Genomic DNA, 114,503 nt, shown 5'->3' on the forward strand with positions numbered 1-114,503 from the left:
GTCCCCTCTTCCTCCCTTCTCTTCCTTCCCCCCCCCCCCCCCCCCCCCCCCCCCCCCCCCCCCCCCCCCCCCCCCCCCCCCCCCCCCCCCGCGGTGGGGTCAGCCCCGCACCCTCACCACCCTCAGCGCCGGCGAGCGGGCGATGTCCTTCTCGCAGAAGCGGGACGTCACCCAGCGTTCACCCGAGAACAGCTCGGTCTGGTCGCTGTAATGGCGAGAGGTGGGGTCGGACGACTGGGAGTACGTCAGCAGCGTCCGCGCGACCGGGCAGCGGCCGCCGTCCCAGCCCACGGCCTGCACATGGCTGGTGCCGTGCGCCACCTCCGTGTAGCCACCGGCCGCCGCGTTCCACACGGGCTCGGCCTTGTTCCAGATGCCCAGCGATTCCGTACCGCCGGAGACCGGAAGGCGCGTGCCGTTGCGGACGACGAACTGGTGGGCTCCGAGCGGCGCGTCGAGCGCGATCCCCGCCGCGCGCAACTCGGCCACCGCGTCGGTGAGCGCCTTCGCGAACGCCGGCGACGCGGTGTTGAGCGTGCGCGGCGTACGGACCGGATCGGCCGCGTCGAACGGCACCTTCCACTGCTCGGCGATCGGCGCGGCGCCGGTGAACTTCCGCCAGAACCGGTCGAAGAGCAACGCGCCCCGGCTGTCCGTGTTCACCGTCCTGTCCCAGGCACCGATGACCCGGCACGCCTCCGGGTCACCCGGCAGCGCGGCCGGGCACGCCCTCGCCGCGTCGGCGGCGGCCAGATCCCCGGCCGGCGCGCGGTTGGCGAACTGCTGGCGCTGCAGATCGGCCACCGTCAGCCCACCCTTCGCCGCCATCGCCGCGACATCCTCGACACCGCCCCGGGTCCGCAGCGAGCGCGGCGTGCCGATGGTGCCGAAGACCCGCTCGTAGCCGGTCAGCGGCCGGTCCGCGTTGGTCAGCCACGCGCTGTCGTTGGAGTTCTCCGCGTACGGCGCGTCCCGCAGCACCGGCATCCTCGACGGTCCGAAGACGCCCGGCTGCAGCGCGTCCGGGTCGGAGCCCGGTGCGCAGTCCGCGCGAGACCCGTCGAGAACCGCCACGCCCGACGCCGGATAGGTGACCTTCCCTAGCGGCGTGGAGCAGCGCTGCGCGAGCTCGTCGGTGATCCGGGGCAGGACCTGCGACTGGGTGAAGAGGGAGTGCCCGGCCGAGTCCGCCGCGACCGTGTTCACCCACGGCAGGCCCTGCGTGCGGCGCAGCGCGTCCAGGATGTCCCCGGTCGAGTGGGACTTGCCGAAGGCCAGAGCGGTGTCCGAGCCGCGCAGATTGGCGGCGTTGGGGTCATTGAGGGCGTACGCCGTCGTCGTCGACCAGGGGAGCGGCAGCTGGGCGCCGAGCCCGGTGACGACCGGACCGTACCGCGTCCACCACTGCGTACGGGTCACCTGGCCACCGTCCTTGAGGGGCACGGTCACCGCACGCCTCACCATCCGCTCCGGCTTTCCGTCCACCAGATACGCGGTCGGGTCGGCCGGGTCCAGCGTGAGCTGGTGCAGATTGAGGGTGACACCCGTAGCGACGGTGTGACTCCAGGCGACCTTGTCGTTGAAGCCGATGTTGACGACGGTGGTGCCGAGCAACGAGGCTCCGGAGACGTTGAGTTCGCCGGGTATGGTCTGCTGCGACTGCCAGAAGCGGCGGCCGCCCTGCCACGGGTAGTGCGGGTTGCCGAGCAGCAGCCCTCGCCCGTTCGCAGTCGTGCGCCCGCTGAACGCCACCGCGTTGGACCCCATGGTCGCGTTCTCGGCGGCGAACAGGGCGCGCGCCGCCTCCGCCGTACGGGCCGGGTCCGGCGCCGCGTCGGAGGCGCCGGCGCCGGAGGGGGCCTCGGGGGGCCGGGCGGCGGTGATCCCGTCGATGCCCCGGCCCTGTCCGCCCAGCACCGACACCGCGAACCCGCGCCGTGCGACATCCAGTTGGGTGACGGGCCGTACCCAGTCGGCGTCCTTGCAGGCGGGGTCGGTGACGCGGTTCTGCCGCAGCCATGCGTTGTATCCGGCCGCCCAGCCGCGCATCAGCTCCTTCAGCCGACGGCTCGGGCCCACCGGGGCGGTCCGGCCCAGAAGTGCCTCGACGGTGCCCGCGTCCCTTACACCCTTGAAGTACAGGTCGCTGGAGAGGTTCTTCGTCGCGGACGACAGCGAACCGTCGGGGGCTCCGTCGGGACCGAAGTACCGCGAGCGTTCGCCTCGCACGGTCACGAAGCCGTCGGCGAGCGTGCACACCTGGTCGGCGGCCTGGGCCCAGCCGGTACCGAAGCCCAGATTCGCGTAGTCCTTCGCCACGATGTGCGGGATGCCGTACTCGGTGTAGCGGATGACGGCGGACAGACCGCCGCCCGACGGATGGCGGCGGCCAGCGGAGTCGGCGTCCGCGACGGCGGTCTGTGGCAGCGCGGCGGTGACGGTGGCCAGGGCAGCGACGGCCAGGACCAGATGTCTCGCACGGGTCCGGAAGAGCAACATGCCTCCCAACGGGACTGGAGTGAAGGGCGGTTGGACCATGCACGCACCCAGCGGGCCCGGTGTCAACGTCCCGTTCGGTATCCGAGGTACGGACCCGTGTCGCGCCGCCATGAAGGGCGACCCGCCCGCAACCCGTCCGCAGTCTTGACCCACCCCGTCCCGCCCCCGAGGATCCAGCCATGGAACGCCTCCTCACCAGCACCGTCGACGGCATCCTGCGCCACAGCGCGCAGCGCACCCCCGACCGGACCGCCGTGCGGTACGCGGACCGGTCCTGGACCTACGCCGAGCTGGACGCGGCCGTGTCCACGGCGGCCGCCGTGCTGAGCGGGCAGGCGCTCGCCCCGCGGAGCCGGGTCGCCACCTACGGGCACAACTCCGACGCGTATCTGATCGCCTTCCTCGCCTGCTCCCGCGCCGGGCTCGTCCATGTGCCGGTCAACCACCACCTCACCGGGGACGACCTGGCCTACATCCTGCGCCAGTCCGGCAGCTCACTCGTCCTCGCCGACCCGGACCTCGCGCCCCGCGTCCCTGACGGGTTTCCCGTCCTCGCGCTGCGCGACACCGCCGACTCCCTGTTGACCGCCCTCGCGGACCCGCTCGCCCACGAACCGCTCGGCGACCCCGGCGACCTCGTCCAGCTTCTGTACACCTCCGGCACCACCGCCCTGCCCAAGGGCGCGATGATGACGCACCGCGCCCTGGTCCACGAATACGTCAGCGCCATCACGGCCCTCGACCTCCAGGAGACCGACCGGCCCGTCCACTCGCTGCCGCTCTACCACTCGGCGCAGATGCACGTGTTCCTGCTGCCGTATCTCGCGGTCGGCGCGGAGAACACCATCCTCGACGCGCCCGATCCCGCGCGGATCTTCGAGCTGATCGAGTCCGGGCGGGCCGACAGCCTCTTCGCTCCGCCGACCGTCTGGATCGGCCTCGCGAACCACCCGGACTTCGCGACCCGGGAACTGGGCGCCCTGCGCAAGGCGTACTACGGCGCCTCGATCATGCCCGTGCCCGTACTGGAGCGGATGCGCGACCGGCTGCCCGGGCTGCGCTTCCACAACTGCTTCGGCCAGAGCGAGATCGGCCCCCTGGCCACCGTCCTCGGACCCGACGAGCACGAGGGCCGCATGGACTCCTGCGGCCGGCCGGTGCGCTTCGTCGAGGCCCGGGTGGTCGACGAGGAGGGCAAGGACGTCCCCGACGGCACCCCCGGCGAGGTCGTCTACCGTTCCCCGCAGTTGTGCGAGGGGTACTGGGACAAGCCCGCCGAGACGGCGGAGGCGTTCCGCGACGGCTGGTTCCGCTCCGGCGACCTCGCCGTGCGCGACACCGAGGGGTACTACACCGTCGTCGACCGGGTGAAGGACGTCATCAACTCCGGGGGCGTCCTGATCGCCTCCCGCCAGGTGGAGGACGCCCTCTACACGCACCCGGCCGTCGCCGAGGCCGCCGTCGTGGGCCTCCCCGACGAGCGCTGGATCGAGGCAGTCACCGCCGTGGTCGTACCGCGTGAAGAGGTCACCGAGGCCGAACTGATCGCCCACGCACGGGAGAAGCTCGCCCCCTTCAAGGCCCCGAAGAAGATCTTGTTCATGGACGAGCTGCCGCGCAACGCCAGCGGGAAGATCCTCAAGCGGGAGCTGCGGGACCGGTTCACCGAGCGCCCCGCCCCCTGAACGGGCCACCACAAGGGGCGGCTCCCGGCCGACCGTGGTCAAGTCGAAACCACGGACCGGTGAAGGAGACGGCGCATGGCAAAGGAACAGGACCCGGGGAAGATCGAGGTCAATGCCCTGGTCTCCCAACTACTGCAGGCAGGCGTCGAGGACGCGATCACACTGACGGGCTTCCTCGCCCCGTCGGACCGCGAGGGTTACGTCCGGCTCTTCCCAGGGCTTCACACCATGGCGCGGAGTGTCGAGATCGCCGAAGGCGACATCGTCGCCACGGTCGACCTGCCGAAATCACGTCTCGGTGCGGTGGCCATCTGGGTGAAACGGGATGCCTCGCTCCACCACCACATCGTCGAGACGGCGCAGGCGTGCGCGGCCCGGGCCCCGGCCGGTGAGCTCTCGAACCTGCAGCGCGGAGGGTTGCGGATGAAGGTCCGCTCCCAGCCGCGTGACACCTGCACGTGCGTGATCATCTGTGACGGGACGCAGTGTGTCCCCTGCACCTGCAATTGCCTGCCGCGATGACGACGACCGTGCCGGAAACGGCGGAACGGTGGGCCGAGGCCCTGGCCTTCGACGCCCCCTACCTCGTCGAGAAACTCATGAAGGATCACGTCGTCGAGTCTGCCGAGGAGGCAGAGGCGCTGTTCCGCGAGGTGAAGCGTTACCTGGTCATGGTCGCCGCCGACCGTTCGGTCCTCTGGTCGATGTACTCCCTGAGGGTGGACCAGATCTGGCATCAGTTCATCCTGTTCACCCGCCAGTACATGGAGTACTGCCGCGAGCATTTCGACAGGTACATCCAGCACGCGCCGAGCACGTCACCGGCGGTCGAAGACCTGGAACGACGTACGCCCTCGACATTCCCCCGGTTCGCCGAGGCGTACGAGCAGCTCTTCGGCGAGCCCCTGCCCGACGTGTGGTACGACGAGAACAACGTCACGCTGGGCCGGTGCATCATCAACTCCCGTGCGGCCACGTACAGCCTGCATGAGGAGGGCGAAATGGTCGAATGGCTGAACGGGCTGGGTGAACCGGTCTTCGCAGTCGATCGCATCGCCCGTGCGGCCTTGGAGTTCATCGCCGCCACGGGGTCGTTCTTCGTCCGCGAACTCCCGGGAGATCTCGTCGATGAGCAGAAGGTCGCTCTGATCTCCGCCCTGGTGGAGCACAGGCTCCTCGACCTGGCCTCGTGAGGTACCCGCTCGAGCGGTACGGAGGGATTTTTCGGGCCGTCGGCTTCGTGGTTGTCCATGGCTCCGTGGCATTCCGGGCGCGCCGCCGGATGATGGGTCAGCGTCCTCGTCGAAGTCGCCTGGGTCCCGTTGGCCCCACGGCTACCGCAGGTCCACGATCCGTTTGATCTTCCCCACCGACCGCTCCAGCGTCTCGGGGTCGACCACCTCGACCCCGACCGACACCCCGATGCCGTCCTTGACGGCCGACGCGATCGCCCGAGCCGCCTGCGCGCGCTGTTCGGGCGTCGCCCCGGCCCGCGCCTCGGCCCGTACCGTCAGCGCGTCGAGCCGGCCCTCACGCGTCAGCTTCAGCTGGAAGTGCGGTGCCACCCCCGGCGTGCGCAGCACGATCTCCTCGATCTGGGTGGGGAAGAGGTTCACCCCGCGCAGGATCACCATGTCGTCGCTGCGCCCGGTGACCTTCTCCATGCGGCGGAACACCCGTGCCGTACCCGGAAGCAGCCGGGTCAGGTCCCGGGTGCGGTAGCGGATCACCGGCATCGCCTCCTTGGTCAGGGAGGTGAAGACCAGCTCGCCCTGCTCCCCGTCCGGCAGCACTTCGCCGGTGAAGGGGTCGACGACCTCCGGATAGAAGTGGTCCTCCCAGATGTGCAGTCCGTCCTTGGTCTCCACGCACTCCTGCGCGACACCCGGTCCCATCACCTCCGACAGGCCGTAGATGTCGACGGCGTCGATCGCGAACCGCTCCTCGATCTCCCGGCGCATCTCCTCGGTCCACGGCTCGGCGCCGAATATGCCGACCTTCAGTGAGGTGGTACGGGGGTCGACGCCCTGCCGTTCGAACTCGTCGAGGAGGGTGAGCATGTACGACGGGGTGACCATGATGATCTCGGGACGGAAGTCCTGGATCAGCTGCACCTGACGGGCGGTCATTCCTCCGGAGGCGGGGATGACGGTGCAGCCGAGCCGCTCGGCGCCGTAGTGGGCGCCCAGACCACCGGTGAACAGGCCGTATCCATAGGCCACATGGACCTTGTGCCCGGGCCGGCCGCCCGCCGCGCGGATCGAGCGGGCCACCACGTCCGCCCAGATGTCCAGGTCGCGGTCGGTGTAGCCGACGACCGTGGGACGTCCCGTCGTGCCGCTCGAGGCGTGGATGCGACGGATCTCGGACTGGTCCACGGCGAACATGCCGAACGGGTAGTGGTCGCGCAGATCCGTCTTGGACGTGAAGGGGAAGCGGGCGAGATCGGCGAGCGTGCGGCAGTCCTCGGGGCGCAGGCCCGCCTTGTCGAAGGCCTGCCGGTAGAAGCCGACGTTCTCGTACGCGTGCCGCAGCGTGCCACGCAGGCGCTCCAGCTGAAGCGCCCGGAGCTCCTCGCGGCCGAGCCGCTCCCCGCTGTCCAGCAGATCCGTCATTCGCCGCTCTCCCGTCCCGACCCAACCCAAAACGGACAACCGATCATTCGGTCTGTGCCTCCGGGTCAGTAATTCAGCAGGTCGCGCCCCCTGGCAAGGGGCGTGCGCGATTTTCTGCCGGGGAAATCCGATTGCCCCGCCGCTCCGCGCGGTGCTGGAGTGGGCCGCATGGATCATGAAGAGGTGCGGGCGCTGTACGACCGGCAGATGCGACGCGACGCCCGGCCCGACGGCCCCGGGGCGCGGGTGGAGCGGGACGGCCCGGTGGTCCGGCAGATGGGGCCCGCGCACGCCTGGAACGGCGTCCTGTGGTCGAGCCTCGGCGCCGTCGACGCCGACGCGGCCATCGCCGAGCAGATCCGGTACTTCACCTCACTGGGCCGCGCCTTCGAGTGGAAGGCGTACGGGCACGACGGCCCCGCCGATCTCGGCGCCCGGCTCCTCGCCGCCGGGTTCACCGCCGAACCGGACGAGACCCTGATGGTCGGCGAGACGCGACAGTTGTCCTCCGCCGTCGAGGTGCCCGACGGCATCGAGCTGCGCCCGGTCACCGACGCGGCCGGTGTGAAGCTGGTGACGGACGTCCACGACCGGGCCTTCGGGACGGACGGCTCCCACCTCGGGCGGCAGCTCCTCGACCGGCTGGCGGCCGCCCCCGACGCCGTCGCGGCCGTCGTCGCCATGGCCGGGAGCACCCCGGTGAGCGCCGCCCGCCTGGAGCTGAACCCCGGCAAGGACTTCGCCGGTCTGTGGGGCGGCGGCACGGTCGAGGCCTGGCGCGGGCGCGGGCTCTACCGCGCGCTGATCGCCTTCCGTGCCCGCATCGCCGCCCACTGCGGCTACCGCTACCTCCAGGTCGACGCGTCCGACCAGAGCCGGCCGATCCTGCAGCGGCTCGGCTTCGCGGCGCTCACGACCACGACTCCGTACCTCTACACGCCCTGATCAGCGCGACCAGTGCGCCGGGCGGGTCAGACCGGTCGGCAGGCTGGTGGCCGCGTCCCCCTTGGCCGCGTTGACCTGCGGCTGAGTGAGGAAGAGGGCGCCCGTCAGATCGGCGCCGGAGAGGTCGGCGTCGCGCAGATCGGCGCCAATCAGATCGGCGAGCGTGAGGTCGGCGCCGGTGAGGTCGGCGGCGATCAGCAGGGAGCCGCGCAGATCGGCGCCCCGAAGGTCCGCGCCGCGCAGCCGGGCGCCGACGAGGTCGGCGCCCCGGCGGTTCTTCGTCCTGCGCCCCGCCGTGGCCCGTACGAGAGAACTGGTCTTCAGCAGGAGCGTGTTCACCTCGCCCCGTACCGCCGCCACGTCCACCGCCTGGAGCTCCTCGGCGCTACCCCGCGTCAGCCGCTCCACCTTCTCCAGCGCCCGCCGGAGATCGTCGTGGATCGAGCGGGTGGCGTGCAGCGCGAGCGCCTCGGTGAGATAGCGAATCAGCTCATGGAGCTGGCGCATCACCGGAAAGACGTCGAACATCTGCTGAGCGGTGCCCGGCGCCTCCCGCCAGTCCCGGCCGCCGAAGGTGATCTGGGAGACCTTCTGGCCGGCGCCGAAGCAGTCGTACACCGTGCAGCCGGAGAAGCCGGTGGCGCGCAGCTCGGTGTGGATACCGCAGCGGAAGTCGGTCCGCAGGTTCCGGCACGGCTTCCCCGCGGGCTTGTCGATCGCGAAGTCGGCCGACGCGGCGAAGGGCAGAGCGACGCAGCAGAGCCCGAAACAGTTCGCGCAGTCGCCGCTCAGTGCGGCGACCGCGGGGGCGGTGGTCTCGGGGTGTTCGGGCACGGGGTGCGCTTCCTCGGTGTTCGACGGTGATCGATCCCCAGGATTACATCCCGCCCCGGTACGACGGGACAAATCGTTTCCTCCCCCGTCCGCTGTCCGTTTCCCGCTCTTCGGCGAACTCGGTCGCCCGGAGCCGGGCGGGCGGTGAAGATCAACGCCATGCCCACGTTCAGCGCGTACGACGGAATCGAACTCTCCTCCCGGATACGAGGGGAGGGCGAGCCGCTGATCTGCCTGCCGGGCGGCCCGATGCGCGCCTCCCGCTACCTCGGTGACCTCGGCGGGCTCGACGCCCACCGCAGCCTCGTCCTGCTCGATCTGCGCGGCACCGGAGACTCCGCGGCGCCCGCCGACCCCGCCACCTACCGCTGCGACCGGCAGGTCGCCGACGTCGAGGCGCTGCGCGAGCACCTCGGCCTGAGGCGGATCGATCTGCTGGGCCACTCCGCGTCGGGCAACCTCGCGGCCACTCGACGGGCGGCGGGGCCGCTGCCTGCTCGCCCAGGAGTCGCCGCGCTCGTGGGACACCTGGTCCTCGAGGAGGCGCCACCGCTCTTCCCGCGGACCCGTCCCGCGCGGTCGACCAGGACGATCCGGCCCGGATGGCCGAGCGGATCCCCGACAGCCGGCTGGCCACCCCGGACAGGGGCGGACTACCGGCCGCCGTCGTGGGCGGCGGCCACCGACCGCGCCCAGCGGTAGTCCGCCTTGCCGCTGGGCGAGCGCTGGATGTGGTCGGTGATCACCAGCTGGCGAGGCACCTTGTACCCGGCGAGCCGGGTCCGGCAGTGCGCCTGCAGGGAATCCAGGTCCAGCGCCCCCGCCCCGTTCCTCAGCTGGACGACCGCCGCCACATGGTTGCCCCACTTCGCGTCGGGCACCCCGGCGACCAGCGCGTCGTACACGTCCGGATGGGACTTGAGTGCCTGCTCGACCTCTTCCGGGTAGACCTTCTCGCCGCCCGTGTTGATGCACTGGGAGCCCCGGCCGAGGACCGTGACGACGCCCTCGTCGTCGACCGTCGCCATGTCGCCGAGCAGGACCCAGCGCTCACCGCCCTTCTGGAAGAAGGTCTCGGCGGTCTTCTCCGGGTCGTTGTAGTAGCCGAGCGGAACATGACCGCGCTGGGCGATACGGCCGGGTTCACCCACGGGCGTGGGCTCGTGCGTCGCGGGGTCGACCACCTGCGTACGGTCGTTGACGAGCAGCCGGAAGCCCTTCTCCGGGCCCGAGTCCTCCGTCGCCCTTCCGTTGGAACCGGACTCCGACGAACCGAAGTTGTTCAGCAGCAGCACGTGCGGCACGAGCTCCTGGAGCTCGGCCCGCACCGTCTCCGACATGATCGCCCCGGAAGAGGAAATGCTGAACAGAGAGGACAGGTCGGTGCCCCTGAGCGGCCCCTTCAGCGCGTCGATGAGCGGACGCAGCATCGCGTCACCCACCAGTGACACGCTGGACACCTTCTCCTTCTCGATCGTGCGGAGCACCTCTTCGGGCACGTACTTGCGGTGCAGGGCCACCCGCTGGCCGTAGTTGAAGGCGACGAACGAGGTCAGTGTCGACGTGCCGTGCATCAGCGGGGGAGCCGGGAAGAAGGTGAGCCCGGGGGCGCCTGCCGCGACCCGCTCGGCCAGTTCCTCGGGGCGCTTCACGGGCTCGCCCGCCGGCTCGCCACCGAAGAGGCCCGCGAAGAACAGGTCCTCCTGCCGCCACATGACGCCCTTGGGCATCCCCGTCGTACCGCCGGTGTAGATGATGAACAGGTCGTCCGCGGAGCGGGGCCCGAAGCCCCGCTCCGGTGAGCCGGCCGCCTCCGCCTCGGTGAACGCCACACAGCCGAGCGGGGGCGCGCCCTCCGGCGGGGTCCCCACCCGCACCAGGTGCCGCAGCTTCTCCGTCTGCGGCAGCGCGGCCGCGACCCGATCGGTGAACTCGGCGTCGAAGACGAGCGCCGCCAGGTCCGCGTCGCGGTAGAGGTAGACGAGCTCCTCCTCCACATAGCGGTAGTTGACGTTGACCGGCACGATCCTTGCCTTCAGACACGCGAGGACGGTCTGCAGGTACTCGACGCCGTTGTAGAGGTGCAGACCGAGATGCTCGCCCGGCCGGATTCCGGAGTCGATCAGATGGTGGGCGATGCGGTTGGCGGCGGCGTCGAGTCCGGCGTAGGTCAGCCGGTGCTCCGCTCCCGTGCCGGGGTGGTCGATGTACACGAGCGCCTCGCGGTCGGGGACCACGTCGACCACCGACTCGAACAGGTCGGCAAGGTTGTACTCCACCATTCCTCCTGACCCCGGGCCCTCACTGGCTCGGCGGCCATTAGAGCGCCGACGGCCACAACTGGGAAGGGCCGCCGTAGAAGAATCTGACTGGGTGTCAGAAAACTATTGAACTGGGCCCCCGCCTACTGCAACCTGTTCTAGGTCTTGAGACGGGAGGACGGCAATGGGTGGGACAGAACACCTCACCGTGCAGCGCGAAGGCGCCACGCTGGTGCTCACTTTGAACAGGCCCGAGGCGAAGAACGCGCTCTCGCTGCCGATGCTGGTCGGCCTGTACGACGGCTGGCTGGAGGCGGACGCCGACGACGGGATCCGCAGCGTCGTGCTCACCGGTGCGGGCGGCTCGTTCTGCGCGGGCATGGATCTCAAGGCCCTGGCGGGAAAGGGCATGGAGGGTGAGCAGTACCGGGACCGGATGAAGGCCGACCCCGATCTGCACTGGAAGGCGATGCTGCGCCACCACCGCCCCCGCAAGCCGGTGATCGCCGCGGTCGAGGGCTACTGCGTCGCCGGCGGTACGGAGATCCTGCAGGGCACGGACGTCCGCGTCGCCGCCGCGTCGGCCACCTTCGGTCTGTTCGAGGTCAGGCGCGGTCTCTTCCCCATCGGCGGCTCCACCGTCCGCCTGCCCCGGCAGATCGCCCGGACCCACGCGCTGGAAATGCTCCTCACCGGGCGCCCCTACACCGCCGAGGAGGCCGCTCGCATCGGGCTCGTCGGCCAGGTCGTCCCCGACGGCACCGCACTGGACAAGGCCCTGGCCATCGCCGAGCAGATCAACGCCTGCGGGCCGCTCGCCGTCGAGGCGGTCAAGGCGTCGGTGTACGAGACGGCCGAGATGACCGAGACCGAGGGGCTCGCCGCGGAACTGGTGCGCGGCTGGCCGGTGTTCGACACGGCCGACGCGAAGGAGGGCGCCCGCGCCTTCGCGGAGAAACGGGCCCCGGTCTACCGCCGCGCGTGACTTCCCGGCGGCACACGTATGCACGCCCCGCCCGGCCGCTGGAGCCGCCGAGATGGCAGCCCGGTGCCCGCCGGCCCTCGAGCCCTCAGAGAAAACGGAGCCGCACATGACCGCCGCACCCCCACCGGAGGTGCTCCGCGCCCCTCTCGTCGTGGAGTTCCCCTTCACCCGCTCCCTCGGCCCTGTCCAGTCCGCCTTCCTGACCGGCCTGCGCGAGCGCACCGTCCTCGGCGTCCGCACCGAGGCAGGACGGGTCCTCGTCCCGCCCGTCGAGTACGACCCCCAGACCGCGGCGGAACTCCGCGACCTCGTGGAGGTCGGCGCCACCGGCACCGTCACCACCTGGGCGTGGAACCCGGCTCCGCGCCGGGGACAGCCTCTCGACACGCCGTTCGCATGGGTGCTCGTACGTCTCGACGGGGCCGACACCGCTCTCCTGCACGCCCTCGACGCGCCCGGGCCCGACGCCATGCGTACGGGGATGCGGGTGCGCGTTCGCTGGGCCGCCGAACGCGTGGGCGCCATCACCGACATCGCCTGCTTCGAGCCCGACGAGAGCGGGCCGGGCGGCAGCGAGCCGGCCGGGAGCGCGCCGGGCATGGAGGCGCGGGACCACGACGGCCGGTTCGCCGACCCGGTCACGGGGATCGTCGCGCCCGCCCGCCTCGACTACACCTACGCCCCCGGCCGCGCCCAGACCGCCTACATCCACGCCCTCGCCGACCGCAGGACCGTCGGCGAACGCTGCCCGTCCTGCCGGAAGGTGTACGTCCCGCCCCGGGGCGCCTGCCCGACCTGCGGAGTCGCCACCTCGGAGCAGGTCGAGGTCGGGCCGCGCGGCACGGTCACGACGTACTGCATCGTCAACATCAAGGCGAAGAACCTCGACATCGAGGTGCCGTACGTCTACGCGCACATCGCGCTCGACGGAGCCGACCTCGCCCTGCACGGACGCATCGGCGGCATCCCGTACGACCAGGTCCGCATGGGGCTGCGCGTCGAGCCCGTCTGGACCGACGGCGGCCGCCACCCCGACCACTACCGGCCCACCGGCGAGCCCGACGCCGACTACGACACGTACAAGGAGCTGCTCTGATGCGAGACGTGGCGATCGTCGCCTTCGCGCAGACCGACCATCTGCGGCGTACGGACGAGCTCTCCGAGGTCGAGATGGTCATGCCGGTCCTCCACGAGGTGTTGGCGCGGACCGGCCTGAAGACGGGGGACATCGGCTTCACCTGCTCCGGATCGAGCGACTACCTCGCCGGGCGGGCCTTCTCGTTCACCATGGCGCTGGACGGCGTCGGCGCCTGGCCGCCGATCTCCGAGTCCCATGTGGAGATGGACGGCGCCTGGGCGCTGTACGAGGCCTGGATCAAGCTGCTGACCGGCGAGTGCGACACCGCGCTGGTCTACGCGTACGGCAAGTCGTCCCCCGGATCCGTACGCGACGTGCTCACCCGCCAGCTCGACCCGTACTATCTCGCCCCCCTCTGGCCCGACTCGGTCGCGCTCGCCGCGCTCCAGGTCCAGGCGCTGATCGACACGGGGGAGACCGACGAACCGGCGCTCGCCACCATCGCCGCCCGCAGCCGTGAGGACGCCGCGCGCAATCCCCACGCCCAGCTCCCCGGCGCCCGCCCGCAGGGCGACTACCTGGTACGGCCGCTGCGGACCGGGGACTGCCCGCCCATCGGCGACGGCGCCGCCGCCGTGATCCTGGCCGCCGGCGACAGGGCCCGCGAGCTGTGTGAACGGCCCGCCTGGATCCGGGGCATGGACCACCGCGTCGAACCCCACGCCCTCGGCGTGCGCGACCTCACCGACTCACCGTCCACCCGGCTGGCCGCCGAGCGGGCCGGCGCCTTCGAGCGGCCCGTCGACACCGCCGAACTGCACGCCCCCTTCACGTCCCAGGAGGTCGTCCTGCGCAAGGCCCTCAGCCTCGACGAGACGGTGAGGGTCAACCCGTCCGGCGGAGCCCTCGCCGCCAACCCGATCATGGCCGCCGGGCTCATCCGCCTCGGAGAGGCCGCCGCGCGCATCCACCGGGGCGCGTCCGACCGCGCCCTGGCCCACGCCACATCCGGCCCCTGCCTCCAGCAGAACCTGGTCGCCGTCCTGGAAGGGGAGTCCCGTGCCTGAGGCCGTGGCATCGAAGGAGCCCGTCGCCGTCATCGGCATCGGGCAGACCAAGCACGTCGCCGCCCGCCATGACGTCTCCATCGCCGGACTGGTCCGCGAGGCCGCCCTGCGCGCCCTGGAGGACGCGGAGCTCACCTGGGCGGACATCGACGCGGTCGTCATCGGCAAGGCCCCCGACTTCTTCGAGGGCGTGATGATGCCCGAGCTCTACCTCGCCGACGCGCTCGGCGCCGTCGGCAAGCCGATGATGCGCGTCCACACGGCCGGCTCGGTCGGCGGCTCCACCGCCCTGGTCGCCACCAATCTGGTGGCGGCCCGCGCCCACCGGACCGTACTGACCCTCGCCTTCGAGAAGCAGTCCGAGTCCAACGCCATGTGGGGGCTGTCCCTGCCCATCCCGTTCCAGCAGCCTCTCCTCGCGGGCGCGGGCGGCTTCTTCGCCCCGCACGTCCGCGCCTACATGCGCCGCACCGGCGCCCCCGACACCGTGGGCTCCCTCGTCGCGTACAAGGACCGCCGCAACGCCCTGAAGAATCCGTACGCCCACCTCCACGAGCACGACATCACCCTGGAGAAGGTGCAGGCGTCGCCGATGCTCTGGGATCCGATCCGCTACTCGGAGACGTGCCCGTCCTCCGACGGTGCCTGCGCAATGGTCCTGACCGACCGCGCGGGCGCGGCCCGTTCACCGCGACCGCCCGCATGGGTGCACGGTGGCGCGATGCGCAGCGAGCCGACGCTCTTCGCAGGCAAGGACTTCGTGTCGCCGCAGGCCGGCAAGGACTGTGCCGCCGACGTGTACCGGCAGGCCGGCATCGCCGACCCTCGACGCGAGATCGACGCCGTCGAAATGTATGTGCCCTTCTCCTGGTACGAGCCGATGTGGCTGGAGAACCTGGGCTTCGCCGCCGAGGGCGAGGGCTGGAAGCTCACCGAGTCCGGAGTCACCGAACTCGACGGGGACCTGCCGGTGAACCCCTCCGGCGGTGTCCTTTCCACCAACCCGATCGGCGCGTCCGGGATGATCCGCTTCGCCGAGGCGGCGCTCCAGGTTCGGGGTACGGCGGGCGAACATCAGGTGGACGGGGCGCGCAGGGCGCTCGGTCACGCGTACGGCGGCGGGGCGCAGTTCTTCTCGATGTGGCTGGTCGGCGCGGAGCCGCCCACCACCTGACCCCGGACTCCCGGCGGGCCGTGCGAAGCCGCCCGCCGGACGGGCCGCGGACCTTCCGTCGCGGCCTGTCGGCGGCCGACCTCGATCGCTAGGCTGACCGGACGACGACAGGGGAGGAGCACAGACGTGACGGAGAGCATCACCACGCAGCACACCTTCGCGGGCTGGGACAAGCCGGACCTCGACCTCACCAACGCCGACTGGCGCTCGGGCAGCCAGGGCGCCGGCGACGTCCAGATCGCCTTCGTCGAGGGGTTCATCGCGATGCGCAACGGCGGGCGGCCGGAGGCGCCGTCGCTCATCTTCACCCCGGCCGAGTGGCGTGCCTTCGTCCTCAACGCCCGGGACGGCGAGTTCGATCTGACGTGACCGGCGCGGCGGGCGCGTGGCGGACCCGCGCCGCCTGCGTGACCGGGTCGCCGTCGGCCCTGCCGATGGCAGGCGCCCTCGGTTCCTGGCGTTCCCGCGGACCTGACCGGACGGAGGCGCGCCCTGGGTTCAGGGCGGTCTCCAGGGCGAACCTGTCGATCCCGGCCGGTGGGCGCGCGGTGTCCGGCGCCGTTTCCTCGCGTCGGACGGCCGCCCAGCGGAGGCCAAGGAGAAGCAGGAGACCCCGGGCCACCCTCGGTCGGCCTCGTCGTGCGGCTTGCCGGACTCGGTGCCCGCGGTGCCCCGGGCGCGGCGGACGAGCCCGGCGCCGCGCGTCCGTCCCGATCGGCCGGCCCCGCGCCGCGCGGGCCCCGCATGTCACCGGTCCGGCCGTCAGGGCCGCCGCCTCGGCACCGGGGGCTTCGGTCCCCGGGCTCTTGCGTCACTCCCTTGCCACGGGGCGGCGCGGAGGGCCCCAGGTGGGCCGGTGACCGGCCGTCCGCCTATCGTGGTGATCATGAGTGGAGAACGTGACCTCGCGCGTCTGGTCTCCGGAATGCGCCCGGAGCTCAACCCCGGAAGCTTCGTCTTCACCACGGTCCAGGGGCCCTCGGCCCCGGCGGGCGTGCATCCGGTCGTCACCGTCGCGGAGAGCGAGGGGCTCACCCTCGTCGTACGCCAGGACGAGGCCGACGCCGCGTCGCTGCCGTACGACTACGTCGCCGCGTGGATCACCCTGCGCATTCACTCCGCCCTTGACGCCGTCGGTCTGACCGGCGCCTTCGCGGCGGCCCTCGCCGAGGCCGGGATCAGCTGCAATGTGGTCGCCGGCTTCCACCACGACCACCTCTTCGTGCCGTACGACCGGGCCGGTGACGCGCTCGCCGCACTGCGGAGGCTCGCGGAAAGTGCCACCTAGAGCCTCTCCTTCGGATGTTGCCGGGCTCCCTGGTCCCGGCGCTCCCACTGACCCGGCCCGCTCCGAAAGACAGGCCCCAGCCCGGCGCCGCCCGCCCCGCCCGGACACGTACCATGGCGGCATGTCCTTCCTCCGCCGCCGCAGCGCCGCCACACCCGCGGGCCCGGACTTCGACGTCCTGGCCATGGACCCGGGGGACTGGCCCGGCAACCTCGGCGCCGGTCTGCTGCCCGCCCCCGACGGCACGTGTCAGGGCGTCTTCCTGCGCTACGACCTCTTCGGCGGCCGCGGCCCCGCGATGATCATCGGCAATCTGCCGGAGGGCTCGCCCGCCCGCGAGCTCGCCGAGGGGCAGATCCCCTTCGAGGTGGCCCAGCTGCTCGCCGCGCTGGAGAACGACGAGCCGGTAGAGGTCGTCGACACCGAGGACATGCCGGTCATGCAGGGCGACAACCTGCTCATCGTGCGCCGCCTCAAGCTCTCCGAAAGCCGGATCTCCTGCGTGCAGTTCGACCGCAGCGACAATGTCCTGGTGACGATCGCCAGCTGGGACCGGCCCATCACCGACGACCTGTACGCGCTGCTGAAGCCGCTCCCCGCCGAGCTCTTCCAGCAGGGCTGACACCGGACGCCCGCGCGCGACTGGGCCTAGAGTCGGTCCATGGCTTCAGAGTCTTCATCGCACCAGGGGAGCGCGACCGCGCGCGTCGACGCCTGGATCTGGGCGGTACGCCTCACCAAGACCCGGTCCCAGGCCGCCACCGCCTGCCGGGCCGGGCACGTCCGCGTCAACGGGGAACGTGCCAAGCCCGCCCAGACCGTCAAGGTGGGGGACGAGGTCCGGCTCTTCCACGCCGGCCGTGAGCGCATCGTCGAAGTACGGCGGATCATCGCCAAGCGCGTCGGCCCGCCCGTCGCCGCCGAGGCATACGTGGACAACAGCCCGCCCCCGCCGCCGCGTGAGCACGTCGCGCTGGCCGGTGTCCGCGACCGGGGCGCCGGACGCCCGACCAAGCGCGAGCGCCGTGAACTCGACCAGCTCCGCGGCCACCGCCCTCCGGACCACGACCGGTAGCACCGGCGGGCAGCGTCCGGGCCGGGACGACGCCGGCTCCCACGACCGCGACCAGGTCGTGGGAGCCGCGGTACGACATGGCCTAGGAGGTCAGCAACGCGTGGATCCGGGCCGCCGACGTCCCAAGCCCCGTCGGTCCGGCCGGCAGCAGCGGCGTACCACTGCCGCTGTGGACGTCCTGCGCTCCGTAACGGCGCACCTTCCGGTGCCAGTTCAGGATCCCCGCGAGCCAGTCCTCCAGCTCCCGCACATACGCGTCGAGCGCGTCCCTGCCCCGCTGGTTCAGGCCGAAGTCCTCGCACAGCAGCGGCAGTTCATGCTCCTTCACATGGAGGAACTGGCGCAGCCGGCCCCGGATCAGATCGTCGATGATCGCGACGCCGGTCGGATAGTCGCAGTCGAAGAACTTCTGCACCACCAGAACGCCGTTGTGCACCTCGCCCTCGACCTCGATCTCCTTCTGGTACGAGAAGAGGTCGTTGAGGAGCGAGGCATAGTCGGACGCCGAGTTCTCCAGGCTCCGGATCGTTCCGGTGCGATAGATCTCCGGTGGCAGGTCCCGCTCGTGCCGCAGCCGGCACAGCAGCATCGTCAGCTCGGAGCCGAAGGTGTGGTGCCGCATCTCGATGTAGTCGACCGGGTCGGGAACCCGGTGCTGCGCCTGGTTCTGCAGCTCCCACATCCAGCTGTCCAGCATGGTGTCCAGCGCCTCCCGCAGCGCCTGCCTCGCCAGCGGCCCCATCGGTCCCGCCGTGCGCGCCCACAGATCGGCGAGGCTCCGCTCCAGCGGGCTGACCGCGAGCGCCGCGCCGGCCCCCGGCTCGTCGACCGGCATGCAGGTCTTGAGCCGCTCGGTGCACTCCTTCGCGCCCACGAGATTGCGTGACCTGCCGAAGACCTGCGGGTAGTAGTCGTCCCCGTACGTCCCCCAGGTCAGCCACTCGGCGCTGAGCTCCAGCTCCTCCAGGGTCGCGTCCGGATCGAGCCCGGCCGAGCACAGCGCGAAGTCGAAACCGACCAGCATGGGCTCGTCCCAGATGTCGTCCAGCAGACCCATCCGGGACGCCCACGCCACCGATCTGTCGCGGGCCTCGGCATGATGCGGGCTGAGTGTCAGCGGGAACGGCAGATCGAACTGGGGCAGCAGTGATGGTCCCACCCGCTGGTGGGGTACATGGGTGAGGCCGCGCAGCCGTGCGGCGGCCGGACGCCCGAAGAGCGTCCTGATGTCGAGCGCCGACGTGCCCAGCACCCCGCTCGACCAGGTGGGACCGGTGTCCGCACCCTCGTTCATGTAGCGGCTTGAGCGCATGTGCCACTCATGGCCGCCGGACTGCCAGTCCTGAAGCCCCTTGATGTACGCGGCGACCGCGGCGCACTCCGCCGGGTTCAGCCCCTTTTCCACGCACAGCCCCGGGACTTCGGTCAGGGCGGTGTTCTCGAACTGCTGCAGCCGCGAGGTCAGCAGGTCGTTGACCGCCTCGGCGGCCTCCTGCGTCGTACAGCCGAGGAAGGTCTCCAGGACCAGGATGCCGTTGCTGTTCTCGCCCTCGTCCTCCACCTCCCGCTGGTACGAGAAGATGTCGTTGCGCAGATGCACGGCGTCGGAGAAGGCGTCGGTCAGGACCCGCAGCGGACGTGAACCGGCCACCGCCTCCGGGACCTCCGCGCCGGCCGCGTACTCCACGAGCCCCGCCGACCACGGCGCGCCGCCGACCTTGCGGCGCATCTCGATGTACTCGACCGGGTTGGCGATCCGGCCCTCGTTGATGTTGGACAGCTCCCACATCGACTCGTTGAGGAGGTTCTCGGTCGCCTCCGCGAACCGGGTCCGCCACGCGGTGGACATCGAGGGGACGGTCCGCGCCCACAGATCCGCGAGGCCCGCCTCCACCGGATTGGTCGGCTCGGGCGTCCCGGCCGTCGGGTCCATCGGCATGAACAGCGGCAGCCGGTCCAGATACGCCTTGCCGCCCTCCCGGTCCTGGGTGCGCTTGAAGACCTCCAGGAAGTGGTCGTCGAAGAAGAACACCCAGACGTACCAGTCGGTGACCAGCGACAGGGCCTCGGCGTCGCAGTCGGGGTGGGTGTAGGAGCACAGCAGCGCGTAGTCGTGGGACTCGAGGTCGTGCAACTCCCACACCCCCGATCCCTCCAGCATCCCCATCCGGCGCGCCCACTCCCTGGTGTGTGAACGTGCCGCCTCCACATGGGGGTTGAGCCGCGCCGGATACGGGACATAGAAATCCGGCAGTACGAAGGGCTGTGCCATGCGTGCCAGGCCTTTCGGTGAGCGTCGGGGCTACGCGCCCGATCTACCCCCCGTTCGGACGATCCACGCGACTACCGAATTAGTCGTACAAACCCGCCGTTCGTGTCCCCCGTCCCACGTCACCCGCGGGACACCCGCACATCCGCCGCCTTCACGAAGGCGACCCGGTGCCCGAACTGGATCTCGTAGTACAGCTCCTTGCCGCGCACCACGGTGTGACCCGTCGTGTCGTACACCGGGGCGAAGAAGTACTCGCCGGGTGTACGGTCACCGACCACATAAGACTGTCCCGCGAGCAGCTTGTACGGCAGTGGCGCGATCGTCTGCACCGGCACCCCCGCCGGATACGCCGACGCCTCCGGATAGGCGCGCCCGTACACCGGAATCTCGCTCAGGCCGTCCCTCGGGGTCAGCACCCGGCCCCGCGCGCCGACCGCCGTCGGCTCCCTCCACGGGTTGTGGAACCAGGCCTTCTGCCCCAGATACCAGATCGCCGTCCAGTCGCCGAGCCGCTCCGCCACCGCGTACTGCTGGCCCGTCGACGCCCGCGCGCCCGTGTCGTTGACCCCGGTCGTGGAGTCCTGGCCGCCCGGGCGCAGACCGATGTCCTTGACCAGCGGACTCGTCTCGCTCGGCCCGGTGTGCAGCCGCACCGCGCCACTGCCGTGCGGGGCGCACGCCTCGCCGGCCTTCACGCAGTCCGTGTACACGGGCTGGTGGGCGGTGTACTCGGGGCGGATCGTCACCACGCCGCTGTGCGGGCCGGCGCTCGGCGTCAACGGCCTGCCGAGCAGGGCGAAGTAGTGGGCCCAGTCCCAGTAGGGCCCGGGGTCGGTGTGCATGCCCCGGATCGTCGCCGGCGTCGTGCCCGGCACATTGTCATGACCGAGGATGTGCTGCCGGTTCAGCGGGATGTCGTACCGCTGGGCGAGATACCGCACCAGCCGCGCCGATGTCCGGTACATCGCCTCCGTGTACCAGGCGTCCGGCGCGACCAGGAAGCCCTCGTGCTCCAGACCCACCGACTTGGCGTTGATGAACCAGTTGCCCGCGTGCCAGCCGACGTCCTTCAGCGACAGATGCTGGGCGATGTGCCCGTCCGAGGAGCGCAGCGAGTACTGCCACGACACATAGGTCGGGTCCTGGACCAGCTTCAGAGTGATGTCCCAGGTCGCCTCCGTGTCATGGATGACGATGTAGTCGATGTCCTGGCTCTCGGGCCGGTTCCCCTTGTCGTGGTTGCCGTAGTCCCCGTCACCGAACTCCTCGTAGGGCGCGGGGATCCACTCGCACGCCACCGTCCTCGGGCACTCCGTCTTCCCGGCGTCGGCGGTACGCAGCCCCAGCCCGGCTGCCTGCGCGGTGTCCGGTGCGACATCCGCGTGGGCCGGCAGGGACACGACCTGACCGCTGTCCGTCACCCGCTCCTCGCCGGCGCGGATCACGTCGAACACGTCGTTGGCGTACGTCGTCGCCGTCGCCGTGTCGTCGGCGCCCGAGTAGCGCGCCACCGCGCCGTACCAGGCGGCAGGGTCGGCGCTGAGCGGCTTGCCGAGTTCCCGCTGCGCCGCCGCGAGCAGCGCGGCGCCGCCCTGGATGTTCGCGGAGGTGCTGGTTCGCAGCGCGTCGGCGGAGAGCCCTGACAACGCGGCCGCCCGCTCCAGCGTTCTCAGCCGGGAGGGCAGCTCGGCCGGGGCGGGCAGCCCGGCCTCTGTGCCGTACTTCGCCGCACGGGTCTCGTCGCCCCGCGCGTCCTCCGCGCCGTGCGAATGATGCGGCGCCTGCGCGAGCGCGGTCCTCGCGTCCGTCAGATGCATGGGGCCGTAGCCGCCCGTGACACTCGGCGCACCACCGTGCGTGTCCCAGCGGGACTGCAGATAGGAGACCGCGAGCAGCACACTGCGGGGCACGTCGTACCGGTCGGCGGCCACGGCGAAATCCCGCTGCAGGGAGTCGGGAGCGGGCGGCGGCCCCGCCGTCGCGGGCTGGGCGGCCGAGAGAAGGGGGAGCAGCAGGGCGGCGGCCGCCACGGCGCCGCCCGCTCCGCGTGCATGTCGACGAGCGGGACCGTGCAAGGCAGCCTCCTGAGACGGGTGGTGCGCGGCAGGACCCGTACAGGGGTACCGGCTGCCGGACCATCCGTCAATCAGGCGGCAGCAGAAGGGTATTGGCATGTCAGCGCGGTGGGAGACCCGATCCCGCGGAGTTTCGCGTTGGTGGCGCGCAGGCCAGCGGCGCGTCACTGGAATGGACCAATGGACGCCCGGCCGCCGCTGCGGAACTAGTCGACCCGGACGGCCAGCAGACAGGCGTCGTCGTCATGGGCGGAGCGTTCGTACTCCTCGGTGAGCCGGTCGATGATCCGCTGCGGCGGCAGGCCGCTCGTCGCCGTCAAGGCCCGCGTCAGGGCGGTGATGCCGTCCGTGATGTCCTCACCCCGCCGCTCCACGACCCCGTCCGTGTACAGCAGCAGCACATCGCCCCGCTCCAGCGGGAACTCCGCCGTCTCGTACTCATGCCCGGGGAGCACGCCCAGCAGCGGCCCCCGGTGATCCGTCGGCAGGGCGAACGCGTGCCCCCCGCGCAGCAGCAGGGGAGCCGGGTGGCCCGCACACGTCCACCGGAACACCCTGTCGTCGCCGATGTGTCCCACCGCCATGGTCGCCGTTGACGCCATGGGGTCACTGCACACCAGCTCATTGAGCCAGGTGGTGATGTCCCCGGCGGACGACCCCGTCTGGGCCAGCCCCGCCACCGCATGGCGCTGCTGCGCCATCCGGGCGACCGCCTCGAGACCATGACCGCTCGCGTCCCCGATGGCGATCAGCGCCCGGCCGCTCGGCAGCGGCCGGCACTTGTACCAGTCGCCGCCGACGGCGGCGTCCGGCTCGGCCGGCAGATAGGCGGCAGCGACTCCCAGGCCCTGCTCGGCGAGCCCCTCCGAATACGTGGGCAGCAGCGCTTCACGCAGCGCCGAGGCGACATGCCGTTCGGCCGCCGCCTGCTGCCGCAGCTGCTCCGTCTCGACCTGCTTCTCCACCAGGCGGCGCCGGCTGCGCATCTGCGGGGTGAGGTCGCGGGCGACGATCTGCACGGCCCACGGCCGACCATCCGTGCCGGCCACCGGCCGTCCCAGCAGATCGACCGTGCGCACCTCGCCGAGGACCAGGAACCGGATCCGCGTCCAGGCGGGTTCCTCACCGGCCAGCACCGAGGCGATGAATTCACCGAACGGCCCCACGTCGTCGGTCACCAGCGCGTCGCACAGCTCCAGCAGCGACCACCGCAGCGCCGGATCCGTACGGAAGATCCGCTGCAAGCCCTCCGACCACGTCACCGAACCCGACAGCAGGTCCCAGCGGCCCCACCCCATCGAAGCCAGATGCTGGGCGTCGATGGTCAGGAGCTCGGCCTGACTGCGCACCGGGCGCCAGGTCGTGAGTACCTGATCGCCGCACGACGACGCATAGTGGACCAGCTGGACACGCTTGAGTCTGCCGTACCTCTCCTCGGTGTAGTCCACGACCAGGCCGTTCAGCGCACGGCCGGTGGTCAGGACGTCGGCGAGCGCCGTCAGCAGCCCGCTGGAGGCGGCCCCGGGCCGGGCCGTTCTGAAAGGCTGGCCCGCCTGCTGGTCCGGCGAGGCCAGCCAGTCCGCGGAGCGGATGTGGTTGCCGGCCCGGATGACGAAGTCCGTGATCTCGCCGGAGTCGTCCCGTACCGGTGCCAGCAGCGCCGCCGACACCGGGATGGCCGGCAGCGTGGCGCACAGACACGTCCACGGATCATGTTCCCCGCCGGCCTCGTGACAGCTGTGCGGTGCTCCATTGCCCTGACCGCACGGGCACTGTTCGGAGGGGTCCGCGACGGCGGAGGCCACGTCGGCCGCCGCGGGGGCCGGAGGTCCGGCCACCTCCGTCCCCCGGCGTACCTCGGCCCGCAGCGTCGCGATCTCCCGCTCGATGTAGGCCTTGAGCGAGCCCACGTCCTTCGGCTGAGCCCGATTCATGACGGCACCACGCCTCCAGCACCGGGGGAGAACCATCCAGCCGGAACGATCTTGGTCATGGTCTCCCTTGTCGTGCTGGGCGTGGTGCCGCCGAACGGATCAGGCGTGTGCCCGGTGACGCCTCCCGGCGACGAGCCGGTAGAGGACGAGAACGATGACCGATCCGACGATCGCGGCAATCCAGGTGGACAGCTCGAAGAAGCCGTCGATGGACTCCACACCGAATATGACCTTGCCGAGCCAGCCTCCGAGGAGACCGCCGACGATCCCGATGAGCATGGTCACGAGAATGCCGCCCGGGTCCTTGCCAGGCAGCAGTGCCTTGGCGATCGCTCCGGCGAGCAGTCCGATGATGATCCACGCGATGATTCCCATTCTCGACCTCCACGAGGGTTCCACATGTCCTGCGGGAAGCAAGGACATTTCACGAGTAACCGGGCGAGGGGTCAGTAAACCTGGAGAGCGTCCTCCACATGGGCGCAGGGGCCGAAGGTCCCGGCGAGGACGAGCCCGAGGTCTCCGATCGGACAGGCCGCTCGGCGTGCTTGCCGTGGCGCGCCACCGGCAACACCATCGTCAGCCCGTCGCCGGCGACACCCTCTCGAGGACGCCCAGGGACACGTCTACCCCGCGGACACGCGTACCCACGAAGGAATCAAGGATGAAGTGGATCGCCCGCACCGGGGCGCGGTTGCTGCACGTCACCGACCTGCTCTGCCCGCCGCGCGAAACTCACGGCCCACAGGCCGAGGCGCTGCAGGTGAGCGCCCCCGGCGGAGGCACCCGCTGGACCTGCGCCGAACGCCGCCACGTCAGCCGGCAGTTCACCGGCGCCCTGTGGCACCCGTGCGACGTGCTGCTGGAGCGGCGGACCGACGAGGGCTGGTCGCCCGCCGGACTGCTCGTGGCGGAGGTCGACCCGCTCACTTGGGACGTCGGTGGTCGTGCTCCGGCTCCCCACGGGCTCCTACCGCGTACGGATCACCTCGCCGGAGCTTCCCGCCGCCGCGTGCAGCGCGCCGTTCGTGATCAGCCCGGCGTAGGCCACGGTCGTTCGCAGCCCCCACGGCCAGCGGCGCAGGCACACACAACAGCGCGCTGCGCGCCCGGTGTGTCGGCACCGGGTGCGCAGCGCGCTTCCCCCTCGTCGTCGGTCAGCGAGTGCCGACCGCAGCGCGCACGGCCCGCCGTGCCAGCGCGCAGTCGTCGTGCAGCCGCCTGAGCAGCAGCCGCTGTTCCTCCCCGGTGGAGACCGCACCGGGCGGAGCCGGGACCGAACCGGCCGGCGGGGCCTCCCGGATCGTCCGCTGAACCGCGGTCTCGTACGTACGGATCTCCCGCGTCAGCACCAGCATCAGGTTCACCAGGAACGCGTCCCGCGAGGCGGTGCCGGCCGACTGAGCCAGCCCGCTGATCTGCCGGCGCGCCATGGGGGCGTCGGCGAGGACGGCCCACAGGGTGGCCAGGTCGTAGCCCGGCAGGTACCAGCCCGCGTGTTCCCAGTCGACCAGGACCGGGCCCGTCGGCGACAACAGGATGTTCGACAGGAGCGCGTCACCGTGACAGAACTGGCCCATGCCCTGCCGGCCCCCGGCGTGCGCCACCCCGCGCAGCAGCTTCTGCAGATCGTCACGGTCGCGGTCGGTGAAGAGCCCCAGCTCGTGGTAGCGCGCGATCCGCGACGCGTAGTCCAGCGGAGCGTCGAAGGTGCCGGCCGGCGGCCGCCACGCGTTCAGCCGTGCGATCGCGCCCAGCGCCGCACGGACATCCGCCCGCGGCGGCGCCTCGACGGGGTGCCGGGTCAGGGCCGCGGGGCGTCCCGGCATCCGCTCGATCACCAGCGTGCAGTTCTCCGGGTCCGCGGCGATGAGCCGGGGGGCGCGCACCGGTGGCCGGTGCCGGACGAAGGCGCGATAAGCAGCTATTTCGTGCCTGAACCGCTCGGACCAGGCGGGCGAGTGGTCCAGTAAACACTTGGCTACGGCCGTCGCACGGCCGGTGGTGCCGACGAGCAGGACGGACCGGCCGCTGCGCCGCAGTACCTGCACCGGGTTGAACTCAGGACAGATGCGGTGCACGGAGGCGATGGCCATCCGCAGCTGCGCGCCCTGGGGGCCGGACAAGTCGATTCTCCCGCTGAGCGGCTGGGTCACGTTCCCCGGCCAGCGCCGGGCCCGTCCCGCCTGGGTGGGATCGAGATACGGTCCGCTGCCGACCGGGAGGGTGCGCTGGGGCCGGGGCGGGGCGGACACGGAGGACGATGCTGTGTACATGGGCGAGACAGATCCCTTCGTGTGCCGACGAGTTGCGTGCGCTGCCCCGACCCGGCCACCGGTCGACACCCTGGGGAATGAGGGCCGGTAACCGGGGCGGGGTGGCGCTTTCCTACCTGACACCCGGCCGCGGGTGGCACACCATCTGGCGAACCCTGGCGAACCCTGGCGAATAGTCGCCAGCCCTATGACAGGGGGTTACTGTCAACTCAGCCGAGAACCTGGGGGCTTGACGTGACCGGAGAATCCAACACCCGCCTTGCAGACCTGTTCGGCCTCGCCGGCTGGTCCAAGGGCGAACTCGCGCGGCTGGTGAACCGGCAGGCGGCGGCCATGGGCCATCCGCAGCTGGCGACCGACACCTCGCGGGTCCGGCGTTGGATCGACATGGGGGAGACCCCGCGCGATCCCGTGCCCAAAGTGCTGGCTGCCCTGTTCACCGAGCGACTCGGCCGTGTCGTGACCATCGAGGACCTCGGGTTCGTACGACACGGGCGCGCCGGAAAACGGCGGGACGTCAGGAACAACGACAACCCTGACGGGCTGCCCTGGGCGCCCGAGCGTACGGCAGCGGTCCTCACCGAATTCACGGGAATGGACCTCATGCTCAACCGACGCGGCCTGGTGGGCGCGGGCGCCGCGCTCGCCGCAGGCTCCGCACTCAGCAGCGCCATGCACGACTGGCTCCACAACGACCCCGCACTGGCAGCCGACGCTCCCCGGACCACCGATACCCTGCACGCCGACCCCGCTGGGTTCGACCGCTACGAGGCGGCCCCCATCGGGTCCCAGGAGATCGAGGCGCTGGAACGATCCGTTGAAGTGTTCCGCGCCTGGGACGCCGCCCGCGGCGGCGGGCTCCAGCGCAAGGCCGTCGTGGGCCAGCTCAACGAAGTGGGCGGCATGCTCGCCTACCACCACCCCGACCACCTCCAGCGGCGTCTGTGGGGCGTCGCCGCCAACCTGGCGGTCCTCGCCGGGTGGATGTCCCACGACGTCGGACTCGAACCCACCGCCCAGAAGTACTTCATCATCGCCGCCCATGCGGCGCGCGAGGGCGGCGACCGGCCGCGCGCGGGCGAGGCGCTCTCCCGCGCCGCCCGCCAGATGGTCCACCTGGGGCGACCCGACGAGGCCCTGGACCTGATGAAGCTCGCCAAGTCCGGCTCGGGCGACGAAGTCCTGCCGCGCACCAGGGCGATGCTGCACACGATCGAGGCCTGGGCGCAGGCGTCGATGGGCCACGGACAGGCCATGCGCCGCACCCTCGGAGAGGCCGAGGAACTCTTCGTCTCCGACAAGGGTGATGTGCCACCGCCCAGTTGGATGCAGATGTTCCATGAGGCGGACATGTACGGCATGCAGGCCCTGGCCTACCGCACGCTCGCCGACCATGACCCCTCCGCGGCGGTCACCGCGCAACGCCACGCCCGGCGGGCGCTGGAGCTGCGGCTGGGCAGCCAGCAACGCTCCAAGATCTTCGACTACATCTCCCTGGCGTCGGCCTGCTTCATCGCCGACGACCCGGAGGAGGCGGACCGCTACGCACGACTCGCGCTGGTGTCGATGGGGGAGACCTCGTCGCACCGCACCTGGGACCGGCTGCGGCAGATGTACCGGCTGACGGGGCAGTACGCCGGCCACGCCAAGATCGAGGACCTTCGCGAGGAGATCCAGCTCGCGCTCCCCAAGAAGTCCCGCAACAAGGACGTCTGAGCGGGGGATGTCCGAGCGGGAGGAAAGCCCGGGCAGCCAAGAGCCGCGCAGCCAAAGGGCAGCGCAGTCGAAGGGCCGAGCGGCCGAAAGGCCGAGCGGCCAGGAAGTATGAGCGTGGGCGGTGGGCCCTGTCCGGGCCCGCCCCGTCGGCCGGTCCTGAGGCCTAGCGGGCCTGTCCGCCGACCCTGACCACCATCACGCAGGCGTCGTCCTCACGAGGCGCCTCACCGAACTCCTCGACCACCGACCGCAGGCACTCCTGTGCGTCGCGCGCTCCGGCGAACCGCGGCGCGAGGGCCAGCAGCCTCTCCGTACCCGACTCGTCCCGACCGCTGCGCCGGGTCAGACCGTCCGTGTGCAGTACCAGCAGATCACCGGGGATCAGCCGCACCTCGGCCTGCTCGTACACCGCGCCGGACGTCGCCCCGAGCAGCACCCCGTCGGGGCGCGTCAGGGCATGCCCCGTCCCGCCGCGGAACAGCAGCGGGGCGGGGTGACCCGCTTGGGCCCAGGTCAGCGTCTGAGACACCGGGTTGTACCGGCAGCACACCGCACTGCCCAGCGCCGGCTGCGCCGAGGACTCCAGCATCTGGTTGAGATGGCTCATCAGCGCGCCCGGCCGGATGCCGGCCACGGCCATGCCGCGGAGCGCGCCCAGCAGCATCGCCATGGAGGAGGTCGCGGCGACGCCATGTCCGGTCAGGTCCCCGACCGTCAGCAGCGCCTCACCGTCGGGGAGCGCCAGCGCGTCGAACCAGTCGCCGCCGATCAGGCCCGTGGAGGCGGCGGGAAGATAGTGCCCCGCCAGGTCGAGCGAGGTAGGCCCGCCATGTGCGAAGCGCAACGAGCCGCGCCATGGAGGCAGTACGGCCTCCTGCAGTTCGACCGCGAGCCTGCGCTCGGTCTGCTCGATGTGCTGCCGGCGCTGCAGTGAGTCGCTCGTCTCGCGCACCGTCCGCTCGCTGCGCCGAAGTTCACTGACGTCCCGTAAAACGGCCCACATCGACGCCGTGCAGCCGTCCGCGTCGAGGACCGGCTCGCCCATCATGTGCAGCGTGCGTACCCGTCCGTCGGTCCGCACGATCCGGAACTCCCCGTCGATCGGCTTTCCGTCGATCAGACAGTCCGTCACCATCGCCTGAAGCAAGCCCTGGTCCTCGGCGAAGACCATCGTCGGGATCTCGTCGAGCGACATGGGGCCGCTCTCCGGGGCGCGCCCGAAGATCTGGAAGAGCTCGTCGGACCAGCTCACTTCGTCGCTGAGGAGATTCCATTCGGCGCTGCCGACGCGGCTGAGCAGCGAACCGGTGCGCTGGGCGCTCATCTCGTCGTAGGTGGGCGTGTCGGACGCCTCCGGCGACTCCGTGAGCTGGTCCGGCACGCCGGCGCGCAACTGGTCCAGGTGCGCGCCGAGGTCGTCGAGCTGATGCACCGCCAGGTCGCACAGGGCGCGCTGCCAGCGCAGCCGGGGGTCGTCCTCGTCCATGACGGCGTCCCGGCGCACGGCGTCCACGTCACCACGCAGCCGACGCGTCTGCGAGATCAGCGCGTCCACCGTCCCGCGCTCGGGCGGCTGCGGGGCGGGACGGTCCGCGAACAGATGGGACGGCATGTCGTACTCCGATACAGGCGCGGCACGGCCAAATCTGAAAAGGTGGGCCAGTTACGACTGTTGCACAGGCGGCGACACCCCGTAAGGGATTTGGCAACACTCGATACGGTGGTGCTTCTGGCATATGTCAACGGCTCACCGATTATCGGCCAAGGATCCGGGACATGGACAAGCCGCCGGGGGACTACGGTGCTGTTGTGGTGATCAACGAGGTGGTCGAGGGGCCCGCAGGACCGGCGTGCGCGGCCGGTACGGCGCTGCTGCTCGCCGCCGCCCCGGCCGGCAGGAGTCGTGTCGTCGACGCGACGTCCGTGCTGCACGCCTTCGCGGCAGTGCCGCCGAGCGCCCTGACGGGTACGGAGGCGGCCACGGTGATCGAGCTGGCGGATCCGCTCGATCCGCAGACCGTCCTGACCCGGCTGCGGGCCGCGGCGGCCTCGCCCGGTCCGCTCTCCCTCTACATCGCGGGCCAGCTCCATCTGGACCGCCGCCAGCACCTGCCCCATCTCGCCCTCGCCCGTACGGCACCGGCGACACTGCGCTACAGCGCGCTGCCCTGGCACTGGCTCGCGGGAGAGCTGAAGCTCCGCAGACCGGGCACCACGCGGGCCGTCGTCGACCTGGTCGCCGACGACGAGGTCTGGCAGCAGCTGACGGAGCACAGCACCCTCCTCTCCCTGGGGCACGGCACCAGTCTGTACGGTCGGGTCGCCCCGCCGCCACCACGCCGTACGGTCGCGGCTCCCGTCTACCTGAAGGCTTGCGCCGCGATCTGGCGCAGCGGCGCCCGGCCGCCCCTGCCCGTCCTGCATGAACAGGCCGTGATCCGGGCCGGAACGGACGACGACGCGCTGTTCCTGGAGACGGACGCCCCGGCCACCCCTCAAGCCGCACCCGGGCCGGCCGCACCCGGGCAAGCCGCACCCGGGCCGGCCGGGACGAAGGCAGCCGCATCCCGTACGGTCCCTGCCCCGGGCGTCGCTCCGACCACGCCCGCCCCAGCCGCCCCAGCCGCCCCGGTCACCTCGCCGGCACCGCCGGCTCCCGTACCCGATCCGCCCCTCGACACCGATCCGCACCCGGCGATCCTCGCGGCGGCCCGCGCGGGCCGGCACGACGAGGCGACGGGGGCGGCGGCCGCGTGGGAGCAGCACGCGCTGCGGACATACGGCCCCGGCTCACCGCAGGCGATCCACTGGCTGGAAGTACGCGCCGACCTGGCCCGGCTCGCCCATGCCCCCTACCGGAGCTGCGAGTTGTGGCTCGCCGCGGCTCGCGCGCGGCTGGGCGCGGGCCTGCCCCCGGCCGACGCCGACGTCGAGGCGGCCGTCGACCGCGCCCACCACCAGTGGGAACACCTGCAGAACGCCGACGCCGACGCCGCCCGCGCCCTGGCGCCCGCTCTTCTCGAGCTGCGCCGACGGGTGCCGGGCCGCCGTCCCGGCGCACTCGAATCACTTATGCGACGGATCAACTGAGGCCGCATGCACCGGACATCGAGGAGCCGACCCTGAACAGCCCCGCCGGCACCGCCGGGTACGCCCAGGACGCCGAAGCGCTCGCCGAGCAGTACGAGAGCGTGTCCTTCACCGACGTCCACCGTGAGATGCTGCATCTCTTCCCCGCGGCGCCCGCCCGCGTCCTCGACATCGGAGCGGGAAGTGGCCGGGACGCCGCCGCCCTCGCGGCCCTGGGCCACCATGTGGTCGCCGTGGAACCCACCGCCGAGCTGCGCGCCCTGGGCCGGCGCATCCACTCCGGCCGTGCCGTCGAGTGGAGGGACGACGCGCTCCCCGGCCTCACCGCGCTGCGCGACCGGGAGGAGCGGTTCGACCTCATCCTGCTGACCGCCGTCTGGATGCACCTCGACGCACACGAGCGCGCGTCGGCGCTCCCGCGCGTGGCCGGACTCCTCGCCCCCGGCGGCCGGGTGTCCATGACCCTGCGGCACGGTCCCGTTTCGGCCGGTCGGCGGATGTTCGACGTCGGCGCGGCGGAGACGATCGGCCTGGCCGAGGGCCATGGCCTCCACCCCGTCCACCTCAGCCGCCGCCGGGACCTGCACGGACGCGGTGGCGTGAGCTGGACCGGGCTGGTCCTGGAACGCGACAGGCCCGGAACCCTCCGCACCCCCCGCCTCCTGCTCCGCCCGGTCGAGACCGCGGACGTCCCCGCGGTCCGCCGCCTCTGGACCGACCCCGACGTCCGCCGCCATCTCGGAGGCCCGGTCGCCGCGGACAAGGTGCGCGTGTGGGAGCGCGCCTGCGTCGGCGCAACGGGGGTCTTCTGCGTCGTCCGCGCGTCCGACGGTGTGGTGACCGGTGTGGTGACGCTGAAGCCGCGGGCGCGCGACGACGGCGCCACCGAGGTGTCGTACCAGTTCCTGCCGGAGCACTGGGGCAGCGGCTACGCACGCGAGGCCGTGGCGGCCGCCGTGTCGCTGGCGTCGGCGACGGCCCCCGTCTTCGCGGTCACGCAGGAGGTGAACAGCCGCTCCCGCCACCTGTTGGAATCCCTCGGCATGACCCCCGCCGACAGCTTCGTGGAATGGGACGCCCGTCAGGTGCTGTACCGCACGCCCTGAGCTGCCGGCCCATCCGCGCGTCGGCTCAGGGGTGGGCCACCAACTGGGCGACGTTCGTGGCGGAGTTGGACGGACCTCCCCGGTCGTTGATGACATGGCGGATCGTTCCGGTGCCCCCCAGCGAGACGGTCACCATGTTCCGGAAACGGACGTTCGGCGTGTTGGGCACCTGGAAGGCACGCTCGGCGGTCACGCTCGGATTCGCGTTGAAGAAGCAGTAGCTGCCCAGACCGAAGGCCTGATGGCTGGTGACGGACGGCGCGATCTTGTACGCCGCGTAGCCCTGGGTCGAACCGTCCATCCACGCGGCCTGGTTGGGCGGGTCGTAGGGCATTTCGCTCTGGTAGAAGTACGTCCTTCCGCCGTTGCCGTTCCAGACCGTCTGATGCTTCTGGTAGTGCTCGGCGAAGAGGCCGTACATGGTGACGTCGTCGCCGTTGACGACGAGTCCCGTGTCCGCGGTGTTGCTGTTCCAGCCGATGCCGCTTCCGTGGTCGCCGCGCCACAGCCACAGATGGTCGCCGATGACATGGTCGCTGTTGACGACCAGGCTGGTGGTGGCCCTGCCGACGCCCGCGCCGCCGATGCGGAAGAAGACATCGTGCAGCGAGCTGGGGTTGGCGGCGTGGCCGGCGGAGGGGCCGGAGGGGCCCATCTGCATCAGCGTGGTCGAATTGGTGGGGCCCGCGTCGATGAGCAGTCCGGCGACCTTGACGCCGTCGACATCGGCGACCGACACGGCGGTGATGCCGTTGTCGGGCACGAGCGTCGCGAGGCCGAGGCCCAGAACGACGGTGTCCGGCCGGGACACCCGAAGGGTTTCGCTCAGATGGTGCACCCCCGGTGTGACCAGGAGGTGCTTGCCCTGCGCCAGCGCCGCGTTCATCCGGGCCGCCGTCGCTCCCGGCTTCACGATGAAGAAGTCGTCGAGGGGAAGGGACGTCCCGGCGGGCATGGTGCCGTTGCCCCAGGTCGTGCCCCGTGAGGAGGTGCGCAGGGCGGGCACGAAGACCTTGTAGGCGCCTGCCTGGTCGACGTACAGGAAGGGCTTCTCGCGGACCACGGGGGTCTGGTCGACCGTGGTGTAGGGCGGGTTGGGGAAGCTGTTGGCGGGCGCGTTCTGCGCGCCGACGAAGACCATGTTCCAGTTGGAGCCGTTCCAGCCGGTCCACTGGGTGTTGCGGGACAGCCACTGCTGCTGGGTACCCGAGCGGACCTGGCCGTCGACCCTGGTGTCCGCCATGAACCCGCCGCTGGACCAGCCGCCGTCGTCGAGTTGGAGGTGTCCGCGCACGTGCATCCGCCGGTACGGCGCCGCCTGGGACACGGCCCAGCGGTCCGTGCCGGCCGTCGGCGTGACGGAGAGGTTCTCGGCCGCGCGCCAGAAGTTGTGCGTGGCGTTGCCCTGGAACCAGTCCGCCTCCGCATGGACGGCGCCGCGGACATGGACGTCGTCGGGGGAGAGGCCGAGGCCGGACACCTGCGTGTAGTAGCCGACGTTGACATCGACGTCATAGGTGCCGGGCTTGAAGAGGAAGGCGGTGCGGCCGGCCCCGAACTGGTCGGTCTCCATCTGCCGGAAGGTGGCGTCGACGCGGCTCTGGATCGTCGCCGTGGGGGTCGAGGGGTCGAAGACGACGACGTTCGGGCCGAAGTCGGGTGTTCCGGGCGGCTGCGGGGCGTCGACCGGGGTGATGCGGAACGACTGTGCGGCGGTGCCATTGCACGACCACTGCTGCAGCTGCACGCTGTCACCGGTGGAGGCGCCCGGCACGTCGAGGCACTTGCCGCTGTGCCGGTTGACGAAGCGGAACGTACCGCCGGGCTCCTCATCGGGCTGCCACTGCTGGTTCGCCCCTCCGCCGTACGTCCACAGCTGGACGGGTGCGGCGTCCGCGGCGGAGACGTCCTTGATGTCCCACACCTTGGATCCGTCCGTGCGGTTCGCGGCCCGGACGGACCCGTCAGAGGTGGCCTGGAGCTGCCAGTGCTGGGCCTGGCTGCCATTGCAGGCGTACTGCTGGACCGCGGTGCCGTCGGCGGTCGCCGCCGCGCGGGCGTCCACGCACTTGCCGCTCGCGGCGCTGACGACGGTGGCCCAGCCGGCCGGTGGGGCGGCGGCGCGCGGAGCGGCCGGGGGCGCGGCCTGCGACGGGGAGAGCGCGACCAGGGTGGAACACAGTGATGCCGCCACCACGAGCGCGGCGGTCAGCGGCCGCCGACGGGGGCGGCGGTGCCGATGACGGGTGGGAGTCATCCCGTCACCGTCCACTTCTGGTTGGCGGCCCCGGTGCAGGTCCAGATCTGCAGCCGCGTGCCGTTGGCCGCGTTGTTGCCGGTGACATCCAGGCACTTGTCGGCCTGGGGGTTGACGATGTCGCGGGCGGCGGTGACGACCCAGCGCTGCGCTGCGGTGCCATTGCAGTCCCACAGCTGTACGGCTGTCCCGGCGGCCGTCCCACTGGAGGCGACATCGAGGCACTTTCCCAGCGCGCGGAGGGTACCGTCCGAGCCGACGGCCCAGCGCTGGGCCGCGGTGCCATTGCAGTCGTAGAGCTGTACGGGCGTCCCGTTGGCCGGATTGGCGCCTGCGACGTCCACGCACTTGCCCGCCAGGCCCGTGACCGGACCGCCGCCCGCGGGAGGGCTGTCGCCCGTGGTGACCCGTACGTGGTCGACGACGAGCTGCTGCGGGAAGACGGTGCCGCCGTCGGGGTCGCCCGGCCAGTACCCGCCGACCGCGAGATTGAGGATCAGGAAGAAGGGCTTGTCGAAGACCCACTGCCTCCCAGCCAGATCCGCCGGGGTGCGCCGCTGGTAGACCGTGCCGTCGACGGACCAGGTGATCGAGCCCGGCGACCAGTCCACGGCGAAGGTGTGGAAGGCATCGGCGAACGCCTGACCGCCGGGCAGGCCGTACGCGGCGCCGATGCCGCCGGAGCCCGAGTAGCCGGGGCCGTGCAAAGTGCCGTGGACGGTGGACGGTTCGAAGCCGACGTTCTCCATCACGTCGATCTCGCCGGAGGCGGGCCAGCCGACCTGGCCGATGTCGTTCCCCAGCATCCAGAAGGCGGGCCACATGCCCTGCCCGCGGGGCACCTTGAGCCGGGCCTCCACATGTCCGTAGGTGGTCGTGAAGCGGCCGGCGGTGTTGAGGCGCGCCGAGGTGTACTCACACCGTCCGTACCAGCACTGGTAGTTGGCGGGGTTCTCCCGGCGGGCGGTGATCACCAGATGGCCCTGGCCGTCGAGTGCGGCGTTGCGGTTGCCGGCGGTGTAGTACTGACGCTCGTGGTTGCTGACGTTGTCGCCGGTCTCGGTCTGCCACTTGGCGGGGTCGACGGCCGACCCCTGGGGTCCGTCGAACTCGTCGGCGAACGCCACGGCGGCGGCGGAGGCCGCGGCCGAAGCGGACGTCGTGGCGGCGGTGTCGGTGGTGGTGAGCCGGGGAGCCGTGAGAGCCGAGGCGAGGGTCAGTGCGGAGACCGCGCAGAGCATCAGGCGGTGTGCGAGGCGTGGGGGGTTCATGGCGTTCCCTTCCGGAAGACGGAGGGTGGATGTCATGCATATGACAGACCTAGACTTACTTCACCACGTGATTTAAGAAGTGAACCAATCGGCTGTCAAGAGTCTGGTCTGGACCAGACTCGAGCCCCGCCCGCCACTGCCACGCGGGCGTGCGCCATGCTCGGTACATGACGGACAGCTCGGGCCGACAGGTCAGGCACGCCACCGCGCGCGACGCCGGCCTACGGATCAGGCGTGCCACCGCACGCGACGCCAAGCGGCTCACCAAGCTCGTGCGCTCCTCCCGCGCCTATGAGGGTCCGTACGCGCCGATGGTCGCTCAGTACCGCGTCGGTCCCGACTACATCGAGGCGCACAGGGTTTTCGTCGCCCTCGGCCCCGACGGCGTGGTGCTCGGCTTCTACTCCCTGGTCCTCGACCCGCCCGAGCTGGACCTGCTGTTCGTCTCCGACGCGGCGCAGGGGCTCGGGATCGGCCGCCGGCTCATCGCCCATATGAAGGGCGAGGCTCGCGAGGCGGACATCGCGGAGGTCCGCGTCGTCTCGCACCCGCCCGCCGAGGGCTTCTATCTCGGCGTGGGCGCGCGCCGCGTGTCCACCGTCGCGGCGCGGCCGCCCGCGGTGATGTGGGACCGCCCGGACATGATGCTGTCCACTCATCCACCTGCCGAGCCGACCGCTGACTGCCGCTCGGGGGTCACGCGCCCCTGAGCGGCGTCCGGTCCGGTCGGTCAGGGCGCCCGTACCAGCAGGTCGACGGCGAGTCCGGTGATCAGCAGGCTGGAGGCCACGGCGGTGAGGAGCCGCCCCCGGTGCCCGGTGAGGGTCCGGCCGAGCAGCGCTCCGCCGCAGGCGAGAAGCAGCTGCCAGCCGGCGGAGGCCGCGAACGCGGCCACGACGAAGACGGTCTGTTCCAGGTGGTCCGGGGCGGCCGCGCTCCGGCTGCCCAGAACGAGCGCGGCAAAGTAGATCACCGTCAGGGGGTTCAGCATCGTGAGGCCCAGCAGGCTCAGACAGGCGCGCAGAGAGCTCGGCGATGTCTCGTCGGGCGGGGCGTCCCTTCGGCCCTTTTCGCGGTGGCGCCTGACGGCCGCGACCGTGCCGTGGAGCGCGAGGACGACGAGGACCGCGACCGAGACCCAGCGCAACGGCCTCACCAGCGGCTCGACGAGGTGAGTGAGCCAGGAGCCGCCGACCGTGGCGAGCAGTGCGTAGAGCCCGTCCGCGGTCGCGACGCCCAGAGCCGCCGCGGCGCCCGTCCTCAGGGACGTACGAGCGGTGAGGGCCACCAGATAGGTCGCGACCGCCCCGACCGGCATGGCGATGCCGAAGCCGGCGAGCAGGCCCGCGACCAGCGCGGCGCTCACGCCACGGCGGGTGTCGGCTTCCGGCGGAGGCCCGGCTGCTGCTGCCCGCGCGCCGGTCGGGCGACGGGGGCGAACGGCAGCGAGGCGGTGAAGGTGGGGCTCATGCCGCAGATCGTGCGGCACGCGCGCGGGCGGCGGCAACAGAATTACGGCGACGGCGGGCGCCGGTAATCGCGGCGGGCACGGTAAATCACGGCCGGCGCGGGGCATCGCGGGGGGCACGGTCATTGCGCAGGCACGGGACAGCACGGGCTCGGACATGCGCGGGCATGGGAACGGTGCCGCACCCCGCTCCGCGTCAGGGGTGCGGCACCGTCACTCGTGGGGTCAGGTGGTGTTCCTCCTGCCCTTGCTCATGAGCAGGCCACCCGCAACCAGCGCGAACAGGCACACGCAGGCTCCCGTGATCACGTTGCTGAGGGTCGCTCCGGTGCCGGCGTCACGCGAGACCACCCACGGGGAGACGATCAGCCAGGCACCCATGAGCAGGACGACGAAGTTGAGGTCCTGCGACCTCTCGGGGGCCATGGACATCGCCAGTCCTACGACTGCGAGGGCGATACCGACGATGAGGTTGCTGATGGCCAGTTCCGGCTTGGTGGCCGCGAAGTGAACCGTCCAGGCGGAGATCGCGGCGTAGATTCCGGCGAGGATCACCAGCTCCTCGACCGCTGCCGCCCCTCGGGTTCCCAGCATGCGGTCGTAGCGCTCCCGCATTTCGGATGCGTCCGGGTGTCCCCTGAGGTCGCCACGACGGTGAGAGACGTCGGCCATGCGACTCGCCTCCTTCTAGCGTGTACACGTCTGACCGAACACGACCTGAGGCCGCGATCCCATTGTGCTCTTATCTGCCCCTTATGTGTAGATAAATCGGCCCGGTTGTTTCGACGGCGACCATCCAGGCTTCCGGGACGCGCGCCACAGTGGCCGTACGAGGCCCCACGAGGCGGCTCAGGGTCCGAACTCGCACCCACCGTGACCGGGAAGAACTTTCTGTGATGGGCGCCCCCGGCTGAATGGGGCGTCGCAAAGGGGTACTTGGGCTCACGCCGCCGGCGCCGGCTGGTGCGCCCGTGCCAGCTCCCGGCGTACCCGCGCGAAGGGGCGCGGGCGGTCGACGGCCAGCGCCGCCGTCGTACGGCCGTCCCGTTCGTACACGGCGAGGAAGCCGCCCTCCTCCGTGGACCCCTCGGAGATCCGGACGCTGTCGCCGTCGCGCCGCCGCCCCGCGAACTGGATCCGCGAGCCGTACTGGTCCGACCAGAAGTAGGGAAGCGGGCGCACGGCGGCGACGGTCCGCCCGGCCAGCAGATTGCGGACGGCCACGGCCGGCTGCTCGGTCGCGCTCGTCCAGTGCTCGGTCCGCACCCCGCTCACCCGCGCGACGTCCCCCACGGCCACGACCTGCGGCAGCGCGGTGACGCACCCGTCGTCGCACAGCACGCCGTCGCCGAGCGCGAGCGTCGAGCCCGCGAGCCAGTCGGTCGCGGGTACGGCTCCGATGCCGACGACCACGACATCCGCGGGCAGCACGCGTCCGTCACGGAGTTCGACGGACGTGACCGCGGTCGCCCCGTGCAGCGCGGCAACGCCCGCACCCGCGATCAGTTCACTCCCGCCGCGAGCGTGCAGCCCCGCGCACACCGCCGCCATCTCCGGGCCGAGTTGCCCGGCGAGCGGCAGCGGCGCGGCCTCGACGACGGTGACGTCATGACCGAGCCCGGCGCAGGTCGAGGCGGTCTCGGCGCCGATGAAGCCACCGCCGACGACCACGACCCGCCGTGCGCCGCCGGTCAGCACGGCGCGCAGCGCACGCGCGTCGTCGAGGGTGCGAAGGGTGTGGACGCCCGCGAGTCCGCGGCTTCCGGGGAGCCGGCGGGCGGTCGCCCCGGTGGCGATCACCACGCCGTCCGTGGCGAGGGTGCGCCCGTCGTCCAGGAGTAGAGTGCGGCCGCGCGGGTCGAGCCCACGCGCGCGTGTCCCCAGCAACCACTCCGCGGCGAGCTCCTTCTCCTCCTCCGGGTCGGTGAGGGCGAGCCGCGGTTCACCGGCCGTCCCCGCGAGGAACTCCTTGGACAACGGCGGGCGGTCGTACGGGCGGTGGGGTTCCTCGCCGACGATCACCAGTCGTCCGGCGAAGCCCTGGGCGCGGAGTTCACGCGCCGCGTACAGCCCGGCGAGCGACGCTCCGACCACGGTCACGGTCCTCATGCGGCGGTGCCCTCCTCGGCGGCGGGGCTCACATGGATCACGCCGTCGGCGACGGTGACCCGGTGGGTGCGGACGGGGCGGCGGGCGGGCAGACAGGTCGGCTGCCCGGTGCGGAGGTCGAACGAGGCGGCGTGGAGCGGGCATTCGACCAGGCAGCCTTCGAGCCATCCCTCGGAGAGGGAGGCGTCCTGGTGGCTGCACGTGTCGTCGATGGCGAAGAGCTCGCCGTCGGCGTTGAACACCGCGATGGGCGGAGTGGTGTCGATGCGGACGGATTCGCCCGCAGGGAGGTCTTCAAGGCGGCAGACGGGAATCACGGGCCCCCCTCGTGGTCCAGGACTCTTGGGTAACATGATGTTTCGTATGGCGCATGAGGGAGCGCTATGCGCAACAGAATCCGGTCGGGATGCCCACGGCGTCAAGGGCTTCCCGAAGATGCGGCCCCAACCGGCCGCAAGGTGGTGAGAGTTGAGCTATGTCCCGCAACCAGACAGTGGCTGATCAGACGCAGGAGACGCTGGAGCGCACACCCAAGGGCGCCGCAGGGGCCATCCAGTCAGTGGACCGGGCGGTCAGCGTCCTGGAGATCCTCGCCCGGCACGGCGAGGCCGGGGTCACCGACATCGCCGACGAACTGGCCGTGCACAAGTCCACGGCCTTCCGCCTGCTCGGTGTCCTGGAGAACCGGGGACTGGTGTCCCAGGCAGAGGACCGCGGCAAGTACTTCCTCGGGGCGGGTGTACTGCGCCTGGCGGGGGCGGCCGCAGTGCGCATGGACATCTCGCAGGAGGGCGCGCCGGTCTGCCGTGAACTCGCGGACGAGCTGGGCGAGACCGTCAACATCGCGGTCCTCGACGACGACGCGGCGGTCAACATCATGCAGGCGCGCGGCTCGGCGTCGGTCACCGCGCAGAACTGGCTCGGCCGGCGGACGCCCCTGCACGCCACCTCCAGTGGCAAGGTGCTGCTGGCCTACATGCCGCTCGCGCTGCGCGAGGGACTGCTCGCCCGGACGCTGCCCAGATTCACCGAGCACACGGTGACCGGCGCGGGCGTGCTGCGCGCCGAGCTCGACACCGTGCACCAGCGCGGATACGCGGTCGTCACCGAGGAGCTGGAGATCGGCCTCAACGCCGTCGCCGCCCCCGTCCGGGCCCACGACGGCCGGGTCATCGGCGCGATCAGCGTGTCGGGCCCCGCCTATCGGCTGGAACGCGACCGGCTGCCCGACCTGGCGAGGCGCACCGTGGCCGCGGCCGACGGCCTCTCGCGGCGGATGGGCTACGGCATCTGACCCTTCGTGGAAGGCGGTGTCGCGAGGCACACACACCGCCGCGACAGAAGCGGGGCCGGGGAGAACCCGGCCCCGCTTCGTCGTGTCGGGAACGGATCCCACGGCGCACCGCCTTTTGCGCGCCTTTAACTCTGCCCTCTTGACGTTCACTTCACCGGCTTCCCAGTATGTTCCCCATCGCGCAACCCATCGTGCAATGCGCAACAGAGGAGTGTCGCCGTGCCCCATGAGGTCCGTGCCGTCGTCGCTGTGAAGAAGAGCGCGCCCGTCGAGGTGCGGACGATCCTCGTGCCCGACCCCGGCCCCGGTGAGGTGCTCGTCTCCGTCCAGGCATGCGGGGTCTGCCACACGGACCTGCACTACCGGGAAGGCGCCGTCAACGACGAATTCCCCTTCCTGCTGGGCCATGAGGCGGCCGGTGTCGTCGAGGCCGTCGGAGGTGACGTCACCGACCTCGCCTCCGGCGACTATGTCGTCCTCGCCTGGCGCGCCCCCTGCGGGTCCTGTCGCTCCTGTCGCCGCGGCCGCCCCTGGTACTGCTTCGACTCCCGCAACGCCACGCAGCGGATGACACTCGGCGACGGCACACCGCTCTCGCCCGCCCTCGGCATCGGCGCGTTCGCCGAGAAGACCCTCGTCGCCGCAGGACAGGCGGTACGGATCGATCCCGCCGCCCGGCCGGAGGCGGCCGGTCTCATCGGGTGCGGGGTGATGGCAGGATACGGCGCCGCGGTCCACACGGGAGGCGTCGGCCGGGGCGACACCGTCGCCGTCATCGGCTGCGGCGGCGTCGGCAACGCCGCCATCGCGGGCGCCTCACTGGCAGGAGCACGACGCGTCATCGCCGTCGACATCGACGACAGGAAGCTCGACAGCGGGACCCGCTTCGGAGCCACGCACACCGTCAACCCGACCGGCACGGACGCCGTCGAGGCCGTACGCGCCCTCACCGGCGGCTTCGGCGTCGACGTCGCCATCGACGCCGTCGGCCGCCCGGAGACGTACAAGCAGGCCTTCTACATGCGCGACCACGCCGGGGTACTCGTCCAGGTCGGCGTCCCCGACCCCGACATGCGCGTCGACCTGCCCCTGATCGACCTCTTCTCCCGGGGCGGCGCCATCAAGTCGTCCTGGTACGGGGACTGTTTGCCCAGCCGCGACTTCCCCGTCCTCATCGACCAGTACCTCAGCGGGAGACTCGACCTCGGCGCCTTCGTCACCGAGACGATCGCGCTCGACCAGGTCGAGGACGCCTTCGAGAAGATGCACAGGGGCGAGGTGCTGCGCTCGGTGGTGGTCTTCTGATGGGCGTACGCGACAACGCGGCGTCCGCCGACCGGGAGCGACAGGCCGTACGAGCCGAACGCGTCGTCACCCGCGGGACGTTCAGCCTCGACGGCGAGACGCACGACGTCGACAACAACGTCTGGGTCATCGGCGACGACCGCGAGGTGCTCGTCGTCGACGCCGCGCACGACGTCACCGCCATCGCGGCAGCCGTCGCGGACCGCCGGGTCACCGCCATCGTCTGCACCCACGGGCACGACGACCACATCGGCGCGGCCGTCGACCTGGCCACGCTCACCGGCGCACCGATCCTCCTCCACCCGGCCGACCACGCCCTGTGGAAGAACGTCCACCACGACCGCGACCCGGAAGGCGGACTCGTCGACGGCCGGCGCCTGTCCGTCGCCGGAATCGACCTGCGGATCCTGCACACTCCCGGCCACACCTGGGGGAGTTGCAGCCTCTACGCCCCCTTCCTCGACGCCGTTTTCACCGGCGACACGCTGTTCCAGGGCGGCCCCGGCGCCACCGGTCGCTCGTACTCGGATCGTCCGGCCCTCATGGCGTCCCTACGGCGGCGGCTGCTCCCGCTGCCCGGTGCCACCGCCGTGCACACGGGGCACGGCCCCGACACGACGATCGCCGCCGAGCGGCCGCACGTGCCGGCCGCCTCACCTCACGGAACCGTCCTGATCCCCACCCGACTCAAGGAGGGGCATGTCAAGCACGCCCGAACCCGGCACGCCCGCACCTCGCACGCCCGAACCCAACGAACCCGCGCCCCGCGCGTCCGCCCACGCCGCTCCCCGTGTCGTCGTCATCGGCGCGGGCATCGTCGGCTGCTCCCTCGCCGACGAACTGACCGCCCGCGGCTGGACCGACGTCACCGTCCTCGACCAGGGGCCCCTGCCGGCCCCCGGCGGCTCCACCTCCCACGCGCCCGGTCTCGTCTTCCGTACCAGCCCGTCCAAGACCCTCAGCGAGTTCGCGGCCTATACCGTCGAGAAGTTCAGCGCGCTCGAAGTCGACGGTCTGCCGTGCTTCAACCGCGTCGGCGGCCTGGAACTCGCCACCACCGAAGAACGCTGGGCCGATCTGCACCGCCGGGCCGGCTACGCCGCCTCCTGGGGCATCCGGGGCGAACTCGTCTCCCCGGAGCGCTGCAAGCAACTGTGGCCGCTCCTCGACGAAACCCGGCTCCTCGGTGGATTCCACACCCCCGACGACGGGCTCGCCCGCGCCGTCGACGCCTGCCGCGCCCAGATGGAGCGGGCCACCGCGCGCGGCGCCCGCTTCCTCGGCCGGCACACCGTCACCGGCATCGAACAGGACGGCGGTCGTGTCACCGCCGTCCTCACCGACCGGGGCACCTTCCCGGCCGACCACGTCGTCTCGGCGGCCGGTTTCTGGGGCCCGGTGATCGGCCGTATGGCCGGCTTCGACATCCCCCTGCTGCCGCTCGCGCACCAGTACGTGAAAACAGCACCTCTGCCCGCTCTCGCTGGGACGAACGACCCGCGCACCGAGGCGTCCAAGCCGATCCTGCGGTTCCAGGACCGCGATCTGTACTTCCGCGAGCACACCGACCGGCTCGGCATCGGCAGCTACGCCCACAAACTCCTGCCAGTCGACCCCTTGGGCGTCCTCCCCTTCGACGACGCCCCCGTCATGCCGTCCTCGCTGCCCTTCACCGAGGGGGACTTCGCGCCGAGCTGGGAGGACTGCCGCCGCCTGCTCCCCGACCTGCGCGTGTCCGAGGTGGAGGAGGGCTTCAACGGGGTCTTCTCGTTCACCCCGGACGGGATGCCCGTCCTGGGGGAGACGCGGACCCTGCGCGGCTTCTGGCTCGCCGAAGCCGTGTGGGTCACCCACTCCGCGGGCGTCGCCCGAGCCGTCTCCGAGTGGATGGTCGACGGACGCCCCTCCACCGACGTCCACGAGTGCGACCTCACCCGGTTCGAGGACGCTCAGCGGTCCCCGGCCTACGTCGCCGACCGGGGCGCCCAGCAGTTCGTCGAGGTGTACGACGTCCTGCATCCGCTGCAACCCATGGACCAGCCGCGTCCGCTGCGCGTCAGCCCCTTCCACGCACGCCAGCAGCAGCTCGGCGCGTACTTCCTGGAGGGCGGCGGCTGGGAGCGCCCGCACTGGTACGAAGCGAACGCGCCCCTCGCCGAGGACCTGGACCTGCCGCCGCGCGACGGCTGGTCCGCCCGCCACTGGTCCCCGATCGCCGCCGCCGAGGCGAAGGCCACCCGCGAGAGGGTCGCCCTCTACGACATGACCCCGCTGCGGAGAATTGAGGTCACAGGCCCGGGCGCGCTCGCCTTCCTCCAGCGGATGACCACCAACAACCTCGCCAAGAAGCCCGGCGCCGTCACCTACACCCTCCTCCTCGACGAGACCGGCGGCATCCGTTCCGACCTCACCGTCGCGCGCCTCGCCCCGGACCACTTCCAGATCGGCGCGAACTCCCCGGCCGACGAGGACTGGCTGCTGCGCCACGCCCCCGACGACGTCCACATCCGCGACACCACCTCCGGCACCTGCTGCATCGGCGTCTGGGGGCCGCTCGCCCGCGACCTCGTACAGCCGCTGACCCGGGACGACTTCTCGCACAAGGCCTTCGGATACTTCCGCGCCAGGCGGACGCACCTCGGGCACGTTCCGGTGACCGCGATGCGGCTCAGTTATGTCGGCGAGCTCGGCTGGGAGCTGTACACCACCGCTGACATGGGCCTGCGGCTCTGGGACACCCTCTGGGAGGCCGGGCAGGAACACGGCGTCATCGCCGCCGGCCGGTCCGCCTTCAACAGCCTGCGCCTGGAGAAGGGCTACCGCTCCTGGGGCCACGACATGACCTCCGAGCACACGCCAGAGGAGGCGGGCCTCGGCTTCGCCGTCCGGATGGACAAGGGCGACTTCCTGGGCCGCGACGCGCTGGAGAAGGCGCCGCCACCGGGTCGGCGGCTCACCGCGCTGCTCCTCGACGACCCGGCGGCCGTCGTCCTCGGCAAGGAGCCGGTCCACGTCGACGGCACCCCGGTGGGCTACGTCACCAGCGCCTCCTACGGATACACGCTCGGACGCTGCGTCGCCTACGCCTGGCTGCCGCCGCTTCCGGCGGGCACGGGCGTCCACGTGGAGTACTTCGGTGAGAAGGTCCCGGCCACCGTCGCCGACGAGCCGCTGTTTGACCCCGGCATGAGCCGCATCCGACGCTAGGGAGGCCCTCCATGTCCCCCACCTTCGACGTGATCGTCATCGGTCTCGGCGGGATGGGCAGCGCCGCCGCCCACCATCTGTCCGCGCGAGGAGCCCGCGTCCTCGGCCTGGAGAAGTTCGGTCCCGTCCACAATCGCGGCTCCAGCCACGGCGGTTCACGCATCACCCGCCAGTCCTACTTCGAGGACCCGGCGTACGTACCGCTGCTGCTGCGCTCCTACGAACTGTACGAGGGCCTGGAGCGCGACACCGGCCGCGACGTCGCCACCCTGTGCGGAGGCGTCATGCTCGGCCGCCCGGAATCCCGTACGGTCGCCGGCTCGCTGCTGTCCGCGGAGCAGTGGGACCTGCCCCACGAGATGCTCGACGCCAAGGAGATCCGCCGACGCTTCCCCACCCTCACCCCGCGCGACGACGAAGTGGCGCTCTACGAGGCGCGCGCCGGACTCGTCCGACCGGAGAACACCGTCGCCGCCCACCTCCAGCTCGCCACCCGGTCCGGCGCCGACCTCCACTTCGAGGAGCCCATGCTGCGCTGGGAGCCCTACCGCGACGGCGTGCGTGTCCACACCGCCGAGAACACCTACACCGCGGGACAGCTCGTGATCTGCCCCGGTGCGTGGGCGCCCCAGCTGCTCACCGACCTGGGTGTTCCCTTCACCATCGAGCGCCAGGTCATGTACTGGTTCCAGCCCGACGGCGGCACCGCCCCCTTCGTGCCCGAGAACCACCCGATCTACATCTGGGAGAACGCGGACGACGTCCAGATCTACGGCTTCCCCGCCATCGACGGACCGGAGCACGGCGCGAAGGTCGCCTTCTTCCGCAAGGGCACCGAGTGCACCCCGGAGACCATCGAACGGACCGTGCACGACCACGAGGTGGCGGCCATGGCCGACCACCTCTCCCACCAGATCCCGACCCTTCCGGGGCGCTTCCTGAAGGCGGCGACCTGCATGTACTCCAACACACCCGACGAGCACTTCGTCATCGCTCGCCACCCCGCGCACCCCGAGTCGGTGACCGTGGCCTGCGGCTTCTCCGGGCACGGCTTCAAGTTCGTGCCGGTCGTCGGCGAGATCCTCGCCGACCTGGCGCTGACCGGCACCACCGAGCACCCCATCGAGCTCTTCGACCCCCGCCGGCTGTCCGCCGCCACGACCGCCTGAGGAGGAGCACGCCGTGACGACCACCCCCCTCTCACCCAGTCTGATCGCGACCCTGCCCGGCCACTTCTACACCGACCCCGAGATCTTCCGGCGGGAACAGGAGCGGCTCTTCGAGTCCATGTGGTTCTGCGCGGTCCGCAGCGCCGACCTCGAGGGGCCCGGGGCCTTCCGTACCGTCCAGGCCGGCCGGGAGAGCGTGATCATCACCCGCGACCGGGCCGGAGAGCTGCGCGCCTTCCTGAACATCTGCCGCCACCGGGGCGCCCGGCTCTGCACCGAGGAGCAGGGCCAGGTGCGCCGCACGCTCCAATGCCCGTACCACGCCTGGACCTACGACCTCGACGGCAGGCTCGTCGCCGCGCCGAACCTGGTGAAGATGCCCGACGTGGACCGCAGCGCCTACGGCCTGGTCACCGTCGCCCTGCGCGAGTGGCTCGGTTACGCCTGGGTGTGCCTGGCCGACCGGCCGCCGTCGTTCGAGGAGACGGTGATCGGCGCGGCCGCGGAGCGCCTCGGCGACGCCGCGTCGATCGAGCGGTACCGCACCGAGGACCTCGCGCTCGGCAGGCGTATCACCTATGACGTGAAGGCCAACTGGAAGCTCATCGTCGAGAACTTCATGGAGTGCTACCACTGCGCGACGATCCACCCCGAACTCACCGATGTGCTGCCCGAGTTCGCCGAGGGGTACGCGGCGCAGTACTACGTGGGCCACGGCGCCGAGTTCGGCGAGGACGTCAAGGGCTTCACGGTCGACGGCAGCGAGGGCTTCCCGAAACTGCCCGGAGTCGCGGCCGAACAGGACCGGCGGTACTACGCGATCACCGTCAAGCCGACCGTCTTCATCAACCTCGTCCCCGACCATGTGATCGTGCACCGCATGTTCCCGCTGGCTCACGACCGCACCGTCGTCGAGTGCGACTGGCTGTACGCCCCCGAGGTCGTGGCCGCCGGCGCGGATGTGTCGAAATCGGTGGAGTTGTTCCACCGGGTGAACGCGCAGGACTTCGACGCGTGCGAGCGGACACAGCCCGCGATGGCGTCCCGGGCGTACCGACGCGGGGGAGTACTGGTGCCGACCGAGCACCACATCGGGATATTTCACACCTGGCTCACGGAGCAACTGGGGGTTGCTGGTGCCTGACCTGTTCATCGACGGAACGTGGGTACGGGCCCGCGACGAACGTACCCGCGAGATCCGCTGCCCCGCCGACGGCTCCTTCGTCGGCGAGGTCGACGAGGCCGGGGGCAAGGACACCGCGGACGCGATCGCCGCCGCGCGGCGCGCCTTCGACGAGGGCCCCTGGCCGCACACCCCGGCCGCCGAACGCGGCGACCTGCTGCTCCGGGTCGCCGGCCTGCTCGCCCGCGACAAGGAGGCCCTGGCCCGCGCCGAATCCCTCGACACCGGCAAACGGCTCGTGGAGAGCGCGTACGACATCGACGACATCGTCGCCTGCTTCCGCTACTTCGCACGGCTCGCCCCCGCCGAGACCGGCCGCGTCGTCGACACCGGAGACGCGGACACGGACAGCAGGGTCGTGTACGAGCCGGTCGGGGTGTGCGCCCTGATCACGCCCTGGAACTACCCCCTGCTCCAGACGGCCTGGAAGGTCGCCCCCGCCCTCGCCGCGGGCAACACCTTCGTCCTGAAGCCCAGCGAGCTGACCCCGCACACCGCCATCCATCTGATGAAGCTGCTCCAGGAGGCCGGCCTGCCGGACGGGGTCGCCAACCTCGTCCTCGGCGCCGGCCCGGAGGCCGGGGCGCCCCTCGCCGACCACCCGGACGTCGACCTCCTGTCCTTCACGGGCGGGCTGCAGACGGGACGCCGGCTGATGGCCGCGGCAGCGGGCACGGTGAAGAAGGTCGCCCTCGAACTGGGCGGCAAGAACCCCAACATCGTCTTCACGGACGCCGACTTCGACACGGCCGTCGACATGGCGCTCACCGCCGTCTTCCTGCACTCCGGGCAGGTCTGCTCGGCGGGCGCGCGGCTGCTCGTCGAGGACTCGCTCCACGACCGGTTCGTCGACGAGGTCGTCCGCCGGGCGCGCGGGATCCGGCTCGGCGGGCCCTTCGACGAGCAGGCCCGGACCGGCCCGCTCATCTCCGCCGCGCACCGCGCGAAGGTCGAGGCCTATGTGGCCGCCGGCCTCGCCGAAGGCGCCGTCCTGCGCTGCGGCGGCGCGCGTCCCGACGACCCCGCGCTCGCGAGCGGCTTCTACTACCTGCCCACCGTCCTCGACGCCTGCGACGCGCGGATGTCCGTCGTCCGGGAGGAGTCCTTCGGGCCGGTCCTGACGGTGGAACGATTCTCCAGCGAGGACGAGGCCGTCCGCCTCGCGAACGACACCATCTACGGCCTCGCCGGCGCCGTCTGGACCTCCGACGAGGGCCGAGCACGCCGGGTCGCGTCACGGCTGCGGCTGGGCACCGTGTGGATCAACGACTACCACCCGTACCTCCCCCAGGCCGAGTGGGGCGGCTTCAAGCAGTCCGGCACCGGCCGCGAGCTCGGCCCGGCCGGCCTCGCCGAGTACCGCGAGGCCAAACACATCTGGCGCAACACCAGCCCCGCGCCGCAGGGTTGGTTCGCCTGACCTGACCTGACCTGACCTGACCTGACCCGACCCGACCCGACCCGAAGGATCCTCCGCCCCCGTCCCAGGAGCTGCTCATGACCTCAGCGCCACCCGGCCCCCCGCAGGCCGACGACGACGCCGAACTCGCCGAGTTCGGCTACCGCCCCGAGCTCAAGCGCACCCTCGGCAACTTCCACACCTTCGCCGCCGGCATCAGCTACATATCCATCCTCACCGGCACCTTCCAGCTCTTCTACTTCGGCTACGCGAGCGGTGGGCCGGCCTACTGGTGGTCCTGGCCCCTGGTCTTCGTCGGCCAGTTCATGGTCGCGCTGTGCTTCGCCGAGCTCGCCGCCCGCTATCCGGTCGCCGGTTCGATCTACAACTGGGCCAAGAAGCTGGGCAATCCGCACATCGGCTGGTTCGCCGGCTGGATGATGCTGATCGCCTCGATCGTGTCGATCGCGGCCGTGGCCCTCGCCTACCAGCTGACGCTCCCGCAGATCTCCTCCTTCTTCCAGTTCGTGGGAGACGGCACCGGCCCCTACGACGTGGCGACGAACGCCGTCCTCCTCGCCGCGGTCCTCATCCTCTTCACCACCGTGGTCAACGCCTTCGGTGTGAAGCTCATGGCGAGGATCAACACCGCCGGTGTCTTCCTCGAACTCATCGCCACCGTCGTCCTCATCGTCCTGCTCGCCATCAACGTCGTCCGCGGCCCCGAGGTCGTCACCGACACCGCCGGCACCGGCCAGGGCCAGCCGTTCGGCTACCTCGGAGCCTTTCTGATCGCCTCGCTGGCGTCCGCGTACGTCATGTACGGCTTCGACACCGCGGCGTCCCTCGGCGAGGAGTCGCTCGACCCGTCGCGCAACGCCCCGCGCGCCATCATCCGGGCCATCGTCGCCTCCTTCTTCCTCGGCGGGCTGATCCTCCTCCTCGCGCTGATGAGCGTCTCCGATCTGCGCGGCGAGAAGCTGTCCACCGACGGACTGCAGTACGTGGTGCTCGACGTGCTCGGGCCGACCGCCGGCAAGGCGATGCTGTGGTGCGTGCTCATCGCGGTGACCGTGTGCGCGCTGGCCGTGCACACCGCCGCCATCCGGCTCGCGTTCGCGATGTCCCGCGACAACAACCTGCCGGGCTCCTCCCGCCTGGCCAAGGTCAGTACTCGCTTCAGCACACCCGTCCTGCCCACCGTGATCATCGGTGTACTGGCGCTCGCCATTCTCCTGGTGAACATCCGTCAGCCACAGATCTTCACCGTCGTCACCAGCATCGGCATCATCCTGATCTACGTGGCCTATCTGACGGTCACCGCCCCGATGCTGGTCGCCCGGCTGCGCGGCAGGTGGCAGCCGGCCGAGGGCAAGTTCTCGCTCGGGCGCTGGGGCCTTCCCGTCAACATCGTCGCCGTGCTGTGGGGCGGGTTCATGACCCTGAACCTGATCTGGCCCCGCTCGGCCGTCTACAACGCCGCCGCCCCCTACCACTGGTACCTGCGCTGGGGAGCGGTCCTGTTCGTCGGCGTGATCGCGGGCGGCGGCTTCGCCTACTACTGGTTCGTGCAGCGTCACCGTACGGGCGTCCTCGCCGACCACGCCCTGTCCGCGACCCCGGAACCCGCTGCGCTCAAGGAGGCCACCACCTCATGAGGGAACTCGGCTACACCGACACCTTTGACTATGTCGTTGTCGGTGGTGGGACGGCCGGCAATGTGGTGGCGGCCCGGCTCAGCGAGGACCCGTCGGTCACCGTCTGCGTCCTGGAGGCCGGCCCGTCCGACGTCGGTGACGACAACATCCTGCGCCTGGAGCGGTGGATGGGCCTGCTGGACTCCGGCTACGACTGGGACTACCCGGTCGAGCCGCAGGCGAGCGGCAACAGCTTCATGCGCCACGCCCGCGCCAAGGTCCTCGGCGGCTGCTCCTCCCACAACTCCTGCATCGCCTTCTGGGCCCCGGCCGAGGACCTCGACGACTGGGCGGCCGCCGGCTGCACCGGCTGGAGCGCCGCCGACCTCTTCCCGCTCTACCAGCGCCTGGAGAACAACGACGCCCCCGGCGAACACCACGGCCGCACCGGCCCGGTGAAAATACGGACCCTCAAGGGCGCCGACCCCTGCGGCACGGCTCTCCTGGAGGCCTGCGCCCAACAAGGCATCCCCACCGCCCCCTTCAACGCCGCAAAGACCGTGATCCGGGGCGCGAACTGGTTCCAGATCAACTCCGACGAGAACAACACCCGCCAGTCCTCCTCGGTCGCCTATCTCCACCCCGTCATGGGCAAACGCCCCAACCTCGTCATACGCACCGGCGTACGGGCCAAGCAGCTCCTCATCGACACCGACCGCCGCTGCGTGGGCGCCGAATACCTCGACCCCGACCTCATCCACACCCGCACCGTCCGCGCCCGCCGCGAAGTCATCGTCTCCTGCGGCTCCATCGACACCCCCAAACTCCTCATGCTCTCCGGCATCGGCCCCGCCGCCCACCTGCGCGACGTCGGCGTCGACGTCGTCCTGGACGCCCCCGGCGTCGGCGAAAACCTCCAGGACCACCCCGAAGGCGTGATCATGTGGCAGGCCAGACAGCCCATGACCACCACCTCCAGCCAATGGTGGGAAGCCGGCATCTTCTACGACACCCAGCCCGGCCTGGACCGGCCCGACCTGATGTTCCACTACGGCCAGGTCCCCTTCGACATGAACACCGCCCGCCACGGCTACCCCACCACCGACAACGCCTTCTGCCTCACCCCCAACGTCACCCGCGCCAAATCACGCGGCACCGTCCGCCTGCGCACCCGCGACTACCGCGACAAGCCCATGGTCGACCCCCGCTACTTCACCCACGAACACGACGAACGCGTCATGACCCACGGCCTCAGACTCGCCCGCCGGATCGCCGCACAACCCGCCCTCGCCGGCTGGGCCGGCGCCGAACTCGCCCCCGGACCCGACGTCCACACCGACGACGAACTCCTCGACTACATCCGCAAAACCCACAACACCGTCTACCACCCCGCCTCGACAGTGAAAATGGGCGCCGACCACGACACCATGGCACCACTCGACGCACGCCTGCGCGTCAAGGGCATCACGGGCCTGCGCGTCTGCGACGGCTCGGTCATGCCCGACCTCGTCACCGTCAACCCCTGCATCACCACCATGGCCATCGGCGAGAAATGCGCGGACATCCTCAAGGAAGACGCCCGACGATAGGAAGCGGGGGCGCGCCAACGGCCGCGCCCCCGCCTGGCCGCTAGCGGTACTCCACCGTCAGCGTCGCCCGGCTGTCCCGGTTGACGAAGAGGTACGCGGTCGCGCTCTGGTTCGTCTCGAATCGCAGCCGCAGCTGGGTGGTTCCGGCCCGGTCGATGGCCGCCAGCCCGGCCGGTGACAGATCCGCCGACGCGCTGCCGGACGCGAACGCGGGAACGGCGCCGACGCCCGGCGCCGTGGCGGCGGCGCCCCAGTCAGACGCCTCGACCGCGCATCCGCCGAAGCAGCCCGTCCGGGCGTCGACCAGCAGCCTGTTACCCGGCGGGACCGCCCAGGGGTCCCCGGACCCGCCCGCGCGTGTCACCGTCACATACGCCCGGGTGATCTCCTTGTCCGCGGGGATCCGGGAGGTGTCGAACGACAGCAGGGCCCGGTTGAACCTGCCGTCGCTGCCCCGGCCGATCGCCAGGCCGTACGAAGCCTCCAGCGTCCCGACCGAGGCCCCGGAACCGTCCCCGGCGGCTTTCACATAGCCGTCCTGGCCGTCCGTGCTCGCCAGGGTCAGCACGTTCTGCGAGGGAGGCGTCCCGCGGCCGCCGAGCGCCCCGACCATCCCCATGATGGTCTCGATCTGCTGGCCCCCGTGGCGCGAGTAGTTCCCGTCGCCCAGATAACCCCACCAGTTCCAGCAGCCATTGGGATTGTCGAGCGTGGCCGTGGGGACGGCCTGCGGGTAGAGGACGACCAGCCCGTTGGTGTCCGCGTACTCGTTGAGATGGGCGTTGTCGATGAACCGGCTGCCGAAGCCCTGGTACGAGTACCCCTGCTTGCAGCCGTGCAAGGCCACGACCAGCCGGCAGGACGCCCCGGCCGCGCAGCTGCGCGGCACGTACACATACCCTGTGTCGTCCATGGAGATCTGACGGGCCTGACCGCCAGGGGCGTAGCGGTTCTGGTCGAACGCGATCAGCGACCCGCCGGGAGCGGCGCTCGGTGCGCCGGCGGCGCCGAGCAGATGGGTGAGCAGCTCCCGCTCGGCGTCGAACCCGCAGTCGTTGATCCACGGAGTGGCCGTGACCGTGCACGAGTTGGGGCCGAGCGGGCTGATCCAGGCGTGCCCCGCCGCCGTGCTCCGGTTGTGCCGCACCCGGGCGCCGAAGCGTCCGTAGTACGCGGCCAGCGCGTCGGCCACCGGGCGCTTGACGGTCGTGTCCCCGGAACCGCTGAAGACATAGACCGGGTCACCGGACAACTGGGCCACCGGGTCGACGAGTCCGCGCGCCGACCAGTCCCGGGTCGTCTGTTCCAGCGTGTCGAGCCGGAGGTCCTGGGTGGTGTCCATACAGGCGTTGAGCGCGGTGGAGAGGGTGTTCTGTGCGCAGTGGTACGGGCCCGAGGCGAAGACCGCGGATCCGCTGAAGGTCCCCGAGTACGCCACATGGAGCTGGGTGGCCATGTATCCCCCGGAGGACACCCCCGCGCTGTACACGCCGTCGATGGCGTACGGCGTCAGCTCTCCCGCGACCGGCGCCGGCGCGGACGCGGACACCGGCGTGGGCGCGGGTGGGGCCGCGCCGGCGGACGGCGCGAGGGGGACCAACTGGGCCGCTCCCACCAGGAGGAGGACGGCCGCCGGTCGACGGAACCGGGCAAGGGGCGACGTTCTCATGAGTCCTCCGGAATGCTGCGGCGTACGGGATTCCGGGGAGGTTAGGGCCGCCGCGCCGGGGTCGCCTATGGGCCCGGACGCCACAAGGCAAGGGCCCGGCTATGGGGCGGTGAGGGGTGCCGGCCCCGGCGGACGGCGCGAGAGCGGCGTGCCGGGTCGGCCGTGGAGGGTCCGGGCGGTCGTCCGCTCAGTGAAGGCGACCAGACCGGGCAGGTGTACGTGCTCCAGCGGTCGGCCCCGCGCGCCGGTGCCGACCGCGCGGCCGACTCGCCGCTATCCGGACCGCGTTCCGGCGCGCGCAGCGATGTGCGGCGGTGCGGGGATGCCGTCGTCGAGCGCCGGGTCCGGCTCCGGGGCGCCGAAGACCGTCGTCAGGGGCAGCACGCCCGCCCAGAGTCCCAGCGCGGCGTCCGGGCCGTCGCCGTCGTCCGGGGCCCCGGTGCGGATCTTCACCGACGCCTCCTCCAGGGAGAGCGCAAGCAGGGCCGTCGCCGCCAGCTCCTTGGCGCTGGGCCGGCGCGCGTACTCCCACTGGCCCGGCGACGACTGCTCGGTCAGGCAGCGCAGACCCGCCAGTTTCTCCTCCGGGTCGGTAACCAGCCGGGGGACGCCGTAAACCATGGCGCTGCGGTAGTTGATGCCGTGCTCGAACACCGAGCGCGCCAGGAGCAGCCCGTCCACATGCGTGACCGTGACACACACGGTCGCCCCGGGCGAGGCGACCAGGCTGCGGCTCGCGACCGAGCCGTGGAAGTAGAGCGTGTGGCCGTCACTTCCGTACACGGTCGGCACGACCATAGGGTGGCCGTCGACGACGACCCCGAAGTGGCAGAGGAAGCCGGCGCCCAGAACGGCGTCGAGGTCGGCGCGCTGGACGCTTCCCCGCTCCCGCAGGCGGCGGTGCCGGGTGCGGTCGGAGGTGGGCAGGGTGGATGGCAGAGGAGGATTGCTCACCGAGCGAACGCTACCGATCCAGTCAGTCAAACGCTAGATTTCGACGAAATCAGTGGATCGCATTCCGCATTTCGACTGATTCGCGCGTAGCGACGATTTCCCTCGGCCTGGCGGCGGCCCTGAGCAGGAAGACTCCCACCAGCACGACGACCCCTGCCCCCGTGAGGATCGGCCGCACTTCGAGCGGCCGCCCGTGCGGAGTGTCCCGCCGGACGGATCGCGGCCCGGGGCTACGGTGATCCGATGCAGCCTGCCGCAGACCGGGTGGCGCTCGCCTCCTTCGCCGCCTGCTCGGTCCTCGCGGGCGGGAACGCGGTCGGCGTGCGGTTCAGCAACCGTGAACTCGACCCGCTGTGGGGCGCGGCACTGCGCTTCGGGGCGGCCGCGCTGATCCTCCTCGCCGTCATGGCTCTGCGGCGCATGCCCCTCCCGCGCGGCCGTGCCATGGCCGGATCGGTGCTCTTCGGCATCCTCAACTTCGGTGTCACCTTCGCGCTGGCCTACTACGCCCTGGTCCGCGTCCACGCCGGACTCGGTCAGACGGTCCTGTCGCTGGTGCCCCTGGCTACCCTGCTGCTCGCGGTGGCCCAGGGCATGGAACGGTTCCGCGTGGGCGCGGCGATCGGCACGCTCTTCGCGGCGGCGGGCGTCGCCGTGGTCTCCCGCGCTCCCCTCCAGGGCACCGTCCCCGTGCTGACCCTCCTGGCACTCCTCGGCAGCGTCCTCTCCTTCGCCCAGGCCACCGTTCTCGTACGCCGCATCCCCAAGGTGCACCCCGTCGTCATGAACGCCGTCGGTATGACGGCCGCCGCCGTGCTGCTCTTCGCCGGCTCCCTCGCGGCCGGCGACGCGTGGGTCCTGCCCGAGCGCGCCGTGACCTGGTGGGCGCTGGCCTACCTGGTGGTGGCCGGATCCGTACTGACCTTCGTCTTCTACCTCGTCGTCATCCAGCACTGGGGCTCGTCCCGAGCCGCCTACGTCTTCGTCGTCATCCCCGTCATCACGATCGTGCTCTCGGCCTGGCTCGACGACGAACCCCTCACCCTCTCCCTGCTGTTGGGCACGCCCTTGATCGTCGTCGGCGTCTACCTCGGGGCCCTGCGCAGACGTGCGTGAGGCAGCCGGACTCCGGCCACCGGCCCCGCGCCCACCGGCGTCCGCCCCACATCGGGTCCGCCTCCGCCGCAGGGCGGACCCTCGTCGATCCCAGGGGACGGGTGAACTCGCCCCGCCATTCGTAGCTCAGGCGCTGCTCGGCCCCGGCACGTCGGCTCCCCGCTCCCGCGGTGCCGGCTCCAGTCCGGCCGCCTGCGACCGCAGCCAGCCGAGGAGGAGCGAGATCCGCTCGTCCTGATCGGGTGACCGGCCGCTGAGGAGGTAGTAGCGCGTTCCGTCGGGGACGAAGCCGAACGGGGCGGCGAGCCGGCCCCCTTCGATGTCGTCGCGCACCAGCGCGTACGGTCCGATCGCCACACCGACACCGGCCGTCGCGGCCTGCAGGGTCAGATAGAAGTGCTCCAGAGTCTGACTGCCGGTGCCCCGGGCGTCCGTAGCGTCCAGGGCGTCCCTGCCGAACTCGGCGTAGAGGCGCCGCCAGTCGTCCCACGCCTGTGGCCGGGTACGGGTGTGCAGCAGGACGCTGCCCGTGAGCCGGCCGGGATCGGTGAGACGAGCGGCGAGATCCGGCCGGCAGACGGGTCCGACATGTTCGGCGAAGAGCGGGGAGCGGCTGACCGCCTCGGGGAAGGGGAAATCGTCGCGCCTGATCGCGACATCGATGCCGTCCCGTTCGAAGGAGACCGCGCCGCCGCCCGCGGACAGGTGCACGGTGAGGTCCGGTGCCCGTCCGGACAGGTCCGGCAGACGGGGGATGAGCCACCGCATCAGCAGCGTCGGCTCGCACGACAGGGCAAGCGGACCGGTGTCCGCACGGCGGGACACCTCCCGCGCGGCCGCGTCGACCTGGTCGAGTGCGTCGCGGACGACCGCCGCCAGCCGACGGGCCTCCGCCGTGGGGTGCAGCGAGCGCCCGCCCCGCTCGAAAAGCCGCACGCCCAGGGCGTGTTCGAGGTTCCGGATCTGTCGGCTCACCGCTCCATGCGTGACATGGAGCTCCTGCGCCGCCGCGGTCATGCTCGCGTGCCGGACGGTCGCCTCGAAGGGAAGCAGGGTGTTCACAGGGGGCAGGTCCGGCCAACGCACTTGTGAAGTCTACTCACAGCTGGGGTGAGAAGGATTCGATTGTCCTGCGCTTTTGCCTGGCCCACCATTGATCTCATCACCGATCACAAGGGCAGGGGCCATGGATTGCCTAGACACCGACTCGCCGGGCATCGTCGTGCTGGCGGACGACCTCACCAGCGCGGGGGACGGCGCGGCTCCCTTCCGCGCGGCCGGACACCAGGCCCGGATCCTGCTGTCCGTCCCGGCGGACAGACGACCCGCGGCGGCCGGCGTGATCGCGGTCGACCTCGGAAGCCGCCTCCTGGACGAGGCCGACGCCGCCGCCCGTACACGGGCCGCGGCCCGTGCGTTCGCGGGGGCCGGCCTCCTGCTCAAGACCATGGACTCCACGCTGCGCGGCCATGTCGCCGCGGAGATCCGGGCGGCGCGGGCGGGGTCACAGCGGCGCGCGGTCGTCATCGCTCCCGCGTTCCCCGCCGAGGGCAGGACCACCGTGGGCGGCATCCAGCTGGTCCACGGAGTCCCCGTCGACGCCGGCGAGTTCGCCCGTGACCCCGTCCATCCCGTCCGCTGCGCGGACCTGGCGGTCATGCTCCCGGAAGCCGTCCTGACCGACGCGTGCCGGGCGGACGAACTGCCCCGGCTGGTCCGCGGGGGAGGCCTGATCGTCTGCTCCGCCGCGCAGGACGGTGACCTGGACCGGCTGGTGGGGGCGATCGCGCGCCCGGAGGAGGTCCTCTGGGTCGGCTCTCCGGGGCTGGCCGCCGCGCTCGCCAGACGGTACGCGCACCCCGCCGCCGCGCCCGCCGCCGGGCCGGCCCCCGCCCGCCGCCCGCTGGTGGTCGCCGGCAGCGCCCACCCCGCCACCCGCCGCCAGCTCGCGCTGCTCGCCGGGGAGCCGCACGTCCACAGCGTCACGATCGGCGAGGACCCGGCCCGGGCCGTCGCATCGCTGCGCCACGCGTCGCCGTCGGACGTCCTGACCCTGCGCCTGCCCGACGAGCGATGCGCGCCGGACACGGCACGAGCGCTGGGCCGCAGCGCGGCAGTGGCGGCCAGGACGCTGGTCGACGAGGGCCGTGTGGACGCGCTCCTCGTCACCGGCGGGGAAACGGCGGCGACCGTGCTCCACGCGCTCGGTGGCGGCGGTATCGCCCTGGTGGACGAACCCGAGCCGGGCGTGGCCCGGGGGACGCTGCTCGACCGGCCCGGAACCTCCGTACTGATCAAGGCCGGTGGGTTCGGGGACGACCGCACACTGCTGCGCCTGTGCCGGATCCTGACCCGGCCGGACGGCGACTTCTCGTACACCGGACCCGGGGGAGGCCGGGCGTGATCCCGATCGCCGTCACCATGGGGGACCCGTGCGGGATCGGGCCCGAGATCATTGTCAAGGCCTGCGCCGACCCTTCCCGTACCGCGCCCCTCGTCGTCATCGGCGACCCGCACGTCCTCGATCGTGCGTGCCGCCTCACGGGCACCCCGCTGACCATCCGGCCGATCACCTCCGTGGACCGGGCCGTACACCTCCCGGGCACCGTGGACGTCATCGCCGAGGGCGAACTGCCCCGGCAGCTGCCCTGGGGGAGCCTGGACGCCCGCGCCGGGGCGGCCTCCTTCCGGTACGTGCGCCGGGGCATCGAACTCGCCCTCGCGGGCGACGTACGCGCCCTGACGACCGCGCCGGTCAACAAGGAGGCCCTACGCCTCGCCGGGGTGCCCCACCCCGGGCACACCGAGATCCTGGCCGAGCTGTCCGGCACCACGGACTACGCCATGATGATGGCCAACGAGCAGCTCCGTATCGTCCTGGTGACCGTCCACCAGTCGCTGCGCACCGCGATCGACGCGCTCACGACCGCCCGCGAACTCGACATCATCCGCCTCACCCACCACACACTCCGACGCGGCGGCCATCCCGCTCCGCGCATCGCGGTCGCCGGTCTGAACCCGCACGCCGGGGAGAACGGCCTGTTCGGCCGGGAAGACCTCGACATCATCGCCCCGGCCGTCGAGGCCGCGCGGCGGGAAGGCATCCGGGCCAGTGGCCCCTGGCCCGCCGACACCGTGTTCATGCGCGCCCGCGCCGGGGAGTTCGACGTCGTCGTCGCGCAGTACCACGACCAGGGCCTCATCCCCGTCAAGTACCTGGGGCTGGAACACGGCGTCAACATCACCATCGGTCTGCCCTTCGTCCGCACCAGCGTCGACCACGGAACGGCCTTCGACATCGCGGGCCTCGGCACGGCCGACCACACCAGCCTGCTCACCGCCCTGCGGTACGCGGACGCCCTCTCCGGGCCCGCCCCCACCCGCCCCTGACCGGCCCGCCGGTCATCACCCGAGGAAGCCGAGACCCCATGGACTTCATCTTCATGCTCACCCGCGACGACCGGACCGTCTGCGACGCCCTCGACGTCCTCGACAGCGTCCAGCACCTCGGCATCCGCCACATCGGCTTCAAGGACATCGGCACCGACCGCGCCACCCTCACCCAACTCCACGACCGGGTCAGACAGATGGGGGCCACCACCTACCTCGAAGTGGTGAGCACCGACCGCGCGCAGGCCCTCACTTCAGTGCGCACCGCCCTCGACCTCGGCGTCGACTGGCTCATGGGCGGCACCTGGATCGACGAGACCGTCGAGCTGCTGCGCGGCACACCCGTCCGCTATCTGCCCTTCGCCGGGCGGCCGCACGGGCACCCGACCAGTCTCGGCGGCGGCCCGGAGCGGATCGCCGACGACTGCCGTCGTGCCGGGGAAGCGGGCTGTGCCGGGGTCGACCTGCTGGCCTACCGCGCCACCGACGCCGCCCCCCTCGACCTCGTCCGCGCGGCCCGCGCCGCGACGACCGGTCGTCTGGTCGTGGCGGGCAGCATCACCGGCACCGACCAGATCCAGGCCCTGGCAGCCGCCGGAGCCGATGCCTTCACCATCGGCTCGGCCGCGTTCGCCGGGGCGCTCCAGCCGGACGCCGGCACCCTCGCCGCGCAGCTCGCGCCCGTCCTAGCGGCCGTCGGCGCCTGAACTCCCGTACGCGGAAAGGGGCGGCCACGATGCGGGACGATGAAGACGACCGCGCGACCCGCGCCATCCACGACCGACCAGGAGAACGCGTGACCACCAGCCCCGGCCCCCAGGACACCCACGGACCCGTGACCAGCCGCCACCGCGGCCCGCGCCCGCCGGAGCCGCAGGCCGCGCTGGGCGTCGGTGTCGTCGTCACCGACGGGCGCGGGCAGGTGCTGCTCGGCCTGCATCCCTCGGGCGTGTGGGAGCTACCCGGCGGGAAGGTCGACGCCGGCGAGTCCATCGAGGACGCCGCCGTGCGGGAGCTGGCGGAGGAGACCACGCTGCGCGCCGACGCCCGGCAGGCCGACATCCTCGCGATCCTGCTCGACAGCGTCGAGGGGGTGAACCGGCTGACCGCCGTCGCCCTCGTCTCCGCCCACGACGGCACCCCGGCGGTGGCCGAGCCCGACAAGATCGACCGCTGGGAGTGGCACGACCCCCAGCGTCTGCCCAGCCCTCTGTTCACGCCGTCGGCCCAGGCCCTGACGACCTGGCGGCCCGGTCTCGTCATCGATCACGCGCCCGCCCACCGCTACCACCTCGCGCCCGGTGCCCCACGACGGGAGTCCTGACGGGGTGGGCCGCCCCGCCGGCCCACCCCTCCGACGGCCGTGTCCGATTACCGCCGGCCGGGCGCCGTCGCCTGCCGCTCCACGCCGCGCCTGGTCGTCGGACGCCCAGGGCAAGGACGACGTCAGCCACGGCTGCACCGGCATGAGCCCCGAAGACGCCGCCTGGCTCTTCCGGACCCTCCGTGAAGGCGATGTCGTCGAGGTCGTCAAGGGCTACGGCGAGGAGATGGCCCCTTTCGACAACGGCTACGGCGACCGGAACCTCTGCTGGGCGGCCTGGCTGGACGGAAGCGCCCTGGAACGCGAGGAGAGCGGGCAGAGCGCCGGACAGAGCCGCCCGGGCAGGCTGCGCCCCACCTCTGACTCGGCCCGCCCCCGGCGGTCGCGGTCGGTAGGATCACGCCGCCCGCTCCTCATCCGCGCGCCGACCTCAGCGGCGGCGACGCGACCGAGCCAGGGAGAACACGATGCTCAAGGCATTCGAGGACCTGACCACCCCCCTCATCGCCGACGCCTGCGTCCGCGCGGGGATCCCTCTGCGCGCCGCGCCGCCCGGAATCACCGCGGTCGTACCGGGTCACCGGATCGCGGGCAGGGTCCTGCCGGTGCGGCACTACGGCAGCGTCGACGTGTTCCTGGAGGCCTTCGCGAGCAGCCGGCCGGGAGACGTCCTGGTCATCGACAACGGCGGCCGGGAGGACGAGGCCTGCGTCGGCGACCTCGCGGCGCTGGAGGCCAAGGCGGCCGGTCTCACCGGCCTCGTCGTCTGGGGCCTGCACCGCGACACACCCGAGCTGGTGGAGATCGGCCTTCCCGTCTTCTCGTACGGCCGCTACGCCCCCGGCCCCGTACGGCTCGACGAGCGCGAGCCCGAGGCGCTGGTCACGGCCAGGATCGGCACGCATCGGGTGAGCGGGGACGACATCGTCTTCGGTGACGACGACGGTGTGCTGTTCGTCGCCGCCGACCTGGTCGACGACGTGCTCGCCACGGCTGACCGGATCGGCCGGACCGAACGCGAACAGGCACGCCGGATCCGCGGCGGGGAGACGCTGCGCGACCAGGTCTCCTTCGACGACTTCCTGAACCGGCGGGCGGCCGACCCGTCGTACACCTTCCGGCAGCATCTGCGGCGCGTGGGCGGGGCGGTGGAGGAGTAGCCCGTCCGGTCCCCGACTGGCGGGGAACCGCACCCCGCCGGTCGGCCGTTCAGCGCTGCCGTACGCCCGCCCGCGGAGGGTGGGACGGGCCGGTCGGCTCGGCCGCCGCCGGCTCGGGCAGCGCGCGGGCGAGCAGCCGGGCGAGGCCGGGCATCACGATCAGCGGGATGAGCGCCGTCCGCAGCGATGTGGCGTCCGCGACCGCGCCGATCAGCGGCCCCGCGAGACCTCCGACGCTGACGGTCAGCCCCAGGGTGAGGCCACTGGCGGTGCCCACCCGGACCGGCAGATAGTCCTGAGCGCGCGTCACCTGCAAGGAGAATCGGCTCGTCCGGCGGCTACAAGACGGTGGACACCGGCACGTACAGCCCCACCGCCGCCAGGGCCACCCCGGCGTACAGCGCGGGACCCGGCAGGAACACCACGCCCGCGACGGCGGGAACCGCCGCCGCGTAGGCCCAGCACGTGACGCGCACGCGCCCCCAGCGCGCGGCGAGCCGGCCGCCGAGGACCGTGCCGAGCGCGCTGCCCGCGAACAGGACGAACAGCGCCACCGCACCGGCGGTGTCACCGCCTGCCGGCCCCGAACGGCCCCCGGCTCGAAACGGTCTGCGCGCTCCTGCGCAAGGATCCCTCCTACGCCCGCACGCCGGCCGAGCTGGCCGCGCACGCCGGAGCGGGCGAGCGCGGGTGAAGCCGCGCTCACCTCGAACGGGGCGTGCCGGGGCCGTTCACCGGTGCTCGGGATTCGGGAAGTCGTAGCGGCAGCCGGCATCCCATTCGGACCGCTGGTTACCGTGCGCGGGGACGCCGCCCGCCTGCTTGAGCATCGCCGCCAGATGCATGAGGTTCCAGGACATGAAGGCCGTGTTGCGGTTGGTGAAGTCGTTCTCGGGACCGCCCGAGCCCGCGTCGAGATAGGAGGGCCCGGGGCCCGCCTCGCCGATCCAGCCGGCGTCGGCCTGGGGCGGAATCGTGTAGCCGAGGTGCTGGAGGCTGTAGAGGACGTTCATGGCACAGTGCTTGACGCCGTCCTCGTTCCCGGTGATCAGACAGCCGCCGACCCGGCCGTAGTAGGCGTACTGGCCCCGGTCGTTGAGCAGGCTGGAACAGGCGTAGAGGCGCTCGACGACCTGCTTCATGACGGAGCTGTTGTCGCCGAGCCAAATGGGCCCGCACAGCACCAGGATGTCGGACGCCATGACCTGCTCGTAGAGCCGGGGCCAGGCGTCGGACTCCCAGCCGTGCTCGGTCATGTCCGGCCACACCCCGGTCGCGATGTCATGGTCGACGGCCCGGACCACCTCGGTCGTGACACCGTTCCTCTCCATCACACCGCGGCTCCTGTCGATGAGACCCTCGGTATTGCTGGTCTCCGGTGAGCGCTTGAGCGTGCAGTTGATGTACAGCGCGCGCAGCGTGTCGTAGCGGTACGGAGTCTCGGGCATCGGCCGTCTCCTCAGGAGGGGGAGTACGCCCCCACCCTCCTCCGCACCCGCCGGGGCGAGCCACCGCAGGCACCCGAACGTATGAGAGGCCGGCCCACGAACAGGCGGCTGGTCTCACATCAGGGTCACCACGAGCATCGCCGACACCACTGTGCACACGGCCATGGACAGCATCACCATCCGCGCCGGGTCGGCCAGCCGTTCCGCCGCCGAGGCGAGGGACCCCTCCGGCACCGGGCCGGCCTTCGGCCCCCCGGGCCGCCGCGGCGTTTGCGCGCCGACCGACACGGCGTCCCGCGGGGCGCCGGGGCCGGCCTGGCCCAGTTGGACACACCACACGCACTTGTCCGCGGCGTGCAGCGGAGAGTTCAGCCAGTACGCGCCCAGCAGGGAGGCGCCGGGCGTCGGGATGGGGGATTCGATTGCCGCCATGCACGGTTCAACGGCCGTCCCCGCGCGGGGGAGCGCGGAGCACCCGTTCTGCAACCCCACCGTCACCGAGCCGTTAGACAATCCCGGCCGCGCCGTCGAACAGGGTGCGGCGACAGCCGCCTTCACAGCAGCGGGCCCAGGGGGCCGAGGTCCAGGTTCAGGTCCTCCGGCTCAAGGCCGAATCGTGAGCGGAGGACTTCCATGCGGTCCTCCAGCAGCATCAGCGTGAGGCCGATCCGCTCCTCCTGGTCCTCGGTGAGCTGTCCGTCCTCGACGCGGCGCAGGGCCTGGCGTTCCATCAGCTGGCGCAGCAGCTCGACAACGGTGAGAACCAGCCGGGCGAGGTCGCGTTCGACGGTGTCCGGGTCGAGTTCGACGCGGCGCCGGGGCTCGCCGCCGGTCATCGCTGCTCCCAGGGGGAGGGCAGGTTCGTACTCACCGAGCTGATCAGCGCCTTGAGGTCCACGCGGACGAGGTCGACGTCGGCGATGGACAGGGTCAGGTCGCCGGTGATGACCACACCACCGGCCAGCAGCCGGTCCAGGAGGTCGACGAGGGCGACACGCCGCTCGGCCAGGGCATTCGGCGGGGTGGTCATCGGACCGCCCCCCGCGCGTCGCCATCGACGCCGGCACCCGCGTCCTCCGTGAAGGCACCGGTGAAGGAGTACGGCGCCCAGGGTCCCGTCAGCTCCACCCGCACCCCCGGCAGCGAGGTCCTCTCGACCAGCTGGACGAAGCCCTCGCCGCGCCGCCGGTCCACCAGATAGGCGGCGTTGAGGACGTTCACCGCGTCGACGCCCGACAGCCGGGCGTCCTGCGGGCGGTGCAGGGTGGCGGCCTCGGCGTAGGAGGAGAGTTCGTCGTGCAGCTGTCGGCACAGCGTGCTCACCCGCTCCCAGTCGCTGTCGCGGCTGCGGCGGTCGTTGAGCCTGCGGCGCAGATAGTCACGGCCGCCACCGGAGGCGGGGGTGGCGGCGGGCTGGGGCGCGGACGCCGGTTCCACCGGCTGCGCGTACACCTTCACACCCCACTCGACCCGCCCGTCCAGCCGATCGAGGGCCGTGACGAAACGGTCGTGCCCGTCCTCCAGCAGGCGCCGCAGCCCGCTGTCGTCCCGGCAGATCGTCGCCAGGCGCAGCGGGAGCGGAGTCGTGACGGTGGAGAGCGCGGCGATCACCGCGTCATGGGCCCGGGCCGTGGCGGCGAGCCAGTCGAGGTCCTCCAGCCGCGCGCGCAGCGGGGCCTCGTCGAAGTCGGCGGCCGGTACGGAGCTCACGACGGCGACCAGGTCGTGGTGGCGCACCAGCCGCGGCGGTTCGCCGCCGATGCCCTGCGCGCCGTCGGGCAGCACGCCGTCGAACGGCCGGCTGACGGCGTACACATAGCGCAGTCGGTCGGTGTCGGTCATGCGGTCCGCTCCTCCAGTTCCGCGATTCGGCGCTGCAACTCCTCGTTCTCCCGCGCCAGTTCGCGGTGGCGCGCGCCGGAGGAGAGAGCCGGGTCGCTCTCCCACCAGTCGATGCCCATCTCCTTGGCGCGGTCGACGGACGCGACGACGAGGCGCAGCTTGATGGTCAGCAGCTCGATGTCGAGAAGGTTGATGCGAATGTCACCGGCGATGACGATGCCCTTGTCCAGGACACGCTCGAGGATGTCGGCGAGATTGGCGCTGCTGCCTTCGGAGGCGTACGGGCTCGGAAGCCGGCCGGCCGGGCTGGTCATCGGCTGCTCCGCTCGCTCGAGAGGTCGCGGGCGAAGTCCCGCAGGTCGCGACGGGCCCGGCGGGCCCGGGTCCGCCAGAGACCGGCCGCCCTCGCCGTCAGGTTGTTCGAGGGGTACTCGGCGACCAGCAGCACCCGTGTGAGGTCGTCGGCCATCGCGTGGAAGGAGACGGCGCAGGCGGCTTCGTCCCCGGTCGACCGGGCGATCCGGTACTCCGGCCCGTCGCCGTCACTGTGACCGGCGGTGGTGTCGCCCTTGCCGTGCAGCTCCGCCCACCGGTCGTACGCGAGACGCGGGGAAACGGGGACGTCGACGGATTCGATGACGACGGTCGGACTCGCGTCGTACGTGATGACTCTCTCCTTGAGACGGGAGGCGCCGATCTCGACGGCTCCGCGGACCAGGCCCTTGCCCTGGGTGATCTTCCGGCCGCTCTCCAGGGCGAGCTGGGCGAAGCCGGTGCTGCGGCCGTCGGCGATGTCCCTGAGCACCACCGTGGAGCGCCCCAGGGCGCGGCCTGCGCGGACGAGGACGCGTTCGGCCTGGGCGGCGAGGTATCCGTGGAACTCGTCCTTGAGCCTCTCGGTCGCCTCACTCATCGCCATGGCCTCCCTTCGCATCGGGCTTCCGGGCCGGGCTCGGCCCGGCCGCACTCCGCTTGGCGGTCGTCGTGCGCCTCGCGGCCGTCTTCCTGGCCGGCGCCTTCCGCGCGGCGGTCTTCGCCGCCGTCTTCCCGGCGGCTTTCCTGGTGGTCTTCGCGGGCTGCTTCCTGGCGGGCTGCTTCTTCGCCGGCGCTCCACCCGTCGTCGGCGACTCGCCCGCCGCGCGCCCGGCGGCGGCCTTCCGCGCCGGCGCCTTCTTCGCCGCCTTCTTCGCGGGCGCGGTCCTCGCGGCAGTCCGCCGGGGACCGCGCCCACCGCCGGACGGCGGCCCGTCCTCGTCCTCCCTCTCGCCCTCTCCTTCGGCGTCGGCCTCGTCAAGGGCCGGGGGACGGGACGGAGCCGAGAGCATGTCCGCGGTCCGGTCGCGCACCGCCAGAGCGCGCGTCTGGAGGTGGTCGGCCAGCCAGTGCACCTGCCGGTCGGCCAGAGAACGGGCCGCCGCCCTGCCGACTCCCCGCAGGTCCTCCCGGAGCTGATCGCCGATCTCCTTGATCTCCGGGTGCTCCCGCAGCCGGCTCGCCGTGTACTCGGCGACGGCGCGGGGCCCGAGCCGCAGCTTCACGCCCACCACCGCGGCCCCGATCGCGAAGACCAGCCGGGCCTTCCTCGTACGGCCGAGGGCGTAGCCCGCACCGAACGCGAGCCCCATGCCCCAGCGGGGATCGTTCATTGCAGCCGCGCTCCGTTCTCCAGCCGGGCGAGCAACTCGTCCTCCTGGCGGTCGAATTCCGCTTCGTCGATCTCTCCCGCGTCCAGCCGCGCCGCGAGTCGGGAGAGTTCGCGCTGAACGGTGGCGGGGTCGTAGTACTGCCGCTCGGCCTCCGCCACCACCTGCCGCAGCACCCAGGCGGTGCCGCGCACGGGGGCCGCCGGCAGGAGCAGCAGTTCTGTCAGCAGGCCCATCCGCTCACTCCACGAAGCTGTACGGCGGAAGCGGCCCGTTCGCCTGAAGGACGAGGTGGGGCTGCTCCTGCGCGAAACGGTCGAAGGTGTTCACGAACGAGGCGGCCTTGTCCCGGTCCACCAGGAACGAGACGTTCGCCACCCAGCCGGCGCTCTGCGGTCCGGGGCAGACGTCCGTGGCCGAGCCCTCCAGGGCCTGCTGGATCAGCTCCGCGTCGCGCGCCTCGCGCTGCTTCACGGCCGCCACGACACGCTCACCGAGGGCGATCTTCTGCTCGTGCGTTCCGCCGCCCGCGGCCCGGTTCGCCTCGCTGAGGGCCCGGAGCTCCGGATCGTCGGTGAGGACCTTGTGGAGGATGGCTTCCTCGTTGTGCGTGGCCTTCACGTTGTACTCGACCTTGCCGTCGAGCGCGTCGAGCCGCTCCATGTAGTGGTCCTCGCGCTCGGCGAGTACGGCCACCACCGCGTCGTCGTCCGGCGATATCCCGCCGAACCGCATCGGCAGGACCGTGCCGTCCGCGCCGGCGGCCGCCAGCACGTTCTGGTGCGCGAGGAGATCGCGCCGCTTCGGCTTCAAATCCTCAGGGGCGTCGCTGACCAGCGCGACGAGCTTGCCCTGTTCCAGGACGCGTACGGCCTGCGGCGGTTCGCCGACCCCGCTCAGCTTCTCGGGCAGGTGCGGATGCGTGGCCCGGGCGATCCCGTAGACGTACGTACTCACTCCTGCTCCTCCTTACGGCGCGACGAGGTGCTGCGGCTGCGCGACTTGGACTCGGGCTGCGCCTCGTCACGTGCCTGGCTGAACGCGTCGGAAATGGTCTGGGCGGCGCCGCTGAGCGCGCCCTTGGACTTGCCTCGCGCTCCGGACTCGGTGATCTCGCCGACCAGGTCGGGCAGTCCGGGGCTCTTGCGGGGACCTGCCTCCAGGTCGAGGCGGTTGCAGGCCTCGGCGAAGCGCAGATAGGTGTCGACGCTGGCGACGACGACCCGGACGTCGATCTTGAGGATCTCGATGCCGACCAGGGAGACGCGGACGAACGCGTCGATCACGATTCCACGGTCGAGGACGAGTTCCAGGACGTCGTACAGGCCGCTGGTGCCGCCGGAGCCGCCACCGCCTTGCTGTGCCGGGACAACGGTCATTGCCTGGTGCCTCCCTCATGATTGCGAGCGCGGACGAACAGGGCGGGAAAGCCGCTCCTAGGAGCGGTCCGCCCTGCCGCGCTCATAGCGGCGGATGCGTCGGTAGCCGGTGAGCTCGCCGTGCGGGTCGACTTCGACCTCGTACGAAGCGAGAAGACTCATGGTGTCCGGGACTCGGGCGAGTTCGAGGACCTCGATGTGCAAGGCCCATCCGTTGTCCGTCCGTTCGAAGGACGACACCGACTCGGCCTCCATGCCGGTGAGTTCCTGGAGTTGGGCGCGAGCCGCGCGCAACACCTCTATGGATCCGGGTAGTTGGTCCGACGCTTCCTCTGACTGGTTGGTCTTCTGGGTGTTCTCTGATGTGTTTCCCATGTCTGCCTCGGGGTTCGGCTTGCCGCAACTCGGCCAGGTAAACCCGTGGCCCGGGGCCGGTGCCGTCGCGGACGTCCCGCACCTGGCGCCCCGGGCCGCGCGAGGAGCGTCCCCCGGACTCCCGGAAGCGGTGTGGACGCCAGTGCGAAGGCGGGGCTGTCCCACTCCCCGCTTTCGTGTTCCACTGGAGGCGAGGTGCAGGCCGATGGTTGTGACGCGCAAGACGAATCCGGCCGGCGCGATCGTCGCCGCGGTGGCCTGCGGAGCGCTGGCCGCCGGGCTCTTCGGCTGCTCGTCCTCCGACGGGGAGACGAAGCGTTCGTCCACCACCAGTCCGCCGAGCGGGACGTCCCCCTTCACCGGGCTTCCCGCCCGCGAGAGCCGAGTCCTCGCCGTCAAGATCGACAATGTGGTCCCCGCGCGGCCGCACACGGGTCTCGGCGCGGCGGACATCATCTACGTCGAACAGGTCGAAGGCGGACAGAGCCGGATACTCGCGGTCTTCTCGTCACGGCTGCCGCCGAAGGTGGGACCGGTGCGCAGCGCGCGCGAGTCGGACATGGAACTGCTGCGGCAGTTCGGCCGCCCGGCCCTCGCCTACTCCGGCTCGCAGTCGGCACTGAAGCCGCTCATCGACGCGGCCCCGCTGTTCCCCCTGCTGCCGGACGACGCGCCCCGGGCCTTCTTCCGGGACTCCGCCCGCGCCGCCCCGCACAACCTCTACGTGCGCCCGGGGGCCGCCCTGGCCGCCGCGCCGAAGGCGGACAAGGCCCGGGACATCGGCTTCCGTTTCGGCGCCGCGCCGGCGGGCGGGGAACGGCTCAACGAGTACACCGTGCGGTTCCCGGCGGCCCGTTTCTCCTTCACCTGGTCGGCCCCCGGGAAGCGGTGGCTCGTCAGCATGGACGGCAAGGCCGCGCGGACGACGGACGGCGGACGGATGGGGACCCCGACCGTGGTGGTCCAGAAGGTCGACGTCCACGCCTCCAAGTTCCACGACCGGTGGGGAAGCGTGTCGCCGTTCACCGAGACCGTCGGCTCCGGCACGGCGCTCGTCCTGCGCGACGGCAGAAGCCACGACGCCCGCTGGAGCCGGGCCACCGCGGAGCGCGGCACCTCCTTCACCACTCCCGACGGCAAACCGATGACCTTTGCGCCCGGTCAGGTCTGGGTCCTTCTCACCGCCAAGTGATCACATCCCGGCGTGGAGAGGTCCTCGCTGGTGTGCGGCCGGGCGGGCCCGGGAGGATCCTGGTAACAGGCACAGGCCGCACCGCAAACGCGGCAGGGTACGGCCGGGAACATGGGCAAGGAGGCAGGCCATGACACGGACGGTGGAGTGGACGGTCGGCCTGAAACTCGTCGAGGAGGACGGCCGGACGAAGGCGGAGGCGGTCCTGGAGACGGGCACGGCCACGCTCAAGGGCCGGGGCACCGCGCGGTGCAACCCGGCGGACGTGGACGTACCGGCGATCGGCGACGAACTGGCCGCGAGCAGGGCCATGCGGGATCTCGCCGGACAGCTGATGCGGGTCGCCGACCGCGACCTGGAAGCCGTGGGCGCGGCGACCGTACCCACGCACACCGGCCCCGGATACGGCTGGCCGGAGGCGCTGACCTGACCGGACCCGCGAAAGGGCGGCGCGCCTCTCCCCGGTGGGGGAGGAGGCGCGCCCGCACGGCTGCCCCCGGCTTCGAGGAGTTCACGCGCCGCCTCCGGGGGCGGAGGACGGGCGGCTTCACCCGGCGGCCGGTGGGACCGGCCGCTCGAAGAAGGTCTCCAGCGCGACGGTCGCCTGCGTGCCGCTGACGCCGTCGATCGCGTACAGCCGCCGCAGAACGTCCTGGAGCCGCTCCGCCGTGGCCGTGCGCACCTTGACCAGTACCGAGGCGCTGCCCGCGATGACGTGGGCCTCCTGGATCTCGGGGATGGCGGCGAAATCGGCGGCGGATTCACCCATCCACGCCGACGACTCGACCATGACGAAGGCGAGAACGCCCTGCCCCAGTGCCGCCGGGTCGACATCGACCGATGTGCGGCGGATGACGCCCCGCTCGCGCAGTTTGCGCACCCGTTCGTGTGCCGCGCCGGCCGACAGGCCGACCGCCTTGCCCAGGGCGGCATACGCCTGGGTCGCGTCCTTCTGGAGTTCCGCGATCAGCGCGCGGTCCATCTCATCCACCATCGCCATACCGCGACCATATCTTGTTCTGGCATAGTGCTGCTGAACCAAATGGCATTCGGGAAACAGGTGATGGGGGAGACCATGTCCGGTGAGATCGTGGACGGTCGCTATGAGATTCTGGACGAGCGATTCCGTACGGGGCGCTGCGTCAGCGGGGACATCCGGCTCGAGCAGCTTCATGGCGACTGCCGCTGGGCCGAGGGGCCGCTCTACCTGCCCGCGTGGCGCCAGGTGATCTGGAGCGACATCCCCAACGACCGCCTGCTGCGGTGGGACGAGCAGACGGGCGCCGTCGGCGTCTTCCGCTCCGCCGCCGGGCACGTCAACGGCAACACCCTCGACCGGGAAGGCCGCTTGATCAGCTGCGAGCAGGGCAACCGCCGCGTCACCCGCACCGAGCACGACGGCCGGATCACGGTGCTCGCCGACCGCTTCGACGGAAAACGGCTGAACAGCCCCAATGACGCGGTCGTCCGCTCCGACGGCTCCATATGGTTCTCCGACCCCGACTTCGGAATCACCACCGACTACGAGGGCCACCGCGCCGAGAGTGAGATCGGCGCCTGCAACGTCTACCGGATCGACCCGGCGACGGGAGGCGTCACGCTGGTCGCCGACGGATTCGAGACACCGAACGGACTGGTCTTCTCGCAGGACGAGACACGGCTGTACGTCGCCGACACCCGCGCCCGCGCCATCCGGGTCTTCGACGTCCACGACGACGGCACGCTCTCGGGCGGGAAGGTGTTCGCCGAGCGTGTGGACGGCGGTTTCGACAACATCCGGTTCGACGACAGGGGCCGCCTGTGGGCGGCGGCGTTCCACGACGGCGTGCACTGTTACGACCCGGACGGCACGCTGCTCGGACGCCTGCTCGTCCCCGAGCCCGTGTCCAACATCGCGTTCGGCGGCCCGAAGAACAACCGCCTGTTCATCACGGCCACCCACTCGCTGTACTCGCTGGTGATGTCCGTGACCGGCGCGCCACGCGTGCCTCAGAAGGCGTTGTGACGCCGCAGCCGCAGCGGTCGCCCGTCCGGGTCCACGAGCAGGCGGTAGAGCGGTGTGGACAGTCTCTTCGCCGCGCGGGACACCTCGGGCGGACGGTACGTGCGCAGGCGACCGGGCGGGCGCGGCCCGGACCGGCCGCCGTCGTGCCAGGCGTCCAGCGCGGCGGCCGCCGCCGCGAAGGCGTCGAAGGCGGCCACCGGGTCGCACAGGTCGTCCGGCGCCTGAGGGGCGGAGGGCTCGGGGCCCGGCGCCGGGTCGAGGTCCAGGTGCTCGCGTGAGAGCTCGAGCCGCAGGTCCCGGGCGAAGCGGCGGGCGCCGTCCCCCAGTCCGCCCGGGTCGAGCGGCGGGCGCGGATCCACGCTCTCGTCCAGTACGGCGCAGTTCAGCTCCGAATCGTGCGTCCAGGAGCGCAGGTTGATGTTGTCGGACCCGACCGACACCCACACGTCGTCGATCACGCAGACCTTGGCGTGGACGTACACCGGCGTTCCCGCGTGATTCTCCAGCCCGTACACGGCGACGCGGTCCCCGCCCGCCGCGCGCAGCCTGTCCAGGGCCGACATCCGGCCGACCAGGTTCATCGGCAGCGTCAGCCGGCCGCTCTGCTCGGGCAGGGAGGGGATCACTGCGATCAGGCGCAGCCGCGGGTGGGCGGCCAGCGCCTCGGCGAAGTAGCCGACGACGTGCGGGGACCAGAGGTACTGGTCCTCGAGGTAGATGAGAGACCTGGCCCGCCGCAGCGCCTTCAGATAGCTGCGGGCGATGCTGCGCTCGCCGTCGGGTGCGAAGTCGTAGCCCTCCAGCAGCCGATTGGGGTACGTGCGCAGCACCTGCACGGTGTGCGTGCCGCACGGCGCGGGGTCCGGCAGCTGGGGCGGCAGCGGGTTCGCGCGGGTGTCCTCCCGGTGGAAGAGCTCCCGGAGGCGGGTGACGGGGCTGCGGCTGAGTGGAGCCGGGTCGTCCCAGCGTTCGCGGAAGCCCGCCTCGATGTCGCCGACGGCCGGTCCGCGGATCGCCAGCTGGATGTCGTGCCACGGCGGATGCGGCCCGTACTCCTCGGTGATCTGTTGCGACTGCGGGTCACCGCGGTGGGTGGCGTCGTCGCGGCGGTTGTGGCAGAGGTCGGTGCCGCCGACGAAGGCGATGTCCCGCTCGGGGCGGCCCGGGTGCCGTAGGACCACGAACTTCTGGTGGTGGGAGCCGCCGGGGCGCACCCGCATGTCGAGCAGGCACTCGCCGCCCGCCGCTTCGATCTCCTCGCCGAGGTGGCGGTTCTCGGACTCGCTGAACTGGAAGCGGTCGAGGTGGGAGCGCCACACCAGCCCCTTGACGATCACTCCCCGTGCGGCCGCCTCGCACAGCACGGTGCCCACTTCGCTGCCCCGGCCGTCCAGCCGTTCGTCGGGATCGCCGCGCCAGTCGGTGAAGAGCAGCAGGTCTCCGGCGCGCTGGGCGCGCACCGCGGCGAGCAGCTCCGTGAAGTAGGTCGCGCCATGGACGAGCGGTCGTACGTGATTGCCGTTCGACCAGGCCGTCCCGCCGGGCCGACGGCTGTCCAGGCGGGTCGCGGGATTCCCGCGCTGCCGTGACGTCAGCAGCCAGTCGGTGAGTTCCACAGCACGCGTCCTTCCGCCCGCACGTCACCTGCCACCCTCGCGGGTACCCGCTGCGGGCCCGCTCATCCGAAGAGGCCCGGGTACGGGACTGCCGCGTCCCGCACGCCGGAATCAGCGCTTCGGGCTCAGCGCGTCGGCAGACGCGGCAGCAGCTTGTCCGGCGTCAGCGGCAGGTCCCGCAGCCGCACCCCCACCGCGTGATGAACGGCGTTCGCGACGGCCGCCGCCGTGCCGACGATGCCGATCTCGCCGATGCCCTTGCTGCCCATCGGGTTCAGGTGCGGATCGTCCTCGTGGATCCAGTGCGCCTCGACGGCCGGCACGTCCGCGCAGGCGGGCACGTGGTACGACGCGAGATCGTGTTCCGCGTAGTCACCGAAGGCCAGGTCCATGGTGCTGCCCTCCGTCAGGGCCATGCCGATGCCCATGACCATGCCGCCGATGAACTGGGAGCGAGCGGTACGGGGATTGAGGATGCGGCCGGCCGCGAAGACGCCGAGGAGGCGGCGTACGCGCACCTCGCCCGTCACGGTGTCCACCTGCACTTCCGCGAAGTGCGCGCCGAACGCGTGCCGCGCGTACGGCGATTCCTCGCCCGTCTCCTCCTCGGTGTCCGCCAGCGCGAACAGACCCTCCGCCGGCAGGGGACCGGACTGCGCACGAAGACGCCCGGCCAGCGCCGTACAGGCCTTGTGCACGGACCAGCCCCACGACGCCGTGCCCGAAGAGCCGCCGGCCAGCGGGGCGTCGGGCAGCTCGGTGCTGCCGATCTCCACGCGGACCGACTCCAGGGGCGCGTCCAGGGCGTCGGCGGCGATCTGCGCGAGCACGGTCCTGGCCCCCGTGCCGATGTCGGTGGCATTGACCTGGACCACACACGTGCCGTCGGGCAGGGCATGGGCGCGGGCGCTCGACGGGCTGATGAGGACGGGATAGGTGGCGCACGCCACGCCGGTGCCCAACAGCAGGTCGCCTTCGCGGCGGACGCCGGGCGCCGGGTCGCGCCGCTCCCAGCCGAAGCGCCGCGCCCCGTCCCGGAGACACTCGGCGAGGTGCCTGCTGCTGAAGGCACGGCCGCTGTCGGGTTCGGTGTCGGGCTCGTTGCGCAGCCGCAGTTCCACCGGGTCCACCCCGGCGGCGACGGCGAGTTCGTCCATCGCCGACTCCAGCGCGTACATCCCGGACGCCTCGCCCGGGGCGCGCATCCACGACGGAGTGGGCACGTCCAGCGCGGCCACCCGGTGGCTGGTGCGGCTGTGGGGGGAGACGTACATGGTGCGGGCCGGAACCGCCGCCTGCTCGACGAACTCCCTGACCGTGGAGGTCTGGGTGACGACCTCATGGGCGAGCGCGGTGATGACACCGTCGACGCCCGCGCCCAGCCGGACGCGCTGCACGGTGGGGGAGCGGTGGCCGACGACCGCCGCCAGCTGGCGGCGGGGCAGGGCCAGTTTGACGGGCCGGCCGGTGTGCCGCGCGGCCATGGCGGCCAGTACGACCTGCGGACGGGGGGTGCCCTTGGAGCCGAATCCGCCGCCGACGTGTTCCGAGACGACCGTGATCTGTTCCTTGTTCAGCCCGAAGATCTGGGCGAGGGTGTCGCGTACGGTACCGGCGCCCTGACTCGAGTCGTGCACCGTCAGACGCCCGTCGTCCCACCGGGCGGTCGAGGCGTGCGGTTCCATCGGATGGTTGTGCAGCGCGCTCAGCGTGTAGGTGGCGTCGACCCGGACGGTGGCGCTTGCATACGCCGCGTCGAAGTCGCCGCGTTCACGGACGGCGGGATGACCGCCGTTCGCCTCCTCCGGTGTGTAGAGCCCCGGATGGTCGCCGGTCAGCTGGACGTCGTGCCGCTCGCTCGCGTACTCGACCCGCAGGGCGTCGGCGGCGGCACAGGCGTTCTCGGGTGTGTCGGCCACGACCAGGGCGACGTACCAGCCGCGGTGCGGGACGCGGTCGTTCTGGAGGAGCGCGAGCGTCGGGTCGTCCGGTTCCTTGAGACGGGGGGCATTCTCGTGACTGAGCACCGCGAGGACGCCGGGTCGCGCCAGCACCTCCTCGGCGTGCACGGCGGTGACCCGTCCGCGGCCGACGGTGGCGGGAACGGGCCAGGCGTGGGCGCAGCCCGGCGGGGTGTGCTCGGCCGCGTAGCGCGCGGCGCCGGTGACCTTGTCCCGTGCCTCGCGGCGGACGGCGGGGGTGCCCAGCGGGGCCTGTGCATCCGTCATGACGGGGTCTCACGTCCTCGGGTACGCGAAGCCAGCTCGGCCAGCACGCTGATGGTGAGGTTGCGCGCGAGCGGCACCTTGAAGCCGTTGTCGCGCAGCGGCTCGGCCGCGGCGAGCTCGGCGTCGGCCGCCCGGGCGAAGGTCTCCTCCGTGGCGGGCGCTCCCCGCAGCACCTCTTCCGCCGCCCGGGCCCGCCACGGCCGGTGGGCGAGCCCGCCGAAGGCGAGCGCCGCGTCCCGGACGACACCGTCGTCGACCCGGAGCACGGCGGCGACGGAAGCGAGCGCGAAGGCGTAGGAGGCACGGTCACGGGCCTTGCGGTAGCCCTGCGCGCCGGGCGCGGAGGCCGGGAGCGTCACACTGGTGATCAGCTCGCCCGTACGGATGACCGTGTCCTGGTCGGGGCGGTCGCCGGGCAGCCGGTGGAAGTCCGTGACCGGGACGCCGCGCGGCCCGTCGGCGCCGAGCAGGTCGACCGTGGCGTCGAGGGCGGCCAGCGCGACCGCCATGTCGGAGGGGTTGGTGGCGACGCAGTGCGGGGAGTGGCCGAGCACCGCGAGATCGCGGTGCACGCCCTCGCGGGCGGGGCAACCGCTGCCCGGCACACGCTTGTTGCAGGGCTTCGAGATGTCCTGGAAGTACCCGCAGCGGGTGCGCTGGAGCAGATTTCCGCCCGTGGTCGCGGTGTTGCGCAGCTGCCCCGAGGCGCCCGAGAGCAGGGCCTGCGACAGGGCGGCGTAGCGGGTCCGCACCACCGGGTGGGCCGCCAGGTCGCTGTTGCGCACGGTCGCGCCGATGCGCAGACCGCCCTCCGGGGTCTCCTCGATCTCGTTCAGCGGCAGACGGCTGACGTCGATGAGCAGTTCCGGTGCGGCGACCCCGAGCTTCATGAGGTCGACGAGATTGGTGCCGCCGGCCAGGAACTGGGCGCCGGGGCGGGCGGCGCAGGCGCCGACCGCGTCCTCGGCGCTTTCGGCGCGGACGTACGCGAAGGGTTTCACGGCGCCACCTCCCCGATCGCGCCCACGATGTTCGGATAGGCGCCGCAGCGGCAGATGTTGCCGCTCATTCGTTCCCGGATCTCGTCGGGCGTCAGCTCGGCGGGACCGTCGGCGATGTGCTGGTGCGGTGTCGCATGGGAGGGGTGGCCGGCGGAGGCTTCGGCCAGCATGCCGACGGCCGAGCAGATCTGGCCCGGAGTGCAGTAGCCGCACTGCAGGGCGTCCCGCGCCACGAACGCCTCCTGCACCGGATGGAGCCGCTCACCGTCGGCGAGCCCTTCCACGGTGGTGATCCGCGCCCCGTCGTGCGCGGCGGCGAGCAGCAGACAACTGTTGGCGCGCCGGCCGTCCACGAGAACCGTGCACGCGCCGCACTGGCCGTGGTCGCAGCCCTTCTTGGCGCCGGTGAGATCCAGGTGCTCGCGCAGGGCGTCCAGGACGGTGGTGCGGTGGTCGAGCGTCAGCGTGCGTGGCTCGCCGTTGACGTGGAGGGTGAGGACGGAGCTGTGCGCGTTCTCCTGCTGGCTGGTGGGCTCCACGCGGTCACACCTTTCCGGTCCGGAGACATCGCTTCCTCTCCTTCCTATCAAAAGGTGACACTTCGCGCGGTTTCAGCGACTGTCCCGGGTCGGCGGGGGAGGGGTCAGCGCCCAGCGGATGGTGTGGGTGAGCGCGTGCCCGGTCAGCCGGACGCAGGTCTCCTCCACGCCGGGAACGTACGGCAGCCGAAGGGGCGTCCTCGCCCACCTCGGCAGGGTGGAGACGGCGTTCGCGGCGAGGACGGCGTAGGGCGCTCGCGCCAGGAGCGGCAGCGGCGGGTGGAGGAGGATGAAACGCGCCGCCTCCCTGGCCTCCTGCGTCGCACGGAGTTCGGGCCGGTAGGCGGCGATCCGCGCCGCGAGGGCCGCCCGGTCGCGCGGCGGGTCGACGACCCCGAGAGCGGCGGCCACCCTGGCCGCGTCCGCGATGTACGCGTCGCAGCCCGCGGGGTCGAGCGGATGGGCGCCGTAGCGCTGATGCGCGCGCAGGAAGCTGTCGACCTCGGCGACGTGGACCCAGCCGAGGAGATGGGGGTCGGCGGCGTGGTAGGGCTCGCCGGCGGCCGTCGTGCCCCGGACGCGCTCATGGACGGCCCGTACGCGGTCGACGGCCCGCTGAGCGTCGTCCGCGGTGCCGTAGGTGGTCGTGGCGAGGAAGGTGCTGGTGCGCTGGAGCCGTCCCCAGGGGTCTCCGCGATAGCCGGAGTGGGCCGCCACAGCCGCCATGGCCAGCGGGTGCAGGGACTGCAGCAGCAGCGCGGTCAGTCCGCCGATGAACATCGCGGCGTCGCCGTGGACGGTACGGATGGGCCGCTCGGGGCCGAACCAGCGGGGCCCCGGGGTGCCGTGGATCCGGGCACGGTTCTCCGGTCCGGTGGGACCGGCGACCCGGGTGAACAGGCTTGCTCCGAGTCGCTCCCGCAGGCCGGACACCCGAGGCGCGGAGAGGTTCATCCTTTAATCATCCCGCTTCGGGCGCCTGATCATCCCTCTTCCGGCGGCCCGGTATGCCTTCCCGGCCCCGGACCCGCCCCCGCGCGCCTCACGGCCGGGGATCGATCCGCTGCCAGGGGGCGCGCGCATCGCCGCCCCGGCGCCCCGCGACCGAGGCGCACCGGGGGCACACACGCCGCACCCGGTCCGCCGCGCCTCCCGACTCCGGGAGGATGTCCGGCCAGGTGAGGTGGGGGAACCGGCCGAGCTCCGAGCGGCTGAGGGCCAGCCCGCAGACGGTCTGGTTCATCCCCGGCTCCCAGGCGTGCACCTCCCCGGCCGGTAGCCGGCGACGCCCTTGCTCCTCGTCGACCCACTGTCCGGACGCGGCGACCGCGTAGCGCTTCCTCCGTGCCATGCGCCGCGGGTTCCCCAACGGCCAGGGGTCATGCCCGGTGGCGGGTTCAGGACCGGCCGCAAGGACCGGCCGCCGGGGCCTGGCGCCGGGGCGTGTCGCCGGGACTGGCCCCCGGGGTGCGCCGTGCCCCGTGCCTCGATCGCCGGGCGCCGCGACCTCCTGCCTCAGTCCTCCCGCGAGGACCTGGCCCTCAGGAGCGCGCGGACACCCCTCCGTACCATCTCCCAGTCCGTGCCCGGATCGCGCTCCCGCGCCCGCCGCAGCCAGGTCGCCCGGTCCCGGTGCTGCCGCTGCAGCTCCTCCAGATGGGTTTCGCTGCCCGGCGGGGCGACCGCGCCCAGCTCGTCGATGCGCCGCTCCATCGCGGCGAACAGGTCCCGGTCGAAGGCGGTCACCGCCGCGAGGAACTCGCTCGTCGGCAAGGTGACCCGTCCCCTGGGCGGACCGGCGAACTCGATCACACCCTCCGGGTCCGCCTGGTGCTCCCACAGAAGCGTGGTCATGTCGTCCTCGCCGGCGACGGTGCGCAGACACCGGACGGACGGGGCGACGCGCAGATAGCCGGTGTAGAGGTAGCCCGCACCGCGCCAGTTCGACGCCGCGTCGGCCTCCGGCGTGTCCACCCAGCCCCAGTCCGAGCTGTCCTGCGCCAGGTCCACCAGGTCCGGGGGTACCGGTTCCAACGCGTCCGACACCAGCGCGAGCACGTCCTCCCACAGGCGGACGACGTAGTAGTCGACATACGGGTGGGACGGCCGGCCCCGGGCGCCGTGCCGCAGGGCCCGGACGGTGCTCTCCGCGTAACGCAGCACCTCATGACCGCCGAGGTCGACGCAGTACCAGCCGTCGGTCAGCGCGAACCAGTGCGGCAGGGGGCGGTCGGCGTCCCACGGTCCGAGCCGCTCCACCGGGGTCAGCCCGAAGCGGAAGCGGATCGCGGGCGGCCCGGCGGGAATCACGGCTCAGTGCCCGGGGCTGTGCCCGGGCTACGCCGGGCCGAGCTGGGGGCGGGTCGGCTGCTGTCGGCCGAAGTTCTCCTGCGGGTAGCTCCCGGACGCGAGCCCCGGGCCCCAGTTGAGCACGCGCTCCACGTCCCGCAGGGTTTCCTCGGCGGTCCTGCGGACGTCGGTGGGTACGTCACCGCGTTCCCGTATGAGCTGGGCGTAGATCGGCGCATCGGCCGGTGGCGCGTTCACGAACGGGTCCTTCCCTGGACGGCAGGCAGACGACCCGTGCACGCGGAGCCGCAGCGGATCACGAGTGTACGGGTCCTGCCGCACCGGGGCCGAGGCCAGCCCCGTCAGAACCAGTTGATGGTGAGGGGGAAGGTGGTGCTTGCGGTGGCTGTGGTGGAGTCGGTGGCTGTGGCGGTGATCTGGAGGGTTCCGGTCTGCCAGGGCTTGCCGGTGATCTTTCCGGTGGTGCTGTCGATGGAGAGGCCGAAGGGGAGACCGGTGGCGCTGTATTTCAAGGGGGCTTTTCCGCCGGTCGCGGTGAGCTGGATCGTGCAGCTCTGGTTGAACTTGCACGTCTGGCTGCCGGGGTTAGTCACCTTCAGGTCACCGCCCGGCGGTGGAGTCGTCCCGCAGCCCGGGGCCGCCTCAGGTGGCAGCGGGACGCGCCACAGCTGGGTGTCGTTCTCCGAACCCACCAGCAGCGTCGAGCAGTCGGCGTACGTCAGGGTCTCCCCCTGGGGTTGGGACGGCAGGGGCACCTCGGCGAGTTTCGTGCCCGCCGCGTCGTACACGTAGGCGGTGTTGGCGCCGAGCGGGCCGCCGCTGCGCAGCGCGTAGGACATGCCCGTGGGAGAGAAGGCGCCGTCGGTGGCGAAGACCGGTCCCGGACGGACGGGAGTGAGGGTGTTCACCTGGCCGGGCTGGGGCTCGGCCGGGGCCCTGTAGAGCTGCCCGGCAGCGCCGATCACCTTGCTGGCGATGTGGAGCCGGCCCGTCTTCGGGTCCGCGAGGAGGGACTCGGCGTCGTGCCGTCCGTCGGAGTAGGCGAAGCGTGTGGAGGAGGGTGTGACCGCCCCGCTGACGAGCTGGTCGGGCTCGGGGAAGCCGTAGACGATGAGTTCGGCGCGGCCGCTGAAGTTGTCGCCGATGTCACCGACCTGGACTACGGGCCGGCCCTGCCCGTCCCTGCCGACGGTCAGCCCCTCCCAGTCGGTGTTCGTGGCCCCGCCGAGGGTGAACGTCGCCTTGAGCACACCGGCGGCGCCGTTGCAGTCGACGGCGAACACCTGATTGGTGTTCCCGCTGTCGTTGACCGCGTAGAAGACACCGACGTGCTTGGTGCTCATGGCCAGGCCGCTCAGTTCGGCCAGACCGGACGGCAGGGTGCAGGCGCGCTCGGCCGCCGCGGCCGGCGCCGCCGACGGACTCGCCAGGGCCGTCGCCGGCGCCACTGTGAGAAGGGTGGCCGTCAGTGCGGCGGTCGTGGCCGCCGCGGCCGTGCCCGTGCGGGCTTGGCGGCGTCCGGGCCGGGCGCCGTGCCCTCGGATCAGGAATCGAGACATGCGCACAATGTGACGGTGCACGCGCCAAGGACCAAGCGTGCACCGCACACCTTCTGCGCATCACCCGATGCCCGCACGGTATGACGGCCCGGCCGTGTCACCGGACCGACTCCCACACGGGGGCGTTGTGCTGAGCATGCGAGAGGAAGGCCCGCGCCGCCCGGCTGAGCGGGCGGCGCCGGTGCACGATGCCGACGGAGCGCAGCAGCGGCGGCGTGAAGGAGCGGACCTCGACCCGGGGACCGAAGACACGTAACACCATGTCCCGGTACCAGATCAGCGAACCGCGCCCCTCCGACACGCTGGTCACCCAGGCCAGACGTTCGTTCACCTCCACGGCCGCCACCGGGCGTACGCCGAGCCGCCCGAACATCGCCTCCAGCTCGGTGCGCCGGCCGGTCCCCGGGTTCGGCAGCACCATCGGCAGGCCGCTCAGATACCGGTACGGGAGCGGGTCCGGCAACCCGGAGCCGTGCGGGGAGATCAGGACGACCTCACGGTCCTGGAGATGATGGGCCGACAGCTCCTTGTCCACCGGCAGATCCACCAGCCCGAGCTCCGCGGCCCCGTCGGCCAGGGCGCGAACGAGCGCCTCGCGGCTGTCGTGCTGCAACAGACGCACCTCGGTGCCGGGGTGGCGTTCGGTGAAGGCAGGCACGAGCTCGGCGGCCAGATCGAGCGACAGCGTGGGGGTGACGGCCACCGTCAGAGCCGTGCGCGAACTGCCCACGTGCGCCGCCCCGATGTCCTCGATCTTCTCCACCGCGTCGAGGACGGTACGGGCCAGACGCACGACACGGGCGCCCTCGGGGGTGAGGGTCGAGCCCCGGCCCCTGCGGTCCAGGAGCTCCACGCCGAGATCCCGCTCCAGCGCCTGGATGGACCGGGAAAGGGCGGGCTGGGCGATGTAGACGGAGGACGCCGCGGCCGTGATGGAGCGGCAGTCCGCGACGGCGACGAGGTGGCGCAGCTGCTGCAGTGTGGGGGACATGAGCGGACGGTAGCCGCTGCGCCCTGAGGGTGTAAGGGGCATTCGAGCGCGCAAATGATCGAACGTTCAACGGGGTGGTGCACCGGATAGGCAGCACTCCATACCGCGTCGGCATGGGCCGGAAATGTGCGTTGACTCCACCGGTCGGCCGCCCCACGATGCAACGCGGCACGGCGGTGTTACCGGACAGTCACCTCAGGGGGGCGCCGGTGGCGCGGATCCCGCCGGGCCGGTCGCCGTGGCCCGACCAGCCGCGACAGGGGCGCCCCGCCGGAGTCCCGCGGCCACGCACACCGCTCCCGCTCCCTCGCCCGGTGCTGCCGGAAGTAAAAGGAGTGCCCGTGATCTCTCAGTCCACCCGGTCCTTCCGTCGGGACCTCGTCGTCGTGGTCAGCCCCTTCGAGGAACCCAACTCCCCGATGGTGACGGCCGCGCGACGAGCCGGCGCGCTCGGTCTGCTCGACCTCGGCAGGGACCGCGACCGGGCGCGCACCGCGCTGGCCGGACTCCGCGGGCCGCACGGAGTGCGGGTGGCGGCCGGCTGCCCGCTCGCCCCGGACGAACTGCCCGCCACCGTCGACACCGTCCTGCTCGCCGAGCGGGTGTGGCGGGCCGGCGTGCGGCCGTGGACCGCCGAGGGCCGGCGCCGGGTGTGGGCGGAGGTCGTCAGCCCCGGCGAGGCCCGTGCCGCCGTCGCCGCGGGAGCGGCCGGACTCGTCGCCCGTGGACACGAAGCGGGTGGCCGGGTCGGCGAGCTGACCACCTTCGTCCTTCTGCAACGCCTGCTCGCCGACCCGGACATCACCGTCCCCGTCTTCGCGGCCGGAGGAATCGGCCCCCACACGGCCGCCGCCGCGATCGCGGGCGGCGCCGCCGGCGTCGTCCTCGACACCCAGCTCGCGCTCACCACGGAGGGCCTCGCCCCACTCCCCGCCGATGTGGCGTCCGCCGTCCGGGCCATGGACGGCAGCGAAACCACGGTCGTCGCGGGCCACCGCGTCTACACCCGCCCCGACCTCGCCCCTCCCGAGGGGGACATCGCCGAGCGGCTCGGCGCCCGGGGGCTGGCGGCCCAGCCGCTGCCCATCGGCCAGGAAGGGGCGACGGCCGCCCGCCTCGCCGCGCGCCACCGCACCACCGGCTCCGTCGTCCAGGCCGTACGCGAGGCCATCACGAGCCACCTCGAAGCCGCCGAACGGGCCCGTCCCCTCGCGCCCCGCCCCGGCGGGGAACCCCTGCCCGTGGCCCAGGGCCCCATGACCCGCGTCAGTGACCGGCCCGCCTTCGCCGCCGCCGTGGCCGACGCGGGGGGACTGCCCTTCGTCGCCCTGGCCGTGATGGACGGCCCGGAGGTGCGCGACCTGCTCACCGAGACGGCCGAACGCCTGGCCGGACGGCCCTGGGGAGTCGGGCTGCTCGGCTTCGCCCCCGAGGAGCTGCGCCGCGAACAGCTCGCCGCCGTCGCCGAGGCCCGCCCGCCCTATGCGATCATCGCCGGCGGCCGTCCCGCCCAGGCCGCCCCGCTCGAAGCCGCCGGAACCAGGACCTATCTGCACGTCCCCTCGCCGGGACTGCTCGAACAGTTCCTCGCCGAGGGCGCGCGGAGGTTCGTCTTCGAAGGCCTCGAATGCGGCGGCCACATCGGTCCACGCGCCTCCTTCCCGCTCTGGGAGGAACAGATCGAGCGCCTGCTCTCCTCCCCGTACACCGCCGAACTCGACGTGCTCCTCGCCGGAGGCATCCACGACGAGCGCTCCGCCGCGATGGCGGCGGCCGCCGCCGGAACGCTCGCCGGACGCGGCGCCCGCACCGGCATCCTCATGGGCACCGCCTACCTGTTCACCGAGGAGGCCGTCACCGCCGGGGCCGTCCTGCCGGGCTTCCAGCGCGCGGCGCTCGACTGTGACGCCACCACCCTTCTCCGGACGGCGCCCGGCCACGCCACACGCTGCGCGCCCACTCCGTACGCCGACACCTTCACCGACACCGCGCTGCGGCTGCGTGAGGACGGAGCGAGCCCCGGCGAGGTCTGGGAGGAGTTGGAGAAGCTCAATCTCGGGCGACTGCGGATCGCCAGCAAGGGCCTGCGGCACACCGCCGCCGGAAGGACGCCCGTGAGCGAGGAGGAACAGCGCGTCGAGGGCCTCTACATGCTCGGCCAGAGCGCCACCGCACGCACCGCCACCACCACCGTCGCCGCCCTGCACACCCAGGTCACCGAGGGCGCGACCGCCCTGCTCGCCGAACGCGCCGAGGAGCTGCGGCGCCTCGTGCCCCCCACCGCCCCCGACGAGGAGGCTCCGCTCGACATCGCCGTGGTCGGCATGGCCTGCCGCTACCCCGGCGCCCGGGACCTCGCGGAGTACTGGGCGAACATCGTCGCGGGAGCCGACTCCGTCACCGAGGTGCCGGCCGACCGGTGGGACACGGCAGTCCACCACGACCCCGACCCGGCACGAGCGGGGGAGCGGACCCCGTCACGCTGGGGCGGCTTCCTGACCCCGGCCCCCTTCGACGCCCTGGCCCACGGCATCGCCCCCGCCTCGCTCGGCAGCATCGAACCGGTGCAGCTGCTCGCCCTCGACATCGCCGCCCGCGCGCTGGCCGACGCCGGATACGCGGGCGAGCGCCTCTTCGACCGCTCCCGGACCTCCGTCGTCTTCGGCGCCGAAGCGGGCACCGACCTCGCCGGGGCCTACGGCTTCCGGGCGCTGCACCCCGGCTACCTCGGCGAGCTGCCACCCGAACTGGACGCCCAACTGCCCCGGCTGACCGAGGACTCCTTCCCGGGGGTGCTCGCCAACGTCATCGCCGGACGCGTCGCCAACCGCCTCGACCTCGGCGGCGCGAACTGCACGATCGACGCCGCCTGCGCCTCCTCGCTCGCCGCCCTCGACCTGGCCTGCCGCCAACTGCGCGACCGGGACAGCGACATGGTGCTGTGCGGCGGCGCGGACGTGCACAACGGCATCAACGACTACCTGATGTTCGCCTCCGTGCGCGCCCTGTCGCCCACGGGCCGGTGCCACCCCTTCGACGCCGACGCCGACGGCATCGCCCTCGGCGAAGGTGTCGCCTGCCTCGTCCTCAAGCGCCTCGAGGACGCCGAACGCGACGGCGACCGGATCTACGCCGTCGTCAAGGCCGTCGGCGCCTCGAGCGATGGCCGCTCCCTCGGCCTCACCGCGCCCCGCCCCGAGGGGCAGCGGCGCGCCCTGGAACGTGCCTACCGCAGGTCCGGCGTCGCACCGGCCGAGATCGGTCTGGTGGAGGCGCACGGCACCGGAACCGTCGTCGGTGACAGCACCGAACTGGCCGTACTGACCGAAGTGTTCGCCGGAGCGGACGCCGCTTCCTGCGCGCTCGGCTCGGTCAAGTCACAGCTCGGGCACACCAAGTGCGCGGCGGGCCTGGCCGGACTCATCAAAGCGGCACGCGCCCTGCACGGCGGCGTACGCCCGCCGACCCTGCACATGAACGCACCCAATCCGCAGTGGCGGCCGGACACCAGCCCCTTCTTCTTCGACACCGAGGCAAGGCCGTGGGCCGCACCCGCCGGACAGCGCCGCGCCGCGGTCAGCGCCTTCGGTTTCGGCGGCACCAACTACCATGCCGTCCTCACCGGTTACGGCGACGCGCCCGAGCCCGCCCACGGCCTGGAGGCCTGGCCCGCCGAGCTGTTCTGCTTCCGGGGCGCCGACCGCGCGGCGGCGCTGAGCGCGATGGACCGCCTCGCCGCCCGACTGGAACAGAACGACGCGGCAGGACGCCCCTGGCCGCTGCGCGACCTCGCCGCCGAGACGTCCGCCGCCGGGGCCCGGGACGGGGAGGACACGATCCAGGTCGCGGTGGTCGCGACCGACCTCGACGACCTGGCCGCCCGGCTGCGCCCGGCCCGTGACTTCGCGCCCGGCGCCGGCGTCCACGTCCGCGGCGATGCCGAGCCCGGCCAGGTCGCCTTCCTCTTCCCCGGACAGGGCAGCCAGCGCCCCGGCATGATGGGCGACCTCTTCATCGCCTTCCCCCGGCTGCGCGCCCTCCTCGACGAGGCGGATCCCGGGGACGTCGCCGCGATGTTCCCGCCCGCCGCCTTCACCCCCGAGGAGCGCGCCGCCCAGCGCGCCGCCATCACCGACACACGGACCGCCCAGCCCGCCCTCGGGCTCACCGGCGCCGCCGCGCACCTCCTTCTCACCTCCCTCGGCGTACGCCCCGACAGCACGGCCGGACACTCCTACGGCGAACTCGTGGCCCTCTGGGCGGCCGGGGTCTACGACACGCCGACCCTCCTCAGGCTCAGCCACTGCCGGGCGGAGGCCATCCTCGCCGCGGCCGGGGACGACCCCGGCGCGATGGCCGCCGTGTCCGCCGCCCCGCAGGACCTTCCCGCACTGCCCCCCGGATGTGTCCTCGCCAACCACAACGGCCCCGCCCAGAGCGTGATCTCCGGCCCCACCCCGGCCGTCGACGCCGCCGTCGCCGCACTGCGCGAGGCGGGCATCGTCGCCGAACGCCTCCCGGTCGCCTGCGCGTTCCACAGCGACGTCGTCGCCGGCGCCGCCGGCGCGCTCGCCGCAGAGCTGGCCGGGACGGCGGTGTCCGAGCCCTCCGTCCCGGCCTGGTCCAACACCACCGGGCGGCTCTACCCCTCCGAACCGGCCGCCGTACGCGACCTGCTCGCCCACCAGCTCGCCGAACCGGTGCGTTTCGTGGAACAGATCGAAGCCATGTACGCGGCCGGGGTGCGCACCTTCGTGGAGGCAGGCGCCGGACGGGTCCTCACCGGTCTCGTCGGGCGCATCCTGGGGGACCGGCCGCACACCGCCGTACCCCTCGACCTCCCGGGTGAGCACGGTCTGACCCGGCTGGTCACCGCGCTGGCCGAACTCGCCGCGGCGGGCGTCCCCATCGACCCCGAGCCCCTCTTCAAGGGCCGGACCTCCACCCTGCCCGACGCGGCGCCCCGGCGCCCCGGATGGCTCGTGGACGGCCACCTCGTCCGTACCGCCGACGGCGAGCCCGTCGCGGGCGGCCTGGTCCCGGCCAGGCGCGTGACGGCGCCCCGCCCCGCCGCGGCGGCGGACCGGCGCGAGGGCGCCGTACTGGAGTACCTGCGCGGCGCGCGTGAACTCGTCGCGGCCCAGCGGGAGGTCCTGCTGGGCTATTTGGGGGCGCAGCCGGCCCCGGCGGCTTCGCCGGCGGAGTGGACGGACCCGCGCCCGGCGCCCGTGGCACGCCCCGCGCCCGAGGAGGCCGACAGCCGGCCGCTGACGCCCGGCCAACTCACCGACGTGGTACTGGAGATCGTCCACACGCGCACCGGCTACCCGAAGGACATGCTCGACCCCGCGCTGGACCTGGAGGCCGATCTGTCGGTGGACTCAATCAAACGCGTGGAGATCATCGGCGCGCTCGCCGACCGGATCGGGCTGCCACGCGGCTCGGACGGACCGGCCGAATCGTCCGTCGAGGAGCTGTCCCGGCTGAAGACCGTCAACGGCATCGTCGACTGGATCGTCGCGCACAGCCCCACGGGGGAAGCCGCCCACGAACCCGGCGCACCGGCGGACCCGGACACGAGCGCGGACGAGAGCGCCTCAAGCAGCAGCGCCGCCCGGCCGCTCGTCGAGGCGGACGACGGAGCGTCGTTCATCCCGGGCAGCCGCGGCGCGAGGCCGCTCGAGGAGGCGGACCAGGGTGCGCCGCGCGCGACCGGCGGGCCCGCCGCCCGGGTTCCCGTCGAGGCGGACGAGGGTGCCCGGCGCGCGGTCGGTCGCGCCGCCGCCCGGCTCCGCGTCGAGGTCACCCCCGTGGGGCCGCCCTCGCCCAGCGACCCCGCCGAGGTACTGGCCGGCCGCCGGTTCGCCGTCGTCGACGACGGCCTCGGCGTGGCCGTCGCCCTCGCCGCCGCACTCGAATCGCACGGCGCCGAGGTCCGCACCCTCCACCAGGACCGCCTGGCGGAGACGGCAGGAGCCGACGGCGTCCTCTACCTGGGCGCGCTGCGCCCCGCCCCCCACCCCGTGCTGCCGGACGCCTTCCCGGCACTGCGCGAGGTGCTGGTCGGCGGCGCGCGCCGCCTGCTGCTCGTCACCGGCTGCGGCGGAGCATTCGGCCGCGGCGCACCCTCGCCGTCCGGACCGGACGCGGTCGACCCGATCCCCGGTGCCGGGCTGTACGGCTTCGCCCGCACCGCCGCGATCGAGTACCCCGGGACCGCCGTACGCGCCGTGGACGTCGACCCCAAGGACCCGCCCGAGCGGATCACCGCCCATCTCATCGCCGAACTGTGCGCCCCCGCCGAACCGGTGGCCGTCGGCTACACCAACGGCACCCGCAACGTCCTGCGCACCGTCGACGCGCCCCTGCCCGCCACCGAGCCCGCGCCGCCGCTTCCGATCGGCCGCGACGCGGTGGTGCTCCTCACCGGAGGCGCCCGGGGGATCACCGCCCGCACGGGCCTGGCTCTCGCCGAGGCCACCGGTTGCCACATCGAACTCATCGGCCGCACGCCGTACGCCGACGACACGGAGGACCCCGCCGTCGCCCACGCCCACGACCGTGTCACCCTGCGCGCCGCCCTCGTCGGCCGGGGGCTGCGCAACCCCGCCGAGATCGAGGCGGCGGCGTCCCGGATCCTCGCCGCACGCGAGATCCGCGCCACTCTCCGCTCGCTCTCCGGCGTCGCCGCGTCGGTGCGCTACCACGCCGCCGACGTCACCGACCCCCGCGCCGTACGCGCCGTCGTCGCCGGCATACGCGCCCGCCACGGCCGGATCGACGGCATCGTCCACGGCGCCGGAACCATCCAGGACAAGCTGCTGCGCGACAAGGACCCCGCCTCCTTCCAGCGGGTGTACGCCACCAAGGTCGACGGCGCCCGCAACCTCGCCGACGCCCTCGCGGACCACGCCGGCACACCGGCCCCCGCCTTCCTCGCCGTCTTCGGCAGCGTCGCGGGAGTCTTCGGCAACCGCGGCCAGGCCGACTACGCCGCCGCCAACGACGCCCTGGACAGCTTCGCCTCCACGCCCGCCTGGGCACGCCGCTTCCCCGGCCGGGTCCTGGCCGTCGACTGGGGACCCTGGGCGGCCGAGGCCGGCGGCATGGTCACCCCCGAACTGGAGCGCGTGTACGAGAGCCGGGGCATCCCGCTCCTGGATCCGAAGGCGGGCACCGCCGCGTTCCTCGCCGAGCTGGCACACGGCACGGAGGGCCAGGTCGTCCTCCTCGCGGAGGGCACCCCGGCGCCGCAGGAGGCCCCCCATGGCTGACCGGCGCCACGGCCCCCGCCCCACCGACGCGGCCGTCGTCGGCATGGGCGCCGTCTTTCCCGGCGCCCCCGACCTCGACACCTACCGCGCCAACCTCGTCTCGGGCGCCGACGCCATCGGCGACGTACCGGCCGACCGCTGGGACCCCGGCGTCTACTACGACCCGGACGGCCACGCCGGGCCCGCGCGCAGCGACCGCTTCTACTGCCGGCGCGGCGGCTTCATCGACGACCTCACCGCCTTCGACCCCACGCGCTTCGGCATCATGCCCGCCGCCGTCGCCGGTGCGGAGCCCGACCAACTGCTCGCCCTGCGCGTCATCGCCGAGGCCGTCGCAGACGCCGGGGGAGAGGAGCGGCTGCCCGCCGACCGCTCACGCATCGGCGTCATCCTGGGCCGGGGCGGCTTCATGGGCGTCGCCACCGCCCGCCTCGACCAACGCGTGCGCACCGCCCACCAACTCGCCCTGACCCTGCGCGAACTCGCCCCCGAACTGGGCGAGGACCGGATCGGCGCGGTACGCGAGGCCTTCCAGGCGAGCCTCGGCCCCGAACAGCCGGAGGCGTCCATCGGCCTCGTCCCGAGCTTCACCGCCGCCAGGACCGCGAACCGGCTCGACTTCCGGGGCCCCGCCTACACCCTCGACGCCGCCTGCGCCTCCTCCCTGCTCGCCGTCGACCAGGCCGTCGGCCTGCTGGCGAGCGGCAGCTGCGACGTGGTGGTCGCGGGAGCGGTCCACCACTGCCACATCGCCACCCTGTGGAGCGTCTTCACCCAGCTGCGCGCGCTCAGTCCGAGCCAGTCCATCCGTCCCTTCGACCGCCGCGCCGACGGCACGCTGCTCTCCGAAGGCACGGGAGTCGTCCTCCTCAAACGCCTCGCCGACGCCGAGCGCGACGGCGACCGGGTGTACGCCGTCGTGCGCGGCGTGGGCGTGGCCGGGGACGGCCGGGCCGCGAGTCTGATGAGCCCGCTCGTGGACGGCCAGGTCCGCGCCCTTACCCGGGCATGGGGCCGGGCCGGCCTCGACCCCGCGGCACCCGACGCGCTCGGGCTGCTGGAGGCGCACGGCACGGGGACGCCCGTCGGGGACCGGACCGAACTCGCCACCCTGGCCGACGTGTTCGGCCCCCGTACCGCGAACGCCGAACCGGTCGCGATGGGCTCGGTGAAGTCCATGCTGGGCCACACCATGCAGGCCTCCGGCATGGCCGGCCTGATCAAGGCCGCCCTCGCCGTCCACGACGGCGTCCTCCCCCCGACCCTTCACCTTGACGAGCCCCACGAGGACTTCGCCAGCACGCGCATGCGCCCGGTGACATCGGCCGAACCATGGGCACGGGGCCGGACGCCACGCCGGGCGGGCGTGAACGCCTTCGGCTTCGGCGGCATCAACGCACACGTGGTCCTGGAGGAGGCCCCAGGGACACGGGCGGGGGCCGCAGCCGGGGCGGCGGGGCCGGTGGGGGCCCTTCGGGCGGAGTCGCAGAGCCTCCCGGCCCCGGCGCCGGGGGGCGTGGGGGCCGGGACCGGCCCGGACAGCGGCCACGTGGAACGCCGGAGCGGGCTCGATGACCGGGCAGCCGAGCAGGCGTTCACCGGCGGTGAGCCGCCACCGGCCCCCGGGGAGGGGCAGCACTCTCTCGCCTCCGACGCTCCGGAGGAGCGGCGGACCCAGGAGGCGGCCGCCGCTTCCGTGCCGGACGGCCGGTCGCCCGCGGGCGGCGCCGGCGACGGGAAGGAGCCGGCGTCCGGCCTGCCTTCACCGGCCATGGCCTCGGTCGCGCGCCCCGGGACCGCTGTTCCCGCCACCCCCTCCTCCGTGCAGGACGGTCCGTCGCCTGCGGGCAGCGGTAGTGGCGCGGGCCGGGGCGCCGCGGGCCTCCACGGCGACGTGCTCCTGCTCGGCGCGGACACGCCGGGGGAGCTCGCCCTGCTCCTCGACGCCGTGCGGGCCTCCGGTACGGCTGGCGCACCGACCCCCGGGCCCGGACCCTGTCGGCTCGCCGTCGTGGGGCCGTCGCCCAAGCGCCTGGCCCTGGCTGCCAAGGTCGTGGCCCGGGGCGCTCCGTGGCGCGGGCGCGGCGATGTGTGGTTCACCCCCCGCCCGCTGCTCGCGCACGGCGCCCGGCTCGCGTTCGTCTTCCCGGGACTGGAACCGGAAGCCACACCCCGAGTGGACGCCGTCGCCGGCCACTTCGGCCTGCCACGGCCCGCCCTGACCGGGGGCGACACGCTGGTGGAGCGAGCGGTCGACGCGATCGCCGCCGGCCGGTTCTTCGCCCGCGTCCTTGCCGAACTGGACGTCCGGCCCGATCTGTTGGCCGGACACAGCCTCGGCGAGTGGACCGCCATGGTCGTCGCCGGCATGTATCCGCGCCGGGCCGTCGACACCTTCCTCGACGCGCTCCGCCCCGGCGATCTCGACGTCCCGGACCTCGTGTACGCGGCCGTCGGCTGCGGGGCACGCCAGACCGCGAACGCCCTGGACGGCCTGGACCGGATCACCGTCAGCCACGACAACTGCCCGCACCAGTCGGTCCTGTGCGGTGAACCGTCCGCCGTGGCGGAGGCGCTCACCCGCCTGGCCGCGCAGGGCGTGCTCGCCCAGGAGCTGCCCTTCCGCTCGGGCTTCCACACGCCCATGTGGGCGCCGTACCTGCAACAGGTCCGCGCAGCCTTCGCCCGGCTTCCGCTGCGCGCTCCGGCCGTCCCCGTCTGGTCCGCGACCACCGGCGCCGCGTACCCGACGGCGGAGTCGGAAGTCCGCGACGTGGTGGTGCGCCATCTGCTGGAGCCGGTGCGCTTCCGGGAGCTGACGGCCGAGCTGTACGCGGAGGGCGTGCGCGGTTTCGTACAGATGGGCGCGGGCAGCCTGCCCGGCTTCATCACGGACACCCTCCACGGGCGAGACCACTTGGCCGCCGCGGCCGGCGCCGGCCCGGCGGCCAGCGGCCTGGAGCAACTCCGGCGGCTGGCGGCCGGACTGTGGACGGAGGGCCTGAACCCGCGCTGGGAACGGCTGACACGTCAGCGTGTCGAGCCCGCCCCGCAGTCTGCGCGGGCCGCCCACCCGGCAAGTACCCCCGAGCCGGCGCGCCCCGCCCCCGCCCGCCTGCCCCATCCCGCCCCCGCCCGCCTGCCCGATGCCGCCGCCCCGCGCCCCCGCGGAGGGACCGCCCCCGACCCCCTGCGCCTCGATCTCGGCTCCCCGCTCGTGCGCCTGGGCGAGGCCGCGTCCACTCTCCGTGTGAGTGGTTCGCCCCCACGGTCCCCCGGGGCCGGGGCCGGGGCCGGCACACCGGCGCTGGTCGCTGCGCTGGACGCCGTGCTCGAAGAGACCGAATCGGCGGTGCGCAGCGTCACCGAGGCGTGGCGCGTCGCGGCGGAGCAGGGGGCGCGGCGCCCCGCGGCCGTGACGGCGCAGCCCGCCCCGTACGAGCCCCCGCCCCCACCGCGAACCCGTCGCTTCCGGCGCCGGCTCTCCCTGGAGACCATGCCGTACGTCGTCGACCACTGCGTCTATCTCCAGCCCGAGGACTGGCCCGACCCTTCCGACCGCTTCCCCGTCGTGCCCATGACCACGCTGTTGGAGCTGGCTGCCGACGCGGCGCGCCAGGAGGTCCCCGGGCGTGTGGTGACCGGCTACGACCAGGTACGGGCCCTGCGCTGGCTGCCCGTGGCGCCGCCCGTCGAGGTGGAGTTCGAGGTGACTCCCGCCGACGACGGCAGCCGGGTACGGGTGACGATCGGCGAGTACGCGGCCGTCACCGTACTCCTCGCCGCTCCCGGCACCGCCCCCGGCCGCCATCCCACCTACCCCGGCCGCCCGGACCCCGACACCTCGCCGCTGACCCGCGAAGGGACGCCTCCCGTCAGCGCCGAGGCCCTCTACCGCGACCGCTGGATGTTTCACGGTCCGGCCTTCGCCGGAGTCCAGGAGGTGACCGCAGTCGGCGACGACGGCATCCGCGGTGTCCTGCGCGCGCTGCCCGCTCCGGGCGCGTTGCTCGACGCCGCCGGTCAACTCCTCGGCCACTGGATGCAGTTGAGACTTCCGGCCGACCGGTTGGTGTTCCCCGCGTCCCTGGAGCGGGTCCGTATCCACGCACCCGCCCCACCGGACGGCTCTCCGCTGCGCGCCACCGCCCGCATCCGCGCCGTGCGGCCCGGGTCCGTCGAGGGAGACGTGGAGCTCCTGGCCGCCGACGGGACCGTCTGGGCCCGCCTCGAAGGCTGGACGTACCGCCGCTTCGCCGCCGACGAGCGGGTCTGGCCGATGAAGTTCACCCCAGAGGTGTGCGGCATAGGCGAACCCCAGCCCGGCGGCTGGTGCCTCGCCCGCCGCCGCTGGACCGACCCCGCCTCGCAGGAACTGGTCATGCGGCGCTATCTGGACGCCGCCGAGCGGGCGGCGTACGAGCTGAAGCCGCCCCGCGCCCGCGCGCCCTGGCTGCTCGGCAGGATCGCCGCCAAGGACGCGCTGCGCCACCTCCTCTGGGACGCCGGGGCGGGCCCCCTCTTCCCGGTGGAGGTGCCGGTCGGCAACGACGACCTGGGCCGCCCCCGTCCCGAAGGGCCGCTCACGGCCGGACTCCGGCTCTCCCTGGCCCACAAGGACCGGCTGGCGGTCGCCTACGCCCACCCCACCGCGGCCGTGGGCGTCGACATCGAGGCGGTTCCCGACGACCCGGGCGCACTGAGCCGTATCGCGCTCACGGCGGAGGAACGGCAGCTCGCCGAGGAACTCGCCGTACGGGAGCGGACCGGTCTGGCGCAGGCGCTCACCACCTTGTGGTGCGCCAAGGAGGCCGCCGCCAAGGCGGAGGGTTCCGGCCTGGGTGGGCGCCTGCGCCAGTGGACGGTCACCCAGGGGCCCGCGGGGCTCCGGGTGACCACGCCCGAGGGCCGCGCGCACACCGTCCGGACCAGCACCGTCCACGACGCGGCCGCGCCCCACGTCGTGGCCTGGACCCTTCCCAGCACCGAAGCCCATCCGAATCCGCACCCCCACTCGACCCCGACGGAGGCCCGCCATGGCATCTGACACCACGGCCGAACGGATACTCGCCGAGATCACCGCCATGCTCGTCGCGACCGTCGGCGACGAGTTCCTCCTCATGGAGGAGGTCGGCATGAAGACCACGTTCAACGAGGACCTGGCGCTGGAGAGCGTCGAGTTCGTGGCGCTCGCGGAACTGCTGCAGGAGCGGTACGGGGCGCGGGTGGACCTGATCGCCTTCCTGGCCGAGAAGGACATGGAGGAGATCCTGGCCATGACGGTGGGCGACCTCGTGTTCCACATCGCCACCAGCACCGCCCCGGCGCCCGGGACCGCCCCGGCGCCCACCACTGCCTCGGCCCCGGCCGCCTGAGCCCGCCATGGCCGACATCCTCGCCAACTCCGTACGCTTCCACGTCCACCGGATCCCCGGCACGGGCACCGGCGCCACGACCGGCACCACCGCCGTCTTCCTGCACGGGATGGTCGTCGACAACCTCTCCAGCTTCTACGCCACGCTCGCCGTCCCGGTCGCCCAGGCCGGCCACGACGTCGTCCTCTACGACCTGCGCGGCCACGGCCGCACCGAGCGCCCGCCCACCGGCTACGACACCGACACCGCCGTACGGGACCTCGTCGCCCTGCTCGCCGCCCTCGGCCTCGACGAACGCCCCGTCCACCTCGTCGGAAACAGCTACGGCGGCACCCTCGCCCTGCACACCGCGCTGGCCCGCCCCGACCTCGTCGCCGGGCTCGTCCTGCTCGAAGCGCCCCTGAACGGTCCCTGGATCGACAACATGCTCGACACCCTCTCCGTCGCCGCCCTCGACCTGGAGGGCAGCCAGGTGCCGCGCGAACTCGCCTCGCTCGGCGCGCGCAAAGCCGCCCGGCTGGCCGCGGCGGCCGACGAGCTCCTCAACCGCACCACCCTGATCGAGGACATCGCGGCGAGCCGGCCCTTCACCCCGGCTGACTTCGCCCAGATCCACTGTCCCGTACTGGCCGTCTGCGGCGAGCACTCCGAACTGGTCCCAGGCGCCGGGGAACTGGCCCGCCACGCACCGGACTGCACCGTCCGCATCCTGCCCGGCCTCGGCCATGACGTACTGAAGGGCGGCACCGAGGAACTGCGCCGAGCGGTACTGGACCGGCTGGCGGAGGCCGCGGCCAGGCCCCGGCCCGAGGCGGTGAGGGCATGAAGGCGCTGTTCGTCGTCCCGCCGCTCGCCGGCCACGTCAACCCCACCATCGCCGTCGCCGCCGAACTCACCGCACGCGGCCACCGGTGCGCCTGGACCGGTCCCGCCGAAGTCCTTCCCCGGCTGCTCCCCGACGGCGCGCACATCCTGCCCGCCGGAGACTCGCCGGGGGAGGAACTCGGAGGGTATGCCGCGCTGCACGCGCACTGGCGCGATCTGCGCGGTGTCGCGGCCCTCCGCTTCCTGTGGGAAGAGGCGCTCGTCCCCCTCGCCCACGCGATGCTGCCCGGCGTCGAAGCGGCCATCGCCGCCTACGCCCCCGATGTGCTGATCGTGGACCAGCAGGCCCTGGCGGGGGCCGTCGCCGCCGAGCGGCACGGGCTGCCCTGGGTGACCTCAGCGACGACCACCGCCGAATTCACCCGGCCGTTCGCCGGCTTCCCGCGCGTGGGGGAGTGGGTGGACGAGCGGATCGCCGGGCTGCTCACCGCATGTGGCGCGCCCGGCGGCCGGGACCCGCGCTTCTCCGACCGCCTGGTCCTGATCTTCTCCACTCCGGAACTCGTCGGCGCCGACGCGGCCGGCCCCGGCCGCCCCGCGCACCACGCCTTCGTCGGACCCGCGCTGAGCACCCGTCCCAGCGGGGCATCGTTCCCCTGGCGGCGCCTCGATCCGCTGCGACGCCGGGTCCTGGTCTCCCTCGGCACGCTCAACCGCGAGGCGGGAAGCCGCTTCTACGCGACGGTCCTCGGGGCCGCGGAGGACCTCGCCGAGAACGTCCAGATGATTCTGGCCGCGCCCGCTGACGTCGTCGGCGCCGTCCCCGACAACGTCCTGCTCCAGGAGTACGTTCCGCAGCTGCGGCTGCTGCCCCACCTCGACGCCGTGGTCTGTCACGGCGGCCACAACACCGTCTGCGAGGCGCTCGCCCACGGCCTGCCCCTGGTCGTCGCCCCGATCCGCGACGACCAGCCGATCGTCGCCCAGCAGGTCACCGAGGCCGGAGCCGGTCTCCGCGTCCGCTTCGGACGGCCCCGGGCGGCCGACCTCCGGGACGCCCTCACCGCAGTCCTGGACGACCCCGCCCACCGCCAGGCCGCCCGCCGCCTCCAGGCATCCTTCGCCGCGGCCGGCGGCGCGGAGGCCGCGGCAGACAGGTTGGAGAAGCTGATATGACACAGCACCGTCACCGTACGCGCGTCCCCTGGACCGCCGTCGTGTGCCTGGCCGGCCTCACCGCGGGCACCGTGCGCGCCCGTCGCCGGCTGGCCGCCCTTCCCGTACTGGAGCCGGCCGCACCCGAGAGCGAGCCGGCGCGGGGGCCATGGCAGCTGATCAGCGCCCGGGGAGTCGACGTCGACGAGGACACCCTGCGCGCCGCCGTCGCCCACGCCGAACGCGCCGGCCTGCGGATCCTCGACCTGCTCCCGGCCGCTCTCGACACCGAACACGCACTGGGCCTGCTGCGCGTCCTCGACGTCCCCGCCTCGCCCTTCGCCCGTACCAGCCCGGGTCATGGCGCGGGCCACGCCGTCCTCGTCGACGAGGACGTCCTGCGCCGCGCCGGCGTGAAGAGCGCGCCCTCCGCCCCGGAGGCGGCCGAACTGCTCGCCCTGCTGCGGCGCCTGAAGGAGTACTCCCCCGACGCGACCGGCCTCGCCATCGCTCCCGGGCTGGCCGCCCCGGCCCCGGAGCCCACCTCGCGGACGGCGGAACTCCGGGCCCGGGGACTTCCCCCCGGTCTCGTGACCGCCGCCCAACTGGCCGGGCTCGCACTGCTCCTGCGGTCCGCCGCCGTCGACCGCCGCTGGGGCGCCGCGGCGCTCGCCCTCTACTGCCTCCAGCCCGCCCTGGTCCTCGGCGGACCGAAGAGCCCGCTGCGCCCGGCCGACCTGCCCCGCGCCGCCGTGGCGCGCCCTCTCCACTCTGCCGGCGCCGCGCTGCGCACTGCTCTGAGCGCCCGCCCCGCCGGGACCGGACCGTCACCCGAACTGGAAGCACTCAGGCCGTCCTACGCGGCCGAACTCAAGGAGGGCACCGAGCGGTTCTTCGAGCCGCGCCGAGGTGACTGCCCCTGGTGCGGCTCCACCGATCTCTCCGTACGCGTCCGTGTCCCCGATCTGCTCCAGGGCAAGCCGGGCCGCTTCGCCCTCGAACAGTGCGGCGGCTGCGGGCACATCTTCCAGAACCCCCGCCTCTCCCTCGACGGCCTCGACTTCTACTACCGGGACTTCTACGAAGGCCTCGGCGTCGACGGTGCCGCCCAGGTGTTCGGCGGCATGGGCCGCTCGTACCGCGCCCGCGCGACCATGCTCGAACCCTTCGGCACACCCGCCCACTGGCTCGACGTGGGCACCGGACACGGCCACTTCTGCGACAGCGCCCGCGACGTCTGGCCGGCCACCCGCTTCGACGGACTGGACATGTCGTCCGCCGTGCGCGGGGCGGAGGCGCGCGGCTGGGTCGACACCGCCCACCACGGCCAGTTCCCCGACCTCGCCGCCGGGCTGGTCCACCGTTACGACACCGTCAGCATGTACCACTACCTGGAGCACACCCGGGACCCGCTCGCCGAGCTCGACGCGGCCGCCGTGGTGCTGCCGCCCGGCGGACATCTGCTCATCGAGCTGCCCGACCCCGCGTCTCGCCTCGCCCATGTCCTCGGGCCGCACTGGCTGCCCTGGTTCCAGCCCCAGCACCAGCACCTCATCCCGATCGGCAACCTCCGGCAGGCGCTGACCGAGCGCGGCTTCACCGTCCTGGCCGAGGAGCACGGCGCCGCCCACCAGTCCTGCGACTTCACCGGCGCGGTCGTCCTCACCGCCAACCGTCTCGCCCCCGATCCGTACGCCCCCTGGGGCCCCGGCACCGCCGGGCTGCCCCGGCGCGCGGCCCGCGCCGCCGTGCGCGCCGCGGCGCTTCCGTGCCTGGGCGTCGCGGCCGCCCTCGACGCCCTGCGCTCGGCGGTGGCCCGCGCCACCGACGGCGGCAACGCCTACCGCGTGCTGGCCCGCCGGACACCCCTCGGCACGGAAAAGGGGTGAGCACATGTTGGACATCGCCCGCCGCCACACCGCCGACCCGCTCTTCCGGCTCGTCGCCTACGCACTCGAGTCGGCCCACGACCGCCCCCCGGCCACGGTGTGGAGCGCCCCGCACGCCTTCCACCTCGGATCCCCGCATCTGGTCGCCGCCGCCGACTGGCCCGTGGCCGCGGCCGCCGCGCCGCGCGACGACGGTCTCGTCCGCCTCAGCTCCCTCGCCCACCCCGCACAGAGCTGCGAACTCCCGCTCACCGGGCCTCCACCGCCCCACCCCGCCTGGGCCGCCCGCACCTACGCCCTGCTGCGCACCCTGGCGCGTACCGGGTACGGACGCGGCGGAATCGACCTTCACATCCACTCCACGCTGACGGACGCCGCCGGGCTGTCGAGCGCGGAGCCGCTGGAGTGCGCCGTGGCACTCGCGGTCGCCGACCTGCACGCCGGGGGCGGTGGGCCGGCCCCCTCGCACACCCGGCGCGCCAGGGCACGTCCGCCGCGCGGCCGGCTGCTCGCCCTCGCCCGGGCGGCCGCACCCACCGGCGACGAAGCGCTGCGCCAGGCCGCCCTTTTCGCCCGCCCGGGCCAGGCGCTGGTGGTGGGCGACGGCACGCCACGCCGTATCCGCTTCGACCCGGCCGAGTACGGCGCGCGGCTGATGCTGCTGGTCACCCGGGGCGCGCAGACCGGCCCCGGCGACATCCGGCGCGCGGCGGACATCGCCCGGTGCGCGGGGGCGACGGCCGCCTGGTGGCCCGGGCGTCAGCCGGAACGCAGCGCCCTGGTGCTGCTGCCGCACGACCGTCCGGCAAGCGTACGGACCGCCCTGGCGGAGGAGTTCCGCGGCGGCGGACGGCTCGTCCCGCGCCTCGTGAACATCACCGTGGCGGGCGCGGCCCGCCGCGAGGAATGACAAGGAGGGAACAACGCATGACACTCAGAGCCCTGCCTGACCGGATGCCGGTCCGCCTGCCGGAGCACACCAGGAGCCGCCTGCGAGATCTCATCGGGGGCCGCCTCGGTGGCCGCACCTCGGGCCCTGCCGCGGGCGCCGGTCGCGGCAGGCGCCGACGGGCCATGGCCGCCGGCATCTTCAGCACGCTCTGCCTGGTCGCCACCATGGGCGCGGCCGACTCCCAGGCCGCCGCCCAGGCGCCCTCGCCCCTCGCGCTGCCCACCTATGACCACGTGGTCGTCGTCGTCTTCGAGAACAAGCAGTACGGCGAGATCATCGGCAGCGCCAACGCGCCCTACATCAACCAGCTGGCGAACGCCGGCGCGAGCCTGACCGGTATGAAGGCGCTGACCCACCCCAGCCAGCCGAACTACTTCAACCTCTTCTCCGGCGCCACCCAGGGCATCACCGGAGACGGCTGCTACACCCCTCAGTCGATGAGCGCGGCCAACCTCGGACAGGAACTCATCGCCGCCGGCAAGACCTTCGCCACGTACAACGAGGACCTGCCGAGCGAGGGTTCCACCGCCTGTACCAACGGACAGTACGCGCAGAAGCACAACCCCTGGTTCGCGTTCAAGAACGTGCCCCTCACCACCGGCAAGACGTGGACGCAGTTCCCCAAGAGCGACTTCGGCCAGCTGCCGCATCTGTCGTTCGTCGTCCCGAACCAGTGCAACGACATGCACTCGTGCTCGGTCAGCACCGGCGACACCTGGACCAGGAACAACCTCGACGCCTACGCCCAGTGGGCCAAGGCCAACAACAGCCTGCTCGTCCTCACCTGGGACGAGGACAACTTCCTCGGCTCCAACCAGATCGCGACCGTGTTCTCCGGAGCCAAGGTCAAGCAGGGCAAGTACACCTCGGCGTACAACCACTACAACCTGCTGCGCACCTTCGAGGACCTCTTCGGCACCGGCCACGCGGGCAACGCGGCGAGCGCCACTCCCATCGGCGAGGTGTTCGGGGACGGCACCACTCCGCCGGGCGGTGACCTGAGCTTGACCAACCCCGGCAGCCAGACGTGCAAGTTCAACCAGAGCTGCACGATCCAGCTCACCGCGACCGGCGGAAAAGCCCCGCTGAAGTACAGCGCCACCGGCCTCCCCTTCGGCCTCTCCATCGACAGCACCACCGGAAAGATCACCGGCAAGCCCTGGCAGACCGGAACCCTCCAGATCACCGCCACAGCCACCGACTCCACCACAGCCACCGCAAGCACCACCTTCCCCCTCACCATCAACTGGTTCTGACCGGCCCCGCGCGGCCAACGGAAGGGAGAGTCCGTGTACTTGTCGGCAAGCCGGGCCGCCGACAGCACGGCGGGCGTGCGCCGCACCCGGCCACGCCCGCCGCGCGGCGCCTCTCGTACCAGGACCCGTCGCGCGGTCGCCGGCAATGTCCTCGCGCTCGGCACGGTCAGTCTCTTCACGGACGTCTCCGCCGAGATGGTCACCGCCGTCCTGCCGCTCTACCTCGTCGTCGGTCTCGGCATGTCCCCGCTCGCCTTCGGCGCGCTCGACGGCCTCTACCAGGGCGCCACCGTCCTTTCCCGGCTGGTCGGCGGCCATCTCGCCGACCGCGCCCAGCGCCGCAAACTCGTCGCCGTCGCCGGCTACGCGCTGTCCGCCGCATGCAAACTGGCCCTGCTCGCGGCCACGGCCCCCTGGTCGATCGGCGCCGTCCTCGCCGCCGACCGCACCGGCAAAGGGCTGCGGACCGCGCCGCGCGACGCGCTCATCTCGCTGTCCTGCGCGCCCGGGGAACAGGGCCGGGCCTTCGGTGTGCACCGGGCGATGGACACCGCGGGGGCCCTCCTCGGTCCGCTGGCCGCCTTCGCCGTGCTGTGGGCCGCGCACGACGGCTACGACGCCGTGTTCGTGGTCGGCTTCTGCGCCGCGGCACTCGGCGTCATGGTGCTCGTCCTCTTCGTACGCGACCCCCGCGCCGAGCCGGTCGAGCGCCCGCGGGAGCGGCGGCGCCCCGGCGCGCTGCGCACCCTCGCCCGCACCCCCGGGCTGCCCCGGCTGTGCCTGATCGCCGCGCTCCTCGGCGTGGTGACCGTGAGCGACTCGTTCCTCTATCTGCTGCTCCAGCGCCGACTGGACCTGCCCGCCGTGTACTTCCCGCTCCTGCCGGTCGGAGCCGCCACCGGCTTCCTGCTGCTGGCCGTGCCGCTCGGCCGGCTGGCCGACCGGATCGGCCGGGGCCGGGTCTTCCTCGCAGGCCACGGCGCACTTCTCGCCGCTTACGGAGCCCTGCTCGTCCCCGGCGGCGGCGGAGTGGCGGTCACCGTGTGCGTACTGGTTCTCCTCGGCGCGTTCTACGCGGCGACCGACGGCGTCCTGATGGCCGCCGCGGGCCCGCTACTGCCCCCGCGGCTCAAGGCCACCGGCCTGGGGCTGGTGCAGACGGCCGGAGCACTCGCCCGCCTCCTGGGCTCGCTGCTCTTCGGCGCCGGCTGGATGTACCTCGGACCCCACGGCGCCCTGACCGCTGCCGCCGTCGCCCTGGCCCTCGCCCTGCCGGTGGCCGCCGCCCTCCACGGACGGAGCCGTCCATGACCCCCCGTGACCCGAGCCCGCGCACCAGGCTGCTCGTTCTCGCCGTCGCCGCCGCGCTGCTCGCCGCGGTCGCCGCCGTCGCCATCGGACGGGCCGCGGACCGGGCCGCCCAGGGCGAGCGGGCCAGGCCCGGCGATCCGGTCGCGCGGTCCGGCGCGGTGACACTGCACCAGCACGGGCGCCTGCTCTTCCGCAATCTCGCCTGGGGCGCCCAGCGCGATCACATCTCCTCGATACCGTCCGCGGTCCCGCCCGCCGGTCAGGCGCCCCGCACGTCCGCGCCCCAGCGCTGTCTGCGCTTCCACGCCGCCGCGGGTACGGCCATCTGTCTGCGGGCCACCGGGGGAGTGGTCCCCGGCCACGAAGCCGCCCTGCTGGACGCCCGGCTCCAGCCACTGCGCGCCTTCCCGGTGCCGGGGACGCCCACCCGGGCCCGGGTCTCGCCCAGCGGACGACTGGTCGCCTGGACCGTCTTCGTCAGCGGGGACACGTACGCCGGTGGCGCGTTCTCCACCCGCACCGCCCTCTACGACACGCGCACCGGCACGCTCCACCCCGACCTCGAACGCTTCACCGTCCTCAAGGACGGCCGCCGCCACGACGCGGCCGACCACAACGTCTGGGGTGTCACCTTCGCCGCCGACGACAACCGCTTCTACGCGACCCTTGCCACGGGAGGCCGCACCCACCTCGTCCAGGGCGACCTGGCCCGGCGCACCCTGCGCGTCCTCCGTGACAACGTGGAGTGCCCGTCCCTGTCCCCGGACGGCACGCGCGTCGCCTTCAAGAAGCGCGTCGCCGGGGCCTCCTTCGCAGCCCCCTGGCGCCTGCACGTCCTGGACCTGCGCACCGGCCGGGAGACCCCGCTCGCCGAGCGGCGAAGCGTGGACGACCAGCTCCTGTGGCTGACCGGCGACACCGTCCTCTACGCCCTCCCCGGCGACTTCGGGTCCGATCTGTGGTCGGTCCCGGCGGACGGCGGCGGCGCACCACGGAAGGCCGTCGCGTCCGCGACCTCCCCGGCCCTGATCACCTGACACACCGCCGCCCCGCACCGGGACTCCTTGCCGGCCGTGACCCCAGACCGCCGGGAGCCGCGCGCTCCTCACCGGCCCGCGGTCCACGCCGCTGAGGAAATTCCGTCGAGGTCAGACGCATCGATCCTTACGCTGACCACATGCCTCCCGCCAAGACCTCGTACGTCTGCCTGCCGTGCCGTGCCTCCTACAAGCAGCCCTACGCCGGCGATCACGACCGGATCTGCCCCCGCTGCGCGAAGCCGCTCATCCATGTGGGATCGGCCTTCGCCGCGCCCCGGCGCAGGGACACCGCCGCCTGGCGGACCCTGTCCGTGCTGCTGAACGCGGGTGTGCGATTCCACAAGAGCTGCTGCGGCGGACCGGGATACCGGCCGCGCACCCTGCACGAGGTGCGCGAGCGGATGACGTACGCACGCAGGACGGGCGAGCCCTTCGCCCGGGCGCTCGTGCGCCGCGAGGTGCCGTAGGTGCGAACCCGTGGGCGTCAGCCTCAAGTTACCTAGAGGTATCTAGTGACTTAACAAGCAAGCAACAGTAGAACCAGTTCTCACTCCGTCAAGAGTGAGGAAGGTCACATGGACGCAACTCCCAGGAGAGAACGCGAATCCAAGGGCGTCTCACGTCGTGGATTCATCACAGGAACAAGTTCTATTATTGGCGCCGCCGTTCTCGCGGGCCACACCACCGCGGCCGACGCCAGGGCCGTCACGGCGACCGGCCCCATCACCCCGGGGGCACATGTCCCCGCCCTCGTCATCGGCACCGGATACGGCGGTTCCGTCGCCGCCCTGCGTCTCGCGCAGGCCGGCGTCGACGTGCACATGATCGAGATGGGCATGGCCTGGGACACCCCGGGCGCGGACGGCAAGATCTTCGCCAACACCACCAAGCCGGACCAGCGGTCCTACTGGCTCCGCACCAGGACCAAACAGCCCCTCAGCAACTTCCTCGGCTTCCCGATCGACAAGGACATCCCCCGCTACACCGGGATCCTCGACGCCGAGGAGATGGGCGGCATCATCGTCTACCAGGGCCGCGGCGTCGGCGGCGGCTCGCTGGTGAACGGCGGCATGGCCGTCACCCCGAGACGGGAGAACTTCGGCGCCATCCTCCCGTCGGTGAACGCCGACGAGATGTACAGCACCTATTATCCGCGCGCCAACAGCGGACTGGGGGTCGGCCTCATCGACCCGGGGTGGTTCGACACCGTGGACTGCTACCAGTTCGCCCGCGTCGGCCGCAAGCACGCCCAGCGCTCGGGGTTCCCTTTCGTTTTCGTACCGGACGTGTACGACTGGGACTACATGAAGCAGGAGGCGGCCGGAGCGGTCCCGAAGTCCGCGGTCGACGGCGAGATCCTGTACGGCAACAACTACGGCAAGAAGTCCCTGCAGAAGACCTACCTCGCTCAGGCGAGGGCCACCGGCAGGGTCACCATCTCGCCCCTGCACAAGGTCACTTCGGTCTCCCCGGCGTCCGGCGGCGGCTACACGGTCCTCATCGAGCAGATCAACACCACCGGCGGTGTCACGGCCACCAAGACGGTGACCGCGGACAGGGTGTTCTTCGCGGCCGGCAGCGTCGGCACCAGCAAACTCCTGGTGAGACTCAAGGCCACGGGCGCGCTGCCCCGGCTCAGCGACGAGATCGGCCAGGGCTGGGGCGACAACGGCAACGTCATGTGCGGCCGCGCCAACCACATGTGGGACCCGACCGGCAAGGTCCAGGCCTCCATCCCCTGCGGCGGCATCGACAACTGGGCCGCCGGCGGCGCCTTCGCCGAGGTCGCACCGCTGCCCACCGGGATCGAGACCTACGCCTCGTTCTATCTGTCGATCACCAAGAACCCCCACCGCGCCGCGTTCTCCTGGAACGCCGCCGCGGGCAGGATCGACCTGAACTGGCAGACGGCGTGGAAGCAGCCGTCGATCGACATGGCCAAGACCATCTTCGACAAGATCAACGCCAAGGAAGGGACGATCTACCGGACCGACCTCTTCGGCACCAACAAGATCTGGGGCGACCACCTCACCTACCACCCCCTCGGCGGCGCGGTCCTCGGCAGGGCCACCGACAACTACGGCCGCCTCCACGGCCACCCGGGCCTCTACGCCATCGACGGCTCGCTGATCCCCGGCAACACCAGCGTCAACCCGTTCGTCACCATCACGGCACTCGCCGAACGCAACATCGAGAAGATCATCGCCACCGACCTCTAGCGAGGGCCGGCACGGCCCGCCAGGCGGAGACCTGACCACCCCGTCTCCCGCAGGGCGAGCCCGACACCCGGGGCCGGCCGAACGCACCGGCGGCGGCCCCGGACCGCCTCAGCGCCCCGGCAGTACGCACACGGTGTCGAGGCCCAGCACATGGTTGAGCCGGCCGAACGCCAGCCATGAACCGATGCTCATACTCAGCTCCACGATCTGCACCTGGCTGTAGTGCGCCGTCATCCTGGCCCAGAACTCGTCGTCGAGCCCATGGTGGTCCAGGGCGTACCGTTCCGCGTACTCCGCCGCAAGCCGGGTCCGGTCGTCGAACGCGTCCGTGGTGCGCCACTCGGTCACCGCGTCGGCGAACTCCTCCTCGACCTTCTCCCCGTCCCGCTCGGTCCGCCAGTCGAGGCAGAAGGTGCATCCGTTGATCTGCGCGATCCGCAGCCTCGCCGCCTCGAACTCACGGAGCCCCAGGGTCGTATGGGCGTACACCGCCAGCGAGAAGTTCGCGGCGGCCATCCCGATGCCGGGCACCATGTCGCCCCACACGTACGGGATCGCGTCCTCCCCCTCGGGGATGTCGATCTTCATGGCTGCTTCCTTCCGAGTTTGCCGACTGCGGGCCGCAGCGGGACATCCAGCGCGTCATAGAGGCCGGGCTTCGCGTCGACGAGCCAGTCCACGGCACCCACCAGGCGGCCCACGGCCGTGGCGTTGCCGCCGGCCGAGCGGTTCTCGCCCTCGTCGGTGGCCTCGACCGTGACCACGATGCGCGGGCGGCCCTCGACGATCACACGGTGGGCCCCGTCACCGTCGGGCGGCGCGGGCCAGTCAGGGGCACAGGAGGAGTGGATGCGGGTGACGTGCTCGATGACGAGCCGGGGTTCCCCCTCGACGATCCCCTGCACCTCGAAGCGCACCGCTCCCTGGGTTCCGGCCCGGAACTCGCCCATCGTCCGCGTGCTCACGGTGGCGTCGAGCGCGCGCCGCTCCATGGTCTCCCGGATCTCGTCGAGTTCGACGCCCAGGGCCCTGGCCATCAGACGTATCTGCCCGCCCCACACCATGGTGGGCACGGACGGCGCGAGCATCAGCGGCTCGAAGTCCATCGGCCGGCCCATGCCGACCAGGTCGCGAACCGACTCCTCCTGGTCGTACGTGGAGTAGTCGAAGATCTCCTGGCAGCGGATCGCGTCCACCCGGGAGCCCAGCCCGCTGATCAGCAACGGCAGTACGTCGTTGCCCCAGCCGGGGTCGACGCCGGAGACGAACAGCGAGCCGCCGCCCTCCGCGATGGCGGCCAGTACCGGCTCCCGGAACTCCGGCGGGGCGCTCCGGTGGTCGTAGAGCGCGTACATCGAGGGCGTGACGACCACCGCTCCGGCCCGGATAGCGCGGGTGATGTCGGTGAGGGCCTCGTCGGGCCGGACGTCGCCGGACGCCGCGTACACCACGGCGCGCGGGCCGCGGGCCAGCACGGCCTCGATGTCGTCGGTCGCCGCGACGCCCAGGTCACGGTCGAGCCCGCCGAGCGCGCCCGCGTCGCGTCCGACCTTGTCGGGGTCGTGGACGATGACGGAAGAGAGTCCGAGCGCCGGATGGGCCTCTACGGCACGGATGGCCAAGCGGCCGACGTTGCCGGTACCCCAGACAACCGTGGAAATCATGCGCGGAGGGTAGCGAGGGGACCTATCGGTTCATAGGGCCGTGCCTGGAAAAGATTGCCTGAGCGCGGCCTGCGCGACGATGTGCGATCCCAACCTGCTTCTCGCCGAGATCGACAAGCGGCACCGTCAGGCCCTGGGCACCGCCCCGCCCGGAGTGCGGGAGGGGACGGGCTGTGTGAATCTGGCGGCGACCGCGACGTGCGACCAGGAGACGGAGCCAGTCGTGAACCAGCTCGGAGAGAAGCCCGAAGAAGTCCGCAAGGAGCTCGAGGAGGAGAAGCGCCGGGCCCGCCGGAAGCAGGAGCGGAAGTCCCCGCCCGACTCCGACAAGGCCGCGGAGCCCTCGCGGCCGTCCGAGTCCGAGGGCACGTCACCCGACGACAGGGCCTACCCCGGCACCGAAGGCCGCCCCTGAGGTGGGGCCCCTGCCGCCGGAGAGGAGCGAGACCGATGTGGCGACCCGACGGTTGGGACGTACGTGTCCGACTGGGCATCCTCACCCCCCAGGCCGACGTCGGCCCCGAGTCTGAGCTGCGCGCGATGGCCCCGCCCGGCATCGGCCTGCACGCCGCCCGGGTGCCGTTCAGCGCGATGCGGCAGGGCGGCGTGATGGACCCGACGGTCGCCCTCGGCCCCGTGGGGGCGTTCGCCGAGCCGCCGCACGTCGACGAGGCCACCGAGCGCCTCGCGGATGCGCCCGTGGCCGCGATCGCCTACGCGTTCACCAGTTCCGCGTACGTCATCGGCGCGCGCGGTGAGACGTCGATGCTCGCCCGGCTCGCGGACCGCGCCCGCGGCCTGCCGGTGGTCGCCACCTGCGCGGCGACGGTCGAGGCGCTGCGCGCCCTGGGCGTCGGCCGCCCCTGTCTCGTCGACCCGCCGTGGTTCGACAGCACACTCAACGACCTCGGGCGGGCGTACTACGAGGACGCCGGATTCGACGTCCCTTTCGCCGCCCCCTGTGGTCTCCCGAGCGACCAGAAGCTCATCACCCCACAGGGGTTGTACGACTGGGTGTCCACGCACATCCCGGACGAGGCCGACGCGGTCGTCATCGGAGGCAACGGGTTCCGGGCCGTCGGCGTGATCGACCGACTCGAGGCCGCCCTGGGCCGCCCCGTCCTCACGGCCAACCAGGCCCTCCTCTGGGCGGCTCTGCGCGCGACCCGCACCACCGCCGATGACATCACCGGCTACGGCCGCCTCTTCGCGACCCCGTGAGCGCCGTGGCCTGGAGTGCAGGTGTGCCGTCGTACGGCGTTGGGCAGGCAGCGGGGCTGCTGGAGGTAGGCGTGACCGTCACGGCCCGGGCGAAGTCGCCCAACGTACATGTCGACCTTCCTGACACCCCTCCTGGCGAGTGGCGGGACCTCCTGGTTCCGCCCGTCCCCGACAACCTCCGGGTCAGTACGCCGTAGCCGCCCGGCAGGCTCATTGCTCCCACCCGTCACGGGGCCACGCCCTGCCCGACTCCCGGGCCGCGGCCCCCGCGGGCACTCGCCGCGCCCGCGGCCCGGACTCGGTCCGCCATGGATGGCGGACCGTCGACCCTGGCAACGGCGTTGCGGACCGCCACGCGTCCTGCCGTGCGGAACGCGCGCGGGTGGGAGTCCACTTCGTGGATACGGACGCTCCGCAGGACGACGGCCACCGCGAGGGTGGTACGAGCGCCGAGCTCGGCCAGCTCCTCACGCACTCCCGTCTCCACCGCCGCGTGCAGCTCGGCCAGCTCCTCGGAGGAGTAGCCCTTGACGGCCGCCGTTTCGGCGGTCTCGAACGAGACCCCTTCCTCCCAGGGCTCGAAGTCCACGGTGACGTCCGCGAAGTCGGAAGGGCACCCCGCCTGACGGACGAACAGCGCCCGGACGCCTCTGAGCGGGTGGGGCGGAAACGTTGTCGTGGCTTCGGTGTCCATGGCAGCACGGTAGTCCGCGCGTGTTCCCGGGGAGCGGGGCAGGGCCCGCTCCGGGATCCGCTCGCCGGCCGCCCCATCTGCTGCGGGCCGGGCCGAGCGTCCCCCCGGGCGGGTCGTACAGCCGTTGGTGTGAACCGCGCTCCCCTCGCTGGCGGTGGTCCCGCGACGCCGTGGGCCGGTGGTTACGGTCTGCTTGCCGCCGGGGCCGCAACGGGAGCCGGCGGCCGGCGGGCCGTTCGTTCGCCGCCCTCCAGTACGCAGACATGTCCGAGCACGGAGGAAGGAACACACGCATGAGCAGCAGCGAGACCGGCGGGATCACGGGCACGAAGGACAAGCACTACAACCTGATCTGGTACATCGAGGCGTGCCTGAGCAACGCGCTGCGGATGGAGACGTACATCAAGGACGCGGAGCGCGACAACGACACCGAGATCGTGGAGCTGTTCCGCAAAGCCCAGGCCGACAGCCGTAAGGGCGCCGAGCTCGGAAAGCAGCTGCTGCGTACGCGACTCGGCAGCTGACAGCGTCACCGGTCTCCAGGAGGCCGGTGCCGGTCATCCCTCCATCGCCCTTGAATTTTCCCTGCTCCAGCGCCCGCGCCCACCGCTCGGGCGCCCGTTCGCACGCCCGGCCGACGGGTGGACGCCCACCTTCGGGGCACAAGCCCAGGGCGCGCGGATGGCCCGTCCCCGCCCCGCATGAGGCGGCGCCACGGGCCACCCCGATACTGAGTCACCGTGCCGCACGAGTGCCGTGCGGCGTGATGACTGTCGGGGCTTGTGCGCAGGGCGGAGTCGGAAGGATTGATGGGGGACATGAAGGACACGAGCGATCTGGCAGTGCCGGAAGTGGTGGAGAGCCCGGCCATGCCGGACCAGCCGAGCGGAAGCCTGGCGCGCTGGCTGCTGCGCCACCGCGTACAGCCGGTCGGGCCCGCCGCCGGCGGGGGGCACACCGAGCCGCACGCCTGGTGGAAGGTGATGTGCCTGACGGGGGTGGACTACTTCTCCAGCCTCGCCTACGTGCCCGCGATCGCCGCCCTCGCGGCGGGGGCGGTCTCCCCGCTGGCGACGCTGCTGATCGTGGCGCTGACCCTGCTGGGCATGCTGCCGATGTACCGGAGGGTGGCCCGCGAGAGCCCGCACGGCGCGGGGTCGGTGGCCATGCTGGCGGACCTGCTGCCCTTCTGGTGGGGCAAGTTGTTCGTGCTCGTCCTCCTCGGTTTCGTGGCCACGTCGTGGATCATCACGATCACCCTCTCCGCGGCGGACGCCTCGGTGCACGTCGTCGAGAACCCCTACTTCCCCCACGCGTTGCACGGCCACGAAGTCGCCATCACCATCGCCCTGCTGCTCGTGCTCGGCGGTGTGTTCCTGCTCGGGTTCAGCGAAGCGGTCAGCGTCGCCATCCCTCTGGTCGCGGTCTTCCTGCTGCTCAACGCGGTGACCATCGCCGTCGGCGTGACGGAGGTGATCACCACACCGGGTGCCTGGTCGGCGTGGACGGGCTCGCTCCTCGACGGCGGAGGAGGCCTCGGCGATCTGGCGGGGCCCGCCCTGCTGGCGTTCCCCCTGCTGGTGCTGGGTTTGTCGGGTTTCGAGACAGGGGTGAGCATGATGCCCCTGATAGCCGCCGACGGCGCGAACGACGAAGAGCGGCTGCGAGCCCGGATCCGCAACACCCGCAAACTGCTGACCTCCGCCGCGGCCATCATGAGCGTCTATCTGCTGGCCGCCAGCTTCGTCACGACCGTTCTCATCCCCCACAAGGAGTTCGAGCCGGGCGGCGCGGCCAACGGCCGGGCCCTCGCCTGGCTGGCTCACGAGAAGGTGGGGGAGGCGTTCGGCACCGCCTACGACATCAGCACCATCCTGATTCTCTGGTTCGCGGGCGCCTCGGCCATGGCAGGGCTCGTCAACATCGTCCCCCGCTACCTGCCCGACTACGGCATGGCGCCGGAATGGGGACGAGCGGTACGCCCTGTCGTCCTGGTCTACACCGCCCTGTGCGTGATCATCACCTTCGCCTTCGACGCCGACGTCAACGCCCAGGCCGGTGCCTACGCCACCGGGATCCTCGCCATGATGGTGTCCGGCGCCTTCGCCGTCACCATCTCGGCTCTGCGCCGACGGCAGCGCGCGACCACGGCGGGGTTCGCGGTCCTCACCGCGGTCCTGCTCTACGCCCTGGTGGCCAACGTCGTCGACAAGCCCGACGGCATGACCATCTCCGGAATGTTCATCGCGGGCATCATCGTGGTCTCCCTCATCTCCCGGGTCGCGCGGACCACCGAACTGCGCGCCGACCGCATCGTCTTCGACCCGGCCGTTCGCCGCTTCATCACCGACACCCTCGCCCACGACAACGCGATCAACATCATCGCCAACCGCCGCCAGGCCGGTGACGGCGCCGAGTACGCGGGCAAGGAGCGCGAACAGCGCGGGAACAACCCGGTGCCCGGGCCCGCCGACGTACTGTTCCTCGAAATCGACGTGGTCGACCCGTCCGACTTCAGCGAAACCCTCGTCGTCCACGGTGTCGAGGTCGACGGACACCGGATCCTGCGCGCCGAGGCCCCGGCGGCGCCGAACGCCATCGCCGCGATCCTTCTCGCCCTGCGCAACACCACCGGGGTCCTGCCCCACTGCTACTTCGCCTGGGCGGAAGGCAGCCCCCTGCGTCACATGTTCCGCTACTTCCTGCTGGGCCGCGGCGACACGGCGCCCGTCACCCGAGAGATCATCCGGAAACAGGAGCCCGACCCGGAACGCCGTCCCGGTATCCACGTCGGCGGCTGACGGCCCCGGCGCGCTCCGGCCCCCGCGCCCACGCCTTGCCGCCACCCTGGAACAGCGGGACCCTGGTGAGAGAGGCGGCCGGGTGTTTCCGGCGTGCCGGAAGAGGTGTGCCCGCCCGGTGGGGAAGGGGTGACCCAATGCGGATGTTGATGAAGGTCCAGTTCGACACGCCGACGTCCAACCAAGCCATCAGGAACGGCACGCTGCAGAAGACGATGGAGTCCGCCCTCGAGGCCATGCGCCCAGAGGCCGCCTACTTCACCACCGAGGAGGGCTGCCGTACCGCGTACATCTTCTTCGATCTGGAGGAAACGTCGCGGATGCCGGCCATCTCCGAACCGTTCTTCCTGGAGCTCGGCGCCAAGGTTCTCTACGCGCCGGTCATGAACCGGGAGGAACTGGGAGCGGGCCTGGCGGCTCTGAGGTCCGGCGGATAGCGGGCAGCGGCCCGCACCGAACTCGACGCACCGGACGGCGACTTCGACGCCCTGCCCGGCAGGGCTCGTGTGTGCGAACGACGACGACGACCCGCGAGTCAACGACGACGACCCGCGGATCCGTGTCCCGCTCGGGCGTCTCCTTCCTGCGCCGGTGCCAAGTCATGACCCCGGCCGGCTCACCACGCCACGGCCGGCGCCCCTTTTTCCGTCCTCTCCTCTCCCGGTCGACCCGCCGCGTCCCCCGCGCGGCGGGTCGACCGGCGCGTCGTACAGGTCGATGCGCCTACCGGCCTGCTCCGAATGCAACGATTCATCGGCATTCGTAAGCCTGTCCGCAGTCTGTCCGCAGTCTGTCCGCGCGGCGCCGCGCTCGGCGAGGAGATCCCATGCTCACCCAGGTGACCCCGACCGCGGAGCCTCTCGCGTCTCCGTCCGGAGAGGCGTCTTCGAGCGTTCAGCCGGCCGAGGGGGAGGCGCCCATCAGCGAAGCCCCGCTGCCCGCGGGCCCGATCCCTCCGCGCCGCGGCTCCTCCGCCCCGGGCCGATCGATCCCTGCATGGAGCGGTTGGTGACCGAGGCGTACGGCGCGTTCCCGCGCCTCGCGGACGACGCCGGGGCCACCGGGCGGCTCGCGGCGCGGGTCGGCCTCCCACCCACGGCGCCGCCCGCAGGACGGCCACCCACCGGCGGGCGGCGGTAGTGCTCGCCGTACATGGCCAGGCCCGCCCCACCGGAACTGGTCCCACGGCTGCCGGCGAAGGAGACCGATGACCGACACCGCACTTCTGGCGACCGCCCAGCGGTGGTCCTCACGCGCCCTGCACTGGTTGCACAACCTGCACGAACAGGGGCACGGCAACCTTCCGCCGGACGTCACCGTCGACCTCGCGGACCCCAACAGCGCCTACAAGCCGCTCGGCGAGACCGCGCTCGCCGCCTCGCTGGTCCTGCGCGACGGCGTCGCCGGATCGAGCGACATCGAGGCGGCCCGCGCGCTGATCGAGTTCTGCTGGCACCAACTGCACGACGGCAACCTGCTGTACGAGCGGCAACTGCGCTACATGATGCTCACCGATCCGCTCGAGATGTACGCCCACTTCGCCCGGGCCGGATACCGCCACCGGCCCTTGGACGACCTGCTCGACTCGTACAGCGCCCTGCACGGCCCGCACGCCGTGGACCTGATCCCCAATCGCAGACTCGCGGTGGCCAACGCCCGCAGGGTGGCGGGCCTCGGCCCCGAGCCGGACTGGGCCGCGCTCGTCGCGGGCACCTGGGTCGGGGCCACGCCGGAGCCCTGGGCCATCGACTGGAGCACGGGCTACGACATCACCCACACCGTCTTCCACCTGACCGACTGGGGCGCCAGGCCCGAGGCCGTACCGGATCCGATGCGGGACTATCTCCGCGACTGGCTGCCGGCGTGGGTGGCCATTTGGCTGGAGGTCGGCCAGTTGGACCTCGTCGGAGAACTGCTGATCGTGGACGCGTCCATCGGGGATCCCGTTTGCGGCGCCGAGGCCTGGAACCGTCTCGCGGCCGTCCAGCACGCGGACGGGCTGACCCCACGGGACAGCGAGCCGGTCACCGAGGACGTGGGGCGGGCGTTCGCGGACCACGCGCACGCGGCCGTGGTCGCCGTCGTCGCGGGCACGGTCATGCTGTCCCGGATGCTCGGTTCGTCCCCCGTGGTGGCGTGACCGCGCCCGCCCCGCGAGCTGTCGTACGGGCGGCGGTCGTACGGGCGTTCCGGGCACCACGGCCGCGTCGATGGCGACGGATGCGGTGCGGGCCATGTCCCGGCGGTCCGGCCGGGGGCGGCCCCCGCAGGGACATGATGTGCCGGTGATCGAGCCGGCCCGCACCACAGCCGAGGTCAGTTCGGCTGCCGGCGCGCCCGCTTCACCTCCCGATCGATCGCCCAGGCGTCGGCGACCGGTCCGAGGTGGCCGAGCTTGTCGGGATTGTTCACCGCTCGGATGGTCTGGATCTGTCCGTCGAGCACCTCGAGAACCATGGTGTGCAGGATCTTGCCGTCCCGGTCGCGGGAGATCGCGCCGGGCCGGCCGTTGACCTCGTGCGGCTCGAGGGTCACGCCGATCCGGATCAGCCAGGGGAAGACCGCGCCCAGCACCCGGGCCACGTTGTCCGCGCCCATGACGGCCTTGGCCAGCTGCGGGGCCCTGCCGCCGCCGTCACCGGCCAGTTGCACGTCGGCGGACAACAGACTCCGCAGCCCGCCCACATCGCCGTCCTTCAGTGCGTCGAAGAACCGCCTCGCCAGCTCCTGCCGCTCCTGACGGTCCGCCTCGAACCGCGGCCGCCCGGCCTCCATGTGCCGCCGAGCCCGCACCAACAGCTGTCGGCACGCCGCCTCCGAACGCCCCACCGAGGCGGCGACCTCGTCGAACCCGAAGGCGAACACCTCCCTCAGCACGAACACCGACCGCTCCAGCGGGCTGAGCCGCTCGAGCAGCAGCAGCGCCGCCATCGACACCGAGTCGGCCAACTCCGTGGCCCGTGCCGGATCCTGGTAAGGATCGCTCAGCAGCGGCTCGGGGAACCACGGCCCGACGTACTCCTCCCGCCGCACCCGCGCGGAACGCAGCACATCGATCGAGATCCGTGTGACGGTGGCCGACAGAAAGGCCTTGGTCGACGTGGGCCGGGTCGCCGAGCCGTCGAAGCGCAGCCACGTCTCCTGCACCGCGTCCTCGGCCTCACTCACGCTGCCCAGAATCCGGTAGGCGATCGAGAACAGCAGCGGTCTCAGCTCCTCGAAGTCC

General features: G+C 72.2%; 98 protein-coding genes and 4 pseudogenes (1 of these 102 cut by a window edge). 55 read left to right on the top strand and 47 right to left on the bottom strand.

Annotation, left to right across the window (positions count from 1 at the left end; all coding sequences use genetic code 11):
* Positions 1-99: 99 nt before the first annotated feature.
* Positions 100-2,499, bottom strand: coding sequence for a penicillin acylase family protein (locus ACZ5VC_RS12490; protein ID WP_469120024.1), 2,400 nt, complete (start codon positions 2,497-2,499; stop codon positions 100-102).
* Positions 2,500-2,678: 179 nt separating this feature from the next.
* Between ACZ5VC_RS12490 and ACZ5VC_RS12495 the strand changes: the two genes are divergently transcribed.
* The 3 genes from ACZ5VC_RS12495 (at position 2,679) to ACZ5VC_RS12505 (ending at position 5,377) form a co-directional block, all read left to right on the top strand.
* Positions 2,679-4,184, top strand: coding sequence for an acyl-CoA synthetase (locus tag ACZ5VC_RS12495; protein ID WP_469120025.1), 1,506 nt, complete (start codon positions 2,679-2,681; stop codon positions 4,182-4,184).
* 75 nt (positions 4,185-4,259) lie between these two features.
* Positions 4,260-4,706 carry a hypothetical protein gene (locus ACZ5VC_RS12500; RefSeq protein ID WP_469120026.1) on the top strand — a complete coding sequence of 149 codons (447 nt, stop codon included), beginning with the start codon at positions 4,260-4,262 and terminating at the stop codon, positions 4,704-4,706.
* Complete coding sequence (locus tag ACZ5VC_RS12505) at positions 4,703-5,377, top strand: glycine-rich domain-containing protein (protein WP_469120027.1); 675 nt, start codon at positions 4,703-4,705, stop codon at positions 5,375-5,377. The genes ACZ5VC_RS12500 and ACZ5VC_RS12505 overlap by 4 nt, the downstream gene beginning before the upstream one ends.
* 141 nt (positions 5,378-5,518) lie before the next feature.
* Here the strand turns inward: ACZ5VC_RS12505 and paaK are convergent, their stop codons facing one another.
* Positions 5,519-6,799, bottom strand: a complete 1,281-nt coding sequence (gene paaK, locus ACZ5VC_RS12510; protein ID WP_469120028.1) for a phenylacetate--CoA ligase PaaK — start codon at positions 6,797-6,799, stop codon at positions 5,519-5,521.
* 168 nt (positions 6,800-6,967) lie between these two features.
* Here paaK and ACZ5VC_RS12515 point away from each other — a divergent pair, with 168 nt between their 5' ends.
* Entirely contained in the window at positions 6,968-7,744 is a 777-nt protein-coding gene (locus ACZ5VC_RS12515; RefSeq protein ID WP_469120029.1) for a GNAT family N-acetyltransferase, read from the top strand.
* Here ACZ5VC_RS12515 and ACZ5VC_RS12520 read toward each other — a convergent pair whose 3' ends face one another.
* Positions 7,745-8,578: a pentapeptide repeat-containing protein gene (locus ACZ5VC_RS12520; protein ID WP_469120030.1), complete on the bottom strand. Its 834-nt coding sequence runs from the start codon at positions 8,576-8,578 to the stop codon at positions 7,745-7,747.
* A gap of 159 nt (positions 8,579-8,737) precedes the next feature.
* Between ACZ5VC_RS12520 and ACZ5VC_RS12525 the strand changes: the two are divergent.
* Positions 8,738-9,067, top strand: a pseudogene (locus ACZ5VC_RS12525) (alpha/beta fold hydrolase); the annotation flags it as partial.
* A 164-nt stretch (positions 9,068-9,231) separates the two neighbouring features.
* Here the strand turns inward: ACZ5VC_RS12525 and ACZ5VC_RS12530 are convergent.
* Positions 9,232-10,857, bottom strand: a complete 1,626-nt coding sequence (locus tag ACZ5VC_RS12530) for an acyl-CoA synthetase (RefSeq protein WP_469120031.1) — start codon at positions 10,855-10,857, stop codon at positions 9,232-9,234.
* Between the two features lie 166 nt (positions 10,858-11,023).
* Here ACZ5VC_RS12530 and ACZ5VC_RS12535 point away from each other — a divergent pair, with 166 nt between their 5' ends.
* The 8 genes from ACZ5VC_RS12535 to ACZ5VC_RS12570 all read left to right on the top strand — a co-directional run bounded on the left by ACZ5VC_RS12535 (position 11,024) and on the right by ACZ5VC_RS12570 (position 17,506).
* The gene (locus tag ACZ5VC_RS12535) at positions 11,024-11,824 is read left to right on the top strand and encodes a crotonase/enoyl-CoA hydratase family protein (protein WP_469120032.1); all 801 of its coding nucleotides are present in this window, start codon (positions 11,024-11,026) and stop codon (positions 11,822-11,824) included.
* A gap of 106 nt (positions 11,825-11,930) precedes the next feature.
* Positions 11,931-12,920 (top strand): Zn-ribbon domain-containing OB-fold protein, encoded by a 990-nt coding sequence (locus tag ACZ5VC_RS12540; protein ID WP_469120033.1) that lies wholly within the window; start codon positions 11,931-11,933, stop codon positions 12,918-12,920.
* Positions 12,920-13,969, top strand: a complete 1,050-nt coding sequence (locus ACZ5VC_RS12545) for a thiolase domain-containing protein (protein ID WP_469120034.1) — start codon at positions 12,920-12,922, stop codon at positions 13,967-13,969. Before ACZ5VC_RS12540 ends, ACZ5VC_RS12545 begins: the two co-directional genes overlap by 1 nt.
* Positions 13,962-15,143, top strand: a complete 1,182-nt coding sequence (locus ACZ5VC_RS12550; protein ID WP_469120035.1) for a thiolase domain-containing protein — start codon at positions 13,962-13,964, stop codon at positions 15,141-15,143. Before ACZ5VC_RS12545 ends, ACZ5VC_RS12550 begins: the two co-directional genes overlap by 8 nt.
* A gap of 126 nt (positions 15,144-15,269) precedes the next feature.
* Positions 15,270-15,512, top strand: coding sequence for a DUF397 domain-containing protein (locus tag ACZ5VC_RS12555; protein WP_469120036.1), 243 nt, complete (start codon positions 15,270-15,272; stop codon positions 15,510-15,512).
* Between the two features lie 517 nt (positions 15,513-16,029).
* Positions 16,030-16,431 carry an ACT domain-containing protein gene (locus tag ACZ5VC_RS12560; RefSeq protein ID WP_469120037.1) on the top strand — a complete coding sequence of 134 codons (402 nt, stop codon included), beginning with the start codon at positions 16,030-16,032 and terminating at the stop codon, positions 16,429-16,431.
* A 121-nt stretch (positions 16,432-16,552) separates the two neighbouring features.
* Entirely contained in the window at positions 16,553-17,053 is a 501-nt protein-coding gene (locus tag ACZ5VC_RS12565; protein ID WP_468707872.1) for a hypothetical protein, read from the top strand.
* A 39-nt stretch (positions 17,054-17,092) separates the two neighbouring features.
* On the top strand, positions 17,093-17,506 hold the full coding sequence (locus ACZ5VC_RS12570) for an RNA-binding S4 domain-containing protein (protein WP_469120038.1): 414 nt from the start codon (positions 17,093-17,095) through the stop codon (positions 17,504-17,506).
* Between the two features lie 82 nt (positions 17,507-17,588).
* On the opposite strand, the gene ACZ5VC_RS12575 is transcribed toward ACZ5VC_RS12570, so the two are convergent.
* The 5 genes from ACZ5VC_RS12575 to ACZ5VC_RS12595 all read right to left on the bottom strand — a co-directional run bounded on the left by ACZ5VC_RS12575 (position 17,589) and on the right by ACZ5VC_RS12595 (position 26,060).
* Positions 17,589-19,778 carry a terpene synthase family protein gene (locus ACZ5VC_RS12575; RefSeq protein ID WP_469120039.1) on the bottom strand — a complete coding sequence of 730 codons (2,190 nt, stop codon included), beginning with the start codon at positions 19,776-19,778 and terminating at the stop codon, positions 17,589-17,591.
* 119 nt (positions 19,779-19,897) lie between these two features.
* The gene (locus tag ACZ5VC_RS12580) at positions 19,898-21,808 is read right to left on the bottom strand and encodes an N-acetylmuramoyl-L-alanine amidase (protein WP_469120040.1); all 1,911 of its coding nucleotides are present in this window, start codon (positions 21,806-21,808) and stop codon (positions 19,898-19,900) included.
* A 251-nt stretch (positions 21,809-22,059) separates the two neighbouring features.
* Complete coding sequence (locus ACZ5VC_RS12585; RefSeq protein ID WP_469120041.1) at positions 22,060-23,787, bottom strand: PP2C family protein-serine/threonine phosphatase; 1,728 nt, start codon at positions 23,785-23,787, stop codon at positions 22,060-22,062.
* 99 nt (positions 23,788-23,886) lie between these two features.
* Positions 23,887-24,162: a GlsB/YeaQ/YmgE family stress response membrane protein gene (locus ACZ5VC_RS12590; protein WP_469120042.1), complete on the bottom strand. Its 276-nt coding sequence runs from the start codon at positions 24,160-24,162 to the stop codon at positions 23,887-23,889.
* A 779-nt stretch (positions 24,163-24,941) separates the two neighbouring features.
* Positions 24,942-26,060, bottom strand: coding sequence for an aminoglycoside phosphotransferase family protein (locus ACZ5VC_RS12595; RefSeq protein ID WP_469120043.1), 1,119 nt, complete (start codon positions 26,058-26,060; stop codon positions 24,942-24,944).
* A gap of 234 nt (positions 26,061-26,294) precedes the next feature.
* On the opposite strand from ACZ5VC_RS12595, the gene ACZ5VC_RS12600 reads away from it, so the two are divergent.
* A complete protein-coding gene (locus ACZ5VC_RS12600; protein ID WP_469120044.1) occupies positions 26,295-27,776 on the top strand; it encodes a DNA-binding protein NsdB in 1,482 nt (493 codons plus the stop codon).
* 163 nt (positions 27,777-27,939) lie between these two features.
* On the opposite strand, the gene ACZ5VC_RS12605 is transcribed toward ACZ5VC_RS12600, so the two are convergent.
* On the bottom strand, positions 27,940-29,388 hold the full coding sequence (locus ACZ5VC_RS12605; RefSeq protein WP_469120045.1) for a PP2C family protein-serine/threonine phosphatase: 1,449 nt from the start codon (positions 29,386-29,388) through the stop codon (positions 27,940-27,942).
* Positions 29,389-29,552: 164 nt separating this feature from the next.
* Between ACZ5VC_RS12605 and ACZ5VC_RS12610 the strand changes: the two genes are divergently transcribed.
* On the top strand, positions 29,553-30,866 hold the full coding sequence (locus tag ACZ5VC_RS12610; RefSeq protein WP_469120046.1) for a hypothetical protein: 1,314 nt from the start codon (positions 29,553-29,555) through the stop codon (positions 30,864-30,866).
* A gap of 101 nt (positions 30,867-30,967) precedes the next feature.
* Positions 30,968-31,972 (top strand): GNAT family N-acetyltransferase, encoded by a 1,005-nt coding sequence (locus tag ACZ5VC_RS12615; protein ID WP_469120047.1) that lies wholly within the window; start codon positions 30,968-30,970, stop codon positions 31,970-31,972.
* Between the two features lie 25 nt (positions 31,973-31,997).
* Here the strand turns inward: ACZ5VC_RS12615 and ACZ5VC_RS12620 are convergent, their stop codons facing one another.
* Complete coding sequence (locus ACZ5VC_RS12620; protein ID WP_469120048.1) at positions 31,998-34,229, bottom strand: RICIN domain-containing protein; 2,232 nt, start codon at positions 34,227-34,229, stop codon at positions 31,998-32,000.
* Positions 34,226-35,500, bottom strand: coding sequence for a ricin-type beta-trefoil lectin domain protein (locus ACZ5VC_RS12625; protein ID WP_469120049.1), 1,275 nt, complete (start codon positions 35,498-35,500; stop codon positions 34,226-34,228). Before ACZ5VC_RS12625 ends, ACZ5VC_RS12620 begins: the two co-directional genes overlap by 4 nt.
* 167 nt (positions 35,501-35,667) lie before the next feature.
* On the opposite strand from ACZ5VC_RS12625, the gene ACZ5VC_RS12630 reads away from it, so the two are divergent.
* Complete coding sequence (locus tag ACZ5VC_RS12630; RefSeq protein ID WP_469120050.1) at positions 35,668-36,210, top strand: GNAT family N-acetyltransferase; 543 nt, start codon at positions 35,668-35,670, stop codon at positions 36,208-36,210.
* Positions 36,211-36,230: 20 nt separating this feature from the next.
* Here the strand turns inward: ACZ5VC_RS12630 and ACZ5VC_RS12635 are convergent, their stop codons facing one another.
* The 4 genes from ACZ5VC_RS12635 to ACZ5VC_RS12650 form a co-directional block, all read right to left on the bottom strand.
* Positions 36,231-36,866 carry a LysE family transporter gene (locus ACZ5VC_RS12635; protein ID WP_469120051.1) on the bottom strand — a complete coding sequence of 212 codons (636 nt, stop codon included), beginning with the start codon at positions 36,864-36,866 and terminating at the stop codon, positions 36,231-36,233.
* Positions 36,867-37,193: 327 nt separating this feature from the next.
* A complete protein-coding gene (locus ACZ5VC_RS12640; protein WP_469120052.1) occupies positions 37,194-37,640 on the bottom strand; it encodes an SPW repeat protein in 447 nt (148 codons plus the stop codon).
* A 270-nt stretch (positions 37,641-37,910) separates the two neighbouring features.
* Entirely contained in the window at positions 37,911-39,077 is a 1,167-nt protein-coding gene (locus tag ACZ5VC_RS12645; protein WP_469120053.1) for an NAD(P)/FAD-dependent oxidoreductase, read from the bottom strand.
* Positions 39,074-39,394 carry a bifunctional 3-phenylpropionate/cinnamic acid dioxygenase ferredoxin subunit gene (locus ACZ5VC_RS12650; protein WP_468707898.1) on the bottom strand — a complete coding sequence of 107 codons (321 nt, stop codon included), beginning with the start codon at positions 39,392-39,394 and terminating at the stop codon, positions 39,074-39,076. Before ACZ5VC_RS12650 ends, ACZ5VC_RS12645 begins: the two co-directional genes overlap by 4 nt.
* A 158-nt stretch (positions 39,395-39,552) precedes the next feature.
* On the opposite strand from ACZ5VC_RS12650, the gene ACZ5VC_RS12655 reads away from it, so the two are divergent.
* The 9 genes and pseudogenes from ACZ5VC_RS12655 to ACZ5VC_RS12695 all read left to right on the top strand — a co-directional run bounded on the left by ACZ5VC_RS12655 (position 39,553) and on the right by ACZ5VC_RS12695 (position 51,860).
* A complete protein-coding gene (locus ACZ5VC_RS12655) occupies positions 39,553-40,371 on the top strand; it encodes an IclR family transcriptional regulator (RefSeq protein WP_469120054.1) in 819 nt (272 codons plus the stop codon).
* Between the two features lie 219 nt (positions 40,372-40,590).
* Entirely contained in the window at positions 40,591-41,676 is a 1,086-nt protein-coding gene (locus ACZ5VC_RS12660) for an S-(hydroxymethyl)mycothiol dehydrogenase (protein ID WP_469120055.1), read from the top strand.
* Positions 41,676-42,320 (top strand): annotated as a pseudogene (locus tag ACZ5VC_RS12665) (MBL fold metallo-hydrolase); the annotation flags it as partial. The gene ACZ5VC_RS12660 and the pseudogene ACZ5VC_RS12665, both read left to right, overlap by 1 nt.
* A 55-nt stretch (positions 42,321-42,375) precedes the next feature.
* The gene (locus ACZ5VC_RS12670; RefSeq protein ID WP_469120056.1) at positions 42,376-44,883 is read left to right on the top strand and encodes a GcvT family protein; all 2,508 of its coding nucleotides are present in this window, start codon (positions 42,376-42,378) and stop codon (positions 44,881-44,883) included.
* Positions 44,884-44,894: 11 nt separating this feature from the next.
* A complete protein-coding gene (gene solA / locus ACZ5VC_RS12675) occupies positions 44,895-46,052 on the top strand; it encodes an N-methyl-L-tryptophan oxidase (RefSeq protein ID WP_469120057.1) in 1,158 nt (385 codons plus the stop codon).
* A gap of 13 nt (positions 46,053-46,065) precedes the next feature.
* Positions 46,066-47,196 (top strand): aromatic ring-hydroxylating oxygenase subunit alpha, encoded by a 1,131-nt coding sequence (locus tag ACZ5VC_RS12680; protein ID WP_469120058.1) that lies wholly within the window; start codon positions 46,066-46,068, stop codon positions 47,194-47,196.
* Positions 47,189-48,655, top strand: a complete 1,467-nt coding sequence (locus ACZ5VC_RS12685; RefSeq protein WP_469120059.1) for an aldehyde dehydrogenase family protein — start codon at positions 47,189-47,191, stop codon at positions 48,653-48,655. Before ACZ5VC_RS12680 ends, ACZ5VC_RS12685 begins: the two co-directional genes overlap by 8 nt.
* A gap of 77 nt (positions 48,656-48,732) precedes the next feature.
* Positions 48,733-50,292: an APC family permease gene (locus ACZ5VC_RS12690; protein ID WP_469120060.1), complete on the top strand. Its 1,560-nt coding sequence runs from the start codon at positions 48,733-48,735 to the stop codon at positions 50,290-50,292.
* Positions 50,289-51,860: a GMC family oxidoreductase gene (locus ACZ5VC_RS12695; protein ID WP_469120061.1), complete on the top strand. Its 1,572-nt coding sequence runs from the start codon at positions 50,289-50,291 to the stop codon at positions 51,858-51,860. The genes ACZ5VC_RS12690 and ACZ5VC_RS12695 overlap by 4 nt, the downstream gene beginning before the upstream one ends.
* Positions 51,861-51,900: 40 nt before the next feature.
* Here ACZ5VC_RS12695 and ACZ5VC_RS12700 read toward each other — a convergent pair whose 3' ends face one another.
* Complete coding sequence (locus ACZ5VC_RS12700) at positions 51,901-53,529, bottom strand: extracellular catalytic domain type 2 short-chain-length polyhydroxyalkanoate depolymerase (RefSeq protein ID WP_469120062.1); 1,629 nt, start codon at positions 53,527-53,529, stop codon at positions 51,901-51,903.
* Between the two features lie 273 nt (positions 53,530-53,802).
* Positions 53,803-54,483 (bottom strand): pyridoxamine 5'-phosphate oxidase family protein, encoded by a 681-nt coding sequence (locus tag ACZ5VC_RS12705; RefSeq protein WP_469120063.1) that lies wholly within the window; start codon positions 54,481-54,483, stop codon positions 53,803-53,805.
* Between the two features lie 243 nt (positions 54,484-54,726).
* On the opposite strand from ACZ5VC_RS12705, the gene ACZ5VC_RS12710 reads away from it, so the two are divergent.
* A complete protein-coding gene (locus tag ACZ5VC_RS12710; protein WP_469120064.1) occupies positions 54,727-55,599 on the top strand; it encodes a DMT family transporter in 873 nt (290 codons plus the stop codon).
* Between the two features lie 126 nt (positions 55,600-55,725).
* On the opposite strand, the gene ACZ5VC_RS12715 is transcribed toward ACZ5VC_RS12710, so the two are convergent.
* Positions 55,726-56,685 carry a LysR substrate-binding domain-containing protein gene (locus ACZ5VC_RS12715; protein WP_469120065.1) on the bottom strand — a complete coding sequence of 320 codons (960 nt, stop codon included), beginning with the start codon at positions 56,683-56,685 and terminating at the stop codon, positions 55,726-55,728.
* Between the two features lie 100 nt (positions 56,686-56,785).
* Here ACZ5VC_RS12715 and ACZ5VC_RS12720 point away from each other — a divergent pair, with 100 nt between their 5' ends.
* The 6 genes and pseudogenes from ACZ5VC_RS12720 to ACZ5VC_RS12745 all read left to right on the top strand — a co-directional run bounded on the left by ACZ5VC_RS12720 (position 56,786) and on the right by ACZ5VC_RS12745 (position 61,473).
* On the top strand, positions 56,786-58,003 hold the full coding sequence (locus tag ACZ5VC_RS12720) for a four-carbon acid sugar kinase family protein (RefSeq protein ID WP_469120066.1): 1,218 nt from the start codon (positions 56,786-56,788) through the stop codon (positions 58,001-58,003).
* Entirely contained in the window at positions 58,000-58,989 is a 990-nt protein-coding gene (gene pdxA, locus ACZ5VC_RS12725) for a 4-hydroxythreonine-4-phosphate dehydrogenase PdxA (RefSeq protein ID WP_469120067.1), read from the top strand. Before ACZ5VC_RS12720 ends, pdxA begins: the two co-directional genes overlap by 4 nt.
* Before the next feature lie 38 nt (positions 58,990-59,027).
* The gene (locus tag ACZ5VC_RS12730) at positions 59,028-59,696 is read left to right on the top strand and encodes a hypothetical protein (protein ID WP_469120068.1); all 669 of its coding nucleotides are present in this window, start codon (positions 59,028-59,030) and stop codon (positions 59,694-59,696) included.
* Positions 59,697-59,785: 89 nt separating this feature from the next.
* The gene (locus ACZ5VC_RS12735) at positions 59,786-60,313 is read left to right on the top strand and encodes a nucleotide triphosphate diphosphatase NUDT15 (protein ID WP_469120069.1); all 528 of its coding nucleotides are present in this window, start codon (positions 59,786-59,788) and stop codon (positions 60,311-60,313) included.
* Positions 60,314-60,317: 4 nt separating this feature from the next.
* Positions 60,318-60,506 (top strand): annotated as a pseudogene (locus ACZ5VC_RS12740) (L,D-transpeptidase family protein); the annotation flags it as partial.
* A gap of 274 nt (positions 60,507-60,780) precedes the next feature.
* The gene (locus ACZ5VC_RS12745; protein ID WP_469120070.1) at positions 60,781-61,473 is read left to right on the top strand and encodes an RraA family protein; all 693 of its coding nucleotides are present in this window, start codon (positions 60,781-60,783) and stop codon (positions 61,471-61,473) included.
* 49 nt (positions 61,474-61,522) lie between these two features.
* Here ACZ5VC_RS12745 and ACZ5VC_RS12750 read toward each other — a convergent pair.
* The 13 genes and pseudogenes from ACZ5VC_RS12750 to ACZ5VC_RS12810 all read right to left on the bottom strand — a co-directional run.
* Positions 61,523-62,051, bottom strand: a pseudogene (locus tag ACZ5VC_RS12750) (MFS transporter); the annotation flags it as partial.
* Between the two features lie 153 nt (positions 62,052-62,204).
* Complete coding sequence (locus ACZ5VC_RS12755; protein WP_469120071.1) at positions 62,205-62,921, bottom strand: flavodoxin family protein; 717 nt, start codon at positions 62,919-62,921, stop codon at positions 62,205-62,207.
* Between the two features lie 114 nt (positions 62,922-63,035).
* Positions 63,036-63,353, bottom strand: coding sequence for a hypothetical protein (locus ACZ5VC_RS12760; RefSeq protein WP_468714290.1), 318 nt, complete (start codon positions 63,351-63,353; stop codon positions 63,036-63,038).
* Between the two features lie 122 nt (positions 63,354-63,475).
* Positions 63,476-63,757, bottom strand: a complete 282-nt coding sequence (locus ACZ5VC_RS12765; protein WP_468714287.1) for a gas vesicle protein K — start codon at positions 63,755-63,757, stop codon at positions 63,476-63,478.
* Complete coding sequence (locus ACZ5VC_RS12770; RefSeq protein WP_469120072.1) at positions 63,754-63,951, bottom strand: gas vesicle protein; 198 nt, start codon at positions 63,949-63,951, stop codon at positions 63,754-63,756. The genes ACZ5VC_RS12765 and ACZ5VC_RS12770 overlap by 4 nt, the downstream gene beginning before the upstream one ends.
* Complete coding sequence (locus ACZ5VC_RS12775) at positions 63,948-64,763, bottom strand: GvpL/GvpF family gas vesicle protein (RefSeq protein ID WP_469120073.1); 816 nt, start codon at positions 64,761-64,763, stop codon at positions 63,948-63,950. The genes ACZ5VC_RS12770 and ACZ5VC_RS12775 overlap by 4 nt, the downstream gene beginning before the upstream one ends.
* Positions 64,760-65,077: a gas vesicle protein gene (locus ACZ5VC_RS12780; protein WP_468714278.1), complete on the bottom strand. Its 318-nt coding sequence runs from the start codon at positions 65,075-65,077 to the stop codon at positions 64,760-64,762. The genes ACZ5VC_RS12775 and ACZ5VC_RS12780 overlap by 4 nt, the downstream gene beginning before the upstream one ends.
* A complete protein-coding gene (locus ACZ5VC_RS12785; RefSeq protein ID WP_469120074.1) occupies positions 65,074-65,676 on the bottom strand; it encodes a hypothetical protein in 603 nt (200 codons plus the stop codon). The genes ACZ5VC_RS12780 and ACZ5VC_RS12785 overlap by 4 nt, the downstream gene beginning before the upstream one ends.
* On the bottom strand, positions 65,669-66,409 hold the full coding sequence (locus ACZ5VC_RS12790; protein ID WP_469120075.1) for a DNA primase: 741 nt from the start codon (positions 66,407-66,409) through the stop codon (positions 65,669-65,671). Before ACZ5VC_RS12790 ends, ACZ5VC_RS12785 begins: the two co-directional genes overlap by 8 nt.
* Positions 66,406-66,642: a gas vesicle protein GvpG gene (locus ACZ5VC_RS12795; protein ID WP_468714272.1), complete on the bottom strand. Its 237-nt coding sequence runs from the start codon at positions 66,640-66,642 to the stop codon at positions 66,406-66,408. The genes ACZ5VC_RS12790 and ACZ5VC_RS12795 overlap by 4 nt, the downstream gene beginning before the upstream one ends.
* Positions 66,643-66,646: 4 nt before the next feature.
* Positions 66,647-67,363: a GvpL/GvpF family gas vesicle protein gene (locus tag ACZ5VC_RS12800; RefSeq protein ID WP_469120076.1), complete on the bottom strand. Its 717-nt coding sequence runs from the start codon at positions 67,361-67,363 to the stop codon at positions 66,647-66,649.
* On the bottom strand, positions 67,360-67,785 hold the full coding sequence (locus ACZ5VC_RS12805) for a gas vesicle structural protein GvpA (protein WP_468714268.1): 426 nt from the start codon (positions 67,783-67,785) through the stop codon (positions 67,360-67,362). The genes ACZ5VC_RS12800 and ACZ5VC_RS12805 overlap by 4 nt, the downstream gene beginning before the upstream one ends.
* Before the next feature lie 57 nt (positions 67,786-67,842).
* Positions 67,843-68,160, bottom strand: a complete 318-nt coding sequence (locus ACZ5VC_RS12810; protein WP_469120077.1) for a gas vesicle protein GvpO — start codon at positions 68,158-68,160, stop codon at positions 67,843-67,845.
* A gap of 205 nt (positions 68,161-68,365) precedes the next feature.
* On the opposite strand from ACZ5VC_RS12810, the gene ACZ5VC_RS12815 reads away from it, so the two are divergent.
* Both ACZ5VC_RS12815 and ACZ5VC_RS12820 read left to right on the top strand, forming a co-directional pair.
* Positions 68,366-69,352: a DUF3048 domain-containing protein gene (locus ACZ5VC_RS12815; protein WP_469120078.1), complete on the top strand. Its 987-nt coding sequence runs from the start codon at positions 68,366-68,368 to the stop codon at positions 69,350-69,352.
* 130 nt (positions 69,353-69,482) lie between these two features.
* Positions 69,483-69,782 (top strand): DUF1876 domain-containing protein, encoded by a 300-nt coding sequence (locus ACZ5VC_RS12820; RefSeq protein WP_469120079.1) that lies wholly within the window; start codon positions 69,483-69,485, stop codon positions 69,780-69,782.
* Between the two features lie 117 nt (positions 69,783-69,899).
* Here the strand turns inward: ACZ5VC_RS12820 and ACZ5VC_RS12825 are convergent, their stop codons facing one another.
* A complete protein-coding gene (locus ACZ5VC_RS12825) occupies positions 69,900-70,343 on the bottom strand; it encodes an Lrp/AsnC family transcriptional regulator (RefSeq protein ID WP_469120224.1) in 444 nt (147 codons plus the stop codon).
* Positions 70,344-70,427: 84 nt separating this feature from the next.
* On the opposite strand from ACZ5VC_RS12825, the gene ACZ5VC_RS12830 reads away from it, so the two are divergent.
* Complete coding sequence (locus ACZ5VC_RS12830) at positions 70,428-71,357, top strand: SMP-30/gluconolactonase/LRE family protein (protein WP_469120225.1); 930 nt, start codon at positions 70,428-70,430, stop codon at positions 71,355-71,357.
* On the opposite strand, the gene ACZ5VC_RS12835 is transcribed toward ACZ5VC_RS12830, so the two are convergent.
* The 10 genes from ACZ5VC_RS12835 to ACZ5VC_RS12880 all read right to left on the bottom strand — a co-directional run bounded on the left by ACZ5VC_RS12835 (position 71,342) and on the right by ACZ5VC_RS12880 (position 81,601).
* A complete protein-coding gene (locus tag ACZ5VC_RS12835) occupies positions 71,342-72,973 on the bottom strand; it encodes a phospholipase D family protein (RefSeq protein WP_469120080.1) in 1,632 nt (543 codons plus the stop codon). The two genes, ACZ5VC_RS12830 and ACZ5VC_RS12835, sit on opposite strands and share 16 nt — an antisense overlap.
* Positions 72,974-73,098: 125 nt before the next feature.
* The gene (locus ACZ5VC_RS12840; RefSeq protein ID WP_469120081.1) at positions 73,099-75,201 is read right to left on the bottom strand and encodes a xanthine dehydrogenase family protein molybdopterin-binding subunit; all 2,103 of its coding nucleotides are present in this window, start codon (positions 75,199-75,201) and stop codon (positions 73,099-73,101) included.
* Entirely contained in the window at positions 75,198-76,202 is a 1,005-nt protein-coding gene (locus ACZ5VC_RS12845) for an FAD binding domain-containing protein (protein WP_469120082.1), read from the bottom strand. The genes ACZ5VC_RS12840 and ACZ5VC_RS12845 overlap by 4 nt, the downstream gene beginning before the upstream one ends.
* Positions 76,199-76,741 (bottom strand): 2Fe-2S iron-sulfur cluster-binding protein, encoded by a 543-nt coding sequence (locus tag ACZ5VC_RS12850; protein ID WP_469120083.1) that lies wholly within the window; start codon positions 76,739-76,741, stop codon positions 76,199-76,201. The genes ACZ5VC_RS12845 and ACZ5VC_RS12850 overlap by 4 nt, the downstream gene beginning before the upstream one ends.
* A gap of 72 nt (positions 76,742-76,813) precedes the next feature.
* The gene (locus ACZ5VC_RS12855) at positions 76,814-77,695 is read right to left on the bottom strand and encodes an oxygenase MpaB family protein (RefSeq protein WP_469120084.1); all 882 of its coding nucleotides are present in this window, start codon (positions 77,693-77,695) and stop codon (positions 76,814-76,816) included.
* 88 nt (positions 77,696-77,783) lie between these two features.
* A complete protein-coding gene (locus ACZ5VC_RS12860) occupies positions 77,784-78,092 on the bottom strand; it encodes a hypothetical protein (protein ID WP_469120085.1) in 309 nt (102 codons plus the stop codon).
* A 164-nt stretch (positions 78,093-78,256) separates the two neighbouring features.
* Complete coding sequence (locus tag ACZ5VC_RS12865; protein ID WP_469120086.1) at positions 78,257-79,051, bottom strand: DUF5984 family protein; 795 nt, start codon at positions 79,049-79,051, stop codon at positions 78,257-78,259.
* Positions 79,052-79,078: 27 nt separating this feature from the next.
* The gene (locus ACZ5VC_RS12870) at positions 79,079-79,288 is read right to left on the bottom strand and encodes a hypothetical protein (RefSeq protein WP_468714244.1); all 210 of its coding nucleotides are present in this window, start codon (positions 79,286-79,288) and stop codon (positions 79,079-79,081) included.
* A gap of 104 nt (positions 79,289-79,392) precedes the next feature.
* Positions 79,393-80,610, bottom strand: coding sequence for a putative Ig domain-containing protein (locus ACZ5VC_RS12875; protein ID WP_469120087.1), 1,218 nt, complete (start codon positions 80,608-80,610; stop codon positions 79,393-79,395).
* Positions 80,611-80,707: 97 nt separating this feature from the next.
* Positions 80,708-81,601, bottom strand: coding sequence for a LysR family transcriptional regulator (locus tag ACZ5VC_RS12880; RefSeq protein ID WP_469120088.1), 894 nt, complete (start codon positions 81,599-81,601; stop codon positions 80,708-80,710).
* Between the two features lie 341 nt (positions 81,602-81,942).
* Here ACZ5VC_RS12880 and ACZ5VC_RS12885 point away from each other — a divergent pair, with 341 nt between their 5' ends.
* The 12 genes from ACZ5VC_RS12885 to ACZ5VC_RS12940 all read left to right on the top strand — a co-directional run bounded on the left by ACZ5VC_RS12885 (position 81,943) and on the right by ACZ5VC_RS12940 (position 104,897).
* Positions 81,943-88,875, top strand: coding sequence for an SDR family NAD(P)-dependent oxidoreductase (locus ACZ5VC_RS12885; protein WP_469120089.1), 6,933 nt, complete (start codon positions 81,943-81,945; stop codon positions 88,873-88,875).
* On the top strand, positions 88,868-93,922 hold the full coding sequence (locus ACZ5VC_RS12890) for a beta-ketoacyl synthase N-terminal-like domain-containing protein (protein WP_469120090.1): 5,055 nt from the start codon (positions 88,868-88,870) through the stop codon (positions 93,920-93,922). The genes ACZ5VC_RS12885 and ACZ5VC_RS12890 overlap by 8 nt, the downstream gene beginning before the upstream one ends.
* Entirely contained in the window at positions 93,912-94,250 is a 339-nt protein-coding gene (locus ACZ5VC_RS12895) for an acyl carrier protein (RefSeq protein WP_469120091.1), read from the top strand. The genes ACZ5VC_RS12890 and ACZ5VC_RS12895 overlap by 11 nt, the downstream gene beginning before the upstream one ends.
* Positions 94,251-94,257: 7 nt before the next feature.
* Entirely contained in the window at positions 94,258-95,076 is an 819-nt protein-coding gene (locus ACZ5VC_RS12900) for an alpha/beta fold hydrolase (protein ID WP_469120092.1), read from the top strand.
* Entirely contained in the window at positions 95,073-96,251 is a 1,179-nt protein-coding gene (locus ACZ5VC_RS12905; protein ID WP_469120093.1) for a glycosyltransferase, read from the top strand. The genes ACZ5VC_RS12900 and ACZ5VC_RS12905 overlap by 4 nt, the downstream gene beginning before the upstream one ends.
* Positions 96,248-98,119, top strand: coding sequence for a methyltransferase domain-containing protein (locus ACZ5VC_RS12910; protein ID WP_469120094.1), 1,872 nt, complete (start codon positions 96,248-96,250; stop codon positions 98,117-98,119). The genes ACZ5VC_RS12905 and ACZ5VC_RS12910 overlap by 4 nt, the downstream gene beginning before the upstream one ends.
* A gap of 4 nt (positions 98,120-98,123) precedes the next feature.
* A complete protein-coding gene (locus ACZ5VC_RS12915) occupies positions 98,124-99,029 on the top strand; it encodes a galactokinase (RefSeq protein WP_469120095.1) in 906 nt (301 codons plus the stop codon).
* Positions 99,030-99,046: 17 nt separating this feature from the next.
* Positions 99,047-100,327 carry an alkaline phosphatase family protein gene (locus ACZ5VC_RS12920; RefSeq protein ID WP_469120096.1) on the top strand — a complete coding sequence of 427 codons (1,281 nt, stop codon included), beginning with the start codon at positions 99,047-99,049 and terminating at the stop codon, positions 100,325-100,327.
* A 33-nt stretch (positions 100,328-100,360) separates the two neighbouring features.
* Positions 100,361-101,638, top strand: a complete 1,278-nt coding sequence (locus tag ACZ5VC_RS12925) for an MFS transporter (protein WP_469120097.1) — start codon at positions 100,361-100,363, stop codon at positions 101,636-101,638.
* Positions 101,635-102,675: a TolB-like translocation protein gene (locus ACZ5VC_RS12930; protein ID WP_469120098.1), complete on the top strand. Its 1,041-nt coding sequence runs from the start codon at positions 101,635-101,637 to the stop codon at positions 102,673-102,675. Before ACZ5VC_RS12925 ends, ACZ5VC_RS12930 begins: the two co-directional genes overlap by 4 nt.
* A 140-nt stretch (positions 102,676-102,815) precedes the next feature.
* A complete protein-coding gene (locus ACZ5VC_RS12935; protein WP_469120099.1) occupies positions 102,816-103,145 on the top strand; it encodes a deoxyxylulose-5-phosphate synthase in 330 nt (109 codons plus the stop codon).
* Between the two features lie 108 nt (positions 103,146-103,253).
* Complete coding sequence (locus tag ACZ5VC_RS12940; protein ID WP_469120100.1) at positions 103,254-104,897, top strand: GMC oxidoreductase; 1,644 nt, start codon at positions 103,254-103,256, stop codon at positions 104,895-104,897.
* A gap of 108 nt (positions 104,898-105,005) precedes the next feature.
* On the opposite strand, the gene ACZ5VC_RS12945 is transcribed toward ACZ5VC_RS12940, so the two are convergent.
* Positions 105,006-105,485 carry a carboxymuconolactone decarboxylase family protein gene (locus ACZ5VC_RS12945; RefSeq protein WP_468714209.1) on the bottom strand — a complete coding sequence of 160 codons (480 nt, stop codon included), beginning with the start codon at positions 105,483-105,485 and terminating at the stop codon, positions 105,006-105,008.
* Positions 105,482-106,561 carry an NAD(P)H-dependent amine dehydrogenase family protein gene (locus ACZ5VC_RS12950; RefSeq protein WP_469120101.1) on the bottom strand — a complete coding sequence of 360 codons (1,080 nt, stop codon included), beginning with the start codon at positions 106,559-106,561 and terminating at the stop codon, positions 105,482-105,484. Before ACZ5VC_RS12950 ends, ACZ5VC_RS12945 begins: the two co-directional genes overlap by 4 nt.
* A gap of 40 nt (positions 106,562-106,601) precedes the next feature.
* On the opposite strand from ACZ5VC_RS12950, the gene ACZ5VC_RS12955 reads away from it, so the two are divergent.
* Positions 106,602-106,976: a hypothetical protein gene (locus ACZ5VC_RS12955; protein ID WP_469120102.1), complete on the top strand. Its 375-nt coding sequence runs from the start codon at positions 106,602-106,604 to the stop codon at positions 106,974-106,976.
* 35 nt (positions 106,977-107,011) lie between these two features.
* The gene (locus tag ACZ5VC_RS12960; protein ID WP_469120103.1) at positions 107,012-107,782 is read left to right on the top strand and encodes a maleate cis-trans isomerase family protein; all 771 of its coding nucleotides are present in this window, start codon (positions 107,012-107,014) and stop codon (positions 107,780-107,782) included.
* A gap of 226 nt (positions 107,783-108,008) precedes the next feature.
* Here ACZ5VC_RS12960 and ACZ5VC_RS12965 read toward each other — a convergent pair whose 3' ends face one another.
* Positions 108,009-108,476 carry a hypothetical protein gene (locus ACZ5VC_RS12965; protein ID WP_469120104.1) on the bottom strand — a complete coding sequence of 156 codons (468 nt, stop codon included), beginning with the start codon at positions 108,474-108,476 and terminating at the stop codon, positions 108,009-108,011.
* Positions 108,477-108,769: 293 nt separating this feature from the next.
* Here ACZ5VC_RS12965 and ACZ5VC_RS12970 point away from each other — a divergent pair, with 293 nt between their 5' ends.
* From ACZ5VC_RS12970 to ACZ5VC_RS12990, 5 genes are all read left to right on the top strand, one after another.
* Positions 108,770-109,000 (top strand): hypothetical protein, encoded by a 231-nt coding sequence (locus tag ACZ5VC_RS12970; protein ID WP_469120105.1) that lies wholly within the window; start codon positions 108,770-108,772, stop codon positions 108,998-109,000.
* Positions 109,001-109,294: 294 nt separating this feature from the next.
* On the top strand, positions 109,295-111,277 hold the full coding sequence (locus ACZ5VC_RS12975) for an APC family permease (protein ID WP_469120106.1): 1,983 nt from the start codon (positions 109,295-109,297) through the stop codon (positions 111,275-111,277).
* A gap of 137 nt (positions 111,278-111,414) precedes the next feature.
* Positions 111,415-111,714 (top strand): hypothetical protein, encoded by a 300-nt coding sequence (locus ACZ5VC_RS12980; RefSeq protein WP_469120107.1) that lies wholly within the window; start codon positions 111,415-111,417, stop codon positions 111,712-111,714.
* A gap of 559 nt (positions 111,715-112,273) precedes the next feature.
* Positions 112,274-112,417 (top strand): hypothetical protein, encoded by a 144-nt coding sequence (locus ACZ5VC_RS12985; protein WP_469120108.1) that lies wholly within the window; start codon positions 112,274-112,276, stop codon positions 112,415-112,417.
* Between the two features lie 67 nt (positions 112,418-112,484).
* Entirely contained in the window at positions 112,485-113,417 is a 933-nt protein-coding gene (locus ACZ5VC_RS12990; protein ID WP_469120109.1) for a DUF6895 family protein, read from the top strand.
* A gap of 176 nt (positions 113,418-113,593) precedes the next feature.
* Here the strand turns inward: ACZ5VC_RS12990 and ACZ5VC_RS12995 are convergent, their stop codons facing one another.
* Positions 113,594-114,503, bottom strand: the 3' portion of a protein-coding gene (locus ACZ5VC_RS12995; RefSeq protein ID WP_469120110.1) for an RNA polymerase sigma-70 factor. The gene runs 14 nt beyond the window's last position; 910 of the gene's 924 nt are visible here — the last part of the coding sequence; the start codon falls outside the window, past its right edge; it ends in the stop codon at positions 113,594-113,596.

Source organism: Streptomyces sp. NPDC033174 (genome assembly GCF_055577795.1).

Coding starts and splice junctions, on each gene's coding strand:
- ACZ5VC_RS12490 (WP_469120024.1), bottom strand. CDS start 2,499: ATGTTGCTCTTCCGGACCCGTGCGAGACATCTGGTCCTGGCCGTCGCT.
- ACZ5VC_RS12495 (WP_469120025.1), top strand. CDS start 2,679: ATGGAACGCCTCCTCACCAGCACCGTCGACGGCATCCTGCGCCACAGC.
- ACZ5VC_RS12500 (WP_469120026.1), top strand. CDS start 4,260: ATGGCAAAGGAACAGGACCCGGGGAAGATCGAGGTCAATGCCCTGGTC.
- ACZ5VC_RS12505 (WP_469120027.1), top strand. CDS start 4,703: ATGACGACGACCGTGCCGGAAACGGCGGAACGGTGGGCCGAGGCCCTG.
- paaK (WP_469120028.1), bottom strand. CDS start 6,799: ATGACGGATCTGCTGGACAGCGGGGAGCGGCTCGGCCGCGAGGAGCTC.
- ACZ5VC_RS12515 (WP_469120029.1), top strand. CDS start 6,968: ATGGATCATGAAGAGGTGCGGGCGCTGTACGACCGGCAGATGCGACGC.
- ACZ5VC_RS12535 (WP_469120032.1), top strand. CDS start 11,024: ATGGGTGGGACAGAACACCTCACCGTGCAGCGCGAAGGCGCCACGCTG.
- ACZ5VC_RS12540 (WP_469120033.1), top strand. CDS start 11,931: ATGACCGCCGCACCCCCACCGGAGGTGCTCCGCGCCCCTCTCGTCGTG.
- ACZ5VC_RS12545 (WP_469120034.1), top strand. CDS start 12,920: ATGCGAGACGTGGCGATCGTCGCCTTCGCGCAGACCGACCATCTGCGG.
- ACZ5VC_RS12560 (WP_469120037.1), top strand. CDS start 16,030: ATGAGTGGAGAACGTGACCTCGCGCGTCTGGTCTCCGGAATGCGCCCG.
- ACZ5VC_RS12565 (WP_468707872.1), top strand. CDS start 16,553: ATGTCCTTCCTCCGCCGCCGCAGCGCCGCCACACCCGCGGGCCCGGAC.
- ACZ5VC_RS12570 (WP_469120038.1), top strand. CDS start 17,093: ATGGCTTCAGAGTCTTCATCGCACCAGGGGAGCGCGACCGCGCGCGTC.
- ACZ5VC_RS12575 (WP_469120039.1), bottom strand. CDS start 19,778: ATGGCACAGCCCTTCGTACTGCCGGATTTCTATGTCCCGTATCCGGCG.
- ACZ5VC_RS12585 (WP_469120041.1), bottom strand. CDS start 23,787: ATGAATCGGGCTCAGCCGAAGGACGTGGGCTCGCTCAAGGCCTACATC.
- ACZ5VC_RS12590 (WP_469120042.1), bottom strand. CDS start 24,162: ATGGGAATCATCGCGTGGATCATCATCGGACTGCTCGCCGGAGCGATC.
- ACZ5VC_RS12595 (WP_469120043.1), bottom strand. CDS start 26,060: ATGTACACAGCATCGTCCTCCGTGTCCGCCCCGCCCCGGCCCCAGCGC.
- ACZ5VC_RS12605 (WP_469120045.1), bottom strand. CDS start 29,388: ATGCCGTCCCATCTGTTCGCGGACCGTCCCGCCCCGCAGCCGCCCGAG.
- ACZ5VC_RS12610 (WP_469120046.1), top strand. CDS start 29,553: ATGGACAAGCCGCCGGGGGACTACGGTGCTGTTGTGGTGATCAACGAG.
- ACZ5VC_RS12620 (WP_469120048.1), bottom strand. CDS start 34,229: ATGACTCCCACCCGTCATCGGCACCGCCGCCCCCGTCGGCGGCCGCTG.
- ACZ5VC_RS12625 (WP_469120049.1), bottom strand. CDS start 35,500: ATGAACCCCCCACGCCTCGCACACCGCCTGATGCTCTGCGCGGTCTCC.
- ACZ5VC_RS12630 (WP_469120050.1), top strand. CDS start 35,668: ATGACGGACAGCTCGGGCCGACAGGTCAGGCACGCCACCGCGCGCGAC.
- ACZ5VC_RS12640 (WP_469120052.1), bottom strand. CDS start 37,640: ATGGCCGACGTCTCTCACCGTCGTGGCGACCTCAGGGGACACCCGGAC.
- ACZ5VC_RS12645 (WP_469120053.1), bottom strand. CDS start 39,077: ATGAGGACCGTGACCGTGGTCGGAGCGTCGCTCGCCGGGCTGTACGCG.
- ACZ5VC_RS12655 (WP_469120054.1), top strand. CDS start 39,553: ATGTCCCGCAACCAGACAGTGGCTGATCAGACGCAGGAGACGCTGGAG.
- ACZ5VC_RS12670 (WP_469120056.1), top strand. CDS start 42,376: ATGTCAAGCACGCCCGAACCCGGCACGCCCGCACCTCGCACGCCCGAA.
- solA (WP_469120057.1), top strand. CDS start 44,895: ATGTCCCCCACCTTCGACGTGATCGTCATCGGTCTCGGCGGGATGGGC.
- ACZ5VC_RS12690 (WP_469120060.1), top strand. CDS start 48,733: ATGACCTCAGCGCCACCCGGCCCCCCGCAGGCCGACGACGACGCCGAA.
- ACZ5VC_RS12695 (WP_469120061.1), top strand. CDS start 50,289: ATGAGGGAACTCGGCTACACCGACACCTTTGACTATGTCGTTGTCGGT.
- ACZ5VC_RS12700 (WP_469120062.1), bottom strand. CDS start 53,529: ATGAGAACGTCGCCCCTTGCCCGGTTCCGTCGACCGGCGGCCGTCCTC.
- ACZ5VC_RS12710 (WP_469120064.1), top strand. CDS start 54,727: ATGCAGCCTGCCGCAGACCGGGTGGCGCTCGCCTCCTTCGCCGCCTGC.
- ACZ5VC_RS12720 (WP_469120066.1), top strand. CDS start 56,786: ATGGATTGCCTAGACACCGACTCGCCGGGCATCGTCGTGCTGGCGGAC.
- ACZ5VC_RS12730 (WP_469120068.1), top strand. CDS start 59,028: ATGGACTTCATCTTCATGCTCACCCGCGACGACCGGACCGTCTGCGAC.
- ACZ5VC_RS12745 (WP_469120070.1), top strand. CDS start 60,781: ATGCTCAAGGCATTCGAGGACCTGACCACCCCCCTCATCGCCGACGCC.
- ACZ5VC_RS12755 (WP_469120071.1), bottom strand. CDS start 62,921: ATGCCCGAGACTCCGTACCGCTACGACACGCTGCGCGCGCTGTACATC.
- ACZ5VC_RS12760 (WP_468714290.1), bottom strand. CDS start 63,353: ATGGCGGCAATCGAATCCCCCATCCCGACGCCCGGCGCCTCCCTGCTG.
- ACZ5VC_RS12765 (WP_468714287.1), bottom strand. CDS start 63,757: ATGACCGGCGGCGAGCCCCGGCGCCGCGTCGAACTCGACCCGGACACC.
- ACZ5VC_RS12770 (WP_469120072.1), bottom strand. CDS start 63,951: ATGACCACCCCGCCGAATGCCCTGGCCGAGCGGCGTGTCGCCCTCGTC.
- ACZ5VC_RS12775 (WP_469120073.1), bottom strand. CDS start 64,763: ATGACCGACACCGACCGACTGCGCTATGTGTACGCCGTCAGCCGGCCG.
- ACZ5VC_RS12780 (WP_468714278.1), bottom strand. CDS start 65,077: ATGACCAGCCCGGCCGGCCGGCTTCCGAGCCCGTACGCCTCCGAAGGC.
- ACZ5VC_RS12785 (WP_469120074.1), bottom strand. CDS start 65,676: ATGAGTGAGGCGACCGAGAGGCTCAAGGACGAGTTCCACGGATACCTC.
- ACZ5VC_RS12790 (WP_469120075.1), bottom strand. CDS start 66,409: ATGAACGATCCCCGCTGGGGCATGGGGCTCGCGTTCGGTGCGGGCTAC.
- ACZ5VC_RS12795 (WP_468714272.1), bottom strand. CDS start 66,642: ATGGGCCTGCTGACAGAACTGCTGCTCCTGCCGGCGGCCCCCGTGCGC.
- ACZ5VC_RS12805 (WP_468714268.1), bottom strand. CDS start 67,785: ATGACCGTTGTCCCGGCACAGCAAGGCGGTGGCGGCTCCGGCGGCACC.
- ACZ5VC_RS12810 (WP_469120077.1), bottom strand. CDS start 68,160: ATGGGAAACACATCAGAGAACACCCAGAAGACCAACCAGTCAGAGGAA.
- ACZ5VC_RS12815 (WP_469120078.1), top strand. CDS start 68,366: ATGGTTGTGACGCGCAAGACGAATCCGGCCGGCGCGATCGTCGCCGCG.
- ACZ5VC_RS12820 (WP_469120079.1), top strand. CDS start 69,483: ATGACACGGACGGTGGAGTGGACGGTCGGCCTGAAACTCGTCGAGGAG.
- ACZ5VC_RS12830 (WP_469120225.1), top strand. CDS start 70,428: ATGTCCGGTGAGATCGTGGACGGTCGCTATGAGATTCTGGACGAGCGA.
- ACZ5VC_RS12840 (WP_469120081.1), bottom strand. CDS start 75,201: ATGACGGATGCACAGGCCCCGCTGGGCACCCCCGCCGTCCGCCGCGAG.
- ACZ5VC_RS12855 (WP_469120084.1), bottom strand. CDS start 77,695: ATGAACCTCTCCGCGCCTCGGGTGTCCGGCCTGCGGGAGCGACTCGGA.
- ACZ5VC_RS12860 (WP_469120085.1), bottom strand. CDS start 78,092: ATGGCACGGAGGAAGCGCTACGCGGTCGCCGCGTCCGGACAGTGGGTC.
- ACZ5VC_RS12875 (WP_469120087.1), bottom strand. CDS start 80,610: ATGTCTCGATTCCTGATCCGAGGGCACGGCGCCCGGCCCGGACGCCGC.
- ACZ5VC_RS12880 (WP_469120088.1), bottom strand. CDS start 81,601: ATGTCCCCCACACTGCAGCAGCTGCGCCACCTCGTCGCCGTCGCGGAC.
- ACZ5VC_RS12890 (WP_469120090.1), top strand. CDS start 88,868: ATGGCTGACCGGCGCCACGGCCCCCGCCCCACCGACGCGGCCGTCGTC.
- ACZ5VC_RS12895 (WP_469120091.1), top strand. CDS start 93,912: ATGGCATCTGACACCACGGCCGAACGGATACTCGCCGAGATCACCGCC.
- ACZ5VC_RS12900 (WP_469120092.1), top strand. CDS start 94,258: ATGGCCGACATCCTCGCCAACTCCGTACGCTTCCACGTCCACCGGATC.
- ACZ5VC_RS12905 (WP_469120093.1), top strand. CDS start 95,073: ATGAAGGCGCTGTTCGTCGTCCCGCCGCTCGCCGGCCACGTCAACCCC.
- ACZ5VC_RS12910 (WP_469120094.1), top strand. CDS start 96,248: ATGACACAGCACCGTCACCGTACGCGCGTCCCCTGGACCGCCGTCGTG.
- ACZ5VC_RS12915 (WP_469120095.1), top strand. CDS start 98,124: ATGTTGGACATCGCCCGCCGCCACACCGCCGACCCGCTCTTCCGGCTC.
- ACZ5VC_RS12920 (WP_469120096.1), top strand. CDS start 99,047: ATGACACTCAGAGCCCTGCCTGACCGGATGCCGGTCCGCCTGCCGGAG.
- ACZ5VC_RS12930 (WP_469120098.1), top strand. CDS start 101,635: ATGACCCCCCGTGACCCGAGCCCGCGCACCAGGCTGCTCGTTCTCGCC.
- ACZ5VC_RS12935 (WP_469120099.1), top strand. CDS start 102,816: ATGCCTCCCGCCAAGACCTCGTACGTCTGCCTGCCGTGCCGTGCCTCC.
- ACZ5VC_RS12940 (WP_469120100.1), top strand. CDS start 103,254: ATGGACGCAACTCCCAGGAGAGAACGCGAATCCAAGGGCGTCTCACGT.
- ACZ5VC_RS12945 (WP_468714209.1), bottom strand. CDS start 105,485: ATGAAGATCGACATCCCCGAGGGGGAGGACGCGATCCCGTACGTGTGG.
- ACZ5VC_RS12950 (WP_469120101.1), bottom strand. CDS start 106,561: ATGATTTCCACGGTTGTCTGGGGTACCGGCAACGTCGGCCGCTTGGCC.
- ACZ5VC_RS12960 (WP_469120103.1), top strand. CDS start 107,012: ATGTGGCGACCCGACGGTTGGGACGTACGTGTCCGACTGGGCATCCTC.
- ACZ5VC_RS12965 (WP_469120104.1), bottom strand. CDS start 108,476: ATGGACACCGAAGCCACGACAACGTTTCCGCCCCACCCGCTCAGAGGC.
- ACZ5VC_RS12970 (WP_469120105.1), top strand. CDS start 108,770: ATGAGCAGCAGCGAGACCGGCGGGATCACGGGCACGAAGGACAAGCAC.
- ACZ5VC_RS12975 (WP_469120106.1), top strand. CDS start 109,295: ATGAAGGACACGAGCGATCTGGCAGTGCCGGAAGTGGTGGAGAGCCCG.
- ACZ5VC_RS12980 (WP_469120107.1), top strand. CDS start 111,415: ATGCGGATGTTGATGAAGGTCCAGTTCGACACGCCGACGTCCAACCAA.
- ACZ5VC_RS12985 (WP_469120108.1), top strand. CDS start 112,274: ATGGAGCGGTTGGTGACCGAGGCGTACGGCGCGTTCCCGCGCCTCGCG.
- ACZ5VC_RS12990 (WP_469120109.1), top strand. CDS start 112,485: ATGACCGACACCGCACTTCTGGCGACCGCCCAGCGGTGGTCCTCACGC.